Below are 115,343 nucleotides of genomic sequence, written 5' to 3' on the forward strand. Positions count from 1 at the left end.
GGTGTCGTCGCGGCCGTGCCCACCGCGTGGGTCGCGTCCCGCCTCGGGCGGGCGGCCCGCGACATGCCCACCGATCCCACCCCCACCCGCAACGACCTGGTCGGCGCACTCGGCCTGGTCGTCACCCCGGTGCCCGTCGACGGCTACGGCGAGGTCCGGGTACGCGTCGCCGGCGCGCCGGTGAAACTCAACGCCCGTGCCGACCGGCCGATCCCGGTGGGCACCCAGATCTTCGTGGTCGAGGCCCTCAGCGAGACCAGCGTGCACGTCGAGACCTACTGAAAGAAGGACCCTCTCCATGCTCCTTGTCATCGCCATCGGTGGTGCGGTACTCCTCTTCGTCGTCCTCGTCTTCTTCGTCCTGTCCCGGATCAAGGTCGCCGGCCCGAACGAGGCCTTCATCGTGACCGGCCGCAAGGGGCGCACCACCCAGACCGCCGACGGCGGCCGGTCCACCGACACGTCCGGGCAGAAGGTCGTGCTGGGCGCGTCGGTGTTCGTGCTGCCGGTGGTGCAGAAGCTCCAGTCGCTCGACCTGTCCAGCCGGCGGATCGACGTGGGCATCCGGGGCGCGGTGAGCAAGCAGGGCATCCGCGCCGACCTGCACGGGGTGGCGATCGTCAAGGTGGGTGGCACCGAGGACTCCATCCGCGCCGCCGCGCAGCGGTTCCTGCACCAGCAGGACGAGATCGACAACTTCACCCGGGAGGTGCTGGCCGGCGCGCTGCGCTCGATCGTCGGCCGGCTCACCGTGGAGGAGGTCATCCGGGACCGGGCGGCGTTCGCCAACGCGGTCGCCGAGGAGGCCGAGCACTCGATGACCAACCAGGGTCTGGTGCTGGACACCTTCCAGCTCCAGGACATCCTGGCCGAGGGGTCGTACCTGGCCGACCTGGGCCGGCCGGAGGCGGCCCGGGTGCTCAAAGACGCGGCCATCGCCGAGGCCCGCGCCCGGCAGCAGGCCGAGCAGGAGCGGCTGCTCGCCGAGGAGGCCATCGCCGAGGCCAACCGGAACCTCTCGCTCAAGCAGGCCGCGATCCAGGCCGAGATCGACGCGGCCAAGGCGAAGTCCGCCGCCGCCGGCCCGCTCGCCCAGGCCGAGCGGGATCAGGCGATCCTCACCGAGCAGCAGAAGGTGGCCGAGCGCAACGCCGAGCTGAAGCAGCGCCAGCTCGACACCGAGGTACGCAAGCCGGCCGACGCCGCCCGCTACAAGGTGGAGCAGGAGGCGGAGGCGTCCCGCAACGCGGCGGTGTTCAACGCCGACGCGCAGCGCCAGGCCGTCATCGCCGCCGCGCAGGCCTCCGCCGAGCAGGCCCGGCTCACCGGTGAGGGCGAGCGGGCCCGCCGGGCCGCGCTCGCCGAGGCGAACGCCATCGAGGGCGCCAAGGAGGGCGAGGCCGAGCAGCGCCGCCGGTCCGCGATCGCCGAGGCCGTCGAGCGGGAGGGCCAGGCCGAGGCCGCGGCCATCCTGGCCAAGGGGGAGGCGGAGGCCGACGCGATGGCGCGCAAGGCCGAGGCCTTCGCGGCGTACGGCGAGGCGGCGGTGCTGGACCTGCTGGTACGGGTGCTGCCGCAGGTGGTCGAGGCGGCCAGCGCCCCGATCGGCGCGATCGACAAGATGACCGTCATCTCCACCGACGGCGCGTCGTCGTTGACGAAGTCGGTGGCCGGCAACGTGGCCCAGGGACTCCAGTTGGGCTCGGACCTGACCGGGATCGACCTGCCGGGGCTGCTGAGCCGGCTCGCGGCGACCCGCGACGGTGACCGCCCGGCGGCGGGTACGGCGGTCGAGTCCACCCGCTGAGGGCTCCCGCACACAGCGAAGCGCCCGCCGGACCGTTGACCGGTCCGGCGGGCGCCGCCGCAGTTCGTCTCTGCGAGACAGCCGATCCTCAGATGGCGCTGATGGTGAAGCTCTCCCACTGGCCGAGGCCGAGGGTTTTGTCGTTACTCCAGTCGACCCAGCGATTGGCGATCAGCGGACGGGTGCCGCCACCTTCCGCCTTCACCGCCTCCCCGTCGATCCAGGCCACCAGCTTGACGGAACCGTCGGGCAGGTTGTCGTGGACATAGAACGACTCCCATTCGCCGAGCGCGGCACCGTTGGCGATGAGCGGCTTCGCACCAGCACTGTCGGCCTTGACGAACTTGCCGTTGATCAGCGCCCGGAAACCGGTGACGTAGTACCGGAAGCCGGATTCGTTGATTTCCCTACGGACGAGCTCGAACTGCTCCCATGCGCGGACGGTGGCGCTCCGGGCGATCAGCGGCTTGGCACCGGCGCTCTCCGCGACCACGAACTTGTTGTTCGCGTGGGCCTTGATGGAGACGATCGGGTTGGGCGCCTCGAAGTCGAACTTCTCGGCCGTCGAGACGCTGGTCTTGCTGGCGATCAGCGGTGAGGTGGCGTTCGCCGCGGTCACGAACTTGCCGTTGATCACGGCCTTGAGGCTGACACTGCCGTCGCTGTTGTGCAGGAGCTGGAACTTCTCCCACGGTCCGACGGCGGCACTGCGGGCGATGAGTGGCTTGGCACCCGCGCTCTCCGCGGCCACGAACTTGCCGTTGACCCGGGCCTTCAGCGCGACGTAACCACTGCCGGCGTCGACCACGTCGAGCTTCTCCCACGGACCGAGCGCGCTGGACCGGGCGACCAGCGGCTTGGTGCCGCCGCTCTCCGCGGCTACGACCTTTCCGTTGGACCGGGCCCGGAGGCCGAAGGAACTGCGGGCCACCGGAGCGTCGCCCACGTGGAGCAGTCGGTCCAGAGCACCCCTCGGGTCGTGCACCGCGCCGGAGACGGCCCGGGTGACGAGCCGGTCGCGCACCTGCTGGGGCGTCCAGGTCGGGTTCTGCGCCAGCAGTAGGGCCGCGGCGCCGGCCACGTGTGGCGACGCCATCGAGGTGCCGCTGTAGATCGCCGACTCGTAGGCGTTGGGCCCGATCATCGAGGAGTGGATGGCCACGCCGGGCGCGAAGACGTCGACGCAACGACCGAAGTTGGAGAAGTCGGCGCGGAAGTCGAACCGGTCGGTGGCACCCACCGTGATCGCCCCTGGAACGGCGGCCGGGGTGTACCGGCAGGCGTCGTCGTCCTCGTTGCCGGCGGCGACCACGTAGTGGATGCCCTTGGCGATCGACGCGCTGATGGCGTCCTCGACGCTGGTGACGCGGCCACCGAAGCCGAGGCTCATGTTGACCACGGAGGGACCGTCGGCGTTGGTGGCGATCCAGTCGATGGCGGCAAGCAGTTCGACGGTCGTACCCGAACCCGGCGATCCGTCCGGCATCGGGCAGCCGATGACCCGTAGCGCGACCAGCTTCACGTTCTTGGCCACGCCGTACTTGGTGCCGCCCACGGTGCCCGCGACGTGGGTGCCGTGGCCGTCGCACGGGTCGTCCGCGACCGCGTCGTTGTCGATGAAGTCGTAGCCGTGGCTCGCCCGGCCGCCGAAGTCCCGGTGGGCGATGTCCATGCCGGTGTCCACGATGTAGGCCGTGACGTCACTCGCGTCGGTGGCGTACGTGTAGGAGCGGTCGAACACGGGGCGGACCTGGTCGATCCGGTCCAGACCCCAGGAGGGCGGGTTGCTCTGCGTGTCGCTGGCGAAGACACGCTGGACCTGCTCGACGTAGGCGACGTCAGGGTCGGCGGCCAGCCGGGCGGCCTGGAGCTTGGTCATCTTGGCGGAGTAGCCGTTGAGGGCCTTGCTGAAGACCTTACGGACGGTGCCGCCGTTCTTCTCGGCCAGCGCCGAGGCGGCCGACTTCACCTCGACGGCCTTGGCCTTCTTGTCCTTGAGGACGACGATGTACTGGTCCGGCACAGCCGCGGCCTCCGGGACACCGCGCACCTTCGCCGGGTCGGGACGGGTGGGCTCGGCCATCGCCGGGCTGGCCGCCAGTGTGGTGGTCACTGTGGTCAGGGTGGCGAGGGCGAGCCCCGCCACAGCCGTACGGCGCAGGACGCCGCGGCGAATCTTCACATGGTCTCCCCGCGAGAACGAGATCCACATCCGTCCACGTCGGACGGGGGAGCAGCGGCCGTGGCGATCGCCGACCGGCCGGTGCCGACCCATCATCCAGCAAGGTCCATCCGTACCGCGTCAACCGTTCGGTCGATACGGTGGTGTTTCGGCGTACCGACGGGTCAGATGCCCTCTTCGCGGGCCCAGCGCAGCAGCTCCGCCTCGGCCTCGTCCCGGTCCAGCGGACCCCGCTCCAGGCGGAGTTCCTTCAGGTGCTTCCACGCCCGGCCGACCACCGGTCCCGGCGGCACGCCGAGCAGTTCCATGATGGCGTTGCCGTCCAGGTCGGGGCGGACCCGGGCGAGGTCCTCCTCGGCGGCGAGCCGGGCGATCCGCTCCTCCAGCGCGTCGTAGTCGGCGGCGAGCTGGGCCGCCTTGCGGCGGTTACGGGTGGTGCAGTCGGAGCGGGTCAGCTTGTGCAGCCGGGGCAGCAGCTCGCCGGCGTCGGCCACGTAACGGCGGACCGCCGAGTCGGTCCACTCGCCCCGGCCGTACCCGTAGAAGCGCAGGTGCAGCGCCACCAGGCCGACGACCTGCGCGGTGATCTCCTTGGAGTAGCGCAGCGCCTTCATCCGGACCTTGGTCATCCGCGCGCCGACCACCTCGTGGTGGTGGAAGCTGACCCGGCCGTCCGGGCCGGCCGCCTTGGTGGCCGGCTTGCCGACGTCGTGCATCAGCGCGGCCATCCGCAGCACGAAGTCCGGGCCGTCCTGCTCGTACGAGATGGCGTTGCTCACCACGGTCAGCGTGTGCTCGTAGACGTCCTTGTGCTGGGCGTGCTCGTCGATCTCCAGCTTCAGCCCGGTCAGCTCGGGCAGGAACCGCTCGGCCAGCCCGGTGTCGACGAGCAGTCGCAGCCCGGTGATCGGGTCGGCACCGCAGAGCAGCTTGGTGAACTCGTCGCGGATCCGCTCGGCGGTGATCCGGTCCAGGTCGGCGGCCATCCGGCTCATCGCCGCGTGCACGTCGGGATGCACCGCGAAGCGCAGCTGGGCGGCGAAGCGCGCCGCGCGCAGCATCCGCAGCGGATCGTCGCCGAACGACTGCCCGGGCGTGCCCGGGGTGCGGATCACCTTGGCCGCCAGGTCGGCGAGGCCGCCGTGCGGGTCGGTGAACCGGTGGTCGGGCAGGCTCACCGCCATCGCGTTGATGGTGAAGTCGCGTCGCCTCAGGTCCTCGGTAAGGTCGGTCCCGTACTCGACCACCGGGTTGCGGGTGACCTGGTCGTAGGACTCGGCGCGGAAGGTGGTGACCTCCAGCCGCAGCCCGTCGCGCTGGAGGCCGATGGTGCCGAACTCGCGGCCGGTCTCCCAGATCGACTCGGCCCAGCCACGCACGATGCGCAGCGTCTCGTCCGGGTGGGCGTCGGTGCAGAAGTCCAGGTCGTCGCCGAGCCGACCGAGCAGCGCGTCGCGCACCGAACCGCCCACCAGGTGCAGCTCGTGGCCGGCCTGCGCGAACCGGCGGCCCAGCTCGTCGGCGACCGGGGACACCCGGAGGAGTTCGGCGACGGCGTTGCGCTGCGCGGTGGTGAGGTCGCGGCGGTCGGCGTGCGGTGCGAAGGCTTCGGACATGGGATCGCCAGCCTATCGGGCGGGGCGGGCATCACGTCCGCCGGGCGCGGGTAACCGCGGAGGGGTTGACTAAGGTCTGTCACGTACGGACCGGTGCCGGCTCCGACAGACCCTCCGGGAGGCGACACGATGAGCGGCGGGCTCTACCGCAGCGCGAACGCCGCCCAGGGGGGCGGCACGCCCGGCGACCAGCGGCCGTCGGACGGCGCCACCTTCATCTCCGCCGAACCGCTCAACCAGCCGGCGCTGGAATCGACCGCGCCGCCGCAGGAGCAGGTGGCCGAGGCCAGCGCCGCGACCAACAGCGCGATGATGGCGGTCCTCAGCCTGGTCAGCCGGGGTACGGGCTTCCTGCGGAACCTGGTCATCGGTGCCGCCCTGGGCGGCGCGCTGGTCGGTGACGCCTACACCACGGCGCAGATCCTGCCCGGCATGGTGTACGAGTTCCTGCTCGGCGGAATCCTCACCAGCGTGCTGATCCCGGTGCTGGTGCGCCGCCGCAAGACCGACGCCGACGGCGGTCAGGCGTACGCTCAGCGGCTGCTCACCCTGGCGGTGCTGGCGCTGGGCGTGGCGGCGCTGCTCGCGGTGGCCCTCGCCTCGCCGCTGACCTGGCTGTACGGCGGGGACGAGTCGGCACCCGGCTACTCGGGCCTGGTGACCGCGCTGGCCCGGCTCATGCTGCCGATGATCTTCTTCTCCGGTCTGAGTGCGCTGATCAGCGCGGTGCTCAACACCCGCGGCCACTTCGCCGCGCCGATGTGGGCACCCATCCTCAACAATCTGGTGGTGATCGGCACCGCCGGCCTCTACATCGCGATCTTCGGCGCGGAGATCGTGAGGCCGGAGGACATGACCACCGGCCGGGTCCTGCTGATCGGCGGTGGCACCCTGCTCGGCGTGTCCATCCAGGCCGCGGGTCTGCTGCCGGCGCTGCGCAAGGTGGGGTTCCGGTGGAAGCTCCGGTTCGACTTCCGCAAGCTCGGCCTGGCCGAGCTGGGTCGGCTCGGCGCTTGGATGATCTGCTACGTCGCGGTCAGCCAGGTCGGTCTGATCGTGCTGATCAACCTGCTCAACCGGGCCGGCAACGAGAACGCCGCCGGTCCACTGATCTACAACAACGTCTTCCTGCTGCTGATGACCGCGCACGGCATCATCGCGGTATCGATCATCACGGCGCTGATGCCCCGGATGAGCGCCGCCGCCGCGGACGGCCGGTTCGCCGACCTCACCGCGGATCTGTCCCGCGGCACCCGGACCGTGTCGGCGGTGCTGGCGCCCATCGCGGTCTGCTACGCGGTGCTGGCCACCCCGATCGCGTTCACGCTGTTCCGCATCGGTGCCTTCACCGAGGAGAACGCGACCGCGACCTCGCTGGTCCTGCTCGCCGCCGCGGTGGCGCTGGTGCCGTTCGCGATCAGCCAGCTCTTCACCTTCGCCTTCTACGCGTTGCCCGACACACGTACCCCGGCGCTGATCAACATCCCGGTGGTCGCCCTTCGGATCGGGGTGCAGATCGTCCTGTACGTCGCCTTGTCGGCGACCTTCGTCGGTGCCGGCATGATGATCGGCAACGCGGTGTCGTACCTGGCCGCGGCCATCGCCTCGGCCTGGCTGCTGCGCCCCCGGGTGGGCCGGATCGGGCTCGGCGACATCCTGCGCACCCTCGGCCGGGTGGCGCTCGCCGCGCTGGGCGCGGCCCTGGCCGGTCTGCTGGTGGTGAAGCTGCTGCCCGGCGACGACACGCCGACCCGGCTGGAGGCGATCGTCCAGTTGGTGGTCGGCGGTGCGGTCATCGGCGGGACGTACCTCGGCCTGGCCATGGTGCTGCGGATCCGGGAGATCACCGACGTCATCGGCATGGTCCGCGGTCGCCTCGGCCGTTGAGGTGTCCCGGAAGGCTGCCGGGATGGACCACACGCTGAGTGAACGAGGATCACCAGGCTGGGGATGCGGCTGTGGATAACTTCGCGATCGACCGCTCAGCGACCCTGTCGGCCTGTGGATAACCAACCGGACGGCTGAGTATGGGGGGCCATCCGGTGGGAATCCCGGTGCAGCGTCGGGGTCGGCCACGTACCCGGTCCGGCCCCTCCGGCGACCCGGCGACGCCGACCTCTAGATTGGACGGGGCATGTGCCGGCAACATGGCCGACAACGGTCGTAACGGGACCAGACCGCCGACAACCCGGCAGCTCGGCCGGTGACGGCGGGAAGATGACATGTCGGGGAGGCGGCCGGCACGGGTAAGGTCGCTGTCAACGGGTACGGCAGGCGCCGGCGCTCGCGCCGACACCGGTCGACCGGTCCCGGGAAGCAGAGCGGAAGCCACATGCCCAGCAGTGCGGGTCCATCGATCGACACGATCACCGAGGGAGGACGGGTGACCCAGGTCGGCGAGGGTCAGGAGGCGGAGGAGAGCGCGCCGCCGGTCATGACCTTCGGTGCTCCCACGGCCGGTGAGATCCTCGCCGAGCGTTACGAGCTGGTCGAGCACATCAACAACGACAGCGCGGGCCGGCTGGTCTGGCGCGGCGTCGACGTCGTGCTGCGCCGTCCCGTCGCCGTCGTGCTGCGCTACCCGGGCGGCGACTCCGCCACCGAGATGCTCCAGGCCGCCGTCGCGGCGAGCCGGGTCATCCACCCCAACCTGGTCGGCGTCTACGACGCGATCGACGAGGACGACCGGGCCTACGTGGTGCGCGAGTGGGTCGACGGGCACTCGCTGCGCGAACTGGTCGCCGGCGGTCCCCTGGACCCGGCCCGGGCCACCGCTGTCGGCAACGCCGTGGCCAGCGCCCTCGCCGCCGTCCACGCCACCGGAATGGTGCACGGCAACGTCCACCCCGGCACCGTCATGATCAGTGACGACGGCCGCGTGGTGCTGGCCGACGCGCGCACCGACGGCGCGGACAGCCAGGACAGCGACGTCCGCGCGGTCGGCGGCGTCCTCTACTTCGCGCTCACCGGTCACTGGCCGCACGCCGAGGTGCCGCTGCACGGGGCCACCGCCGGCCACGGCCGTGCCTCGATCCCGGACGCGGTCCGGGACGCCGCCGGGCTGCTGGCCGCTCCCCGGCAGGTCCGGGCCGGTGTGCCGGCATACCTCGACGACCTGACCATGGACCTGCTCGACCCGGCGGTCGCGCCGCCGCCGTCGGACGTGCTCGCCGCCGAGCTGGCCCGGCTGGACGTCCCCGCCGACGACCACTACCTGGACAGCCCCGGGCCACTGCGGTTCGCCGCGGACACCGACGAGGAACCGTCGCCACTCGCCGCGGCCGGCGGCCGGAAGGTCGCCATCGGCATCGCGGGCCTGCTCGCGGTCGCCCTGGTGGGTCTGCTCATCGGCATCAGCGCGCTGGGTGACGACAAGTCGCCCGACACGAACCCGGTCGCCGCGCCCAGTTCGAACGCTCCGGCCGACGGCGGGGAGGCCACCCCGGCGGCCGCCGCCGTCCGCAAGCTGGCCGTGCAGGACGTCCGGATCGTCGATCCGGACAGCAAGGTGCGCGACGAGCTGGGCGGCGCCGACAAGGTCGTCGACGGCGACCCGGACAAGTCCTGGGGCACCCACACCTACACCACGGCCGACTTCGGCAAGCGCAAGAAGGGCATGGGGGTCTGGCTGGACCTCGGGGCGCCGCACAACATCAAGACCGTGCAGGTCAACCTCTCCGCCCGGGGCACGTCCGCCGTCCTCTACGCCGGTTCCACGACACACCCGGCCACCTCCAACGGTGACAAGCAGCTCCTGGCGGACTACCAGCGCACCCAGATCGGGCAACCGTTCGAGGGATCGCAGACCGGCACCACGATGAACTTCGACGGTTTCCAGCCGGACCAGAAATACCAGTACCTCCTGGTCTGGATCACCCAGCTGCCTTCGAACGACCGGGGCTACCAGATCGACGTCGAGGAAATCACGGTCCAGGGGTCGTGATCCGCCCGGCCCGTTCTGGTCACCGCCCCCGCCGGACGCGGTGGTGACCGTGGGCGGTGAGCAGCGGACCGGACCGGTGGGCGGCAGGAGCGGCACACCGGTCCCGGCGGGCGGCGACCCGGTCGGACCGACCGACCTCGACCTGCTGCACGCCCACGTCGCCGGCGACCGGGACGCGTTCGCCGAGCTGTTCCACCGGCACCGGGACCGGCTGTGGGCGGTCGCCCTGCGCACCATCGGCGACCGCGAGGAGGCCGCCGACGCGCTTCAGGACGCGTTGCTGTCGGCCCACCGGGCCGCCGGCCGGTTCCGGGGTGACTCGGCGGTGACCACCTGGTTGCACCGGATCGTGGTGAACGCCTGCCTGGACCGGATCCGCCGCCGGCAGTCGCACCGGACCGTCCCGCTCCCGGACGGGATGCACGGTGCCGGGTCGGCTACCGGCGGCGTGGAACCGGCCGCCCCGGCCACGGACCACGACACCGCGCTGGTCGTCCGGGACGCCCTCGCCGCACTGCCCGTCGAGCAGCGGGCCGCGCTCGTCCTGGTCGACGTGCAGGGCTACCCGGTCGCCGAGGCGGCGCTGATCCTGGGCGTGGCGGAGGGGACGGTCAAGAGCCGGTGCGCGCGGGGCCGGGCCCGGCTCGCCCGGTCGCTGGGGCACCTGCGGCCCCGATCGGCGGAGCGCGGCCAGGTCAGCGGCGCGGTGCCGGGCGAGGAGGCCGTGCCGGCCGTCACGCCGGGGAACCCCGGGGCCCCCGGCGGCGTCGGATCGGGGTCGGGGCGGGCCCGGCGGGACGCCAGTCAGGAGGACGCGTGACCCGGGAGTTCCACGAGGTCGATCACGACCTGCTCGCCGACTACGTCGGCGGGGCGCTGGACGGCACCCCCGAGGAGGCCACCGTCGCCCGACTGGTCGACGAGGAACCGGCCTGGGCCGACGCGTACGCCCTGCTCGCCCCGGCTGTCGCGGACGTCCGCGCCGACCTGTCGGCGTGGGGGGCCACGGCGTTGGCCATGCCCCCGGAGGTGACCGACCGGTTGACCGCCGCCCTGGCGAGGGCCGAGGACCGGGACGGCGCCGCCGGTGCCGGAGCGACCCCGGATCGGCACACCGGCAGCCCGGTGCCGGCGCAGCCGCTCGGTGGGCGCCGTCCGGAGGGCGTACCCCGACCGGCTCCCGACCAGGGCACGGCGGCCGGCCCGGGCCGGCGGCGCCGGCGCTGGACGCGGCTCGCCGGACCGGTCGCGCTGGCGACGGTGTCGATAGCGGTGGCCGGCCTCGGTCTGCAGCAGCTCGCCCAGCGCGGCGACGACGCGACGACGACGAGCGACGCGGCCCGCCCCGAGGTGGCGGCTCCGGCGGCCGGTACGCCGTTCCGGACCACCGGGCCCTTGCTGAGCACCGGAACCGACTACTCGGCCGAGGCACTGAGCGAGCCGCCCGCCGCGCAGACCCGGCAGTTCGCCAGCAAGGCCCCGGCCGGCCAGCCGGGGGTGACGAGCGAGGATGGCCGCGTCGCGGGCCCGATCGGGCTCGACCGGCTGCACGACCCGGCGGCGATCGACGCCTGCCTGACCGCCGTCACCGCCGAGCACGGCGACGCCCCGATCGTGGTCGACACGGTGGACTTCGCCCGGTTCCGGGGTGAGCCGGCGCTGGTCGTGTGGTTCACCGACGCGGCGGGTGCCCGCTGGTCCTGGGCGAGCGGCCCGGAGTGCGGCATCCCGGGGTCCGGCTCCGACGTACGCTTCCGTACCCGGGTAGGGTGAAAACGCGGTCACCGGCCGTCTGGTCGTCCACGTGACGTGACCCACCGGATGCCCGGCTCGGGAATCCCCGGTTCGTACGATGACGTTCTGCACATCAGGCTGCCGGCATCCGCGCGAGGCGTCGGCATCGGATCGGCACCGGTGCGCGCGCCGGGGCCGAACACACACCATCGGGAGACGGCAGTGGACGAGGTCCGCAACCTGATCATCATCGGCTCCGGGCCGGCCGGTTACACGGCGGCGGTCTATGCCGCGCGCGCCAACCTCCGCCCGCTCGTGATCGAGGGCGTACAGTCCGGCGGCGCGCTGATGACCACCACCGAGGTGGAGAACTTCCCCGGCTTCGCCGACGGCATCCTCGGCCCCGAGCTGATGGACAACATGCGCAAGCAGGCCGAGCGGTTCGGCGCGGAGTTCCTCACCGACGACGTGACCCGCGTCGAGTTGAAGGACACCGGCGAGACCGGATCGGACGCGGTGAGCACCGTCTGGGTCGGCGAGACCGCCTACCGGGCGAAGGCCGTCATCCTCTCCACCGGCTCGGCCTGGCGGCCGCTCGGCGTCCCCGGCGAGCAGGAATACCTGGGCCACGGTGTCTCGTCCTGCGCCACCTGTGACGGCTTCTTCTTCCGCAACCAGCAGATCGTGGTCGTCGGCGGTGGCGACTCGGCGATGGAGGAGGCCAGCTTCCTCACCCGCTTCGCCGAGTCGGTGACCATCATCCACCGCCGCGACTCGTTCCGGGCCAGCAAGATCATGGCCGACCGGGCGCTGGGCAACGAGAAGATCAAGGTGGAGTGGAACTCGGTGGTCGAGGAGATCCTCGGCGACGACGGCAAGGTCTCCGGCGTACGGATCCGCAACGTGCACACCGGCGAGAGCACGGTGCTCGACGTGACCGGCGTCTTCGTGGCCATCGGTCACGACCCGCGCAGCGAGCTGTTCCGCGGTCAGGTGGAGCTCGACGACGAGGGTTACGTCAAGGTCGAGGCGCCCGGCACCCGCACCAACATCCCCGGCGTGTTCGCCGCCGGTGACGTCGTCGACCACACCTACCGGCAGGCGATCACCGCAGCCGGCACCGGCTGCGCCGCCGCGCTGGACGCCGAGCGCTTCATCGCCACGCTTCAGGGCTGACCAGACAGTTACCCAACCCCGAGGAGGGTCGTAGTGGGAGCAACCAAGGCGGTCACCGACGCCAGCTTCGCCAGTGAGGTTCTCAAGTCCGACAAGCCGGTTCTGGTGGACTTCTGGGCTGAATGGTGCGGCCCGTGCCGGAAGGTCTCTCCGCTGCTGGAGGAGATCGCCGGCGAGATGGGCGACCAGGTCACCATCGTCAAGCTCAACATCGACGAGAACCCGGAGACGGCACGCGCCTACCGGGTGATGTCGGTGCCGACCCTCACCGTCTTCAAGGACGGCGAGCCGGTGCAGTCGATCGCCGGCGCCAAGCCGAAGGGCGAGCTGGTCAAGCTCATCCAGTCGGCCCTCTGAGCGACGTACGACCCCACGCCGACCCCGTACCCGGACCCACCGGGTGCGGGGTCGGCGTCATTTTGCCAGCGTGGCCACCTCGCGGCCGGTGAGCGCCTAACGTCAACCCCGAGGCCGCCGCCCGGCCACCAGTCTCGTCAGAGGGGGTCGTGCGTGCGTCCGATCCGACCCGGCGACCGTGGACCCGCGGTCACCGAGATCCGTACCGTCCTCTCCGCCCTCGACCTGCTGGGACCGGCCACCACCCCGGGCGCCGACGAGTTCGACGCGCACACCGAACGCGCCGTCCGCGCCTTCCAGCAGTCCCGGGGACTCAGCGTCGACGGGCGGGTGGGCGCGGAGACCTGGCGTGCGCTCGACGCCGCCCGCTGGCGGCTCGGTGCCCGCACCCTCTACCACGCGGTGCCCGAACCCCTCACCGGCGAGGACGTCCGGGCGTTGCAGGAGCGGCTGCTGGAGATGGGGTACGACGTGGGTCGCGCCGATGCCATCTACGGCGTCCGGACCTCGCGGGCGGTCGCCCAGTTCCAGCGGGAGGTCGGGCTCACCCCGGACGGCTCCTGCGGACCGCACACGATGAACGCGCTGCGCCGCCTCGGCCGCAAGGTCGTCGGTGGCCGGCCGCAGTGGCTGCGCGAGTCCGACGCCATCCGGCAGTCCGGGCCGACCCTGGTCGGCCGAACCGTGGTCGTCGACCCCGGTCACGGCGGCACCGATCCGGGGGTGGTGGTACCCGACGGGCCGCTGCGCTGGACCGAGGCGGAGCTGGTGCACGACCTGGCCAGCCGGTTGGAGGGGCGGCTCGCCGCCGCCGGGGTGCGGGTGCAGCTCACCCGGGGACCGGCGCCGCGCGCCTGCCTGCCGGACGAGGACCGCGCCCAGCTCGCCAACTCGCTCGGCGCCGACGTCTTCATCTCACTGCACTGCGACGGGCACGCCAATCCGGCGGCGGAGGGCGTCGCCACCTACCACTACGGCACCGACAACGGCGTCACGTCGGCCACCGGGGAGCGACTGGCCGGGCTGGTGCAGCGGGAGATCGTCGCGCGTACCGGGCTGCGGGACTGCCGTACCCACGCCAAGGCGTGGGACCTGCTCCGGCTGACCCGCATGCCGGCCGTACGCGTCGAGATCGGCTATCTCACCTCGGCCGCCGACCGGGCCCGCCTGGTCGACCCGAGGTTCCGGGACACCGTGGTCGAGGCCCTCGTCGCCGCCGTGCAGCGGATGTACTACCCGATCGAGCGGGACGTGCCGACCGGCTCGATCGACGTCAGCGAACTGCGGGCGGTGGTGGCCGCCGGCACGGTGGTCGACTGAGCGACCTCAGCGCGCCGTGGATCTCGTCGCCGGGGCCGGCCGGACCGGGCGCAGCAGCGTCTCCGGACTCATCGAGCCGAGCAGCTTCTCCAGCGCGTACTCGACGTCGGACTTCCAGCTCAGCGCCGTCCGCAGCTCCAGCCGCAGCCGGGGGTAGCGGGGATGCGGCCGGACCGTCTTGAAGCCGACCGAGAGGAAGAAGTCGGCGGGCGCGACACAGGTGCCGGTGGGGTCCGCCGCGTCACCGAACTTGGCGTCGCCGAACGCCTCGATCGCCTTGATCCCCCGCTTGGTGAGGTCCCGCGCGACCCCCTGCACGAGCATCCGGCCCAGTCCGCCCCCGGCGAACGCGGGAACCACGTTCGCGGTCATCAGCAGCGCCGCGTCGGCGGAGACCGGGGAGGTGGGGAAGGCCATCGAACGCGGCACGTACGCCGGTGGCGCGTACAGCACGAAACCGGCCGGCATGCCGTCGACGTAGACGAGCTTGCCGCAGGAGCCCCACTCCAGCAGGGTCTGCGAGACCCAGGCCTCCTTCTCCAGCCCCGGGTCGCCGGCCGCGCAGGCCCGGTCCGCGGAGACCGGGTCCAGCTCCCAGTAGACGCACTGCCGGCACGGGCGGGGCAGATCCTCCAGGGTGTCGAGGGTCAAGCTGACCACACGTCGCGACATCGGCGCATCCCCACATTAGGCTCAGGGTGAACCGGCACGGACCGCCACCGTCCCTGCCCCCGACGAGCGATCGTACGCCGCGAACGGACCCGGCGGGAGGGGACGCGCGAAACCCCACCCGGACGCGGTGCCGGTCCGGGATGTGGACGATCAGTGCCGCTCCGGCGACCGACCGCCCGTCGGCGACTAGTATCGGCACTCGGCGTCCCGAGCCGCCCATGGTCGCCGGAGTCCCGGGTACCACCGGGACTCGGAACCACCCGAGCTGCCATCGAGGTGATGTCATGACCGGCACGACGCTCGACGACTACACCGACCGCTACGCCCGCCGGGTACGGGGCATGACCGCCTCCGAGATCCGCGCTCTCTTCGCCGTGGCCAGCCGTCCCGAGGTGGTCTCCCTGGCCGGTGGAGCCCCCTACATCGCGGCGCTGCCGCTGGACGCGGTCGGTGAGATGCTCGGCCGGCTCGGCTCCGAACACGGCGCGACCACCCTTCAGTACGGCATCGGCCAGGGCACGCTGGAGCTGCGCGAGCGGATCTGCGAGGTGATGGCGCTCTCCGGCATCGACGCGGCGTGCGGCGCCTCCCCCGAGGACGTGGTGGTGACCGTCGGCGGTCAGCAGGCGCTCGACCTGGTGGCCCGTCTCTTCCTCGACCCGGGTGACGTGGTGCTCGCCGAGGGGCCGACGTACGTCGGCGCACTCGGGGTGTTCCAGGCCGCCCAGGCCCAGGTGGTGCACGTGCCGATGGACGAGGACGGGCTGATCCCGGAGGCGCTGGAGACGGCGATCGCCGAGCAGGCGCGCTCCGGTCGTCGGGTGAAGTTCCTCTACACCATCCCGACCTACCAGAACCCGACCGGCGTGACGCTGACCGAGGAACGGCGGGAGCGGGTGCTCGACATCTGCGAGCGCGCCGGCCTGCTCGTGGTCGAGGACGACCCGTACGGTCAGCTCGGTTTCTCCGGCGACGCGCCGGCGCCGCTGCGCGCACGCCGCCGGGACGGGGTCTTCTACCTCAGCACGTTCTCCAAGACGTTCGCGCCGGGCCTGCGGGTCGGGTGGATCCTCGCCCCGCACGCGGTCCGCGACAAGCTGGTGATCGCCAGCGAGGCGCAGATCCTCTGCCCGAGCGGCTACGCGCAGGCCGCCGTCTCCACCTACCTCGCCACCATGCCCTGGCGGCAGCAGCTCAAGGTCTACCGCGAGGTCTACCGCGAGCGGCGCGACGCGATGCTCGACGCGCTGGCCGACCTGATGCCGGAGGGCACCACCTGGACCGTCCCCGCCGGTGGCCTCTTCGTCTGGGCCACCCTGCCCGACGGGCTGGACTCGAAGGCGATGATGCCGCGGGCGATAGCCGCCCGGGTCGCGTACGTGCCGGGCACCGGCTTCTACGCCGACGGCACCGGCAACGACTACATGCGGCTCAACTTCTCCTTCCCGCCGCCGGAGCGGATCCGGGAGGGCGTCCGGCGGCTGGCCGGCGTCATGGAGCAGGACATCGCGATGCGGCGGGTGTTCGGGGCGGTGGGCCGTCCCGGTGGGCGACGCGGCCGGGCCGGTTCGGACACCCCGGGTCCCGACTTGGCATGATGCCGGCATGGGTCCCACCGCTGCCGAGCGTTCCGTCGTGACCGATCCCGCCGCCACCGCCGACCTGCGCGTGCTCGTACTCGCCGGTGGCCTCTCCTACGAGCGGGACGTCTCGCTGCGGTCGGGGCGACGTGTCCTGGACGCGCTGCGTGCGGTCGGCGTCGAGGCCGAGCTGCGGGACGCCGACGTCGCCCTGCTGCCCGCGCTGACCGCCGACCCACCGGACGCCGTGGTGATCGCCCTGCACGGCGCCACCGGCGAAGACGGCTCGCTGCGGGGCGTACTCGACCTCTGCGACATCCCGTACGTCGGCTGCGACGCCCGCGCGTCCCGCCTGGCGTGGGACAAACCCTCGGCCAAGGCGGTGCTGCGGGAGGCCGGCATCCCCACCCCGGACTGGGTGGCCCTGCCGCACGACCGCTTCTCCGAACTGGGCGCTGTCGCGGTACTCGACCGGATCGCCGACCGACTGGGCCTGCCGCTGATGGTGAAGCCGGCGCAGGGCGGTTCGGGCCTGGGCGCCGCCGTGGTCCGGGAGGCCGCGGCGCTGCCGGCCGCGATGGTGGGTTGTTTCGCGTACGACCCGACGGCGCTGGTGGAGAAGTACGTAGCCGGCATGGACGTCGCGGTCTCGGTGATCGACCTCGGCGACGGGCCGCGTGCCCTGCCGGCGGTGGAGATCGTGCCGCGCAACGGGGTGTACGACTACGCCGCCCGCTACACCGCCGGTCGTACCACCTGGCACACCCCGGCCCGGCTCGACCCGGCGGTGGCCGACGCGGTCGCCGAGGTCGCCCTCGCGGCGCACGGCGCCCTGGGTCTGCGCGACCTCAGCCGGGTCGACCTCATCGTCGACCCGGCCGGCCAGCCGCACGTGCTGGAGGTCAACGTGTCGCCGGGCATGACCGAGACCTCGCTGCTGCCGCTCGCCGTCCAGGCGGCGGGCCTCGACTTCGGCCGGGTCATCGGTTCGTTGGTGGCCCGCGCCGCCGCCCGCCGCCGCTGATCTTCCGGTCGGGTCCTCCGGGGTCGGCCTGGTCCTTCCGGTCGGGCCTGGTACTTCCCGGTCGGGCTCAGTCTGCCGGGCGGGCCTGGACGGTGGTGGCATCCCGGCCGCCGTCGACGCCGTCACCACCGCTTCCATCGGGGGGCTCCTCAGCGCCGGCCCCGCGGTCGGTGCCGCCGTCGCCGGACTGGTCGCCGGTGGCTTCGCTCTCCGTGCGGTTCTGGTCCGCACCGTCCCCGTAGTCGTCGCCATCTCCGCGGTCCACCCCGTCGGCCCGGTTGTCGCGGTCGACGTCGACGCTCCGGCCGGTCCGGCCCACCGGGTCACCGCCGGTGTCACGGCTGGTGTCCGTGGCGGTGTCGGCCGGCGGCAGGGGAATCTCCTCGGAAGCCTCGATGACCGAGACGGGCTCCTCCTCGACGTCCGGGCCGGGGGCGGCAGCCGCGGCGGCGAGGCTCGACGGCGCCTGCCACTGGATCCGGGGCGGCTCGGCGAGCGGGCGACCACCGAACTCGGCCAGCCAGGCGGCCACCATCGCCAGGTTCTCCCGCCACTGGTGCTCGGGAATCGGCGGCAGGATCGAGTCCCACAGCGACAGGAACGTGCCCCGCAGTTGAAGCTGGCCGTAGGGCCGGGCCAGGAACCACATGTGCAGGTGCGCCGAGCCGTCGCCCCACCGGTTCACGTGTACCCGGGCGACGCCGTCGAGGGAGCGGATGGCCTTCTCGAGCCGGACCGTCATCACGCCGAGTTCGGCGGCCAGCAGGTTCGGCAGGTCACCCAGATCGAGATGTGAGCGGGATTCGAGGATCAGGACCATCGGCAGGCCGGTCGGCCGGTCCATCGCGCGGACCCGCCACCGTTCACCCACCCAGATGTACGCGTCGTCGGGCGCGTTGCAGGCGGTGCATTCCCGGAGGCCCTCGCCCTTGCGGGGCGGCTCGACCGGGACCGGATCGTCGAGATGCTTGACCCGAAGGTCACCTTCGAAGGGAAAGGACGGCCACTGGGTGAAGTCCGGGACTGAGGGAGGGGTGTCGTGCACGACGCTGACCCTAGTCGCTCGCGCCACCGCTGTCCCTACCCGATCCATCGGTCCCTGCCGCTCCTCGCGGGACGCGGCCAGGCTCCTCAACAGCGATATCCACAGGCTGCTGAGAGCCCGGCCACACCGCGTCATCCACAGGCCAGCACCCCGTTTCACGCGCTGTTTCACGTGAAACAGGGGCGACCTGTGGACAACGGGTGTGGATAACTTTTCCCGGCTGGCGATATCCCGGCTGCGCCGTTTCACGTGAAACGGCGCGTGAGCCACCGGAGCCAGAACGGGGCCTCCCGCCGTCCGGCCGATAGAGGCCGAGCGGCGCCCTTTCGAGCTGATGTCGTGGTTGCATCGCCAGCGCCCCGAGGAGCCGCAGCGCCCCGGTCTTGCCCGGCCTCGGTCCTTGCCCGGCCTCGGTCTTGCCCGCTCTCAGTCTTGCCCGTTCCGGGGAGTGCGGGCCCGGGCCGATCCGTCCACGACATCAGCTCGAAAGGGGCCGGCATCGCCCGTGCGAGCGCTGCGGGGACTCGCCCCAGCCGCCCGAGCGCGTCGCCCCGAGCGCCTCGCGCCCGTGCCCACACGCGGTAAAGCCGGCCCTCATGGCGCGCGGGGGCCGCGCCTCTTGCCCGGCAGGAGGCGCGGCCCCTGGCCCGCGCGCGGGGGGTCGCCTCGTGCCCACGGCAGACCGCACTCCGTGCCCGCGCGCGAGAGGCCGCCTCGTGCCCATGGGAGACCGCACTCCGTGCCCGCACGCGAGAGGCTCCGCCCGGGTCCGCACGCGGAAGGCCCCCACCCCGGGCTCGGTCGCACGAGCGGTGATCCGGACGCGACATCAGCTCGAAAGGGGCTGGAGCCCTCGCCAGCGGAACGGCGGGCGAGGCGGATCAGGGCGTCGGTGGCCGCCGTTACCGCCGTGGTCGTCCCGTGAGGTGGGGTGGCGCCGGAAGATCCCTCCTGACGCAACTGGGCCGCCTCCATCGCCCCGGGACGGACGGAACCGGCCGCGTGCCCCGGCGAAGGGGCCACGCGGCCGGTCGAGGCTCAGGATGGTCACGCCTCCGGGGTCTGCTCCTGGCCGACTCCGATGAGTCCGACGATCCGCTCCAGGTCGTCCACGGTGGCGAACTCGATGGTGATCTTGCCCTTGCTCCGGCCGATGTCGACCTTGACCCTGGTGTCGAAGCGGTCGGAGAGGCGGTCGGCCAGATCGGTGAGCGCGGGGGCGTGCGGCTTGGTCCGCCGCCGTGTCGCCTCCTTCTTCGCCGATCCGTCGCTGAGCGACAGGGCCACGATCTCCTCGGTCGCCCGTACCGACAGTCCCTCGGCGACGATCCGGAGAGCGAGCTGTTCCTGCGCCTCCGACTCGTCCAGACTGAGCAACGCGCGCGCGTGGCCGGCGGACAGGATGCCGGCGGCGACCCGTCGCTGCACCTGCGCCGGCAGGTTCAGCAGGCGGATGGTGTTGGAGATCTGCGGCCGGCTCCGCCCGATCCGCCGGGCCAGTTCCTCGTGGGTGGCACCGAACTCGTCCAGCAACTGCTGGTAGGCGGCGGCTTCTTCCAGCGGGTTGAGGTTCGCCCGGTGGATGTTCTCCAGGAGGGCGTCCCGCAGCATGGCGTCGTCGCGGGTGTCCCGGACGATCGCCGGGATGCTCTCCCGGCCGACCGCCTGCGCGGCCCGCCAGCGCCGCTCGCCCATCACGAGTTCGAACTTCTCGTCGTCGAGCTGCCGGACGACGATCGGCTGGAGGAAGCCGACCTCCTGGATGGAGGTCTTCAGCTCCTCCAGGGCCTCCTCGTCGAAGACCTGCCGGGGCTGCTTCGGGTTCGGCACGATCGCGTCGACCGGGATCTCGGCGAAGCGGGCTCCGGGCACCGGGCTCAGACCGCCGTTGTCGGTCGCACCCGTCGCCGGCGTCCCCGTCATCGACGCCGGCTGGTCGAGGGGGGCACCGTCGGCGGGCTCGGCCACGTCGGTCTCGACGGTCGGTGCCGGGCCGGTCGGGATGAGCGCCCCGAGACCCCGCCCCAGACCGCCCCGTGGACGGTTCTTCATGCCACGCCTCCCCGCGCCTCGTCCCGATCACGCATTCCGGCCCACCGGCTCCTTGACGCCCCGCTCGGCGATCTCCTGGGCGGCCTCGAAGTAGCTCGTGGCACCCCGCGAACCGGGATCGTAGGTCATCACCGACTGGCCGTAGCTCGGTGCCTCGGACACGCGGACGTTGCGCGGGATGACCGCCTGGAGGACCTTGTCACCGAAGTGGTTACGGACGTCCTGCTCGACCGCGTCCGCGAGTCGGGTACGCCGGTCGTACATGGTGAGCAGGATCGTGGAGACCTCGAGCTTCGGGTTGAGGTGCTGCCGGACCAGGTTGATGTTGTTGATCAGCTGGTTCAGGCCCTCCAGCGCGTAGTACTCGCACTGGATCGGGATCAGGACCTCCTGCGCCGCCACGAGCGCGTTGACCGTGAGCAGGCCGAGCGACGGCGGGCAGTCGATGAAGACGTAGTCGAAGTGGCCCGGGTAGCCGGCGATGGCCCGGGTGAGCCGGGACTCGCGTGCCACCACGGAGACCAGCTCGATCTCCGCGCCGGCGAGGTCGATCGTGGCCGGTACGCACCAGAGGTTCGGGATGCCCTCGACCGCCTGGGCCACCTCCTCCAGCGGCATGCTGTTGATGAGGCAGTCGTAGACGTCCGGCACCCCGGTGTGGTGCGGCACGTTCAGACCGGTCGAGGCGTTGCCCTGCGGGTCCAGGTCGACCACGAGTACGCGGTTGCCGTGCAGGGCCAGGGCCACCGCCAGGTTCACCGTCGTCGTGGTCTTGCCCACGCCGCCCTTCTGGTTCGCGACGCACATGACCCGGGTCCGCTCCGGCCGAGGCATGGTCACCTCGCCACTCGGATTCAGGATCTGCACGGCGCGCATCGCCTCCATAGCCAACGGTGGGTCATCCTCTTCGCGCGTCGGGGTTTCACGTGAAACGTACGCGTCGTCGGTCGCGACGCGCCCGTAGGAAGCGGGGGGACTCGCGGTCGTGTCGTCCACTGTCACCGGAGGGGCGACGGCGTCGGGTACGACCGCGGGAGCCGGCTGCTGTGGTACCGCCGCCTCGAAGCGGACCGGCACCGCGGCGTTGCCGCGCGCGGCGGCGACGCGTTCGGCGGCCGACCGGCCACCCGGTGCCTCGTGCGGCCATCTCGGGTGTTCGGTTTCACGTGAAACAGGATCGCTCGCGGATCCGTTCACGCGTGGATCGTCGTACCTGCCGTCGTCATGCACCTGTCATCCCTGCCCGCTTCGGATGGTCGGTCCGCACCCCGTCAACCGGCCGCACGTGCGCTCGCGCCTGAAGAGCGTACGGCCCGGCGGGAGCGGCCGGGACCCGGTGATGTCGGTCGCCGCCCGCCCCACACTATCGACGCGCGGCCAGCCTACGGCGCACGGGCGCAGCCGGTCCACGTCGGGTTCTCATCCGGCCTCCACCCGTACCGGGTTCAACGACCCAACCGGCCCAGCGGACAGGGGAAACGTCAACGGCGCCGGGAACGCCCACCCCGGGATCGTTTGGGCGCCTTGGGTCGCGCCGGTCGGACGACCCGCTCCCGCACGATCTCGACCACCGTCGTGGGAGGGTCGAGCACGCCCTCGCCGCAGCGGTGGATCTCCGGCGTGCCGCCGCCGAGACTCGTCACGGTGTCGGCGTGCTCGGCGATCTCCTCGGCCACCGACGCGCCCTTCAGGGCGATCAGCCGTCCGCCGGGCACGACCAGCGGCAGGCACCAGGTGGAGAGGCGGTCCAGCGGTGCGACGGCCCGCGCGGTGACCACGTCGCCGGTCACCGGGGCCTGCCCGTTGGCACCGGTGACCGCCTCCTCGGCGCGACCCCGGAACACCCGCACCGTCCGGGCCAGCCCGAGGCGCTCCACCGTCTCGATGAGGAACGAGGTACGCCGGGACAGCGGCTCGATCAGTGTCACGGTCAGGTCCGGCCGGGCGATGGCGAGCACCAGCCCGGGCAGGCCGGCTCCGGACCCGACGTCCAGCACGGTCGCGCCCTGCGGGATGCGCTCCGCCACGGCGGCGCAGTTGAGCAGGTGCCGGTCCCAGACGCGGGGTGCCTCCCGGGGGCCGATCAGGCCGCGGACCACGCCGTCGGTGGCGAGCAGTTCGGCGTACGCGGCGGCCACGTCGAGCCGGTCGCCGAAGAGGGTCCGCGCGGCGTCCGCCAGCTCCGGCGGGAGGACGGCGTCCTCCGGCGAGGGCGTACGGACGGACGCTTCGGCAGTGGTCGGGTCCGGTCGGACAGGCGACGGCCCGGACGGCGTGCCGCCCGGGCCGTCCACGGCACCGGCCGTGGAGTCGTCGTGGGTCACCCGGTCAGTCCGCCGGCCGGACGATGATGCGCCGAGCCGGCTCGACGCCCTCGGACTCGCTCTCCACGCCGCTCATCGCGTTCACCACGTCGTGCACACACTTGCGCTCGAACGCGGACATCGGCTCCAGCCGCACGGGCTCGCCGTACTCCTTGACCTTCTCGACGGCGTTGCGCGCGACGGCGGCCAACTCCTTGCGCCGGTTGGCCCGGTAGCCACCGACGTCCAGCAGCAGCCGGCTCGGGGAGCCGGTCTGCCGGAAGACCGCCAGCCGGGCCAGCTCCTGGAGGGCCTCCAGGGTGGCGCCCCGCTGGCCGACCAGGTTCTGCAGGCGTCCACCGACCACCTCAACCACCGGACGGCCGCCGGAGACCAGCTCGTCGATGTCACCGTCGTAGTCGAGGATGTCGAGCAGTCCCTCGACGTAGTCCGCCGCGATCTCACTCTGCCGGAACAGCTCGCCCTCGCCGGCGGCCTTCTTCTCGGTGCCCGCCGGGGCGGTCTCCTCGGCGTCGTCGGCGTCGTCGGCGTCGGTCGTCTCGATCGCCTCGGTGTCCTCCGCGTCCAGTGAGTCGTCGGCGCGGGGGGTGCTGGTGTCGGTCACGGTGTCATCTCCGTACTCGCTCGGCCGGACCCTCGGTCCGCTGGTCTCCCGGGGGCCGGCGGGACGTCGCCGGTGCCCACGGGCACGTCTGTGCGGGCGGTGTCGCCCGTGTCCGCGCCGCGCGCGGCGGTTCCGCCCGGCGTCGGCCGTACGACGGCGGCAGCTCGTGCGGAACGGGCCGCCGCCGGTCTCCCGGCGGCGGCCCGGTGGTTCAGCCCTGGCGCTTGGCCGGACGACCCTTCTTCGGGTTGACCGGCTTCGCACCCGGCTTCGGACCGGCGACCTTCGGCGCGACCGGCTTGGCCGGCACCTGGGCCGCCGGCTTGTTGCGGCCGAGCAGGCCACCGGTCTTGGCCGGCTGCACCGGGTTACGGGGCGCCGAGCCGGACTTGGCGTTCATGGTCGGCGGCGGCGGGAACTTCCGCAGCACCCACTGCTGCTGGCCAAGGGTGAAGAGGTTGTTGGTGACCCAGTAGATGATCACACCGATCGGGAAGATCGCGCCGGAGATCAGCAGCGACAGGGGGATGCCGTAGAGCATCAGGCGCTGGATCATCCGCTGCTGCGGGTCCTCGGCCCAGCCGGTCTTGAGGATCATCTGGCGGCTGGTCAGGTAGGTGGTGCCCATCATGATCAGCACCAGGACGCCGGCCATGACCTTCACCGTGGTGGCGTTGGCGCCGAGGCGGGCAAGCTCCTCGGCGGTGGAGCCGAACTTGCCGGCGATCGGCGCGGTGAAGAGCGTCGCGCTCGATGCGCTGTCGAACTGGTCGACCGCCCACCCGTAGAGGGTCTTGTTCTCCTTGGCCGGGTCGAGGCGGCGCAGGACATGGAAGAGGCCGAGGAAGACCGGAATCTGGAGGAACATCGGAAGGCAACCCATCAGCGGGTTGGCCTTCTCCTTCCGGTACAGCTCCATCATTTCTTTCTGGAGCGTCTCCCGGTCACCCTTGTGCTTCTCCTGGAGCGCCTTGACCTGGGGCTGGAGCGCCTGCATCGCGCGCTGGGACTTGATCTGCTTGACGAAGACCGGGAAGAGGATCACCCGGACGGTGACCACCAGGAAGACGATGGCGAGGATCCACGCCCAGTTCGTGCCGAGCACCGCGCCGTCCGCCACCCCGATCGCGTCCCACGCCGAGTGCCAGGCCAGCAGGATCCACGAGATCGCGTAGTAGATCCAGTCGAGACTAAACAAGTCCAACTCAGGCTCCAGTCACATCGGCACGGCGGCGACCGCCCGGCTCCGGCACCGGGTCGAATCCACCTGGGTGGAAGGGGTGGCAGCGCAACAACCGCCGGACCGTCAGGCCGGTTCCCCGGAGGGCGCCGTGACCGGACACCGCCTCCAGGGCGTACGCACTGCACGACGGGTAGAACCGACAGCGGGCCGGCAGAGCCGGACTTATCCACCGACGGTACGCGATGATGGGCCCGGTCAGCACCCGGGCACCGGTTGTCACCGGGCGTGGAACCCGTGGGGCGTCGCTCACCGCGACCGCCGTCCTCGGGAGGTCCGCGCGGCGGTGAGGGCCGCGTCGAGATCACCGGCGAGTCGGGCGTACGGGGCCTCGGCCGCGGCGGGCAGGGCCCGGACGACGAGGGTGCTGCCCGGGGGAAGCGCGGCGAGCCGCTCCCGCACCAGGTGCCGAAGTCGACGGCGGACCCGGTTGCGGACAACGGCGTTGCCGACGGCCTTGGACACGACGAAGCCGGCGCGGCTCGACCCGGAGGATTCCTCCGCGCCGTCCCACGCCGGCTCCGACAAGGTCGCTTGCGGGTCGGGGGCCGCCGGCAGCGTCAGGTGTACGACCAGCGCGCCGCGACCGACGCGTCGGCCACCACGAACCGCTGCGGCGAAGTCAGCGCTGCGCCGCAGTCGTTGCGCGGCGGCCAGCACGACTGCCCACGTCCCCGGATCTACCCGGTCGGCCTCAGGCCGCCAGGCGCGTGCGCCCCTTGGCGCGACGGGTCGAGAGGATGGCGCGGCCGGCACGGGTGCGCATGCGCAGCCGGAAGCCGTGGGTCTTCGCGCGCCGGCGGTTGTTCGGCTGGTAGGTGCGCTTGCTCACGTCAGGCTCTCCGTTTTCGTACGCCCCGGGCGAGGGGCTCGCCGGGGTCGTGTGGTGGTCCAGGCCACCTCGGCGGTGGCCCCCGATCGATGCTGCCCGGCGGTGCGGGACCGCGGCGAGGCGGGAATGCGACCGTGGGCAGCAGGCATCAATCACCCTAGCAGAGGGCGAGAGAGCAGCCGCTCCAGCCTACGCAGGGGTGCAACGACCGTCAAACACTCCCAGCAGGGCGGAGAGTGGGCCGGGCGTACCGCCGAAGCGACGGTTTTCGCTGATGCCGACAAGGGTGCCCGCGCGTCGGCGGTTGATGGTGCGGCGACAACGCTGTTACCGTGCCCGATTGCGGTCGGCGTCGACAGGTGCGGTTGTCGCCGGCGAGCAAGACCCGACAGGGCAGTGGATCGTTCGGCACGGTGAACCCCGTTTCAGCGGCCCGTTCAGGCAGGGGGCAGGTCCGACCCGCGTCCGGCGGGCGGCCACAATCGGTACGTACACAGGCTGTGGATAACTTGTGGACGAGCACCGGTCAGCCGTCCGGACGGGGTGGTGTTCCATCCGCTCGAACATGGCGGGCCCGAGACGGCCGACGGGAAGACGGCGGCGTCGGCGGAGCAGAGGCGAGGGGGTGGCACGACGGTGGCCGGTACGACCGACCTTGCCGCGGTGTGGACGGCTACGACCGACGAGCTCGCCGACGAGATCATCTCCGCCCAGCAGCGGGCGTATCTCCGGCTGACCCGCCTGCGTGCCATCGTCGAGGACACCGCGCTGCTCTCCGTGCCGGACGCGTTCACCCGGGACGTGATCGAGTCGCGGCTGCGCCCGGCGATCACCGAGGCGCTGACCCGCCGGCTCGGCCGGCCGATCCAGGTGGCGGTCACGGTCCGGGTGGCCGAGGACCCCTCCGGCCGGCCCACCGGCACCGTCTACCGCAGCGCACCGGAGAGTGAGCCCGCCGGGGCCCCGGTCGACTTCGGCGGTGGCCCGGTCGACCACGACGCCGGCGGCGAGCCCGGGGGCGGCGCCTTCGACCACCGGCGGGACGGCGACGCCGGCCGGCAGCAGCTGCCCCTGATCCCCGAGCAGGCCCAGCCCGACCGGCGCGCGGACCGTCCGGTGGATCCGGCAGGTGAGGCGGATCACCATCCGGACCCGGGTGGACGGGGTGGCCAGGAGGCGTTGTTCAGCACCGCCTTCGCCGAGCCGCCGCGCCCCGACCGGACCGGTGACCGGCGCGGTCCGGACCGGCGTGGCTTCGACGAGCCACCCGACCAGTTGGATCCCCCGGTCGGGGAGAGCCGGGGCTACGACGCGCGTTACCGCGACGACACCCCGTCCCCCCGGGACCAGCACGTGATCCGGGCGCTGCCCCGCGACGGCGCGACCGACAGCGGTCCGGGCCGGGGTGGCATGGACCACCGGGCGGGTGGTCGGGACGACCGCCGGGCGGGTGCCGACGGCGGTGGCAACCGGCTCAACCCCAAGTACATGTTCGAGACGTTCGTCATCGGCTCGTCCAACCGGTTCGCGCACGCGGCGAGCGTGGCGGTGGCCGAGTCACCGGCGAAGGCGTACAACCCGCTGTTCATCTACGGCCACTCCGGGCTGGGCAAGACCCACCTGCTGCACGCGATCGGGCACTACGCCACCACGCTGGGCAACGCCCGCTCGGTGCGGTACGTCTCGACCGAGGAATTCACCAACGACTTCATCAACTCGCTGCGCGACGACAAGACCAGCGCGTTCCAGCGCCGCTACCGCGACGTGGACATCCTCCTGATCGACGACATCCAGTTCCTGGAGAACCGGGAGCGGACCCAGGAGGAGTTCTTCCACACCTTCAACACGCTGCACAACGCCAACAAGCAGATCGTGATCACCTCGGACCGGTCACCGCGCCAGCTCGCCACGCTCGAGGACCGGATGCGGACCCGGTTCGAGTGGGGTCTGCTCGCCGACATCCAGCCGCCGGACCTGGAGACCCGGATCGCGATCCTGCAGAAGAAGGCGGCACAGGAGCGGATGTACGCCCCGCCGGACGTGCTGGAGTTCATCGCGTCCCGGGTGTCGAACTCGATCCGGGAACTGGAGGGCGCCCTGATCCGGGTGACCGCGTTCGCCAGCCTCACCCGGTCCACGGTCGAGCTGTCGCTGGCCGAGGAGGTGCTGCGGGATTTCATGCCGGACGGCGCCGGCCCGGAAATCAACGCCGACCAGATCATGGCGTCCACCTCCGAGTACTTCGGGGTGAGCCTGGAGGACCTGCGCGGCCACTCGCGGTCCCGGGTGCTGGTGAACGCCCGGCAGGTGGCCATGTACCTGTGCCGTGAGCTGACCGACCTGTCGCTGCCCCGGATCGGCCAGGCGTTCGGCGGCCGGGACCACACCACGGTGATGCACGCCGACCGGAAGATCCGCCAGCAGATGGCCGAGCGCCGGTCGCTCTACAACCAGATCGCGGAACTCACCAACCGGATCAAGCAGACGACCTGAGGCGTACGCCGCCACCGGGTGACGGACCCTCCCCGACGATCGACGCCCGGCCGGGCCGACCGGCCGGGCGTTCGACGTATCCGGGTCGGGTGCCGGGGCCCTCCCGATCCGCCACGCCGGGCCCGCCGCGCCGGGGGCGGCAAAGTTTTTTCGCTCTCCGCTGGACCCTCGACATGGTGCAGACCACAGGATCGGGGCCGTGTCCGTCCACCGTCCCGCTCGTTGTCCACAGCTCGTTGTCCACCGCCTGTGGACAACTACCGTCCGTCGGTCACGCAGTTACCCACAGGTTGTGGAGAAACCCTGGGGACAACGCTGTGGATGCCTGTGGACGCCTGTGGATCACGGAGGCCGTTGTCCACCGACGACGGTGCCCCTGTGGGGAAGCTGTTGAAGGTTCTGGGGACAACGGTGGTCGAGTCGCTTTCCGTCGTCCACAGGTCTGGGGAGAAAGTCGGTGGATTACCGGTGGACAACCGGTGGATAACCCCGCGCCACCTGGGGACAACTGCGGCCTGTGGATCGCGGGCCGAGTTGTACCCCCGGTTGTCCACAGCGAAACCACCGGTGGATAACGTGTCTGACCTGCCCGAACGCGGGTTCTCCACAGTTTGCACAGGTGCGATGAAGACGATGAGTTATCTCTTCTAGAAGAATCAAAAACCAATCATCACCGTTGGACTTCCTGTGGATCGGGCCGAGCACCGCCGTCGGCGGTCGCCCCGGCACCTGGATCCACGGGGTCGGGCGCACAGCCGATGCCCACGCGCCCTAAGGTGCGATGGGTACCCGCACGGTCAGGCGGGACGGCAGGCAGCGGTCGGCATGAGAGAGTTGTCGCTGACGTCGACGCGGAGGCATTGATGAAGTTCCGAGTGGAGCGCGACGCGCTCGCCGAGGCCGTGGCCTGGACCGCGAAGAGCCTGCCCAACCGACCATCCGTTCCGGTGCTGGCCGGTGTGATGCTCCGGGTCACCGACGGCAACCTCCAGGTCTCCGGCTTCGACTACGAGGTCTCCAGCCAGGTGACCGTCGAGGTGCAGGGCGACGCCGACGGCGCCGCGCTCGTCTCCGGCCGGCTGCTCGCCGAGATCACCAAGGCGCTGCCGGCCAAGCCGGTCGACATCGCCGCGGTCGGCGCCCACCTGGAGCTCGTCTGCGGCAGCGCCCGCTTCACGCTGCCGACCATGCCGGTGGAGGACTACCCCGCGCTGCCCGACATGCCGGAGAGCGCCGGCACCGTCGACGCCGCCGCGTTCGCCGCCGCCGTCGCCCAGGTGGCGATCGCCGCCGGCCGCGACGAGACGCTGCCGATGATGACCGGCGTACGCCTCGAACTCTCCGGCAGCACCCTGGCCATGCTCGCCACCGACCGCTACCGGCTCGCCCTGCGCGAGATGCAGTGGAACCCGGACGACCCGGAGATCAGCCTCAACGCCCTGGTGCCGGCCCGGACCCTGAACGACACCGCCAAGGCGCTCGGCCCGCTCGGCGGCCACGTCACCATGGCGCTGTCCCAGGGCGGCGCCGGCGAGGGCATGATCGGTTTCGCCGGCGGCACCCGCCGGACCACCAGCCGGCTGCTCGACGGCGCCAACTACCCGCCGGTGCGCTCGCTCTTCCCGGCCAGCCACAACGCCGAGGCCCGGGTGCCGGTCAGTGCCCTGATCGAGGTCGTGAAGCGGGTCGCCCTGGTCGCCGAGCGGACCACCCCGGTGCTGCTCAGCTTCAGCGCCGACGGGCTGGTGGTCGAAGCCGGCGGCACCGAGGAGGCGCGCGCCAGCGAGGCGATGGAGGCCACCTTCACCGGCGACCCGCTCACCATCGGCTTCAACCCGCAGTACCTGATCGACGGCCTCACGAACCTGGGGGCCCAGTTCGCCGTGCTCCAGTTCGTCGACGCCTTCAAGCCGGCCGTGATTTCCCCGTCCGGCGAGGATGGCGAGGTCATCTCCGGGTACCGGTACCTCATCATGCCGATCCGCGTGTCCCGCTGATCGCACCCGAGAAGACCCAGAACGCACGGAGGTACGGACAGATGCAGCTCGGCCTGGTGGGGCTCGGCCGGATGGGCGGCAACATGCGCGAGCGGTTGCGCGCCGCCGGCCACGAAGTCGTCGGATTCGACCACAACCCGCAGATCAGCGACGTGGCCAGCCTGGCCGAGCTGGCCGAGAAGCTGGAGTCGCCGCGCGCCGTCTGGGTCATGGTCCCGGCCGGGGTCACCGACGCCACCATCGACGAGCTGGCCGGCGTGCTCGGCACCGGCGACATCATCATCGACGGCGGCAACTCCCGCTTCAGCGACGACGCCCCCCGCGCGGAGCGCCTCAACGAGCAGGGCATCGGCTACGTCGACGTCGGCGTATCGGGCGGCGTCTGGGGCCGGCAGAACGGCTACGGGCTGATGGTCGGCGGGGCGCAGGAGCACGTCGCGCGGCTGATGCCGGTCTTCGACGCGCTCAAGCCGGCCGGCGAGTTCGGCTTCGTGCACGCCGGGCCGGTGGGCGCGGGGCACTACGCGAAGATGGTGCACAACGGCATCGAGTACGGCCTGATGCACGCCTACGCCGAGGGCTACGAGCTGATGACCGCCTCGGAGCTGGTCACCAACGTGCCGGGCGTCTTCAAGTCCTGGCGCGAGGGCACCGTCGTCCGCTCCTGGCTGCTCGACCTGCTCGACCGGGCACTGGACGAGGACCCGGAACTGGCCGAGCTGAGCGGCTACACCGAGGACACCGGCGAGGGCCGGTGGACCGTCGACGAGGCGGTCCGGCTCGCCGTGCCGCTGAACGTGATCACCGCCTCCCTGTTCGCCCGGTTCGCCTCCCGCCAGGACGACTCACCCGCGATGAAGGCGGTGTCCGCGCTGCGCCAGCAGTTCGGCGGGCACGCCGTCCACAAGCGCTGAGCGGCGTCCACCACCTGTGTACGTCCGCCGGCTCGAACTCGTCGACTTCCGCTCGTACGAGCGGGTCGCCGTGGACCTCGAACCGGGGGCGAACGTTCTGACCGGCGCCAACGGCGTCGGCAAGACCAACCTCGTCGAGGCGTTGGGCTACGTGGCGACCCTGGACTCGCACCGGGTCGCCACCGACGCCCCACTGGTCCGGATGGGTGCCACCTCGGCGGTGATCCGCTGCGCGGTGGTGCACGACGGCCGGGAACTCCTGGTGGAGTTGGAGATCGTCCCCGGCAAGGCCAACCGGGCCCGGTTGGGGCGGTCACCCGCCCGCCGGGCCCGGGACGTGCTCGGCGCGCTGCGGCTGGTGCTGTTCGCCCCGGAGGACCTGGAACTCGTCCGCGGCGACCCCGCCGAGCGCCGCCGCTACCTCGACGACCTGCTGGTCAACCGCCAGCCCCGGTACGCCGGCGTGCGCGCCGACTACGACCGGGTGGTCAAGCAGCGCAACGCCCTGCTGCGCACCGCGTACCTGGCCCGCAAGACCGGAGGGACCCGCGGCGGCGACCTGTCCACCCTGGCGGTCTGGGACACCCACCTCGCCCGGCACGGCGCCGAACTGCTCGCCGGCCGGCTGGAACTGGTCGCCGCGCTCGCCCCGCACGTGACCAAGGCGTACGACGCGGTCGCCGCGGGCGAGGGCGCGGCCGCCATCGCCTACCGGCCGTCGGTGGAGCTGGCCGAGCCGACCACCGACCGGGCGGTGCTCGCCGAGGCGCTCACCGCCGCCCTGGTCGAGGCCCGCTCCGCCGAGGTCGAGCGCGGCACCACCCTGGTCGGTCCGCACCGCGACGACCTCACCCTCACCCTCGGCCCGCTGCCCGCCAAGGGGTACGCCAGCCACGGCGAGTCCTGGTCGTACGCGCTGGCGCTGCGGCTGGCCGGGTACGACCTGCTCCGCGCCGACGGCATCGAACCGGTGCTGGTACTCGACGACGTGTTCGCCGAACTGGACGCCGGCCGCCGGGAACGCCTCGCCGACCTGGTCGGGGGCGCCAGCCAACTGCTGGTCACCTGCGCGGTGGACGAGGACGTGCCGGCGCGCCTGCGGGGCACCCGCTACACGGTCGGCGCGGGGACGGTGCGCCGTGCCGGATGAGCCACGGCGCACCGACGGCACCGGCGACCCGGACCGGACGCCCGCCCCCGGCCGCGTGACCGGGGGTGCGGCGCGCGGTGCGCGTACCTCCTCGGGGGCCGGCGGCGCGGGCCGGGCCGGTCGGGCGGCCGGGACCGGCGCGGACGCCGCCGGAAGCCGACGCGCGAAGGGTGACCCGGATGCGGGAGCGCGCGGCGGCAGGGACGGCGTGGGTACGCCCGGCGCGGTGGGTCCGGCCGCACGCGGCGCCAAGGGCGGGACGGAGGCCGACCGCGCGAAGGCCGACCCGGGTGGGAAGGGCGACCCGGGCGCGGCGGAGAGCGGCTCCGGGCCGCAACTGGCGCGGGCGGTGCTGGACGCCGCGAGGTCCCGCCGGGAGGCGGCGGCGAAGACCCGGCGGCGCACCGGTGCCGGCGGGGACGGTGCCGGCGGGGAGCGGCGGTTACGCGGCTACTCCGGGCCCGGGCCGGACCCGCGCGACCCGCAGCCGCTGGGTGCGGTGCTGGACCGGCTGATGAAGGCGCGCGGCTGGCAGCAGCCGGCCGCCGAGGCGACCGTGTTCGGCGCGTGGGAGAAGGTCGTCGGCGCGGAGGTGGCCCAGCACAGCCGCCCGGTCAAGCTGGAGGACGGCGAGCTGACCGTGGAGGCCCGCTCCACCGCCTGGGCCACCCAGCTGCGACTGCTCGCCGGGTCGCTGCTCCAGCAGATCGGCCGCGAGGTGGGCCACAACGTGGTGCGCCGGTTGCACATCCACGGCCCGGCGGCGCCGTCGTGGTCGCGGGGGCCGAGACGGGTACGCGGGCGCGGCCCCCGGGACACCTACGGCTGACCGGCCCGCCGGGGTGCCTCCGACTCGGCGTACACCGCGAAGCCCCGGTCCGCGCAACGCCGGTAGAACGCGGCCAGCACGCTCAGCTCCGGGCAGGTGTAGTTCCACTGCGGTGGCGCGCCGGTGTCGTCGCGCAGCGCGTCCAGCCGGGTGTCCAGCCAGCGCAGTTGCTGCTCGGCGAGGCGACCGTCGGCGAGCAGGCCGCGCAGCACCTCGCTCACCGACTCGAAGGTGACCGTCTCGCCGTGCGGGCGGTGCCCGGCCACGAACCGCTCGATCCCACCGGCGATCCACGCGCACCCGTCCGGGTCGATCACCGGGTCCTCGTCCTCCGCCGCGGCGTCGGTGGCGTAGAGCACACCCGCCAGGCCGAGCAGCAGGTCGACCAGCTCGGTGTACGCGGTCGCCCGCACCGTGCCGGTCTTCGCGATCAGCTCGGCGAGCGCCGCGGTCGGCGCCGAGATGCGTGGCATGTCGACGATCTCGCCGAAGTCGACGAACTCGGCCGGTGCGACCGGGTCGTAGAAGCGGCCGGTCCGCGGCCAGTGCACCGCGACGTTGTCCAGCCCCATCTGGCGTCACCTCTCAAGCCGTGTCGGGTAGATCGGGTCGATCGTCCGGTTCCGGGCGGGAAAGATCAAGGCCGGTTCCGTCAACGCCCGTGACCGTACCCCGGACGTGGTGCGGAGCAACGTCCGGTCTTCGGCCGGTCGCGCCGCCCGTCCCCCCATCGCGTGTAGGGGGAGTAGCGGACGGCGAAGTTCGGGCGGCTACGGAGGTCTCAGACCGGCTTTCAGGGGTGCCGAGTGGTGGTTCTGTCGTCCGCGCACAGTAAGATTGACGCAGAGACGAAGACCCGGTGCGGAGCGGCGAGACCCGGGCCCGAAGGCGGGCCCGTGATCATCGTCCACGTCGGGTCGAGCCGATCGCGATCCGCGGGCAACCGCGGCGACCGGCGCGTTCGACCCGCACCCGGCCCGCCCGGTGCCGGTCCGCGCGCCGACGTCGCGTCCTGTCCGCCGAACCCGCGCCCGACCGCGCCGCCAGGTGCCCACGGCGCGAGAAAGTGGCCGAGCGTGGCAGCGCAGGACAAGCAGGAGTACGGCGCCGAGTCGATCACCGTCCTCGAAGGGCTCGAGGCGGTCCGCAAGCGGCCCGGCATGTACATCGGTTCGACCGGCGAGCGCGGTCTGCACCACCTGGTGTGGGAGGTCGTCGACAACGCGGTAGACGAGGCGATGGCCGGCCACTGCGACACCATCGACGTGGTGCTGCTCGCCGACGGCGGCGTCCAGGTCACCGACAACGGCCGTGGCTTCCCCGTCGACCTGCACCCCAAGCTGAAGAAGCCCGGTGTCGAGGTCGCGCTCACCGTGCTGCACGCGGGCGGCAAGTTCGACGGCAAGGCGTACGCGGTCTCCGGCGGCCTGCACGGCGTGGGCGTCTCCGTGGTCAACGCCCTCTCCACCCGGATGGCCGTGGAGATCCAGAAGTCCGGCTTCTTCTGGCGCCAGCAGTACCACCACTCCAAGCCGACCCCGCTGGAGAAGGGCGAACCGACCGACCGGACCGGCTCCGCGGTCTCCTTCTGGCCCGACCCGGACGTCTTCGAGACCGTCGAGTTCGACTTCCAGACCATCTACCGCCGCCTCCAGGAGATGGCCTTCCTGACCCGCGGCCTCACCATCCACCTGCTCGACGAGCGGGTCCCGGAGGGTGAGGAGGGCAAGATCCGCGAGGTCACCTTCCACTACGAGGGCGGCATCGCCGACTTCGTCCGGCACCTGAACGCCTCGAAGACCCCGATGCACAAGACGGTGGTCGAGTTCGGTGCCGAGGAGGAGGGCATGTCCCTCGAGATCGCGATGCAGTGGAACGAGTCGTACGGCGAGTCGGTCTACACCTTCGCCAACAACATCAACACCCACGAGGGCGGCACCCACGAGGAGGGCTTCCGCGCCGCGCTGACCAGCGTGGTCAACCGCTACGGCGCGGAGAAGAAGCTGCTCAAGGGCGACGAGAAGCTCTCCGGCGAGGACATCCGCGAGGGCCTGGCCGCGATCATCTCGGTGAAGCTGACCAACCCCCAGTTCGAGGGCCAGACGAAGACCAAGCTGGGCAACACCCCGGTCAAGAGCTTCGTCCAGCGGGTCTGCAACGACCGGCTGGTCGACTGGCTGGACCGCAACCCGGCCGAAGCGAAGATCATCATTACCAAGGCCTCCCAGGCCGCCCGCGCCCGGATCGCCGCCCAGCAGGCGCGCAAGCTGGCCCGGCGCAAGTCGCTGCTGGAGTCCGGCTCGATGCCGGGCAAGCTGGCCGACTGCCAGTCCACCGACCCGCGCGAGTCCGAGGTGTTCATCGTCGAGGGCGACTCGGCCGGTGGCTCGGCCAAGCAGGGGCGCGACCCGCGTACCCAGGCGATCCTGCCGATCCGCGGCAAGATCCTCAACGTGGAGAAGGCCCGGATCGACCGGGTGCTGAAGAACAACGAGGTCCAGGCGCTGATCACCGCGCTGGGCACCGGCATCCACGACGACTTCGACATGGAGAAGCTGCGCTACCACAAGGTGGTGCTGATGGCCGACGCCGACGTCGACGGCCAGCACATCCAGACGCTGCTGCTCACCCTGCTGTTCCGCTTCATGCGCCCGCTGGTCGAGCTGGGCCACGTCTACCTGGCCGCCCCTCCGCTCTACAAGATCAAGTGGAACAAGAAGGGCGACGACGCCCAGTACGCGTACTCCGACCGGGAGCGCGACGGGCTGATCGCGCTGCGCCAGCAGAAGAAGCCCAACGCCCGGCCGGACGACATCCAGCGGTTCAAGGGCCTCGGCGAGATGAACTACCCGGAGCTGTGGGAGACCACGATGAACCCGGCCACGCGTACGCTGCGTCAGGTCACCCTCGACGACGCGGCGACCGCTGACGAGCTTTTCAGCGTGCTGATGGGCGAGGACGTCGAGGCGCGCCGGTCGTTCATCCAGCGCAACGCCAAGGACGTCCGGTTCCTGGACATCTGACGGAGCACGGCGGGCCGCCCGGTCATCCACCGGGCGGGCCCGCCGATCCACAGAGTTATCCACAGCGCAGCGGTTATCCACAGCGGTTATCCACAGCACAAAACCGACTCTGAGTCTGATAAGGGTTAACAGTGACCGATACCCCCGAGTCCACACCGAACGAGCCCGAGGTCCCCGAGGCCATCGCCGCCGTCGTCGCGCACGACCGGATCGAGCCGGTCGGGCTCGAGGTGGAGATGCAGCGCTCGTACCTCGACTACGCGATGAGCGTCATCGTCGGTCGGGCGCTCCCGGACGTGCGGGACGGGCTCAAGCCGGTGCACCGCAAGATCCTCTACGCGATGTTCGACTCCGGCTACCGGCCGGACCGCGGCTACGTGAAGTGCTCCCGCGTCGTCGGCGACGTGATGGGCCAGTTCCACCCGCACGGCGACTCGGCGATCTACGACGCGCTGGTCCGGATGGCGCAGCCCTGGTCACTGCGCTACCCGCTGGTCGACGGCAACGGCAACTTCGGTTCGCCCGGTAATGATCCGGCTGCGGCGATGCGCTACACCGAGTGCAAGCTCGACCCGCTGGCGATGGAGATGCTGCGGGACATCGACGAGGACACCGTCGACCTCCAGGACAACTACGACGGCCGGGCCAAGGAGCCCACCATCCTGCCGTCGCGGATCCCGAACCTGCTGATCAACGGCTCCGAGGGCATCGCGGTCGGCATGGCCACCAAGATCCCGCCGCACAACCTGCGGGAGATCGGCGCGGCGGTCCAGTGGTGCCTGGAGAACCCGGACGTCGACGAGGCCACCACCCTCGAAGCGCTGTTGGAGATCGTCAAGGGTCCGGACTTCCCGACCCACGGCCTGATCGTCGGGCAGCAGGCCATCCAGGACGCGTACCGCACCGGTCGTGGCTCGATCCGGATGCGCGCCGTGGTGGAGGTCGAGGAGGACAAGCGGGGCCGGCCGGCGCTGGTGGTCAGCGAGCTGCCGTACCAGGTGAACCCGGACAACCTGGCCGAGCGGATCGCCGAGCTGATCAAGGAGGGCAAGCTCGCCGGCATCGCCGACATCCGCGACGAGTCCTCCGGCCGTACCGGCATGCGGATCGTGCTGGTGCTCAAGCGCGACGCGGTCGCCAAGGTCGTGCTGAACAACCTCTACAAGCACACCCAGCTCCAGGAGACGTTCGGCGCCAACATGCTGGCGCTGGTCGACGGGGTGCCGCGCACGCTGAACCTGGCCCAGTTCATCCGCTACTACGTCGAGCACCAGATCGAGGTGATCCGCCGGCGGACCGCGTTCCGGCTGCGCAAGGCGGAGGAGCGGGCGCACATCCTGCGCGGTCTGTCCAAGGCGTTGGACGCCCTGGACGAGGTGATCGCCCTGATCCGGCGCTCGCCCACGGTGGAGGACGCGCGACAGGGCCTGATCCGGCTGCTGGAGATCGACGAGATCCAGGCGACCGCGATCCTGGACATGCAGCTGCGCCGGCTGGCCGCGTTGGAGCGGCAGCGGATCCTGGACGACCTGGCCAAGCTGGAGATCGAGATCGCCGATCTGAAGGACATCCTCGCGAAGCCCGAGCGGCAGCGGCGGATCGTCTCCGACGAGCTGGGCGAGATCGTCACCAAGTGGGGTGACGAACGGCGTACGAAGATCATCCCGTTCGACGGCGAGGTCTCCATGGAGGACCTCATCGCGCGGGAGGACGTGGTGGTCACCATCACCCGCACCGGGTACGCCAAGCGCACCAAGGTCGACCTCTACCGCTCGCAGCGGCGTGGCGGCAAGGGCGTCAGTGGCGCGACGCTGCGGCAGGACGACATCGTCAGCAACTTCTTCGTATGCTCCACCCACGACTGGATCCTGTTCTTCACCAACAAGGGCCGGGTGTACCGGGCCAAGGCGTACGAGCTTCCGGAAGCCAGTAGGGTGGCGAAGGGCCAGCACGTGGCCAACCTGCTCGCGTTCCAGCCCGACGAGCAGATCGCACAGATCATCGAGATTCCGAACTACCAGGTGGCCCCCTACCTGGTACTGGCCACGAAGAACGGCCTGGTGAAGAAGACGCGGCTCGAGGAGTTCGACTCCAACCGTTCCGGCGGCATCATCGCGATCAACCTGCGTGATGAGGACGAGCTGGTCGGTGCTGCCCTGGTCGGGCCGGAGGACGATCTGCTGCTGGTCTCGAAGAACGCGCAGGCGATCCGCTTCAACGCCTCGGACGAGGCGCTGCGGCCGATGGGCCGGGCGACGTCCGGGGTGATCGGCATGCGGTTCAGCGAGGAGGACGTGCTGCTCGCCATGGAGGTCGTCCGGGAGGGTCTGGACGTCCTGGTGGCCACGAACGGGGGATACGCGAAACGCACCCCGATCGAGGAATACCCGGTGCAGGGCCGGGGAGGTAAGGGCGTGTTGACTGCGAAGATCACCGAGCGGCGCGGTGGTCTGGTCGGCGCGGTGGTGATCGACCCGGACGACGAGCTGTTCGCGATCACCAGCAACGGTGGTGTCATCCGGACTCCGGTGAAGCCTGTACGGCGTACGCGTGACCGGAACACAATGGGTGTCAAGCTGATGGACCTTCCGGACGGCGTGACTATCGTGGCGATTGCTCGCAATGCCGACGAGCCTGACGAACAGGACTAGTTGAATGACGGAGACACAGGCGAAGTCGGGGAACACGGGGACCCCGGCCAACCCGGTCGACGAGGAGGCCGCGAAGAGCGGCCCACCAGCGACCGGCCGCGCGGCCGTGGGCCGGGCCACCGTCCCCGCCGACGCGCCTGCCCCGAAGTTCACCCGCGCCCCCGGGATGACACCGCCGCCGGACAAGCCGGCCGAGGGTAAGGACACCGCGGACGACGCCGAGCCGACGAAGGTCGAGGCGCCGAGCGCGGTGGGCACCGCCGCGCCGGCGCCCGCCCGTCCGTCGACCACCCAGCCGATCCCCGCTCGCACCGGCCAGGGTGCCCTGACCGGAAACACCGGCACCCAGCCGCGGGTGACCGGAAACACCGGCACCCAGCCGCGGGTGACCGGAAACACCGGCACCCAGCCGCGGGTCACCGGGAGCACCGGCACCCAGCCGCGGGTGACCGGCACGGCGAGGCCGCAGCAGGACGGCGACCGTCCCGGCGCGCCGGGCCGCCCCAACCAGGGCGGTGGCCTGCCGCCGGGGGTCGGTGGCGCGGCCGCCGTCGGGGCCGCCCGGGTGGGTGAGGCGGTACGCGCGGCGCGTACCTCGGTCAGCTCGGCCGCCTCGCGCGGACCGCGCCGGGCCCGGCTGAACCTCAAGCGCATCGACCCCTGGTCGGTGATGAAGTTCGCCTTCGCGGTGTCGGTGGTCCTCTTCATCGTGGTGGTCGTCGCCACGTCGGTGCTATACCTGGCGCTCGACGCGATGGGTGTGTTCACCAGCGTGAACGACAGCCTGACCGACCTGGTCAGCGCCGGTGGCGGGCAGAGCGCCAGCGGCTTCCAGATCACCGCCCGCGGCGTGATCCTCAGTTCGGCGTTGATCGGCCTGGTCAACGTCGTGCTGTTCACCGCGTTGGCCACGCTGGGGGCGTTCGTCTACAACGTCTGCGCGGACCTGGTGGGCGGCATCGAGCTGACCCTCGCCGAGCGAGACTGAACCATCCGGCCGCCGGGCCGACCTCCCTCTGCGGGTGGGTCTACCCGGCGGTCGTCCGTCCGGGCCGCGTACAGGCCGCGTACGGGCCGCGTACGGGCCGCGTACGGGCGTTGATCCACTCGCCTTCCCTGAACTCGGGCTGTCCCGCCCGCGCGGACGCCCGTCTTCAATGATGTCGAGTGGATCTTGCCGTCCGGGGCGGAAAGTCGGTGGGTCGGAAGGCCGGCGATCGGGTAGGTTCGGGGCGACGGCGGGCCCGGATCACCGGCCGGACCCCGATTTGGGGGCCGACGGACGGATGGGTTAACCTTGCTCGTCGCTACGCGGGGCTATAGCTCAGTCGGTTAGAGCGCAGAGCTGATAACTCTGAGGTCGCTGGTTCGATTCCAGCTAGCCCCACCGCACATCGTCCGACAGCACGTCGAGCGTGAGGGGTAGCCCCAATGTTCAAGAAGCTGCTGATTCTTGTCGGCGTCGTCGGTGTGGCCGCCGTCCTGGCCCGCAAGGTGAAGGCGTCGAACGACGAGCGGGCGCTCTGGCACGAGGCCACCACCGCGCCCGATCTGCGCTGACCCGCTTCTCTCACGGCCAGCACCAGGCGGCGTCGCCGTCCCGGGGCCCTAGCTCAACTGGCAGAGCACTGCCTTTGCAAGGCAGGGGTTAGGGGTTCGAGTCCCCTGGGCTCCACCAGCACGAACACCGGTTGATCTCGGGTCCGAGTACAGCCATTCGTACAGCCAAGCGGTCACGCCGTCCCCCTCCTCACTGAGCACCCGGTCGATGGCCACCAGGTAGAGGCCGGCGCGGACCTAGCCGACCTGTTCCGGATCGAGCCGACAGACCTGCTGCTGCGGCGACGCTACGACTCGACCGACAGGGCGACCGGCTTGCTTCTCTCGTCAGCGTCTCCTACGTGCCGGTTGCGCTCATCAGCTCAAACCCCGCGCTGCTTAACGAGGCCAACGAGCCGTGGCCGGGAGGAACCCAACATCAGCTCTCGACGGTCGGCGTCGAAATCATGACATTGTCAACGCCGGCTGAACTTTGGCTCTGGCACACATTTTGTGATTGATCACGGTGGCAGCTCATGGCGTGCATGTCGAGCAGCACGGTGGCGTATCGGTGCCCACGGTGTCGGGCGAAGTCGTCCACGCTCAACCCTGTCGGCGTGACCGGTGGCGGTTCGGGCATCCGCCGGACCATTCGGATCAACGTCATCCGCGACACCGACACCGCCAACCGATACGCCAGCCGACTTCCAGGTCGACCGCCCAACGCCACCGCGACCGCCTCCAGATCACCCGCCGCCAAGACTGTGTGACGGGCATACCGACGGGTCAACCCCGGTACCTGCTCAACGAAGGTCCGCCGCCGGCACCCGCTGTTGGCGCAGGTGAACCGTCGGACCGTCAACGCGACCAGCACTTCGTGGCCGCCCAATCTGACATCGGCCAACCGGCGCACATAGGAACCATGCAGGGTCGTCGACCAGGTGCCGCAGGCTCCGCACGCGGCCCGTACCGTCTTCGTCGACGCATCGATCCTGACCCCGACGCCACGGACCACCACCGCTTCCAGCCGCAGGCCCACCAGATGCGGAAGCAACGCCACGATGATCTCCACCCGGCACCCAACCCGAACCCTCAGCGAGCACGACTCACAAAATGTGCGCCAGAGCCAGTTTTCAGGCGGAGCCGAAAACCATGATTGACGAAGTAAAAGGTCGGATGCCGACCATCGCCGAGGCGCAGCTACGGGGCCTGCCCGACGGCGTTCCCTTCATCCTCTGCCGACGCATCTCCCTGGACGCCAACGAGAGAGTCGTCGAAGTCTCCGACGCCGAGTACCTAGCGGACCGGACCGAACTCCGATTCGTCACCCCACTCAAGCCGTGGCCCAAACGCAGATCCGGCGGCAAGCCGTCAGGGCGGCAAGGAGGAAGACCATGAGCGCAGACCTGGACGCCTAAGACGAGCGGTTCCTGGCAAGCGCCATCGAGATTTCGCGGCGCGCGTTGGAGGACGAGGGCAAGACCCCGTTCGGTGCCATCGTCGTCATATCCGGAGAGATCGCTGGCGAGGGCACCAGCAGCGTTGTCGAGCTGCGGGACCCGACCGCACACGCCGAAGTCATGGCCCTGCGTCACGCAGGCAGCAACCTCGGGCGCCACCTCTTCGAAGACGGCATCATGTACGCCAGCAGCGAGCCCTGCCCATGTGCCTCATGGCCTGCTACTGGGCACGCATCCCCGCCTGATTTTCGGAGCCACCAGCCACGACGTAGCGACCTACGGCTTCGAAAACCTACAGTTCTACCGAGAAGTTGCCCAGCCAATCGAACGCCGGTCGCTTCGCGAGGAAGTCGCCGAGGGTCCGCTACGTGCCGACGCCGTTGAGGTCCTCCAAGCATGGGCCGACAAGCTGCCCGCGCCGGTGCAGCCCAAGTTCTGACCTACAAGACGTTGGGGCGGCCTTCAGGGCCGCCCCAACGCTCATCTCACGAGCTACTACTAGTCGGTCGGCTCGCTCACCTCGCGCGTTTCCTCGAACAGCCAGCCGTATCGATGCAGCGTGCGAGCTGCCTCCTCCAGGCGACCGGCGAGCGATTCGGCCTCCTCGGTCCGCCACCCGACCTCATCGATTAGCCGTGGTCGGGCGTAGCCTTCGATGAAGGTCACGGCCCGAAGCGCGTCCTCGAGCCGGCTGACGACCAGCCCGACCGCGCCCTTGGCGCCCTCGAGCTGTGTCTCCGGCGGAACCGTCTGCTCCTCGTCGAGGGGTTTCTCCGGCTCTGGCCGCGGCTCAACCATGAACGTGCGCCGGAGCCAGTCGTCCTCACCATGATTGGCGAAGTACGGCCGCTGCGGATCGAGTCCCACGCTCTCGGCGTAGTGGTGGAGGTCTACCGGCACCCCATCCTCGTTGATCGCGCGAGGCCGCTCGCCACGGCGCCCGCGCGCCAGCGCATCTGCCAGTAGGCGGAGGCCGTGCTCCGATCGGATGAGCGTGTCGAAGACCTTGTTGAGCGCGGTCTTCGACGGGCTGTCCCGGAGCTCGCGCTGCATGAAGCCGCTCACCACCAGGTACCACCCGCCCAGCATCCCGAGCTCGACGGCGGCCGGACCGCCGGTCTCCTGAGCATTGATCTCACCTAATGCCGCAGCGAGCAGCACATCTGGTGTCCGACCCGTTGGGCTCCAGTCGCAACGAGCGATGTCGGACGACAGCAGCATTCTCTGCAGCGCCGACCGCACGCCGTCGACGCGTGTTGCCGATGGGTCAGCCCGACCCGGCCAGCCGCGGAGGGCCAACTCAGCCGCCACCGGAACTATGTCCCGCACGTGGATACGCGCCCGAGCGGTGACCCGCCGGATAGCAGCCGAGCACACCCGTCGGTTCTTCGGTGCCAGCAGGGTAGACACGATTGCAGCCGCACGGGCGTCGGCGTACCGCGAGTAGAGCCGCTGCTCCGCTTCACTTGGCGACATCAGGCCGGCAAAGTAGCCAGCGGCTTCCTCGCTGATCCGGCCACGGTGGAAGAGATCCTCGAGCACGGCCTCGGCCTGGGCGTCAAGCTTAGACGCTGTATCCCACTGGGTTGGCGGCTCGACGTGCGTGATCCCGACGATGAAACGGACCGCTTCGGCGAGAGTCTTGGTGCTGCCAGGGTCGGGTCGGAATCCCACGATGATCTTGGCTGGCATCACCAGCGATCGAAGCTGCTGCCGCTGCTGCTCGGACAGCTCCTCAAGCGGCAGCGCAGCGGCGCCCGCGACGCGGCCGAGCAGCGTCCGGAACGCATGGTCGTCGTCGTTGTATCCGTAGACGACGTCGGAGGGGGTGATGTTCAGGACGCGGTGGGTCGTCGCCGTGCGCGAGCTCCCGTCGGCGGCCGCGAGGATCCACTGCGGCCGGCTGCCGTCCTTGTGCTCGAACCGTACCGGCACGACGAGCACCTCACGCAGCACCCCGTGGGTTCTGACACTGTCGTCGTAGTTGTTGTGGTTCTTCAGGAACGTGGCGCTGTTGTTCAGGCTGGCAACCACCGCCTCGCGACGGGCTGCCGCCAGCGTCAGCTCGGTCGTTGCGCCAGTGTCGCTGTGGACGGGCGGCAACGGAGTGTGGTCGCCACTCCCCTCATCGACGAGGGCAAACGGGTACTTTCGCCGGACCGCCTCGCGCATGTTGTCAGGGAACGTGCTGACAGCCGGTGACCAGACCCACGACGAAATGGTGAGCACGGTACCGCCGGGCACGCGCTCCTCGACGGGAAGTTGCACACGCTTGCGCGCGTCCTCGGGCCGGGTCACAGCACGGGCGATTGCGCGTGCAGCACCCTCTGGGTGGCCGAACTGCACCATGAGGGCGTCCGCGAGCCGCTTCGTTGCGGCCGCCTTTGGCACCTTCGGCAGCTCGCCCGTACTTACGGGGCCATCTTCATAGTCGTCAACATCGATCTCATCATCGCCGATCTCGGCGGCCGGTGAAGTGGCGTCAGACGGCGTCCTCACCGTTGCGGTGACCGTCTCTTGGACGGTAACGGTGGTGGGGCTTTCAGACGACGTCTCTACGCCGTCCATCGCGATATTTATCGCGTCCTGCATGGTGGGCCTCCACAGGTCCATCAGGTTGGCCGACACGGACGATTCGTCCTTGCGGGTTGGCGCGACGGGGAGGCCCGAAAACAGAAAGCCCTCGCACCCCGCGCCGATGGCGCTGTGGGGTGGAGAGCTGGAGAGTTCTCTTCACCCCGACCCGTCGATCCGGATTCGGGACCCGGCGTGGACGAGGCGGACGCGGTGTCAGCGGTTCCCGGCTTCGGACGTCGAAGGCCCTTGGGCCGTCGGTTGTCCTACGCAGCCTGTCCGATGAGGGAGGGCTACGCGTCGGTCGAGCTTTCATCGCTTCCAACATGGAGGGTACAGCACGGACACCATACGGCCGCACTGCCGAATTGCCCTCTTATAGGATCAAGGCGGCCCGCAAGCGGGCCGCGCCGGCCCGGCCCCGGCCTGCTGGCGACCTTCGGCCGGCATCGGCCGGGCCGGCCGGCGGCTCTCAGACGACAAAACTTTGAAGGCCTCAGGGCTCCGCCCCGAACCCCGGCCCTCCTCAGAGATCGGCCGGGGCGGATCACCTCGCCGGGCACCACAAGGGCGTCCAGCCTCCCCGGACGGGCCAAGGTCGTTCGGCTGGTGAGGCGCTCCACCTTGTACCCGCCCGGGGAGGCTGGACGGTCTACAACTGCGCGACGAGGAGATCCGATCACACCGCTAGGAGCTACCGACGAAGCGGCCGTCCGGTTTCAGGCGAGGTCACGGCTGCGGCGCTGCGATCTATGCAGGAAGATCATGGGGCGCTAACCTCGCCTCCATGTGGGAGCGAGTGCAGCCATACAACCCTCTCGACCGTGTCGAGTTGGGTAAGAGCGTGGAGCGTGCGCTGCTTGCGAGGCCGCTGAGTCCGCTTCCGCCGGAGACACCCTTCGCCGGTGCCGGTCTTTACGCGATCTACTACGTGGGCTCGCTCGAACTGTACCGGCTGATCGCGCCGCCAGCCTGCGAGGCTGGGGAGATTCCGATCTACGTTGGTCGTGCCAGCGCCCCCGGCGCCAGGCAGGGAGCACTGGGCCTGCATAGCACAACGAGTGAGCCCGCTCTATTCACTCGGCTGAAGCAGCACGCCAGGTCGGTGCAATTGGCCGAGGAGCACAGCATCAAGCAGGGCGAGCCGGGGCTGCGCTTGGCGGACTTCCGATGCCGCTACCTCGTCGCAGACGACATCTGGGTGCCGCTTGCAGAGGCGCTCCTGATTGGCCACTACCGACCAGTCTGGAACGTGCTCATTGACGGTTTTGGCAACCATGACCCCGGCAAAGGCCGAACGGCGCAGGCCCGATCGCTGTGGGACATGCTGCATCCAGGCCGGGCATGGGCGGCGAAGCGTCCCGAGGCGAAAAAGAGTGTTCACCAGCTTCAATACGATGTCCGTGCTCATCTCTCAGAGTCCGGGGTCCCTGACCTGGATGTGGTGCCGGTCGTTGGTGTCGAGGTTGAGGTGGCCATGGTCCAGGAGGCACTCATCGATGACGAGGAGTTGTCTCGGGATCGGTAGTCGCAGTGTCGGGGGAGCGTATGGCGAGTACAGCCTGAGCCACTCGCTCCGCGGCCAGCTGGGTGTCCTCGTGTTCCCAGATGCGAATCACCCGCCAGCCTGCGGTGGTTAGCCGGTGGTCTGTCTCAGCGTCGCGCTGTCGGTTTCCCTCCACCTTGCTTGACCAAAACTCGCTGTTGCGGGTCGACGGCCGGTAGTGCTCGGGGCAGCCGTGCCAAAAACATCCGTCTACGAATACGGCCACTCGCGGACCGGCGAAGACGAGGTCCGCCTTGCGCCGCAAGCCTGCCAGCGGTTGCCGGTCCACCCGGTATCGCAGCCCCAGAGCGTGGACAGCCGAACGAAGGGCCAGTTCCGGACGAGTGTCGCGGGACCGGTTGGCTCGCATCACGCTACGCACGGCAGGGGACGAAGCCCACGACTGCGCGACCTTCTTCGGTTGCCGCGGCGAATCGAGCCCCGTGCTCAAGGCCCGCCGCCAGGCCTCCGCGAGGTTCTCCTCCCTGGATTCGTGGCTGACCTGACAGACATACCGCTCCCGCGTCTTCCGTCCCTCCGGCCAGCGAAGGTAGGCGTACACACGCCGTGACTTCGGCGGCAGACGCAGGTAAATCGACGCCAGCACAGACCTGCCAGAGGCGGCGAGCAAGAGTCTCTTCTCCCGACCACCAGCAGCGACGTCCTGCTCCTCAGCTCGTTCGCTGGCCGTGATGCCCTTCAACGGCCGCCATGCGGACTCGATCGGCGGCGCATCCCGCCACTGTGTGGCCATGAAGTGATTATCGCCTATGCCTTCTCGCCTGTGGCCTGCTTGAGTGCCTTAGCGACGGAATCTGCCATCACGCGTCCGAGTTGCACGGGGACCGCGTTGCCGAGCTGACGCATCTGCTCACCGCGAGGCCCGTCGAGCCGCCAGCTATCCGGGAAGGTCATCACCCGGGCCGTCTCTCGAACCGTCATGTAGCGGATCGATCCGTCATCGAGTCGCACGACACTTTCACCACCGGGCACACCGTGGACTCCCGCTTTGACGGTCTTCGCCGGACGATCCAGGTCATTAGGAGTGTGTCCCGGGTACTGGCGCGCGCCGGGCCAACCAACATGGTGCAGCCAATCAGGGTGCTCAACGTAGTCACCGACTGGTTCCGGAAGATCCCGTGTCGCGTCCCGCAGCGTCCGCCAACGAGGCTTGCTGTCGTGCACAGGCAGCACCTCGGGCAGCAATTCATCGCGCATGGAGATGCCGTGCTCCTCGAAGTACTCGCCGCTGTCCTGAGCATGCTGTAGAGCGAGCTCTGAGTGAGTCGCCTCCGGGAACTGCCAGTCAGCCAGCCCGAGATCTTTACGGAAGGCGACGACGAACACCCGCCAGCGCATCTGCGGCACGCCGTAGTTGGCGGCGTTGACCAGCTTGTACTTGACGTCGTACCGCTCCGTTAGGTGAGCGTCGTTGGCGCGAAGCGCTTTGACCAGGCGCTTGTCGTGATCGTGCCAGTCCTCGCCATCCACCCGCTGTTCGAACGGCGCCGACAGTTCCCGAAGGATGTACTCGTAGTACGGCTTGAAGGATGGCCGCAGCAGACCCTTGACGTTTTCCGCCACGATCGCTCGCGGCCGGGTTTCTCGCACGCACCGGAACAACTCGGGCCAAAGGTTGCGCGGATCATCGAAGCCCTTGTGCGCTCCACCGAGGCTCCACGGCTGACAAGGCACCCCGCCGGCTACCACGTCGACCTCGTCCGACCAACGGTCGAAGCTAACCTCCCGCACGTCGCCCTGTCGAAGGGGCCATCGGTCGGCCAGCGATTTGGGTAGAGGGGAACCGTCTTCGTAATCTACGGCGCCGTTCGCCCGCAGAGTCCCGCACGCACGCCGTTCCAGCTCGACCGCCAGCAGGTGGCGGAAACCCGCCTCGTGCATGGCCAGGGCCAGCCCGCCACCGCCCGTGAAAAGTTCGATGCTGGTGCCGACGCCTGGCCCACGCTTGGCAGTCGACTTCGTGCGGCTAGTCATTGGGAAACAATACCGCGGATCTTGATCGAGGTCTCGATCGTATGTGCGTGTTATGCGTGACACTCCAAGATCTTCGCTGAGCAGAGCGGAGCAGCGGAGTGATGATCTGCAAGCGCGAGCGAGCGGGGACGCCACCAACGCTACGGATGGCTGTACAGCCATCCGTACAGCCAAGTCAGCAGACCAAGCCGGTCATACGCCGGCGCGAGCCGACAACCGCAGTAGCCGACGCCGGCCGACAAGCGGCTTGATCTTCGCAAGGCAGGGGGTTAGGGGTTCGAGTCCCCTGGGCTCCACTCATCCGCAGGTCAGCGGCCATGATCAGGGTCTCTGATGGCGCAATCGGGGCCGGTACGGCAGCGAGGTACCTCGCCGACGCCCTCGCCGAGCTGATCCCCGGTCACCCTGTCGATGTCAACCGCGAGGCGCTCTGGTCGTCCCAGCCGCTTGAGTGCGTCGCGGGTGGCCGTCGAGGCCAGGTGACCCCACCGCTCGTCGTTACGGGAGCGGGCCGCTCTGCATGGTCATGGAGACCGTGCTGTCCGCGATCACTTTCGTCCCGCCCGCTGGGGACTGGCTCGCCACCCACGCGCTCGAACTGCTCGACCCGGTGAAGACGGGCACCAGACCGGCGCTCCGTACGGCCTGGTCGGCCTGCGGGCGCAGCATCTCGCGGACGTGCGGGACGGTCTTGTCCAACGGCAGCTCCACCGAGAGGGAGACACTGCACGAGGAGGTGGCGTTGAAGGTGGTCAGGCCGTTGAGGTGACCGCCGGCGAAAAAGGCCTGCTCGGGAGTGAGGTTCAGCGGCGGCGGGACGAGGTTGTTGGGAATGCGGCCGGGCAGGTCGGGCCACAGCTCCGGCGGCAGGTAGTTGCCGAAGAACATCATGAGCAGGTCGTCGGTGGCGATGCCGACGTGGGGACATGGCCCACTGCTCGTGCGGCAAGGCAGGTTCTGGTTGTACGGGAAGTAGTCGTAGTGGTCGGCTCCGCCGTAGACGGCGCGGTGTCTGGGTTTGGCGATGGCGTTCCAGGTCGGGGCGTCGAGGGTGGCGTCGAAGTCGTCGACACCCCAGGTCAGCAGGCGAGGCACGGCGCCCTGGTGGATGGGCTTGGTGCCGTAGCTGGACTGCCAGTCGTTCCACACCCCGCTGAGCGAGGCGACGGCGGCGACCTGGATGCGGGTGGCGAGGATGCCGGCGTGCAGCGCCCCGTACGAGTGGCCGGCCAGGCCGGTCTTCCCGGCGGGAAGCAGCACCGCCTTCCCGGGCCAGCCCTGCCGCATCCAGGTGACGGTGTTGGCGAGTACCTGTTGGGTGCCGGGGCTCCGGGCGGGGTGCACGTGGATGTCCGGCAGCTCGGGCACGGCGACGATGTACCCGCAGCGGGCCAGCGCCGCCGGGGTGCGGAACCAGCGCTGGTAGTGGTTGGTGTCCTGGTCACAGTTGCCGTGGGCGAACACGATCAACGGATATTTTCCGCAGCCGCTGAGCAGCTGCGCCGTGTTCGGGGTGGGGTCGATACTCGGGTGGAACACCCGTACCCGGGTGGGCGCGGCGTCGGCCGGCCCGTATTCGCGCCAGCCCCAGAAGACGGGGGCCAGGGCGCTGGGCTGCCAGCCGAGGGCGCAGGTGGACGGTGGGGTGAGGGCGGCGGGTCGGATCTCGTCGGACGTCGCGTCGGTCACGGGGGGCTCCTCGCCGTGCGGCCGTTCTGGCAGCGGCGTCTCCCGCGCCGCCAACCAGCGTATGCTCGCGGGCCACGCCGTTGTGCCGCTGATCCGACAGCCCGCTGCCCTACGCCGGTGCGCGTGCCCCGCTCAGACCAGACCGTCGTGGCCCTCGCCGAGGAGTGGGCCGCGGCCACCGGGCGCCGGTCGCCAAGGCCGGCAGGCTAGCGTCGCAGGGGTGAGCACCGAAACCCCGCGCGTACTCCCGGCCGGCAGCGGCATCGCCGATGCCGCCTCCGTCCTGCGTACCGGCGGGTTGGTGGCCTTTCCCACCGAGACCGTCTACGGCCTGGGCGCGAACGCGCTGGACGCGCGGGCGGTGGCCCGGATCTTCGAGGCGAAGGCGCGGCCCAGTTTCGACCCGCTGATCAGCCATCTCGCCGACGCGGCGGACCTGGAGAAGCTGGTCGGCGCGGTGCCGCCGGCGGTGGCCGCGTTGGCGGACCGGTTCTGGCCCGGCCCGCTGACGTTGATCGTGGACCGGCCGGCGGTGGTACCACCGATCGTGACGTCCGGCCTGGCGACGATGGCGGTGCGGGTGCCGGACGACGCGCACGCGCGGGCGCTGATCGCGGCGGCCGGAGTGCCGGTGGCGGCGCCGAGCGCCAACCGGTTCGGGCAGCTCAGCCCCACTCGGGCGGAACACGTCGTACGGGGGTTGGGCGGTGCCGTGGATGTGGTGCTCGACGGTGGGCCGACCCGCTGCGGGATCGAGTCGACCATCGTGGACGCCCGGGGCGACCGGCCGGTGGTGCTGCGCCTCGGTGCGCTGCCGGTGGAGGCGTTGGAGGAGGTCACCGGCCCGGTGACCGTACGCCTGGGCAGCTCCGGGCAGCCGGTCGCGCCGGGAGCGTTGGCGGCGCACTACGCGCCGCGTACGCCGCTGCGGTTGGTGTCCGGGCCGGAGCCGGCGGCGGCGCGCGGAGGCCGGCGTGGCTTCCTGGCCTTCCGGGACCGCCCGGCGGGTGACTGGACGGCGGTGGAGGTGCTCTCCCCGACCGGCGACCTGACCGAGGCGGCGGCGCGGCTGTTCGACGCGCTGCACGAGCTGGACCGCACCGGGGTCGACGAGATCGTCGTCGAGCCGGTGCCGGAGATCGGTGTCGGTCGGGCGGTCAACGACCGGCTGCGCCGCGCCGCCGCCACGTGGGATTGAGGTTCACCGGTGCATGACGGCGAGTCGCCGGGGTAGGAGAACCGGTAGCAACCCACCCCCGGAAGTGAGGTGTCACCCCATGCCGACCGCACGCGAGATCATGACGACCGACGTGACCTGTGTCCGTGAGCAGGACGACCTCCGCACGGCCGCGAAGCAGATGGCCCAACTGGGTGTCGGCTCATTGCCGATCTGCGGGGACGACAGCCGGCTCAAGGGCATGCTGACCGACCGCGACATCGTGGTGAAGGTGCTCGCCGAGGGCCGCGACCCGGGCATCGTCACCGCCGGCGAACTGGCCCAGGGCAAGGCGGTGACCATCGGCGCGGACGACGACGCCGCGGCGATCCTGCGCACGATGAGCCAGCACAAGGTACGCCGGCTGCCGGTGATCGACGGCCACGACCTCGTCGGCATCGTCGCGGTCGCCGACGTGGCCCGCTCGCTGCCGGAGCGCCCGGTCGGTGACCTCATCGAGGCCATCTCCGAGCACGGCTGACCGGTTCGATCGTTGTTAAGAGGGGCCCCCGGTACAACGCCAGGCGTTAACCGGGGGCGAGCCGCAGCACCGTGGTGGCGGTGCCGATGAATGTCACGTCCGCGTGCTCGGTCACGCCACTCACCTCCGAAGTCGACCGGTACCCGTGACCGACCGGCCCGTGCGCGGGGGTGCCCCGATCGAGCGCGAGAAGGGCGGGCCCTCAGGCCGAGCGATCCGTGTCGCCCGCCGGCTGGGACCGGTCGGCGTGGTGGTGACCGTCCGGTGTCGGTCCGATGTCGCCGTCGCCCCGGTGACCGTCGCCGTCGCCGTCGCCGGAGCGCGCGGGGCCGGTGGGCCACAGGTGCAGGCGGCCGAGCAGGTCCGGGTGGCCGAGCAGGTCCGGCCGGAGAAGCTTCACCCGGTCGAGCAGCTCGGTGCCGGTCCCCGCCGGTGGCTGCGGCAGCCGTTCCACGAGCCGGGCGATGCCGCTGTTGGCCAGGGTGGCGCCGAGTGCGGAGCCGGTGGCGATGGACCACCCGACCGGGCCGAGCGGGGTGCAGCCGAAGAAGTGGCTGAGTCCCGGGGTCTGCACGACGGCCACCAGGACGCCCACCGAGCCGGCGGTGGAGAGCAGGACGGCGGGGGTGGCGCCACCGGCGAGCACGGTCTGGCCGAGCTGCGTACCGACCAGGGACACCAGCGCCACCGTGGAGGCCCGCCGCTGCCGGCCGGTCCAGCGGGCCAGCATCCAGCCGGCGGTCGCGCCGAGGGTCGTCGATGTGGCCCGCAGCGCGATCTCCCGGTCCAGGGTGGTGCCGAGCGACGTGTCCGGACCCTCCCGCAGCAGGGCTTCGTTGTTCTCCGGGCGGGGTGGCCGGACCGCGATGGCCAGCGCCGGCGCCAGGTCGGTGAGCAGGTTGACCAGCAGCAGCTGTCGCCCGTTGAGCGCGGAACGGCCGGTGGCGGCGGCGGTGACGATGCTGAAGGCGATCTCACCGAGGTTGCCGCCGACGAGGATGCTCAGCGCGTGCCGGACCGACGACCACATGGCCCGGCCCTCGACCAGGGTCGCGATGATCGTCTCCAGCCGGTCGTCCATCACCACCAGGTCGGCGGCGGCCCGCGCGGCCGGGGTGCCCCGTTGACCGAGGGCGATACCGACGTCGGCGAGCCGGATGGCCGGGGCGTCGTTGGCACCGTCACCGGTCATCGCCACGGTTCGGCCGCACGCCTGCAACGCCTGGATGATCCGCACCTTGTGGGCGGGCGTGCACCGGGCCACCACGTCGGTGTCGACCAGCCGTTCCCCCAGCGCCTCGTCGTCCAGGTCGTCGAGGTCGGCGGCGTTGACCACCCGCTGCCCGTCCCCGTCGCTGATCACCGAGGCGATGGCCTCGGCGGTGGCGGGATGGTCGCCGGTGATCATGATGGTGTGCACGCCGGCCCGCCGGATCGCCGCCACGGCCGGTGCGGCACTGGCCCGGATCCCGTCGCCGAGGGCGAGGATCCCCACGAACGTCAGGCCGCGTACGGCGTCGTCGGTGATCGACTGGTCATCGACCGAGCGTTCGGCGATGGCCAGGACCCGCTGCCCGGCACCGGCGTGCCGGTCCAGGTCCCGGTGCAGCGCCTGCCGACCGGTCTCGTCCAGCGGCTGCACCCCCCGGTCGGTACGCCGGCTCACGCACCGGGGCAGCACCGTCTCCGGTGCGCCCTTCACGCTGAGCAGCAGTCCACCGTCGGAGGTGCCGACGGCGGCGTGATAACCGCGGGACGGCTCGAACGGCATCACCCCGACCTGCTGCCACGCCGCCGCCCCGGTCTCCTCGACCGCGCCGACGTCCCGTGCGGCCCGGCGTACCGCCCGGTCGGTCTGCTCCGGCAACTGCTCCGGGTCGTCGGCGGCGGGGGTGGCCCGCAGTGCCACCGCCAGGACCGTACGCAGGTGCTCGTCGAGCCGGTCGACGGGGGCGTACCGGTCGCCGTCGCCAACCCCGGAGAGCACCAGCCGGCCCTCGGTCAGCGTGCCGGTCTTGTCGAAGCAGAGCACGTCCACCCGACCGAGGGCCTCGATGGTGCGCGGGTTGCGGACCAGCGCCCCGTGCTCGGCCAGCCGCCGGGCGGCGGCCAACTGGGCGGCACTGACCAGGAACGGCAGTCCTTCCGGCACCGAGGCGACCGCCAGGTTCGCGGCGGTCGCGGCGGTCTGCGCCAGGGGTACGCCCCGAGCCAGTCCGGCACCGGCGACCGCCACCGCGGCACCCAGCGCCAGCGGCACGGACTTGCTGGTCAGCCCGCCCAACCGGGCCTCCACACCCCCGCTGGGGATGGCTGACTGCCGGGCCAGGGCCATGCTCCGGCCCGCCTCGGTGTCGGCGCCGGTGGCGACCACCACGGCCGTGCCGTGCCCGGCGGCCACCGTGGTGCCCTCGTACAGCATCGAGGTTCGCTCGGCCAGGTCGGACGCGGCGACCGGGTCGGGTGCCTTACCCACCGGCAGCGACTCGCCGGTGAGGGAGGACTCGTCCGCCTCCAGACCGGCGGCCTCCAGCACCCGGCAGTCGGCCGGTACGGCGTCACCGGGCTCCAGCAGGACGACGTCGCCGGGCACCAGGTCCTCGGCGGACACCACCCGCTCGATGCCGTCCCGCCGGACCCGGGCGGTGACCGCCGAGCGGGACAGCAGCTCCGCCAGCGACCGTTCGGTGTTGCGCTGATGGATCGCGCCGACCAGCGCCGACCCGCCGACGACGCCGCCGACCAGGGCCGCGTCTACGGGCGAGCCGAACGACGCGGACAACACCGCGCCGGCGGCCAGGACCGGGGTCAGCGGGTTGGCCAGCTCGTCGAGGAACACCCGGAGCAGGTTGGACGAGCCGGGTCCGGTGCCGCCGGTGGCACCCCGACGGCGGGCCGCCTCGGCGCTGTCCAGTCCGTGCGGCCCGCTGGCCAGGTGGTCGAGCACCGTCGCGGACGGCATCAGGTGCCACGGTACGGCGGCCCGCGGGATCGGCGTGGCGGTCGGGTCGGGCAGGTGGTGGGCACGCCACACACCGTGCGCGAACGCCAGCGCGGCGGCCCCGTTCACCGCGGCCAGGGACCGGTTGGGCAGCAGGCGCGGGTCGGCGGTGAACGCGGAGAGCGCGCCGAGACCGGCGCCGGCGAGGGCGAGCCGGATGTTCTGGGCGGTCATCCGCCGGGCCACCCCGGCGGCCTCCACGACCAGTGCCGCCACCCGGGGATCGTCGCCGACCAGCAGGTGTGCGCCCCACGGCGGTGGGTCGTCCGGCCCGGCCATCCCCAGCCCGCAGTCGGACGCCGCGAGCGCGGCCCGGTCGGCGCTGGCGAGCATCACGACCGCGCCGCCCCGCTGCAGGTCCCGGACGGTGCCGGCGAGATCCGGACCACCGGGCAGCACGGCGTCGGCGAAGCCGTACCGGTCGGGGTCGGCACCGGCCACCACCAGGCGCAGGCCGGCCCGCCGGGCGGCGGCGGGCAGGACGTCCGCGCCCGGTGCGGCCTCGCTGCCCACCCGCAGCAGCGCCGCCAGCCGGCCGGCGTGGGCGAGGCCGAGCAGCCGTCCGCCCGCCGTACGCAGCCGGGTGCTCTCCGGCGTGTCCCCCGGGTCGGCGGCGTGCAGCTCGTCCAGCGGGGCGAGCCGCCAACCGTCGGCCTCCCGGGGCCGGTCCGGGGACTCCGCGTCGAACAGGGCGAAGGCGTGGGCGGCCACCGTACCGGCGTCGGCACCGTCGAGCGGGGCGAGGTCGGCGAGCACCCCGCGGTCGGAGCCGAGGACGGCGGCGTCCAACACCAGCGTGTCGATCCGGTCCAGCCCCCGCAGTGCCGCCCGGTCCATGGCGATCACACCGCGCCGGGCCAGCAGGTTGCCGAGCTGCGCCGCGTACCCCTCCCGCCCGGAGCCGGGCGCCTTGGGCAGCGCGGAGAGCCCGACGGCGGCGGCCCGCTTCCCACCCACCAGCGGCGCCGCGGCCGCCGCGGCCAGCGCACCGGCGGCCAGGACCCGCTGGGCGTACGTCTCGATCGGCCCGTCGGGCTTCGGCCGGGGGCGCTGGCCGTCGGGGTTGCGGGCGACGGCGCGGTCCGGTTCACCGGTCAGCCGGGGTTCCGCCTTCGACCACGCGCGCAGGTGCGCCCGCGCCTCGCCCCACAGCACGACGCGTTGCGCGCCGTCCAGCACGATGCCGGCCCACCCCCCGGTCAGGCCCTGCACGACCGCCTCGGCGAGCGGAAAGATCAGGTCGGCGCGCGGGTCGGCGCGAAGTCCCCGGTCGGCCAGCGCGTGCAGCCGTGGATGCAGGTCGACGGCGCCCAACAGGCCGGCGACCTCCCCGGGCACCGGGGTGAACGGCAGGATCCGGGTGGCGGCCGAGATACTCAGGCCGAGCGCGTCGGACGCGAGCGCGCCGAGGGTGCGGGGCGTCCGGGGGCCGTCCTCCGGCGGGTGCGGCGGCGGGACGTCCGGGTCTGGTTCGTGTGGGCAGGTCCGCTCGGTACGGGCGACGGTGGCGATCAGGTCGCGCAGTCGCGGCTCCGGTTGCCGTACCGCGACGACAACCCGACCGGAGGGCGCGTTCACCCGGGCCCAGGCCACCCCCGGCAGCCGCTCCAGCGCCGCCTCGACCTGCCGGGCGAGGGTGTCACCGCCGTCCTGGCAGACGCCGTGCACCTCGATGTGGTGCCGGCCGGGCCGGGACCACACCCGCCGCTTGGTCAGGCCGGCGACGCGGGCCAGCCGGACCGCCGCGGTGCCCGCGTTCCGGGCCGCCTCCCCCACCAGGTGCGGCACGGCGACCGGCGGGAGCAGGTGGCCGGCGACGCGGCCCAGCGAGGTCATCGAGGCGTACGACCGGACAGGTGCCGGCCAGGCCCTCCGACGCTGCTGTTCCTGCCGTCCGACATCTCGCCTCCCGCGCCTCGGCTCCGGCGGCCTGGCTTCCCGGCGCGCCGTCCGTTATGCCCCGGGGGCGGCGGAAAGTTCGACCGGCTCCGGCAGGCATGGACGGCTTTGCCGGTGGAACCCGGTGGCCGTAGCGGCACGCGTCGACGGGGAGGTTGGGATGAGCACGGTGACCCGGCAGTTGAGTGGCACGCACGAGACGATCCGGATGTTCAGCCGGCGGATGGACATCCCGGTGCTGGGCGAGGTGGCGATCCCGCCACCGGACAAGCTCGCCTACTACGCGGGCATCGGGGTGCTCGCCGCGCTCCAGGTCATCGAGTGGCCGCTGGCGCTGGTTATCACGGCCGGTCACGTCCTCGCCGACCAGCACCTCTCCGGACTGGCCAAGGGTGTGGGCGAGGCGCTGGAGGCGGCCTGACCGGTACGCCGTCCGACGTGAACCGACCCGGCCCCGACGACCGGGCGGCGAGGATGGTGGGCGATGAACTTCCTGACCATCCTTCCGATGGCCGTGGTGATGGTCGCCGGTACGCAGCTCGTCGCGGCGGTGTTCCTCGCCTCGGCGGACCGGCCGCGCGCCGCCTCGCTGGGCTTCCTGGCCGGCGCCGGCCTGGTGGTCACCGGTGGGGTGACGGCGAGTTGGCTGGTCACCCGGGCCGTGAAGGTCGGAGCCGGTGGTGGCGGGGGCCACGGTGGGCGGAGCGCCGTGGAGACCCGCATCGACCAGGTCGTGCTGGTGCTGCTGGTGGTCCTGGCGGTGCTGGTGTTCCTACGCCGGCACACCGCCGGTACCCCGAAGTGGATGGGGCGGCTCCAGGAGGCCGGCCCGGGGTACGCACTGAAGCTGGGCGTGCTGCTTTTCCTCGCGATGCCCTCGGACGACCTGACCATGATCACCGTCGGGGCGACCGCCGCCCGCCACGACCTGCCCTGGTGGCACCTGCTGCCGTTCATCGTGTTGACGCTGGCGTTCCTTGCCCTGCCGCTGCTGGCGCTGGTGCTGCTCGGCCACCGGGCCGAGACGGTGCTGCCGCGCATCCGGGACCAGGCCCAGCGGCACGCCTGGGTGGTCAGCGAGGCGGTCATCGTGTTCTTCCTGGCGCTCACCCTGGTCGACCTGGCGAGGTGATCGCCCGCACAGCCGGTCACGCCGGTCGGCTTCCCCTCGTCAGGTCGGCGGCGACACCGTTGGGCGACGGAGGTGGGGACGATGCGGGTCCTGGTGACCGGTGCGGGCGGGCGGCTGGGTCGGGTGGTGCTGCCCCGGCTGCTGACGGAGGGCTGGGCGGTACGGGCGACGAGCCGCCGGCCGCGAACCGACCCGGACGTGGAGTGGGTGGTGACGGACCTGTCCACGGGTGCCGGCCTGCCCGCCGCGGTGACCGGGATGGACGCCGTGCTGCACCTCGCCTCCGCACCCAGCCCGGGGCGGCGTACCCACGAGGTCGACGTGCTCGGCACCCGCCGGCTGGTGATGGCGGCCGGTCAGGCGGACGTACGTCATCTGGTCTTCGTCTCGATCGTCGGCGTAGATCGGGTGCCGATCCCGTACTACCGGCACAAGCTCGCCGCCGAGCGGGTGGTGGCCGCCGGGACGGTGCCGTGGACGGTGCTGCGGGCCACCCAGTTCCCCGGGTTCCTCGACGAGATGCTGCGCGGCGCGAGCAGGCTCGGCCCGGTCATCGGGGACCGGGCGGTGCTCGCCCAGCCGGTCGACCCCCGCGACGTCGCGGACCGGCTGGTCGCCCGGCTCACCGCCGGCCCCCTGCGCGACGTCGAGGAGTACGGCGGGCCGGAGGTGATCCGCTACGACGAGGCCGTACGCACCTGGAACGCGGCCCGCCGGTCCCGCCGGCCGCTGCTGCCGATCCGGATCCCCGGCCGGCTCGGGCGTTCCCTGCGCGACCGTGGACTGGTCACCGACGCGACGCCCCGGGGCACCCGGACCTGGGCGGAACACCTGGCCGACACGTACGGGGGAACGGCGCAAGATGAGTCGCGTACGGATTCACGTCCTGCCTAACCTGGCCCCATGCTGGCCCTGGTCACCACCGTGATCCTGTACGTCTTCGGGTTCGTCTTCCTCTACGGCGTGATCCGCCTGGCGATCCGGCACGCCTTCGACGAGATGGAGATCCGCCGGGTCCAGGCGGAGCGGGCGGAGGAACTGGCCGCCGCCCGCGACCGTGCCCTGCTCCGCGACAACAGCTTCCTCACCGACAGCTGAGGTGTAAGGAAGGGCCCCTTCTTAACGCCTGCGGTAGAGGAAGGGCCCCTTCTTAACGCCCCGACGGCGCCAGCACGGCACCAGGGCGGCGCGGGCGCGGCGCCAGCACGGCACGGGCGCGGGGCCAGCACGGCACGGGCGCGGGGCCAGCACGGCACCGGCGCGGGGCCAGTACGGCACGGGCGCGGCGCCACCCGACGGGCGCAGCGCGGCGGCGGGTGCGAGGATCGCAGCTGTGATGGGGACGCTGAAGACCGAACCCGCCCGCGCCCGGCTCGACCTGCTGGCCCCGCCGGTCGCCGCCGCGCTCGCGCAGTGGCCCGCTGACGCCCCGGTCGACGTGGACGACGTGCTGGTCGCGCCGATCGACGCCGACCTGGCCGACACGGCCGCCTTCTGTGCCGCGTACGACGTGGGGTTGGACGTTTCGGCCAACTGCGTGGTGGTGGCCGGCAAGCGGGAGGGCGCCGTGCGGTACGCCGCCTGCATCGTCCTCGCGACCACCCGCGCCGACGTGAACGGCGTGGTCCGTCGGGAGCTGGACGTACGCAAGGCGAGCTTCGCGCCGATGGCGGAGGCGGTCGAGCTGACCGGCATGGAGTACGGCGGCATCACCCCGATCGGACTGCCGGAGCAGTGGCCGATCCTGGTGGACTCGCGGGTGATCGCCGCCCCGCACGTGATCATCGGTTCCGGCGTACGGCACAGCAAGATCGCGATTCCGGGTCCGGCGCTCGGCGCGCTGCCCGGCGCGCGGGTCCTGGAGGGCCTGGCCCGGCCGGCCTAGGTCGTCATCGATGTCGATGTCGTTGCACGTGAAACATCACCCGCGTCGATGTCAGTGCGTCTCGGACTCGCGGCGGTGCACTTCGGTGAGTGCCGCGAGCAGGGTCTCCGGCTCCTGGGCGCCGGTGACCGCGTACTTGCCGGCGAGCACGAAGGTCGGCACGCTCGTCACGCCGAGCTGCCGGGCGGCGGCCAGCTCCGCGCGGACCTCGGCCACCCGCTCGTCGGAGTCGAGAAATCGGCGGGCCGACGCCGCGTCCAGGCCGACCTCGCCGGCGAGTCCGGCGAGCGCGTCCCGGGAGCCGACGTCGACCCCGTCGGTGAAGTAGGCCCGGTAGAGGACGTCCACCAGGTCGGCGGCCCGGCCCTGGTCGGTCGCCCAGGAGACGAGTCGGTGCGCGTCGAAGGTGTTGGCCGCGACGGCCCGGTCGAAGTCGAGCTTCAGACCGACTCCGGCAGCCACGTCGCTGACCTGCCCGAACATCTGCCGGGCCCGGTCCCGACCGCCGAACTTGTCGGCCATCGCCTCGATCAGTGGGCGGGGCTCGGACACCGGCGACGGGTCGAGCTGGAAGGGACGGTAACGGATGGTGACATCACCGTCGTACGACTCCAGCGCCTGCTCCAGCCGACGCTTGCCGATGTAGCACCAGGGGCAGACCACGTCGGCGTAGATCTCGATCTCCATGACCGGTGACAACCCCCTGGTCAGCTGATCTGTTCCCGGACCTGCCGCTTCAGCCGGCCCAGGATCGCGGTGCCGCCGCGCACCCGGAGCGGGGAGATCGCCTGGGCCAGCCCCATCCGCTGGTAGAGGTCGTCCGGGACGGCGAGCACCTGCTCCGGTGACGCACCGTCCAGCCCTTCGGCGAGGATGCCCGCGAACGCGCGGGTGGTCGGCGCCTCGGGCGGGCAGTCGAACAGCGTCTCCACCGTCTTCTCCGGGGTCACCCGGGCGCGCAGGAAGAACGACGTCTGGCACTCGGGCACCTGTTCCATGCCCTCCCGGCCGGCGTGCTCGGCCGGGAGGGGCGGGATGACGTCCGCGTACTCCAGCAGCATCTCCAGCACCACGTCGCGGGGCGCGGCGGCGAACTCGTCGACGATCTCGGCCAGGCGGGTCGGCATCTCGGGCATCACGCCAGGCTACCGCCGGCCGGTCCGACCCGGCTCGGGGTGTTAAGAAGGGGCCCTTCCTCTACCGTAGGCGTTAAGAAGGGGCCCTTCCTTACACCTCACACGGTGGGGGCCTGCTCGCTGATCTCGCTCAGGGCCGACTGGGGGTCCAGCTGCATGGCGAGGTCGCCGAGGGAGACGATGCCGACCAGCTTCCGGTCGCTGTCGCAGACCAGCACCCGGCGTACGCCCCGCTCGCGCATCAGCGACGCCGCCTCCTGCGCGGTGCAGTGCTGCTCGATCATGACCACCTCACGGGTGACGATCGAACCGATCGTGGTGGTGCCCGGGTCGCTGCGTTCGGCCACCGCGCGGACCACGATGTCCCGGTCGGTGAGCATGCCGGCGAGGGTGGCGCCCTCGGTGACGACCACGTCGCCGATGTCCGCCTCTTTCATCACCCGCGCCGCCTCGTCCAGCGGCGTCTCCGCCGACAGATAGATGACCTGCTTGGTCATCACGTCACTGACCCGGTAACCGGTCATGAGAGTCCTCCGTGTCGCATTGCACCCGATCGGGATGCGTTACCCCGTCACGTAGTCACTACACCACGTCGGGCGTTCGTCACATCGACCAGATGTTCCACCAGACCGTCGACCGGCACCTCCAGCCGTTCGTCGGTGGCCCGGTCACGCAGTTCCGCGTACCCCTCGGCGAGACGGCGGCCGACCACGACGGCGCGCGGGATGCCGATCAGCTCGGCGTCGGTGAACTTCACCCCGGCCGAGACTCCGGTGCGGTCGTCGACCAGCACGCGCAGCCCGGCGGCGGCGAGGCGTCCGCCGAGCTCCAGCGCCGCGTCGAGCTGCGGGCCCTTCCCGGCGGCGATCAGGTGTACGTCGCAGGGGGCGACCGCCGCCGGCCACACCAGTCCCCGCTGGTCGTGGTGCTGTTCGGCGATGGCCGCGACCGCCCGGGACACGCCGATGCCGTAGCAGCCCATGGTGGGCCGGACCGGTTTGCCCCGCGGGCCGAGCACGTCGACGGTGAACGCGTCGGTGTAGCGGCGGCCGAGCTGGAAGATGTGCCCGATCTCGATGCCCCGCCGCGTGGTCAGCTCGCCGGCGTGGCAGGCCGGGCAGGGGTCGCCGGGGCGGACCTCGGCCGCCTCGATGGTGCCGTCGGGGGTGAAGTCCCGCCCGCACACCACGTCGGTCGCGTGTCGGCCCGGTTCGTTGGCGCCGGTCAGCCACGCGGTGCCGGGCGCCACCCGGGGATCGACCAGGTAGCGCACGCCGAGCTTGGCCAGGATCTGCGGACCGAGGTAGCCGCGGACCAGTTCCGGGTGGGCGTCCCAGGCGTCGAAGACCGCCACGCTCGACGGGGCGAGTGCCGCCGCCACCCGCTTCAGGTCCACCTCCCGGTCCCCCGGCAACCCGACCACCAGTAGTTCCGGCTGCTCCGCGCCGGGCCGGCGGACGGCCAGCACCACGTTCTTCAGGGTGTCGGCGGCGGTCCAGTCGGCCCGACCGGCGAGGCGGCGGGCGTTGGCCAGGTCGACCAGGGACGCGATGGTCGGCGTCTCCGGGGTGTCGTGCACCTCGGCGGCCGGCGGCGCGTCGGGATCGGAGGCCGCCGGGGCGGGGGTGGTCACCGCCTCGGTGTTCGCCGCGTAGTCGCAGGCGGTGCAGCCGACGTAGGTGTCCTCGCCGACCTCGGCGGCGGCCAGGAACTCCTCCGACGCCGAGCCGCCCATCGCACCGGACACGGCGTGCACGACGGTGTGCTCCAGGCCGAGCCGCGTGAAGATCCGTTGGTACGCCGCGCGGTGTCGGTCGTACGCCGCCGCCAGACCCGACTCGTCCAGGTCGAACGAGTAGGCGTCCTTCATCAGGAACTCACGTCCGCGTAGCAGGCCGGCGCGGGGGCGGGCCTCGTCGCGGAACTTGGTCTGAATCTGGAAGAGGGTCACCGGGAAGTCCCGGTAGGACGTGACGAGGTCCTTGACCAGAAGCGCCGCCAACTCCTCGTGGGTGGGGGCGAGCAGGTGCTCCGCGCCGCGCCGGTCGGCGAGGGTGAAGATGTCGTCGCCGTACTCCGTCCACCGCCCGCTGGTCCGGTAGGGCTCCGCCGGCAGCAGCGCCGGGAAGTGCACCTCCTGGTCGCCGATCGCGGTCATCTCCTGCCGGATCACCTCGGTGACCCGGTCCAGCACCAGTTTGCCCAGCGGCAGCCAGGTGTAGCCGCCCGGTGCGGCCCGCCGGACGTAGCCGGCGCGGAGCAGCAGCCGGTGGCTCGGCACCTCCGCGTCGGCCGGGTCCTCGCGCAGGGTGCGGAGCAGCAGGGTCGACATGCGCAACAGCATTGCCGCAGCGTACGGCGATGGCCTGACCCCGGCGATCCGTTTAGCGTGCGGGCCGTCCGGCCCTGCCCGCGCGGTCGCCGGGTGCCAGGGACCGCGACCCCGGCGGCCGTCACCGGCCGCCGGGGTCCCTCCGATCAGGACTACGAGGTCCGGCGCCGGTAGAGCAGGAGCAGGGCCGCGCCGACGGTGACCGCGACGGTGCCGAGACCCGTCAGTACGGCACCAGCGTCCCACCACCGCTCTCACCGGTGACCGGCAGCGCGGTACGGGTCGGCTTACCGGTGGGGGTGCCGGTGGGCTGACCGGTCGGCGTGCCGGTGGGCTGACCGGTGGGGGTGCCGGTGGGCTGACCGGTCGGCGTGCCGGTCGGCGTGCCGGTGGGTGTGCCGGTCGGCGTTCCCGTCGGCGTTCCCGTCGGCGTGACGGTGGGTTGCCCGGTCGGCGTTCCGGTCGGGGTCGTGGTGGGGGTGCCGGTCGGTTGCAGGCAGACCGGGGCGTTGATGGTGTTGTTGTCGAGGGTGACCGCACCGGTACGGGCCAGCGCCCGGCCCTGGAGGGTCGCGCCGGTGTTCATGGTGATCGAGGCCAGGGCCAGGATGTTGCCCACGAACCGGGTGCCCGTGCCGATGGTGGCCGAGCTGCCCACCTGCCAGTAGACGTTGCACGGCGAGGCGCCGTTGATGAACACGACGCTGCTGTTCGAGGCGGTGACCAGGGTGGAGTCGATCTGGAAGATGAACACCGCCGCCGGGTTGTTCTGCGAGTTCAGCGTCAGCGTGCCGGTCAGCTGGGCGGCGCCGATCCGGTAGACGCCCGGGACTAGCGTGGTGCCGCCGAGTTCCGCCGGGAGGACGGTGAACGGGGTCCGCCCGGCGGCGTCGTTGTAGGCGGTGGTCAGGTCGTTCTTCGCCTGGAGCGCGACCGCGTCGGCCAGGTGGATCTCGCCGGCGACGGTGCCCGGCGGGAAGCCCGTGGCGGTGTTGCCGGGGCTGACGCCGAGACTCTGCGCCAGGAAGCTCGGACCGGTGTTGGTCACGGTGGAGCCGGCCAGCACGGAGAAGTTCGCGGCCGTGCCCAGGCCGACCGGGGCCGGTTGCGCGCTGGCGCCGGTACCACTGACGATCAGCACGGCGGCGGCCGTACCGGCGGCGAAGATGGCCGCGAGCGCCGGTGTGACCAGCCGCCGGCGGCCACGACGATGACGAACGGGAATGACAGTCACGATGTGCCCTCTCATGGCGTGCCTGGGCGGCGCCGCGACGACAGCGGCCCCGTCCAGGTCACACATGTCCAGATATAGGTAATCGGACTTTTGCACATATACCAACATCAAATGGTGTGAAAGAAATTTCGCACCTACGCCGAGGACCCCGAGCGACCGAGGTGCGCCCCGCGTGTCACCGGTCGGGCGACGGGGTATCGGGCCGGCATGTCCATCGCAGACGGTTCCGACCGGCAGGCGCCGGCCGGGGTACGCAAGGAGCCGGCGCGGTCGTGGGGTGCCGGGCGGCCGGCACTGGCCATCGCCCTCGGCCTACTGGTGGGCGCGTTGTTCGGCGCCTTCGTCTACTCTTCCGGCCTGGGCCGGTCCAGTTCCTTCGGCGCGGGATCCGTTCCGCTCGCGGTCCTGGCCGGGCTGGCGGTGACGGCCGGAACGGCCTGGACGATGTTCCGCAAGGGCTGGTAGTGCCGCCCGTGGCGAGGGAGAGTGCCGTGATCCTGCGCGATGTCGAACCCGGTGACGTCGGCGCGTACGTCCGGATGCGCTGTGACCCGGTGATGATGGCCGAGCTGGGCGGACCGCTGCCCGAGGAGGGCATGGCAGCGAAGGTGCGGCGGGACGTCGACAGCGCGGCGGCGGGCGACGAATGGATCAAGATGATCGTGCCCGACGCCGCCGATCCCGCCGTCGTGGCGGGCACCGTGACGATCTGGGCGTACGAGCACGACGGCGAGCCGGTCTCCGAGATCGGCTGGATGGTGCTGCCGGAGTTCCAGGGGCGCGGACTGGGCAAGCGAGCCGTCCGGGCGCTGCTCGAACAGGCACGTGACGAGAACCGCTGGGGGCGGGTGCACGCCTACCCCGGCGTGACGAACGCCGCCTCCAACGGGATCTGCCGCACGCTGGGCTTCACGCTCGTCGGCGAACAGGATTTTCCCTTCGCCGGCCACGTCCTCCGGGTGAACCACTGGGCGATCGACCCGCGACGCGACCTGCGCTGAACCGCGGCGCGAGATCCACTCGGCTTCCCTGATATCGGGGTGTCCGGCCGGCTTGGTCACCCCGATATCAGGGAAGCCGAGTCGATCAAGGGCGAAGTCCGGTCAGGACCGCTTGGCGTGGTCGACGAACGCGCGCCAGGCGCGCGGATCGAACGTGAGGGCCGGACCGGCCGGGTCCTTGCTGTCCCGGACGCCGACGACCCCGGCCAGATCGTCCGCCACCTCGACGCACTCACCATTGCCGCTGCGCCGGGACTTGCGCCAGGTTGCGCCGCTCAGCTCCATGACGACACCACTTCCTTCATCAGCCGCGCCGACTGCCCCTGAGGCAGGGCCTCGCTGCGGACGCTCTCCCACCTCGCCAGCAGGATAGCGACCTCCTCATCCCGGTCGATGGTCGTGCCGCTCAACTGGCTCTCCAGATGGCCGACCCAGCCACCGTCGCCGCCCCGGGCCAGCGTGAACGGGCCGGCCAGCCCGACATGCCCACTGCTGTCCACCGGAATGACGTGCACGCTGACGTGCGGTCGCTCGCTCCACTCGATCAGGTGGGCGATCTGCTGCGTCAGGATGCCCCGGAATCCCTCGTCCGCCCGGCGGAGGACCGCCTCCTCGACCACCGCCACGAACTTCGGTGGGTCGGGCCGAGCCAGGACCGACTGCCGGTCCATCCGGACGGCGAGCCGCTTCTCCACCTCGTCGTCACCGAGCATGTCGTCGGCCCGGATGACCGCCCGCGCGTAGTGCTCCGTCTGGAGCAGGCCGGGAATGAGCGTGGGGTGGTAGCAACGGAGCTGCCGGGCGTCCCGCTCCGCGTCGAGCCAGGGACGCAGCCAGCTCGGCTGGCCGTCGCGCTCGGCGAGTTTGAGTAGCGACATCAGCAGGCCGCCGGTGCCCAGCACCTCGTCGGCGCGGGCGAGGAAGAGCCGGTCGAGCGGCCGTTGGCCCAGTTCCACAGCCGACACCTGGGAACCCGAGTAGTGGACCAGCTTCCCGAACTCCTCCTGACTCAGCTCGGCGTTGAGTCGCAGCCGGCGTAGTTGGGCCCGGATCAGCGCCGAGGTCGGCTCACCTTCCACAGTTCCTCCACGATCGTCCCGGCTTCGGCGGGAGCGGCCCCCGCCGCCGTCGACGCCTCCCCACCGGCTCCCGCGCCGGCGTCGATGCCTTCCGACAGTAGTGGCGTCCTCAGCAGACTGTCACCTGGCGGCGCCGTCCCCCTCGGTGCCGCCGCGGGGCCGCCCGTGAATCCCCCCGGTGCAGGGGCGGCCCCGACCGACCGCGAAGGACCAGGACCGACACCAGGACCGGCGTCCTGGCAACCCGACCGGAGGTCGACGTGCGCGAGGAGATCCGCTGGTTCCCCGTACCGCGGCTCGGGCCGTACCCCGATCGACCCCGCGCCGGCCCCGCGGACCGCGCGCCGCACCTGCCGTTGCGGCCGCTGTGGCTGTGTCGGGCCTGCGGGCGGCCCTGGCCGTGCGGGACGGCCCGGCTGCTGCTCAAGGTCGAGTACGCCGAGCAGCGGGTCGAGCTGGCGATCTACCTGTCCGGGCTCTACCACGAGGCGAGCCACGACCTGTTCCGGTTGAACCCGGACGACGGCCCGACACCGCGTGAGCTGTTCGAGCGGTTCGTGGCCTGGGGTCCGTACCGCCGCCCGGCCGTCGACCCGCCCCCGGATCGCCGGGCCGAGGACCCGCCGCCGGAGCGCCGATGACCTCCGCCACGTTCCCCTACGCGCGGGCACACTCCCCGACGCCGCCGGTGCCAGACTGTTCCGGGTGTTAAGAAGGGGCCCTTCCTCTACCGCAGGCGTTAAAAGGGTGCCCTTCCTTAGGAGGGTTTGATGCGTTGGCGTAGTTACGTGGCGGTGGGGGACAGCTTCACCGAGGGCATGGACGACGCGTACCCGGACGGCTCCTACCGGGGCTGGGCCGACCTGGTGGCGACCCGGCTCGCGGCCGGGGTGGGCCCGGACTTCCGGTACGCCAACCTCGCCATCCGGGGTCGACTCTTCCCGGGTGTGGTGGCCGAGCAGGTGCCGGCGGCGGTGGCGATGAAGCCGGACCTGATCAGCTTCGCGGCCGGCGGCAACGACGTGCTGCGCCGCTCGTTCGACCCGGACGCCCTGGTCACCCGCTTCGACGACGTGGTGAAGCGGCTGCGCTCCGGCGGCGCGGACGTGGTCCTGTTCCGGTTCGCCGACGTGATGGCCCGGCTGCCCGGTCAACGCCTCGTCGCGCCCCGCATCGAGCTGCTCAACCAGGCGGTCGGCGAGACCGCCCAGCGGCACGGCGCGATCCTGGTGGACCTCTACGCCGACGACACCTTCCTGAACCCGATGCTGTGGAGCACCGACCGGCTGCACCTGTCCGCCGCCGGGCACCGGCGGGTCGCCGGGCAGGTGCTGACCGCGCTCGGGGTGGGCTGCGAGGACGACTGGCTGATGGTCCCGGAACGGCCGTTGCCGAAGCCGTGGCTGGCCGCCCGCACGGACGACCTGCGCTGGGCCGGCCGGCACCTCGCCCCTTGGATCAAGCGACGGCTCACCGGCCGCTCCTCCGGCGACACGCTCACCGCGAAACGCCCCACCCTCACCCCGGTCTCCGACTGACCGTGCTGACCCTGCACACCGCGCCCCTGCTGCGTACCGCCCCCGGCGGCCCACCGTCGGAGGCCGCCGCCGTCGCGGTCCGGGCCGACCGCGTCATCGCGGTCGGTCCGCTGGTCCAGCTCTCGGAGGAGTACGCGGACGCGCGTGTCCGCCGCTGGCCGGGCACTCTCGGCCCGGGGCGGGTGCACGACGCGCCGCTGCCACCCGCGCCCACGCCGCGTGAACGGATCCACGCCCTGCTGCGGCTGGGCGTGACGGCGGTGCTCGCCGAGCACGTCGCCGACCCGGTCCTGCGGGCCGCCGTGGACCGCAGCGACCTGCTGGTGCTGGACACGTCGGTGCCGCCGACGCTGGCCCCCGGCGGCCGGGCCGACCTGGCCGTGTTCGCCGACGACGGCACCTGCCTGGTGACCGTGTTGGCCGGCCGGCTGGTGCACCGTCGCGCCTGACGGCGGCGGCCCGCCCCCGTGGCGGGCCGACACCGGCGGTTCAGGAGAGCCGGGTCCACGCCCGTTCGACACCAGTGCCGACACCGACGGTCCAGGATCGCTGGTTCTCCAGGACGATCGTGCCGTCGCGGAGCACCTCGATGCCGGTCTCCTGCGAAACGGCCCACGACGGCACCCGGACCTCGGGACGGTCCTGGTAACCGGCGGGCGTCCAGAAGCCCACCGTGCCGTACGCGCCGGTCACCACGAGACGTCCACCGTCGACCGCCGCCACGTGGAGGGTGTTGTCGGGAAGTCCGACGTGGGTGCGCCAGCCATCCCCCTCCAGTGACCACACCCGCTCGGTGGCGGACGCCTGGAAGTCGACCGCGTCGACGCTGACCAGCCACGCGTCCGCGCCGTTCGGGGAGACCAGGAGACGGCGAGCGCCCGGCACCGGCGGCAGCTTCCGCCAGCTCAAGCCCTGGTCGTCGCTCACCACGACCGTCATCCGGTCGCCCTCGACGACGGACAGCCAGAGCCGCCCGCCACGTCCCTCGACCAGTTGCCGGTCCGCCGTCGGCCCGAGGTCGACCGGCGGCTGGGCCGGAAGCCGCCCCCGCTTGGCATGGATCAACTCCTGCCGGTCGCAGGCGCGGCCGGTGAAGCGGTTCGGGGCGGGGCAGGTCAGCAGGAAGCCGCTCCGGGTGCCGAGAGCCCGCTGGGTCACCGGGGGCGGGTCGGTCATCGGGTGTTCGGTGAAGGAGGTGCCCCCGTCGGGGGTGACCAGGAATCGGCCGGCGACGGCGAGGGTCACCTGCTGGTCGTCCGTGACCAGCAGGTACGGCCGGCTGCCCGGGGTGGGGTCGTTCGCCGTGCCGGGCAACGGAATCCTCCGCCAGCTCGCGCCGCCGTCCTCGGTGCGCGCCAGGTCACGCCGGCAGTCGGTGGACGCCAGGTCGTCGTCCGGGTCGCAGGTGTCGAAGAGCGCCCAGGCGTGCCGGGCGTCGACGAAGCGCAGCTCCCGCAGCTCGCCGGCCACCCCCGGGACCACGATCCGCCGTGACACGGGCGGCCCGCCCGGCGACGGTGACGGCGACGCGGGCGCCGGTGTGGGCGGCACGTCGTCGCCGTCCCGCCCGGCCAGCGCGTACGCCCCACCGGGGCCGGCCAGCAGCAGCGCCGCCAGTCCGGCGAGCAGGCCACGTCGACGGCGACGCCGGTCCCGGACCCGGCGTCCCGTGGCGGCCAGGCCGGGCGGGCGGAAGGTCGGCGCGGTCCGCGCTTCGAAGTCGGCGAAGACGCCGTCCAGGTGGGTCTCACGCATGGTGGGCCTCCTGCCGGTCGGTGAGGTGGCTGGCCAGCGCCGCCCGGCCCCGGGTCAGCCAGGACCGCACGGTGCCCTCGGGCGCGCCCAGCTGGTCGGCGATCTCCGCGACACTGAGCTGGGCCAGGTGGTGCAGGACGACCGCCCGCCGCTGGTTGGCGGGCAGGGTGGCCAGCGCGGCGGTCAACGCCACCCGGTCCGGTTCCGGGCCGGGCACGTGCTCCTCGCGCTGCCGGGCGAGATGGCGGACGGCGGTACGCACCCGGCGCAGCCGGCTGGTGGCCAGGTTCCAGGCCACCCGGCGCACCCAGGCGGACGGGTCGTCGTACGCGCCGATCCGGTCCCACCGCTCCAGCACCCGGCAGAACGCCTCCTGGGTGAGGTCCTGCGCCTCGGCGTGGTCCCCCAGGTACGCGTACAGCTGCACCGCCAGGCGGTGGAAGTGCGCCTCGTAGAAGCCGGTGAAGTCCAGCGGCGGCGCACCAGGCGCACCGGGGCGTTGCCGTACGGTCATGTCGGTCCTCGGGTCGGGTGGGTCTCGTCACTGTCACGTGCGAGGGGTCGCATCCGCTGCACCCGATGTCGGTGCCCTTTCCGGCGTACCTTGGGGATCATGTCTGTGCCGAACGATCCCGATCCCCGACTCCAGTCGTACGCGGACCCGCAGCGCCTGGTCACCACCGAGTGGCTGGCCGCGCACCTGGGCGACGAGGGCCTCGTCGTCGTCGAGTCCGACGAGGACGTGCTGCTCTACGACACCGGCCACATCCCGGGTGCCGTCAAGGTCGACTGGCACACCGAGCTGAACGACCAGGTCACCCGGGACTACCTGGACGCGGAGAGCTTCGCCGAGCTGTGCGCGGCCAAGGGCATCGGCCGTGGCGACACGGTCGTCTTCTACGGCGACAACTTCAACTGGTGGGCCGCGTACGCCCTCTGGGTCTTCTCGCTCTTCGGCCACGCCGACGTGCGGTTGCTCGACGGCGGCCGGCAGAAGTGGATCGCCGAGGGGCGCGAGCTGACCCGGGACAAGCCGGCCCGGCCGCGCGCCGACTATCCGGTGCCGGAGCGCAACGACGCGCCGATCCGGGCCTACCGCGAGCAGGTGATGGCGCACGTCGCCGCCGGCCGGCCGCTGGTCGACGTGCGGTCGCCGGGTGAGTACACCGGCGAGATGCTGCACATGCCGGACTACCCGCAGGAGGGCGCGCTGCGCGGCGGGCACATCCCGGGTGCGGTCAGCAAGCCGTGGAAGTCCGCCGCCAACGACGACGGCACCTTCAGGTCCGCCGACGAGCTGCGCGCCATCTACGCCGACCAGTTGGGGTTGAGCCCGGCCGACGACGTGGTGGCGTACTGCCGGATCGGCGAGCGGTCCAGCCACACCTGGTTCGTGCTGCGGCACCTGCTGGGCTATCCGCAGGTGCGCAACTACGACGGCTCGTGGACCGAGTGGGGCAACCTGGTCCGGGCACCCGTGGTCAAGGGTGACCAGCCGGGCGGCCTGAGCGCCTGAGCGCACCGCCGGTCCCCGCGCGCGGTGCGTGGGGACCGGACGGTGCTCAGCCGGCCAGCGCGACGTTCCCGACCACCTCCGGCAGCACCCCGGACACCTCGCCGGTCGCCGGCCGCCACCGGGCCACCCCGGCCCCGAGGCGCAGCACCACGTCCTCGCCGTCGAAGCCCAGCACCTCGCAGCAGTTCTTGCTCAGGCCGTCACGCCCGAGGTCGAGCAGGTACCGCACTTCCCCGGTGCGGGCGTCCAGTACGACCACCCCCTCCGCGCCGTCGATCTCCGGGTTGGTGGTCCAGGCGGCCCGCGCGATGCGGTCGCCGCGCTGCCACCCCCGGCCGTAGAACTCGTTGACCCGGTAGGGGCGGGGCAGCACGGTGGTGCCGATCAGCTGATCCGCTTGCGGTGACCCGTCGGCGAGGGCGCGGGTGCGGACGGTCAGCGCCTCCCGCAGGCCGACCGTCTCGGTGTACGTGGTGCCGGGGCGGGTCGGGTCCGGCACCACCGCGTCCCAGAGCGAGCCGACCGTACGCGTGGCGCGCCCGGAGACCGGGTCGACCGACCACGTCCGGTCGTCACCGCCGACCAGCACCCGGTCACCGGCCCAGACCGCCAGCTCCAGGTAGCCGTCGAGCGGGAAGCGCCGGACCGCCGGCCGGGTCAGGTCGACCACGATCAGTTCGCCGGTCTGCGGAAACACCGCCGTCCGTCCGTCCGGGGAGAGCTGGCCGGGCTTCAGCGCGGGGGCCTGGTTGCCGTACCGGTCCCGGGTCGGCGCGGGCGTTACCACGTCCAGGGTGCGGACCGCACCGTCGTCGCCGAGCACCCGGATGTCGAGGCCGCTGTAGGTCTCGGAGTCGATCGGCTGGTAGAGGCTGAGCGCCCGGCGGACCGGCGACTTCGACAGGGTCGTCGTGGCCGGGGCGGCGAGCCGGGCCAGCGGGTCGCCGCCGTAGGGCAGGTCGACCGGTGGTTCCTGCACCGGGGCCCCGGGTGTGTTGACGACACCCGGGGTGGTGGCCGGTGGGGGTGGCGCGGGTACCGGTCCGTCCGGTCGCAGGGCTGTCGCGATGCCGCCGGTGAGCAGCACGACGGCGAGGGCGGCGGCACCGGCGGCGCGGCGGTTCCGGCGTACCCGGCGGGCCCGGTCCCAGGCGGTGGCCGCCGGATGGGACGGCCGGACGTCCTCGGCGGCGAGGGCCAGCAACCGGCGTACCTCCACGTCCCTCACGGGGTCACCTCCATTCCGGTCGTCCGGTCGCCGTCGAAGCGGTCGTGGTCGCGGCTCAGCTCCGGCGCGGTCTCGCGGAGCCGGCGCAGGGCCGCGTGGCTCTGGCTCTTCACCGTGCCCACGGTCACCCCGAGTGCCTCCGCGGTGGCCGTCTCGGTGAGGTCCTCGAAGTACCGCAGCACCAGCACCGCCCGCTGCCGCGGCGGCAGGCCGGCCAGCGCCCGGTGCAGCGCCAGTCGCAGGGTGCCGTCCGCCTCCTGGCCCGCCCGCTCCGGCGGGGACGCGCTCAGCCACTCGCGCCGCCGCCGTCGCCACCAGGAGATCGCGTCGCGGTAGAGGATCGACCGCACGTACGCGGCCGGGTCGCCGTCGCGTACGGTCGGCCACCGCAACGCCAGCTTGAGCAGGGCGTCCTGGAGCAGGTCCTCGGCCTGGTGCCGGTTGCCGCAGATCAGGTACGCGGCCCGCAGCAACCGGTGCTGGTGGCTCTCGACGAACGCCACATAGCCGTCGCGCCCGTCGTCGGCCCCACGCACCGGTGTCATCCACCCTCCTCCGGCGATCCCCGTCACCGGTGAGACGCACCGGAGGCGGTGAAAGGTTGGGCGGCGGACGAGGTCAGTCGGGGCTGCCGGTCAGGTATCGCTGGATCGTCGGCCCGACCCAGCCGACCACCTCGGCCGGGGGCATCGCCACGATCGGCGGCAGCCGGACGATGTAGCGGGTCAGGGCGAGGCCGAGGATCTGGGCGGCGACCAGGCCGGCCCGCCGGGCGGTGGTCTCCGGGTCGGTGCCGAAGGTGGCCACCGCCGCGCCGAGCTGGTCGGCGAAGATGCCGCGCATCCGGTCCGCCGCGCCCGGGTTGGTGCTGGCCGCGCGCAGCAGGGCGGCGAGCGTCTCGTCGCCCTCCCAGCGGTCCAGGAAGTGCCGGACCAGCGTCTCGCCGAGCTGCCCGGACGGCACCCGGGTCAGGTCGGGCAGGCGCAGGTCGAACTCGGCCGCCGCGGCGAACAGGCCCTCCTTGCTGCCGTAGTAGCGCATCACCATCGACGGGTCGATCCGGGCGTCCGCCGCGATGGCGCGGATGGTCGCCCGTTCGTAGCCGTCGGCGGCGAAGCGTTCCCGGGCGGCCCGGAGGATCGCCGCGCGGGTGGCGTCGGAGCGGCGGGGGCGGGCCGGGGCGGTGTCGGTCACGCCGCCGACCGTATGCCAACACCTGTTGACACGCCAGCACCGGGCAACCTAGCGTTGCCAACAACTGTTGGCCAACGATTGTTGGCATGTGTTGCCACGGAGGTGCCCATGCTGCCCACGGAGACCGACGTCCTGGTGGTCGGGGCCGGACCGACCGGGTTGACCGCCGCGCTCACGCTGGCCCGACGCGGTGTCCGGGCGACCGTCGTCGACCAGCTGGAACGACCGCCGGTGACCTCCCGGGCCGCGGTCGTGCACGCGTACACCCTGGAGGAGCTGGACCGGATCGGCGCCGGCGCCCCACTGGTGGCGCGCGGGCTGCGGTCGCCGGGATTCACCGTCCGCGACCGCGACCGGGTGCTGCTCACCGTGCCGTTCGGCGGCCTGCCGTCCCGGCACCGCTACGCGCTGCTGGTCTCCCAGTCGGTCACCGAGGAGGTGCTCACCGGGCTGCTCGCCGAGGCGGGTGTGCCGGTGCTGCGGGCGTACCGGCTGACCGGCCTGGACCTCGACGCGGCCGGCGCGGTCGCCACCTTTGCCGGCGGGGCCACGGTCCGGGCGCGCTACGTGGTCGGCGCCGACGGGATGCGCAGCACCGTGCGGGAGCGGGCCGGGATCCGCTTCGACGGGCCGGAGGGCGGCGCGGAGTCGTTCGTCCTCGCCGACGTCCGGGTCTCCGGCGCGTTGCCGCGCGACCAGGTGACCCTCTTCCTCGCCCGGTCCGGTCCGCTGGTTCACGCGCCGCTGCCCGGCGACGTGGTCCGGCTGGTCGCCGCCGTGCCCGAGGCGCCGGCCGAGCCGGACGCGGCCCACCTCCAGGCGCTGCTCGACGAGCGCGGGTCGGCGCGGACGCCGCAGCGGGTCCAGGAGGTGCTCTGGGGGTCCCGGTTCCGGCTGCACCACCGCGTCGCCGCCACGTTCCGGGCCGGTCCGGTGCTGCTGGCCGGCGACGCCGGACACGTGCACAGCCCGGTCGGCGGCCAGGGCATGAACCTCGGCATCTGCGACGCCGTCGACCTCGGCACCACCCTCGCCGACGTGCTCGCCGGCGGGCCCGGGTCGCTGCTCGACGGGTACGCCGCCCGTCGCCGCCCGATGGCCCGGGACGTGGTCTCCTTCGCCGACCGGCTGACCCGGATCGCCACCCTGCCACCGGCCGCCCGACCGGCCCGGAACCTGCTGCTGCGCGTGGTCTCCACCGTCCCGGCGGTCCGGGACCGGCTCGCCCTGCGCCTCTCCGGCCTGACCCACCGACCCCTCACCCCGACCGGGGCCGCAGCGCCCACCAGCCCGCCACGCTGACCAGGGCGAACACCACCGCCGCCGCCCCGGCCACCGGCGCCACCCCGTACGCGGCACCGGCGAACCCGGCCAGCGCCGCGCCCACCGGAGCGGTGACCATCCCGACCAGCCGTTGCGCGGCACCCACCCGACCGAGCAGTTCGGGCGGCACGTGCCGCTGCCCGTACGCCACCGCGAGGCTGTTCCACACCGCACCGCCGGCGGCGAACCCGGCCAGCGCCAGCCCGCCCGGCACCGGATGCCGGGCCAGCGCCAGCCCGGTCAGCGCCACGGTCTGCCCGACCAGCACCACCCGCAGGGTGGCCACCGTGCCGAGGCGCGCGGCGAGCCGCCCCGCACCCAGCGCCCCGGCCACCCCGCCGACGATCGCCGTCGCCGCGAACAGCCCGTACCCGACCGGCGGCACCCGCAGCACCTCCAGCGCGTACAGCACCAGCACCGCGATCAGCCCGCTGATCGCGAGGTTGCTCCCCGCCGTGACAAGAGCGACGCCCCGCAGGGTCCGCTCCCCCCACAAGAACCGCACCCCCGCCCCCGCCCCCTTTCCCGCGATCTTGCAGTTGTGGTCGCCTTTGTGTCGCTTGTGGCCCGTTCTGTGACGACCGAAAGTGCAAGATCGCCGGAGGTCGGGAGGTGGGACGGGGGTGGGGGTGAGGGTCAGGGTGAGGAGGGCGGCGGCGGTGAAGGTCAGGGCGTCCACGGCGAAGGGGAGCGGGGCGGACAGGGCGAAGAGGACACCGGCGGCGGGCGCGCCGACCAGGCCGCCCGCCACCGCCGTACCGGCCTGGAGGCGACCGTTCGCGCGCGGCAACTCCTCCGGCGGCACCACCGAGGGCAGCAGCGCGAAGGCGGCGGCGTCGAAGAAGGTGCCCAGCGCGGCGAGCAGGAACGCGGCCACCACCAGCACCGCCACGCCCGCCCGGTCCAGCGCGACCGCGACCGCCAGGGCGGCCACCACCACCGCGCGTACCCCGTCGACCAGCGCCATCGTGCGCCGCCGGTCCCCTCGGTCGGCGTACACCCCGCCGAGCAGGCCGAGCAGCAGCGGCGGCACCTGACCGGCCACGGTGACCGCCGCGATCACCCGGGGATCGCGGGTCACCGTCGCCGCCAGCAGGGCCAGTGCGGGCGTACGCAGTGAGTCGCCGAACCGGGACGTCACGGTGGCGGACCAGAGCAGCCGGAAGTCCCGGCCCGGCCTGGATGCGGTCATGCCGGCGACCCTGCGACCTCGACCGGGTCGAGGGTCAAGCGTGCGCCGGAAAGGGGGACGCGCCGGTCGGTGATCGTCGGTACGGTGAGCGCCGGCATCGGACCGGGGAGCACACTGCGTGGACCACACCTTCCAGGTCGACCTCCGTGGCGTGGTCGACCTGCTCAGTCATCACCTCTACGGCAGCCCGCGGGTCTACGTCCGCGAGCTGCTCCAGAACGCCGTGGACGCGATCACCGCACGCCGGGCGACCGAGCCCGGCGCTCCCGCGTCGGTCCACATCGAACCGCCCGAGCGCACCGGCGACGGCACCCTGCGGGTGCACGACAGCGGCATCGGCCTGACCGAGGCCCAGGTGCACGAGCTGCTGGCCACCATCGGCCGCAGCTCCAAGCGGGACGAGCTGGGCTTCTCCCGGCACGAGTTCCTCGGCCAGTTCGGCATCGGCCTGCTCTCCTGCTTCCTGGTCGCCGACGAGATCCGGGTGGTCACCCGGCACGGCGACCACCCGACGGTGCACTGGACGGGCCACTCCGACGGCCGCTACGCGGTGGCCGTGGCGGCCGAGGGCGAGGGCCGCGCCGAGCCGGGCACCACGGTGACCCTGGTGCCCCGGCCGGACGCCGACCAGTGGTTCGCCACCCCCACCGTGGTCGACCTGGCCCGGCTCTTCGGCGCGCTGCTGCCGGTCGACGTCCGGGTCGGCGACGTGCCCACCACCACCGGTCCGCCACCGTGGCCGACCACCCCGGGCACGCCGGTCGACCGGCCCGCCCTGATCCGGTACGCCCGCGAGCACCTCGGCTACGACCCGTTCGACGTGCTGCCGCTGTCGGTGCCGGAGGCCGGGCTGACCGGGGTCGCCTTCATCCTGCCCACCCCGGTGAACCCGGCCGCGCGGGCCGGACACCGGGTCTACCTGAAGCGGATGCTGCTCACCGAGAACGCCGACGGTCTGCTGCCCGACTGGGCGTTCTTCGCGCACTGCGTGGTCGACGCCACCGAGCTGCGCCCGACCGCCAGCCGCGAGGCGCTCTACGAGGACACCCTGCTCACCGCCACCCGGGAGGCGCTGGGCGACCAGATCCGGGGCTGGCTCGTCCGGCTGGCCCGGCACGACCCGCGCCGGCTCGCCGAGTTCCTCCAGATCCACCACCTCGGCGTCAAGGCGCTGGCGCTGCACGACGACGAGATGCTGCGCCTGGTCGACCAGTGGTGGCCGATGGACACCAACGTCGGCACCCTCACCCTGGCCGAGTTCCGGCAACGGCACGGCCTGATCCGCTACGCGGCCAGCCTCGACGAGTTCCGCCAGCTCGCCGCCGTGGCCGCCGCGCAGGACCTGGCGGTCGTCAACGCCGGCTTCACCTACGACACCGAACTGATCGAGCGCCTGCCGGTGCTGGACCGGTCGGTGCTCATCGAACGGCTGGAGCCGAGCGACCTCACCACCCGCTTCGAGGGCCTCGATCCGCAGGTCGAACTGGGACTGCGGCCGTTCCTCGCCGCCGCCCAGCGGGCCCTGGAGCGGTCCGGTTGCGAGGTGGTCATCCGGGCGTACGACCCGGTGTCGCTGCCCGCCCTCTACCTGGTCAGCCGGTCGGCGGCCTTCCACGACCAGCTCGCCGCGAGCCGGGACAAGGCCGACGAGCTGTGGGGCGGCGTGCTCGACGCGCTGGCCTCCTCGGCGCCGCCGGACCGGCCGCAACTGGTGCTCAACCACCGCAACCCGCTGGTCCGTCGGGTCACCACCCTGACCGACCCGGACCTGGTCGGGCTCGCCGTCGAGGCGCTGTACGGCCAGGCGCTCCTACTCGGCCACCATCCGATCCGCGCGGCCGACGCCGCACTGCTGAACAGTTCCTTCCTCGGCCTGCTCGGCCGGGCCGTACCAGGACGGGAGTGACGACGGTGAGCGACGAGGACCTGTGGCGGGTGCTCCGCCAGGCTGCCGACATGCCGTACGGGGCGGGGCAGATCGCCGCCCTGGAGCAACTGCTGCGCCGGGTGGACGCGTCCGACGACCGGCACCTGGCGTTCCTCAGCCGGATGCAGGGCACCACCACCTACATCTACGGCGGTGAGCCGGCCAAGTCGTTCGTCACCTTCGCCTGGTGCCTGGCCGAGTTCGACCGGGATCCGCAGCCCTACCACCAGCGCTACACCCATCAGCTCCTGTGGCACTTCAAATACATGGTCAACGGCATGCTGAAGTTCCCCGAGCTGCCGCTGGACCGCACGTACGCGGTGCTGGACGACATGGAACGGCGCTACCGCACGGCGGGGCACAGCCTCCAGGCGGTGCACAAGCACCGCTACCGGGTGGCCGAGCACGTCGGCGACGCCGACGCGGCCGAACACTGGTACCGGCTGTGGCAGAGCACCCCCCGCGACGACCTGTCCGACTGCGCCGGCTGCGACCCCACCTCCGTCGTCAACCACCTCACCGGCACCGGCCGGTACTCCGAGGCGGTGACCCTCGCCGAGCCGGTGCTGACCGGCCGGCTGTCCTGCACCGAACAACCCCAGTCCATCCTCACCGCGCTGCTCGTGCCCTACCTGCGTACCGGCCGCCACGACGCGGCGCGGGACGCCCACCGGGAGGCGTACCGGCGACAGCGGACCAACCTCTCCGACCTGTGGGACATCGGGGACCACGTCGAGTTCTGCACCCTGACCGGCAACGAGGCGCGGGCCGTGGAGATCGTCGAGCGGCACCTGGACTGGCTGGACCGGGCCCCGTCACCGGCAGCCGAGATGCACTTCGCGGCCACCGCCGCCGCCGCGTTGCGCCGCGTCGGCGACGCGACCCTGCACCGTCGCGCGGCCGGCGACCGGCCCGCCGGTGAGGTGCCGGCCGCCGAGCTGGTGACGGAGCTGACCGAACGGGCCACCGCGCTCGCCGCCCGCTTCGACGAGCGCAACGGCACCACCCACCAGTCGGAGATCATCGCCCGGCGGCTGGCCACCGAACCGGCCGGGGAGCACGTGCCGCTCTCCGCCAGCGTGCGCCGTCGACCCCGCCGCCGCGTCGCCGGCCCGGCCGCCGAGGAGCAGCCGGCGGCGCGGCCGGTATCGCGGCCCGCCCGGGTCGCCGACCCCGCGCCCGCGGTCCCGGTGCCGACCGACGCGACCGCCGACGAGCTGCTCGACTTCGCCACCGAGCGCTGGCGGTCCCACGACCGGGCGGGCTTCACCGCCGCGCTGGCCGCCTGGGACCAGCGGTTCGCCGGGACCGACCTGCCCGCGTCCACCGCGGCGCACCGCACCGAGCTGCGGGCCGCCGAGCGGGGCGACGCCGACGACGTGACGGGGGCGATCGACCTCAACCGGGCCGCCCTGGCCGCCTGGCGGGAGGTCGGCGACGAGGTCCGCGCGCAGGTCGTCGCCGGCCGGCTCGGCGTGCAGCTCGCGTCCGCCGACGAGACCGCCGAGGAAGGGCTGGAGCTGGTACGCGCCGCCGCCGAAACGCTCGACGCACACGGTGACGACGCCCAGCGGGCCGGCGCCCGACACCGGATCGCGCTGGCGCTGATGCAGCGGGAACGCTGGTCCGAGGCGCTGGACGCGCTCGACCGGGTACCCGCCGACGTCGCGGACCGTTACCTCGCCACCCGGGTGGCGGTGCACCGCGCGCACGTCCTGGAACAGCTCGACCGGCTGCCCGAGGCCGGCACCGAGGCCGACCGCGCCCGCCGGCTGAGCCGCGAGCTGGGCGCCGACGACCTGCTCACCGGCGCGTGCCTGGCGTACGCCCGGTGCGCCGAGGACCCGGCCGAGGCGGTCACCGCGTGCGACGAGGCACTGGCCGTGGCACCGGACGACGCGCTGCTGCCCACCCGGGTCACCCGGGCCCGCGCGCTGATGGCCGCCGACCGGGCGCCCGAGGCGGTCGACGACTTCGTCGAGGCGGTCACGCTCTGCGTCGAGCGGGGCGCGCCCGGGGACGCGCTGCTGCGCTGGGAACTGGCCAACGCGTACCGGGCCGTCGGCCGACTGGGCGAGGCCGCCGAGGTCGCCGAGGAGGCCGTCCTCGGTCTCGACCGGCTGGGCGCCCAGGCCGAGGCGGACCGGTGCCGGCACCTGCTGGCCGGCATCTACGAGGGGCTCGGCGAGATCGATCCCGCGCTCGCCCTGCTGGAACAGCTCGCCGACAACCTGGACTCGCCGGACAACCTGCCGCACCGGGCGCAGGTGCTGGAGGAGGCCGGTGGCATCCTCTACGACGCCGACCGGGACGCGGTCGCCGCGCAGCGGTTCGCGGCGGCGGCGAACGCGTACCGCCAGGCCGGGTTGCCGGTCGACGAGTTGCGCGCGCGGCGCCGGGAGGCGTCCGCCCGGTACTGGGCCGGCGAACCGGAGGCAGCCACCGACACCCTGGACACGGCGGACCGGCTCGCGGTGCCGCTCGCCGCACAGTCCGACCCGGTACCGGTCGTCACGTACGAGCTGGCGATGCTCGCCGAGGGCGGCGCGCGGATCCTGACCGGCGTCGGCCGGGTGGTCGAGGCGTTGGACCGGCTGGACGGGGTGGCCGGTCGGCTACGCGGCATCGAGGCGTTCGGCGAGGCCGCGCAGGTGGAGATCTTCACCGGGGAGGTCCTGCTCCGGCTGGACCGGCCGGCCGAGGCCGAGCGGATCCTGCGCGAGGTGCTCGGTGGACTGCCCGACGGCTCCCGGCCGGCGCAGCAGACCGCCTGGCTGCTGGCCCGGGCCCTGGACGGCCTGGACCGCGCGGAGGAGGCCACCAAACTGCGCGACGAGTACGGCCTGCACGAGGACGACTGATCCCACCGGTCTTCCCGGGTCCTGGTCCGCCTGGGTCCTGGTCCGCCCGGGTCCTGGTCCGCCCGGGCCCGGTCCGGCGGGGCCCTGGTCGGTCGGCTTCTGGTTGGTCGGGTTCTGGTCCGCCGCGTCCGCCGCGTCCGCCCCGGCCGGCGGGTCGGGTCGGGGCGGGCGCAACCGACCGGTAACCCATGGCCTGTCGGGTGCGGTCTACGCTTGCCCGGTGACGGTGGAGCAGCAGGCGCGGGGCGCGACGGGGCCGGGTCGGCGACGTACCCGCAAGGACGAGATCCTGGAGATCGCGGTCGGTCTCTTCGCCTCGCGGGGCTACCACGGTGTCTCGATGGACGACATCGGCGCGGCCGCCGGGGTCACCGGCCCGGCGCTCTACCACCACTTCGCCGGCAAGGAGGCGATGCTGGTCGCCGCGCTGATCCCGGTCAGCGAGGGACTGCTCGCCGGTGGCCGGGAGCGGTCCGCCGGTCACCCGGACGACCCGCGCGGCGCGCTGGAGTCACTGATCGACTTCCACGTGGAGTTCGCGCTGGCCAATCCGGCCGTGATCGCCCTGCACCTGCACGAGTTGGACCGGCTGCCGGACGAGCCGCGCCGCCGGATCCGCCGGCTCCAGCGGCTCTACGTCGAGGAGTGGGTCAGCACCCTGACCACGCTGCACCCCGGTCTGCCCGCCGGCGAGGCGCGGGTGGTGGCCCACGCCGCGTTCGGCTTGATGAACTCGACGCCGTTCCTCGGCGGAGAAGTGGACCGGCGGCGCCGCGCCGAACTGCTCCGCGGCGCCACCCTGGCCGCCCTGCTCGCCCCCACCGCCTGATTCGGTGTTAACAAGGGGCCCTTCCTCTACCGCAGGCGTTAATAGGGGGCCCTTCCTTACACCGACTCGTGAGTAACGTGCGGGGCGTGGTTCCCTTGCTTCCGTCCCGACCCCCGGACGCTGGGAGGAAACATGATCGAGTCACTGCTGGTCGCCAACCGGGGCGAGATCGCCCGCCGGATCATCCGTACCGCCAAGCGGCTCGGTATCCGCGTGATCGCGGTGTACTCGGAGGCCGACTCCGACCTGCCGTTCGTGGCCGAGGCCGATGAGGCGGTCTGCGTGGGCCCGGCCAACCCGGCGCAGAGCTACCGCAACACCGAGGCGATCCTGGCTGCCGCCAAGTCGACCGGAGCGCAGGCCATCCACCCCGGCTACGGCTTCCTGTCGGAGAACGCCGACTTCGCCCGTACGGTCACCAGCAGTGGGCTGATCTGGGTCGGACCCGGCGCGGACGCGATCACCGCCATGGGCGACAAGATCAACGCCCGGAACCTGATGGCGGCGGCCGGTGTGCCGGTCGCGCCGGGCACCACCGACCCGGCTGCCGACCTCGCGGCGGCCACCGCAGCCGCGGCCGAGATCGGCTACCCGGTGATGGTCAAGGCCGCGGCCGGTGGCGGCGGTATGGGCATGGCCGTCGCCAACGACGAGGGCCAGCTCGCCACGGAGTACGACAAGGTCCGCGCGTTCGCCGAGCGGATGTTCGGCGACGGTTCGGTGCTCATCGAGCGGTACTTCCCCCGCGTCCGGCACGTCGAGGTGCAGATCCTCGGCCTGGCCGACGGCCGGGTGGTGGCCCTCGGCGAGCGGGAGTGCTCGGTGCAGCGGCGCAACCAGAAGCTGGTCGAGGAGTCCCCGTCCCCGGCGGTGTCGCCGGAGTTGCGGGAGCGGTTCCTGGCCGCGGCGGTACGCGCCGGAGAGGCGGTCGGCTACCGCAACGCGGGCACGGTGGAGTGCCTGCTCGATCCCGCCACGAACGAGTTCTTCTTCCTGGAGATGAACACCCGGCTCCAGGTGGAGCACCCGGTGACCGAGCTGGTGTACGGCGTCGACCTGGTCGAGGAGCAGCTGCGCGTCGCCGCCGGTCTGCCGCCGACCTTCGACCCGGACGCGCTCGCCCCGCGCGGGCACGCCATCGAGCTGCGGATCAACGCCGAGGACCCGAAGCGTTTCCTGCCCGGCCCGGGTGTCGTCAGGACGTGGGTCGAGCCCACCGGCGAGGGCGTCCGGGTCGACTCCGGCTACGTCGAGGGGAACACCGTCACCCCGTTCTACGACAGCCTGATGGCGAAGCTCATCGTCAGCGGCAAGGACCGCGCCGAGGCGATCGAGCGCGCGAAGGCGGCGGTGGCGCAGTTCCAGCTGGCCGGCCCGAAGAACAACCTCCCCTTCTTCGCCGAGTTGCTGGAGAACGAGGAGTTCCTCTCCGGCAACTACGACACCGGCATCGTCCCCCGCATGCGCTGACCCCCCTCTGCGACGCGGTTGATCATGGGGTTAGCGGGTTTCTCGTCCCTTTTGTGTCCGCTAACCCCATGATCGACGCCGCCCGGAGGTGGGGTGGCATGCTGGGGGGAATCCCTGGATCAGTGAGGTGACCCCTTATGGCGGAACTGCCGGAGTCCGTGTCGATCCGTGAGGTCGGGCCGCGGGACGGGTTGCAGAACGAGGAGCCGATCCCGACCGACGCGAAGGTGCGGCTGCTCGACGCGCTGTCGCGCACCGGCGTGCGGCGGATCGAGGCCGTGTCGTTCGTGCACCCGAAGGCGATCCCGCAGATGGCCGACGCCGACGAGGTGTGGCAGCGGGCCACCAAGGCCGACGGTGTGCGCTACTCCGCGCTGGTCCCCAACACCCGTGGCGCCCAGCGGGCCCTCGCCGCCGGGTTCACCGAGATCGAGGTGGTGGTGTCGGCAAGCGACACGCACAACCGGCGCAACGTCAACCGCTCCACGGACGAGTCGCTGGACGACATCGCCGAGCTGATCGACCTGCTGCATGGCGCGGGCGCGCAGGCCGAGGTGATCGTGGCGACCAGCTTCGGCTGCCCGTACGAGGGGGACACCGACCCGGCCCGGGTGGCCGCCATCGTGGACCGGGTGGTCCGCGACGGCGCGGACCGGGTGGCCTTCGGCGACACCACCGGCATGGGTACGCCCCGCCGGGTCCGGGAGCTGCTCACCGCGGTACGCGACCGCAACGCCCACGTGCCGGTGCTGCTGCACTTCCACAACACCCGGGGCACCGCGCTGGCGAACATGCTGACCGCGCTGGAGTTGGGGGTGACCGAGTTCGACGCGAGCGTCGGCGGCCTCGGCGGCTGCCCGTACGCCCCGGGAGCCAGCGGAAACCTGGCCACCGAGGAGGCGGTGCACATGTTGCACGACATGGGCATCGACACCGGCATCGACCTGGACGCCCTGATCGAGGTCGCCGAGCTGGCCGAGGAGCTGGTCGGCAAGAAGCTCCCCTCCGGGGTACTGCGCGCTGGTCCCCGCACCCGCCTCACTCCGCTGCCGGCCTGACCTACGAACGTGCGGCGGGGCCGGAGCGGGGACCCGTGGGTCGCCGACCGGCGCGCGGATGCGATAGCCTAACGATCGTTCAGGTGAGAACGGTGAGGGAGTCCGCGTGACGCTCGACGGTGAGGCACTGGAGCAGCTGCGCAAGCGCGTCCGGGCCGGTGGTGCGGACAAGTACCACGCGGCGAACGCCGCCAAGGGCAAGCTCTTCGCCCGGGAGCGGGTCGCGCTCCTGGTGGACGAGGGTTCCTTCGTCGAGGACGGCCTCTACGCCAACGCCTCGGCCGAGGGTCTGCCCGCCGACGGCGTGGTCACCGGCACCGCCACCATCGACGGCCGGCAGGTCTGCCTGATGGCCAACGACTCCACGGTGAAGGCCGGCAGCTGGGGCGCCCGCACGGTCGAGAAGATCATCCGGATCATCGAGCGGGCGTACGCGGCCGGGGTGCCGATGGTCTACCTGGTCGACTCGGCCGGCGCCCGGATCACCGACCAGGTCGACCTCTTCCCCGGTCGGCGCGGCGCCGGGAAGATCTTCTGGAACCAGGTCCGCGCCTCGGGTTCGATCCCGCAGGTCTGCGCGCTGTTCGGGCCGAGCGCGGCGGGCGGGGCCTACATCCCGGCGTTCTGCGACGTGGTGGCGATGGTGGACGGCAACGCCAGCATGTACCTCGGCTCGGACCGGATGGTCGAGATGGTGACCGGGGAGAAGACCACGCTGGAGGCGATGGGCGGTGCCCGGGTGCACTGCGCCGAGTCCGGCGTCGGGCACTTCCTCTGCAAGACCGAGGCCGAGGCGCTGGACGTGGTGAAGCGCTACCTGTCCTACCTGCCGGCGAACTGGACCCAGGCGCCGCCGGCCGCGCCGGCGGTCCCGGCGTCCGCGAAGGTCGACCTCGCCGCGCTGGTGCCGGCGAGCGAGCGGCAGGCGTTCGACATGCGCCGGTACGTCAAGGGCCTGCTCGACGAGGATTCGTTCTTCGAGATCCAGGCGCTCTGGGCCAAGGAGCTGACCATCGGCTTCGGCCGGCTGGACGGCGAGGTCGTCGGCGTGGTCGGCAACAACTCCATGTTCAAGGGCGGGGTGCTCTTCGTCGACTCGGCCGACAAGGCCACCCGGTTCGTGCAGCTCTGCGACGCGTTCAACGTGCCGCTGCTGTTCCTCAGTGACGTGCCGGGGTTCATGGTCGGCAGCGCGGTGGAGAAGCAGGGCATCATCCGGCACGGCGCCAAGATGATCACCGCGATCTCCGAGGCGACCGTACCCAAGATCTGCGTGGTGGTGCGCAAGGCGTACGGCGCGGGTCTCTACGCGATGGCCGGGCCCGGCTTCGAGCCGGACGCGACGATCGCCCTGCCCACCGCGAAGATCGCGGTGATGGGCGCGGAGGCCGCGGTCAACGCCGTCTACGCCAACAAGATCGCCGCCATCGCCGACGAGACCGAGCGGGCCGCGTTCGTCGCCGCGAAGCGCGCCGAGTACGAGCGGGACATCGACATCGTCCGGCTGGCCAGTGAGCTGGTGATCGACACCATCGTCGAGCCGCACGACCTGCGCGCCGAACTGGTCCGTCGGTACGCCGCCGCGCGCGGCAAGGAACGGCACTTCTCCCGACGCCGACACGGCGTCACCCCCGTCTGAGCGGTAAGGAGGGGCCCCCGCTTAACGCCTGGTGTATAGGAAGGGGCCCTTCCTAACTCATCAGCCGTCCCGGCGTCACGAGCGCCCGGCGGCCCGTCCACCACAGGAGGAACGATGGACTTCCGGCTCGGCGAGGAGCAGCAGGCGCTGCGGGAGAGCGTCCGGGACTTCGCCCGTGAGGTGATCGCCCCGGTCATCGGCGAGCACTACGAGAAGCACACCTTCCCGTACGAGGTCGTCCGGCAGATGGGCAAGATGGGCCTGTTCGGGCTGCCGTTCGCCGAGGAGCACGGCGGCATGGGCGGCGACTACTTCGCGCTCTGCCTGGTCCTGGAGGAGTTGGCCCGGGTCGATTCCAGCGTGGCGATCACCCTGGAGGCGGCTGTCTCACTGGGCGCGATGCCGATCTACCGGTTCGGCACGGAGGAGCAGAAGGCGCGGTGGCTGCCCCGGCTGCTCAGCGGGGAGGCGCTGGCGGCGTTCGGGTTGACCGAGCCGGGCACCGGTTCGGACGCCGCCGGCACCCAGACCCGGGCGGTCCTGGACGAGGCGACGAACGAGTGGGTGATCAACGGGTCGAAGGCGTTCATCACCAACTCGGGCACCGACATCACCGCGCTGGTCACGGTTACCGCGGTCACCGGTACGCGGCCGGACGGCAGCAAGGAGCTGTCCACCATCATCGTGCCGTCCGGTACGCCGGGCTTCACCGTCGCGCCGGGTTACTCCAAGGTCGGCTGGACCGCCTCGGACACCCACGAGCTGACGTTCGACGACTGCCGGGTGCCGGCGGAGAACCTGCTCGGCGAGCGGGGCCGGGGCTTCGCGCAGTTCCTGCGGATCCTCGACGAGGGTCGGATCGCCATCGCCGCCCTGGCGGTCGGTCTCGCCCAGGGCTGCGTCGACGAGTCGATCAAATACGCCAAGGAGCGTCAGGCGTTCGGTCAGCCGATCGGCAACTACCAGGCGATCCAGTTCAAGATCGCCGACATGGAGATGAAGGCGCACACCGCCCGGCTGGCGTACTACGACGCCGCCGCGCGGATGCTGGCCGGGGAGCCGTTCAAGCGGCAGGCCGCCATCGCCAAGCTGCACGCCAGCACGGTGGCGGTGGACAATGCCCGCGAGGCCACCCAGATCCACGGCGGGTACGGCTTCATGAACGAGTATCCGGTGGCCCGCTTCTGGCGGGACTCCAAGATCCTGGAGATCGGCGAGGGCACCAGCGAGGTGCAGCGGATGATCATTGCCCGCGACCTGGGCATGTGACGCTCGCGGGAAACCCGGTGCGGTGCGGGGTGCGGCCGGGTCCGCCGTCGGGCACCTGTCGGATATCCGCAGCCGGGCGTCGGCAGGACGACGATCGACTGCCGCCGGTCGGAGGTGATCCGTACTCTTCGTGCCCATGACTCCCGATCTTGATCGTTCGCGGAGCCCGGGTACGCGTACCGGATTGTCGGAGCTGTTGCGCGGGCACCGGCTGGCCGCCGGCCTGACCCAGGCCGAGCTGGCGACGCGGGCCGGCGTGGGCGTACGCACGGTCCGCGACCTGGAACGGGGCCGTTCGGCCCGGCCGCAGCGCACCACCGTCGAGCTGCTCGCCGGCGCGCTCGACCTGGCCGGTGAGGACCGGTCGGCCTTCCTCGCCGCGGCCCGCGGCCCGGTCCCGGCGCCCCGGGACGGGTCCGGCCCGGCGGCGGCCGTCGACACCGACCCGGCCGCCGGTGCCACGTCGGCGCTCCCGCCCCCGGTGACGTTGATCGGCCGGGAGCGGGACGTGGCGGAGCTGGTCGGCACGCTGCTCACCGATCCGGTACCCCGGCTGATGAGCCTGGTCGGGTTGACCGGGGTCGGCAAGACGGCGCTGGCCCTGACGGTCGCGCACGAGGTCGCCGGCGGGTATCCCGGCGGCGTGGCCGGTGTCCTCATCGGTGAGGGCTCGGACGCCGCCGACGTGCTCACCGCCGCGTTGACGGTCTTCGGCGTCGCCCGGCTGCCGGAACTGGCGACCCGGCTGGCCGGCCGGCCGGCACTGCTGATGATGGACGCGGTGGAGCGGGCGCCGAACGCCGCCGCCGACGCGGTACGCGGGCTCACCGCCGCGGCACCGTCGCTGCGCGTGCTGGTCACCGGTCGGCACCCGGTCGGCCTGCCCGGCGAGCGGGTCCGTCCGGTGGCGCCGCTGGACGTACCGCCGCCGGGCGGCGAGGGCGGGGCGCCCTCCCTGGCCGACTACCCGGCGGTGGCGCTGTTCACCGCCCGGCTGGCCCAGGTGCGCCCGGAGCCGCCCACCCCGGACGAGCTGCCGGCGCTGGCCGCCCTGGTCCGGCGCCTCGGCGGGCTGCCGCTGGCCATCGAGCTGATGGCGGCGCGGGCCCGGATCCTCGACCTCAACGAACTCCTGGACCGTTACGGCGACCGGGTTCTCGACCTGGCCACGTCCTCGGGAGCGGCGGGCCGGCCGGGCTGGGACCCGGCGGACCCGGCCGGTACGCGGGACGGGCGCGTGGCGGCGGCGGAGACGCTGCGGGACGCGGTGGCGACCAGCTACCGCCTCCTGGCGCCGGACGAGCGGGCGGCGCTGCGGCGGCTCGCCGCGTTCGGCAACCGGTGGTCGGTGGAGATGACCGAGGAGATGCTCGCTGACGGCGGTGACTCCGACGGCACGGTGGTGGTCGACCCGGTGCCGCTGTTGGACCGCTTCCTGGAGCTGGGCCTGCTGAGCGTCCGGGGTGTCGGGCCGTTCCGCTTCCGGCTGCTGGACGCGGTCCGGGACTTCGCCGCCGAGCAGGCGGCCGGGGCCGGCGAGTGGACCGCGATCCGTCGGCGGCACGCCGAGGTGCTGGCCCGGTTGGTGGCCCGGACCGCGCCGGACCTGGTCGGCGTGCACCTGCCGGCGGCGGTGTACCGGCTCGACCAGGTGAGCGGCGACATCAGCTGGGCACTGGCGCACGCCGCCGTGGACGACCCCGGCACCGCGCTGCGCCTGGCGGCGGGGCTGGTCCGCTGGTGGCGGTTCCGGGGGCGTGACGTCGCCGGCCGGCAGTGGCTCTGCCGGTTGCTGGCCGACCCGCGGACGGCGGACGCCGACCCGGTGCTGCGGGCATGGGCGTCGCTCGGGGTGGCCCGGTTGGCGGCCGAGCACGGCGCGGGCCCCGAGGAGGTGCCGACGGTCCGGATGGCGCTCGCCGCGTTCCGCACGGCGGGCGACGTGGCCGGAGAGCTGGCGGCGCGCACCGTGCTGGGTGAGTTGCTGGTCGGCGCCGGGGGCCACGACGAGGCGCGCGAGCACGCCGAGGCGGTGCTGGCCCTGGCCGCCCGGCACGGCCGCACCCGGGACATGGCGGTCGCGCAGGGCAACCTGTCGTGGCACGAGATCCGGGCCGGTGACGTGCCCGCGGCGCGGCGTCGACTGGCGGCGGTGGACCGGCTCGCCACGCAGTGCGCGGACCGGCGGCTGCGGCTGCTGGCCCAGGCCGACCTGGTCGAGCTGTCCCGCCTGGAGGGGCGGTACGCCGACGCGGCCGACCAGGGCCGCCGGGTACTGCGTGCCCTGGACGGGTTGGGTGACCCGGGACACCGGCGTCGGGTGCTCGGCGCGGTGGGCCTGGCCCTGGCCCAGGCAGGACGGGCGGCGGAGGCGGCTGAGGTGCTGGCCGAGTTGCGCCCGCCGATCGCCTCGGTGCCGCTGGCCCCGGCCGTCGTCGTCGCGCCCCGGGTGCGGTTCGACGATCTGGACGCGGTGTCCGGGGCCTTCCCGGACGCCCGCCCGGAGGATGCGGTCTGCGCGTTGATCGAGGGGTATCTCGCCCTGCACCGGGGTGACCGGGACCTGGCGGCGGAGTGGTTCACCGCGGTGGCGGAACTCGGCAGCGGCGGGCCGGACCGGCGCGAAGTGGTCGAGGCGTTGGTGGGACTCGCCGCCAGCACGGGTGACCCGGAGGTGTTGGACCGGCTCGACGCGGCGAGCCGGGACGGTGGGGTGCGCCTGCTGCCGCGCGAGGAGGAACTGCTCTACGCGCTGGACGCGGCCCGGCGGAGCGGCCGGCGCGGAGGGCCGGGGGCGGCGCGAGCGAAGTAGCCCCCTCTTGCAACCCCTTAGCTCATCGCCCGCGCCGTGTCCCCCCGGTGCGTCCCCGCCCGACGAAGACTAGCGATCACCTTCAGCGAGGCCGTCCGCTTTGCTGCGTTACCTCCCGCACCCGCGGTGATTCTGCCGGTCTTTCTGCCGGTGTCGAGCGGTCCGGCCGCACTGCGGCCGGCAGCTCCCGGCGGTGCCCGTAACGCTGCCGAGCGTGACCGCCGGGCATCGGGACTGTCGGGCCGCCACGGTCAGGGCTGGACCGCCGGCTCGCCGTCGGGGGCCGGGTCGGTGCTGCCGGCGGTCGCGCCCGGGTGCACCGCGTCCCGGACCCGACGCAGCCCGTCGAGCAGGGCGCGCAGCGCGTCCTGGTCGAGCTGCCCGGTGAACCACTGCTCGATGATCCGCAGGTGGCCGGGGAGCACCTCGTCGAGCCGTTGCAGGCCGCTGGCGGTGACCACCGCGTACGAACTGCGCCGGTCGGACGGGCAGGCGCGCCGGGTGAGCAGCCCGTCGCGCTCCATCCGGTCGACCACCCGGGTGACGCCGCTGGTGGACAGGGTCGTCTGGGCGGCCAGGTCGGTCATCCGCAGTTGGTTGCCGGGGGAGCGGGCGAGCCGGGTGAGCACCTCGAACTCCACCGGCGAGAGGCTGTGCTCCTCGAACTGGGCGGCGAACCGGGCCGACAGCCCGGCGTGCGTCTCGACGAGCAGGCCGACGGCGGTGATCCGGGGGTCGTCGAACACGTTTTGGTTCACCCTCTGATCCTAACAGTCCTTGACACGCGGAATATTGTTGCGGCTATAGTTGCTCAGGCAGACGTTGGGCTACTAAACAAATCTTCTCCGGAGGGCAGTTTCCATGACCAGCAGCATCGCACCGGTTACCCGCGACTGGGACGGCCTTACCATCCCGACCGCCGGCACCTATTTGCTGGACGCGGCGCACAAGCGCGTCGGCTTCGTCGCGCGGCACATGATGGTGAGCAAGGTACGCGGTGAGTTCGCCGAGGCCACCGCGACGATCACCGTCGCCGAGGACCCGCTGCAGTCCACCGTCACCGCCACCATCCAGGCGGCGAGCATCGACACCAAGCAGGCCGACCGGGACACGCACCTGCGCAGCGCCGAGTTCCTCGACGCCGAGCAGTTCCCGACGCTGGAGTTCCGCAGCACCGGCGTGAAGTCCCACGACGGCAACGAGTTCGTCCTCACCGGCGAGCTGACCGTCAAGGGCGTCACCCGCCCGGTCGACCTGGAGGTCGAGTTCGAGGGCGTCGGCCGCAGCCCCTTCGGCCAGGACATCTTCGGCTTCTCGGCGACCACCGAGATCGACCGGGAGGACTTCGGTCTGACCTGGAACGTGGCCCTGGAGACCGGCGGCGTGCTGGTCGGCAAGAAGATCAAGATCGAGATCGAGGGCGAGGCCGTCCGCCAGGCCTGATCCTCCCACCCGTCGGGCCCGCGCCGCACCAGGCGCGGGCCCGACGTCGTACGCGGGCCGGACCCTTCACACCACGGTGCGAATTGTCACGACCTGTTCGCTGCTTCGGCCGATGCCGGACTGGCCCGAGTGGGTAGTAATCCCGGCGCGCGCACATCCTCCCGCCCGGCCGGGCCTCTGGCCCGGCGAGGGGCGCGCTCATACCGTTGGATGGTTCACAATGCGCTGCGGAGCGGGACCGCTCCGCAGCGCCACGCGCCGGGAGGACACATGGGCAGGGACGTCGAGCAGGGCGCCTTCTCCCGCGAGGATCGGGCCCGATACCGACAGAAGGTCCGACGGTGCCTGGACGTCTTCGCGCTGATGCTGGACGACTTCGGGTTCGACGCGGACCGGCCGATGACCGGCCTGGAGATCGAACTGAACCTGGTCGACTCCGCCGCCGAACCGGCGATGCGCAACGAGCAGATCCTCGCCGACATCGCCGATCCGCTCTTCCAGACCGAACTGGGGCAGTTCAACCTCGAACTCAACGCGCTGCCCCGGCTGATCGAGGGCGCCGGCTTCGCCGACTACGAGCAGGACCTGCGCGGCAGCCTCTCCCGCGCGGACGAACGCGCCGCCGCCTCCGACGCCCGGATCGTGCTGGTCGGCATCCTGCCCACCCTCACCGAGCGACACCTGGTGGCCGACAACCTCTCCACGAACGAGCGCTACCGGGTGCTCAACGACCAGATCGTCGGTGCCCGGGGGGAGGACATCGAACTCGACATCCGCGGCGTCGAGCGCCTGCGGACCCACACCGACTCGATCGCGCCCGAGGCCGCCTGCACCAGCCTCCAGTTCCACCTGCAGGTCGCGCCGGACAGCTTCGCCGACTACTGGAACGCCTCCCAGGCCATCGCCGGCGTGCAGGTGGCCGTCGGTGCCAACTCTCCGTTCCTGTACGGGCGGCAGCTGTGGGCGGAGACCCGGATCGCGCTGTTCCAGCAGGCCACCGACACGCGGCCGGACGAACTCAAGGCCCAGGGCGTACGCCCTCGGGTGTGGTTCGGTGAACGGTGGATCACCTCGATCTTCGACCTGTTCGAGGAGAACGTCCGCTACTTCCCGCCGCTGCTGCCGATCTGCGAGGACGAGGACCCGGTTGAGGTGCTGCACTCCGGTGGTGTGCCGGAGTTGAGCGAGCTGCGCCTGCACAACGGCACCGTCTACCGCTGGAACCGCCCGGTCTACGACATCATGGACGGCCGTCCGCACCTGCGGGTGGAGAACCGGGTGCTGCCGGCCGGTCCGACCGTGGTCGACATGCTGGCCAACGCCGCCTTCTACTTCGGCCTGGCCCGGGGGCTCGCGGAGGCCGACCGGCCCATCTGGAGCCAGCTTCCGTTCAGCTCCGCCGAGGAGAACTTCCACGCCGCCGCGCGGCGCGGGATGGACGCCGTCCTGCGTTGGCCCCGCCTGGGTGAGGTGCCGGTGACCAAGCTGGTCCTCGACGTCCTGCTGCCCACGGCCGCCACCGGGCTGGACCGGTTCGGGGTGTCGCCGGCCGAGCGGGACCGGCTGCTGGGCATCATCGAGCAGCGCTGTCGTACCGGCCGCAACGGCGCGGTGTGGCAGACCGAGACGGTGTGGGCGGCCGAACGGCATCGCGGCATGGACCGGGACAGTGCCCTGCACCACATGGTGCAGCGCTACGCCGAACTGCAACGCGGCAACGAGCCGGTGCACACCTGGCCGGTCGACTGACTGACCACCCGGGGGATGCCGCGGCCGGAGAGGGTCAGCGGGCGCGGCGCGGTGCCCGGGGCCGCTTCGCCGGGGGCGCGGTCTCCGCTGCGGGGTCCGACCCGTCGTCGCCGGCCGGCTCCACTCCGCCCGGCTCCGTCCTGACCGGCTCCTGGCCGGCCGGTCGGGAGCCGGTGCGCTGCGTCGGGATGGCCGGCGCGGGCCCGGTGGGAGCCGGAGCCGGCGGGTCGGTGAGGATCGGTGTCACCTCGACCGTGTCGTCCCGCGCGGAGGCACCCGATCCGCCCCGACCGGCCGGCGTGGGCCGGACCGCGCCGGCCCGGCCCACGGCGACGGGGCCGGTCGGCTTCGGCTCCGTCGGGGGAACGTCCTCCGGCGTGCCGTCGTCGGTCGTCTCCCCGGCGACCACCGGTGCGCTGGCGGCACGCGCCGCTGCGGAGTCGCGCGCGGCGGTGCGGCGGGCGGCTCGCTGCGCGAGCGCGGACACCAGGACCGAACCACCGATGCCGACGATCACCGCGTACGGCGCGATCAGGTGCGCGGACACCTGCTGCGGATCGATGGTGGTGAGCCCCGGTACGGCCAGCAGGTACGCGACGGCCACCAGCAGCGGCCCGGCCGCGCCGGAGGCGGTGGCACCGACCCGGTGATCGGTCCGGCGCGCCGCCGATCGTGCCGCCAGCGCGCCGATCAGCAGGGCGGACCCGAGTGACAGCAGCGCGCCCGGCCAGTAGAACCAGTCCCGGATCCAGAACCGCGCGTCGTCCGCGCTGAGCTGCCAGATGCCGAGTTGCGCGCTGGTCAGGCCACGTCCGGCGAGGACACCGTCCAGTACGGCGACCACCGCGAGTGCCCAGAGCCAGCCCACCGTGGCCAGCACGTTGGTGGCGGCGGCCCGGGAGCGCAGGGCCCAGACCGCCGTCAGCACGCCGAGCAGCAGCCCGACGGCCGCGTACGTCGCGGCGACGTTCCGGGGCGAGGTGGTGTCCGGCACCACCGCCATCCGGGCCGGTACGGCCACCAGCAGGACGGCGATCGACGCGCCCACCGCGGCGGCCACCGCCAGGAGGACGGACCCGAGCCGGCCCACCGGACGGTCCCCGGTCGCCGGACTGGCGGGGGCCGGGCTCTCCGGGGCTGCCGGACTCTCCGGGGTCGCCGGCGCGGCCGGGGCGGTGGCGGCCGTCGGGGAGCCGGCGGCGGGAGGAGCAGCGGCCGGGGCGGCGGCGGAGGCACGGTCCCGTAGCCGCTGGGCGCAGACCGCGCCGAAAACGGTGGAGGTGGCGGCGATCCAGGTCGCCCAGATGAGACCGGCCACCCAGGTGGCCGGGTCGGTCCCGCCCTCGGGTGGCGCCCAGTCGATGATGCCCAGGCCGTAGCCGAAGCCCAGTTGGGCCGCACCCGCGCCCGCAGCGACACCGACCGCGGTCGCGGCCGACCCTCCCCAGCCCTGTCTGGCCATGCGGGGGAGCGTAGCGTTCCCGCATCGACGCGGCGAGTCCTGCGCGGGCACCGTGACGCAGCGCGGTTGGTCGGGCCCGGTACGGTCGCCGGTGGAGCGAGGCGGTGGCGGAATGACGGACGGGCACACGGGGCACGGGTCGCGCGGCGACGGCGGGCCGAACCGGTTGACCCTGGTGCTGGGCGGTGGGTTGGCGTTCGTGTTGCTCGCCGCCATCGGTGCGACCGGTGGTTGGATGCTGGCCGGCGCGGACGACTCTCCGGTCACGCCGGTCGCCGAAGCCACGGCGACGGGGTCCCCCACGACACGTGAGCGGAGTACCCGCCCGGCCGTGCCCCGACCGCAGCCGACGACGCCGCGCACCACCGCCGCACCGGCTCCGTCCGGTGGACTGACCGTGCCGCCGGTGGTCGGCATGGACTTCGAGAAGGCCCGCGAGGAACTGCGCGAGGAGCGGCTGGGTTGGCGGTTGGTCTTCGGCTCGGGCACCGGCCGCGCGGTGGAGCGGGCGACCCCGGCGGTGGGTGAGCGGATCTCCCGGGGCCGGACGGTCACCCTGTACGTCGGCGGCCCGGCCCCCACCGTCGAGGTGCCCGACGTGGTCGGCGAGCCCTGCTCGGAGGCGGCGGACGAGTTGGTCGACGACGGCTTCTACCCCGCCTACCCGGTGAGCCGCGCCGGGGTGGTCAGCCGCCAGGAACCGGCTGCCGACAGCACGGCCCGTTGGAACGACCGGGTGTCGATCTGGTGTGGTTCGTCGCCGTCCGGCACCCCGACGGCGGTACCGACACCCTGATCCGACCGGCCCGGTCCGCGAGCACGCCCGGCGGCACGCCGTTCCCGGCGGGCAGCGACCCGGACCGTTAGGTTGGCCGGGAGGGGCCACCGCCCGCGCCGGGCCGGAAAGGGACTGCCATGGGTGAGCGCAGCGAGCGAGTCGTCGGGTTCGGCGTGTCGGTGCCCCGTGGCGCCCGGGAGCGAAGCGCGGTGGTGTCGTGAACGACGGGCGACCGGAGCCGACCCCCGGAGATCACGACGACAGCACCCGTCCCCTCCCACCGACCGGCGGCCCGTCGGAGCCGGCCGACCGTACGCAACGGTTGCCCGGACCCGCCGAACGCATGACGCCGGGCCCGGAGGACGAGACCCGGGCGTTGCCCCCGGACCGGGCGGCCCCGGCGGACCGCACCGCGCCGCTGCCCCCGGGGCTGTCCGCCCCGCCGGCGTGGTCCGGCCGGGCCGAGGTCCCGTCGCCGCGCCCGGAGGACTACCGCGAGCCGGCCGACTGGTACGCCGAGGAGGCCGCCGGTCGACCGTGGTGGCTGCCCATCCTGTGGGGCGTGCTCGCGCTGCTGCTGCTCGCGCTGCTCGGGGGCGGGCTGTGGCTGGCGCTGCGCTCCGCCGACGACGAGCCGGCGCCGCCGGTCACCCCTTCGGTGTCCCCGACCCGCGCGTCACCCCGCACGGAGGCGCCCACCACCTCGGCCGCCCCGACGACCGGATCACCCTCGGCGGCGCCGACCACCGCGGCGGCCGAGGTGCCGATGCCGCCGGTGGTGAACCTGCCGCTGGCCACGGCGCAGGCGATCCTGGACCGGACCGGCCTCGCGTACGAGGTGGAGTACCGCATCTCGGACCGTCCCGCCGGCACCGTGCTGGAGACCGATCCGGAGGCGGGCGAACCGGTTTCCGAGGACGAGGAGGTCACGTTGGTGGTCTCCCGGGGAGAGCCGACGCCGGAGAGCCCGACCGGCACCGCGAGCGCCGAGCCGACGCCCACCGGCTGACCGGTGCCGGCCCTGGTGCGGCGTGCCGCCCCTCGGGGTCCGGCTCACCACATCCGGCGTCTGGTGCCCACCAGGCCGAGCCCGGCGAGGGAGATCGCCAGGCCGAACACGCCCGACCAGAACAGGGATCGGCGAACATTCTCCGGCGAGTGCCGGCCGCCGTGTGCGACGTCGTCCGGTCCGGAGGACGGTTCGGTCGCCGGACCGGACGACGGACCGGGGCCGGTGCCGGGGGCACCGAACCCGTCCGACTCGTCGAGGGCATCGGGCTCGCCGAAGGCGAACGGCTCGGCGAACGGGTCCCCGAAGGCGTCCTCGTCGACCTCCGATGGATCCTCGTCCACCACGGTGATCTCCGGTGCGGGCACCGGCGCGGTCAGGTGGGCGGACGAGCGGGCAGGTTCCCGGGCCACGACCACGAGTGTGGCCGCGCCGCAGAGGAGCGTCAGGAGTCCGAAGGCGTAGACGATGTGCCAGCGGTGGGTCCGCGGCACGGCAGGGTGATTGACCATGGCCGTCCCAGGTTCAGGGTCCGGGACGCGCGGGGTGGAACGTGCCGGGGTGGCGTACCGAATTCTATGGTCTCGGTCCGCCACCCGGCGGCCGTTCGCGGAGGTCAGCCCACCCGGATCGGGGTGCGGGCAACTGGTCGGCGCGGCGCACGCACGGCGTGCGGTCGCGGTTGCGGGGCGGCCTGGAGCTGCTCCAGACCCAGTCGCTGTACGAAGATCGACCGACGGTTGACCGCGTCCCCCGAAGCGTTCAACTCGTAACCTTCGATCCAGAGCCAACCGTCGTAGGTCGGCCAGTCGAGGACCCGGATCACCCGGAAGGTGATGGGCCGGAGGAACTGGACACTCGCCGCGCGAGTCACGTGCAGTACGTCACCGGAGCGGGGAAGCACATGGGCTCCTGGAAAGGATGGGCCGACGGTCGGTGCCGGCGGGGCTGGCTGGGGGACGTCTCTCCTGGCCCGGCAACGGGATCGTGCCTCGTCGGACCGGTGTGCGGGTGGTGGTGGTCGGGCTACGTCCCGCTGGTGGCGGACCGCCACCCGACCATCACCCGGTTGCTCCGGGTACCGCACCCGCCGCCGCAGCCGTCCGGCTTGCAGCGGCGGGGTCATCACCCCGGGGCAGGTCGTGTTGTCGTTGGCCACGAGCCCTTTCCGTCCCGTGTCCGGTGCGCCGTGGGATCACCACAGCGGGGAAGCGGACGGAGACGGTGAGTTACCCGGGCCATACCGACAGAGTGCATCAGCGTCGTGCGGGATGCAAGTTGCACGTCGACTTTTGCCGATACGTGAGCGGCGCGCACGAAGCGAAGCTTGAAGACGCTCGCATTTGGACGGCACACTGAGATCCGGTTTCGCCCGTCGCGGCCGGTCGATGACCGGCACCACTGCCCGCCGCGAACACCCGCACCGCCCCGCGCCCGGGCCGGCGGGTGGACGAAGCGGCGCATCCAGGCGGAGGTGGCGGGTGGGAGCCAGCAGCCGGTGGTCCCGAGTGGGGCACGGGGACCACAGTGAGTGAGCGGCGCAGCCCGACCATCCGGCGGCGCCGGCTCGGCGCCGAGTTGCGCCGTCAGCGGGAGGCCGCCGGGATCACCATCGAGGCCGTCGCCGAGCAGTTGGAGTGCTCCGCCTCCAAGATCTCGCGCATCGAGACCGGGCACACCTCGGCCACCCCGCGCGACGTCCGGGACATGCTCCGGATCTACGGCGTGGTCGGCGTGGAGAGCGACGAGCTGGTGCAGATCGCCCGCGAGGCCCGGCAGAAGGGCTGGTGGCATCCGTACAGCACGGTGCTGGTCGGCGCGTACGTCGGCCTGGAGGCGGCGGCGGGTTCGATCCGGGCGTACGAGCAGCAGGTGGTTCCCGGCCTGCTGGAGACCGAGGACTACGCGAGCGCGATGATCCGCGCCGCGCGCCCGGACTTCACCCCGGAACAGGTGCGCCAACGGGTGCGTGTCCGTCTGGGCCGTCAGTCGTTGTTGACCCAGGATGATCCGGTCGATCTGTGGGTGGTGCTCGATGAGGCGGTGGTGAGCCGGCCGGTGGGCGGGGATGCGGTCATGCGTGACCAGCTCCGACGGTTGGTGGAGGTGGCCGAGCTGCCGAACGTGACGCTCCAGATCCTGCCCTTCGAGGTCGGAGCGCACGCCGGCATGGACGGGACGTTCACCATCCTCAGCTTCCCTGAGCCCGGTGATCCGGATGTGGTGTACGCGGAGAACGCTACGGGTGGGCTCTTCCTGGAGAAGAGCGACGAACTTCAGAAATACAGCTTCATCTTCGATCACATCCGCGCTGCGGCCATTCGTCCGGAGGAGTCCGTCGCACACATCGCAAAACTGGTAGAGGAGCCGCTGTGGAAATGGCGACCAAGGGGTTCGGAGTGGCCCTGACGCAGGCAGCGTGGTTCAAGAGCTCGAAGAGCGGGCCGAACTGCGACAACTGCGTGGAAGTGGCGTACGTGACCGGGGCCGTCGGGGTCCGGGACTCGAAGGACAAGACGGGTCCCGCCCTGGTGTTCGGCCCGGGTGACTGGCGTGCCTTCGTCGCCGGCGCCAGGGACGGCGGGTTCGACCGGGCCTGACGCCCGGTACGTGGGTCGGGTGTCCCCGGACGGCTCTGCCGTCCGGGGACACCCGCGTGATCCGGGTCGGGTGGATCGGCCGGCATCCGCCGGGCCTTCCCGTCGCCACGGCGGCTCCGGGTCGTTGTACTCCTCGACACGGCGCTGGTCGACAACCCGCGACAACCCGCCGCGCGGATCGGCAACCGAACGAGGCAGGCGAGACGATGACGACGATCGGGTCAGAGAACCTCACCAACGGGCCGGGCAAGCCGGAACGCTTCGGCGGCAAGTACCGCGGCGCACGCCGGGACACCGTGTTGACCGAGGTGGTGTCGACCGACACCGAGGTCGGCGGCCGGGAGGACGTCGCCGGCGCACCGGAGCAGGCCACGCCGCCACTGACGTTGCCCTCGCTGGACCCGAATCCGCTGACCGAGCCGTCGTTCCCGACCGGCGGGTGGGCGGTGGAGCCGAGCGGCTCGTTGGCCGACCACCCGCTGTTGCGCGGTCTGCTGCTGGAACTCCCGCCGAGGGGCAGCGTGCCGCCGCCCGGCTGGCTGGACCGCTGGTTCGAGGCGACCCGGGCGATCCTGGAACTGCTATACGTGCAGGGGGCCGGCGGCCGGTCGCGGTGAGGTCGGTGCCGGCATCGCCCGCTCCGCGAGCCGGTTGTGTCGCAGCGCGTGCCGGACGCCGATGGCGACGAGGCCCACGATGCCCAGGGTGACCGCCGGCCCGCTCGCGCCGGCACCGCTGGCCAGCGGGGGCACCGCCGCGGTGAGCGTCGCCGGCAGCAGCGCCAAGCCCGTCACCTGCACCGGCAGCCCGATCAGCGGGTGCGCCGCGGCGGCCCGCAAGCCGTGCGGCGCGGGCGTGCGGGGTGCGGTGGCGAAGGCCCCCGCGCCGGTCCACAGCCGCTTCATCCGACGGACGGCGCAGACCGCCACCGCACCCGCCGGGACCACGGCGAGGACGAGCCCGGTGGCGGCCCGGTCCACCGCCGTACCGCCGCCGCTGGAGAGTCCGGCGGCCAGCACCACGGCCGTGAGGCCGAGCGCGGTCAGGGTCAGAGCGAAGACCCATCCGGTACGCCGCCGCAGGGCGCGTGCCCGGTCGAGCCGAGGCAGCCCGTCGGCCAGAACGCCGGCGGCGAGCCAGACGACGGTGAGAGTGAGCAGGACCCCGAGATGACTCTCCATGCCGGACAGCCTTTCCCGATTCGCGCCCGCGCGAATCGGGGACGGCCCCCCGTTGGTCCCGTAACCGCTCCCCGTAGGGGTCATCCCACCGGTGTTATGGGCAACTCGGCATGTATATCTCCCGCTCCGTTGCGCTCTACCCTCAGCTCGATCGGCACTCATCGATTCGCTCGCCATGAACGAGCGGACGGTCGACGTCCGGTCGGAGGGAGGTAGGGAGATGGGTCTTTCACACAGGTCCGTGTTCGTCGGGGTGGCCGCGTTGGCCATGGTCGTCACGGCCACCCCGGCGATGGCCGCCGAGCAGGTCGGCACGGTCCGCGCCGCCGGTGGCGCCACCGCCATCGCGGACAGCTACATCGTCGTCTTCAAGGACAGCGCGGTCAGCCGGACCGCGGTCGGCGCGTCGCTCACCCGGCTGAAGAACCGCCATGGCGGCACGACGGTCCGGACGTACAGCGCCGCCGTGCGTGGCGCCGAGATGCGGATGACCGCCAAGGCGGCGGCCCGGATGGCCGCCGACTCGGCGGTGGCGTACGTCGAGCAGAACCACACCGTGTCGATCGCCGGCACCCAGGCGAACCCCCCGTCCTGGGGCCTGGACCGGATCGACCAGCGGGCACTGCCGCTGAACAACTCGTACACGTACCCGAACACGGCGAGCAACGTCACGTCGTACATCCTGGACACCGGCATCCGGACCACGCACTCGGACTTCGGCGGTCGCGCCACCTGGGGCACCAACACCGTCGACAGCAACAACACCGACTGCAACGGTCACGGCACGCACGTCGCCGGCACCGTCGGCGGCACCGCGTACGGCGTCGCCAAGGGCACCCGCCTGGTGGCGGTGAAGGTGCTCAACTGCGCGGGCAGCGGCTCCAACGCCGGGGTGATCGCCGGCGTCGACTGGGTGACCGCCAACGCGGTCAAGCCGGCGGTGGCCAACATGAGCCTCGGCGGCGGGGCCAGCAGCGCCCTCGACAACGCGGTGGCCAACTCGATCAGCTCGGGCGTGACGTACGCCCTGGCGGCCGGCAACAGCAACGCCAACGCCTGCAACTCGTCGCCGGCGCGTACCGCCTCGGCGATCACCGTCGGCGCGACGACCAGCACCGACGCGCGGGCGTCCTACTCGAACTACGGCACCTGCCTGGACATCTTCGCGCCGGGCTCGTCGATCACGTCGGCCTGGTACAACAGCGACACCGCGACGAACACCATCAGCGGCACGTCGATGGCCTCGCCGCACGTCGCCGGTGCCGCCGCGCTGGTGCTCTCGGCCAACCCCTCCCTCACCCCGCAGCAGGTGCGTGACTCGCTGGTCAACAACGCCACCAGCAACGTGGTGACCAGCCCGGGCACCGGCTCGCCGAACAAGCTGCTCTACGTCGGTGACGGCGGCACCACCCCGCCGCCCCCGCCGCCGCCCCCGGGCTGCAGCGGCACCAACGGCACCGACGTCGCCATCCCGGACGCCGGCTCCGCGATCAGCAGCTCGATCACCATCTCCGGCTGCGACCGGGCCGCCTCGGCGACCTCGACGGTGGCGGTGAACATCGTGCACACCTGGCGCGGTGACCTGGTCGTCGACCTGGTCGCGCCGGACGGGTCGGCGTACCGGCTGAAGAACAGCAGCAGCTCGGACAGCGCCGACAACGTCGTCGCCACCTACACGGCCAACCTGTCCAGCGAGGCCGCGAACGGCACCTGGCGGCTCCAGGTCCGGGACGTGTACCGGTACGACACCGGATACATCAACACCTGGACGCTGACCGTCTGAGCCCGCTCCGACGGTGAGGCCCCTTCCGGATCCGTCCGGAGGGGGCCTCCTGCGGGTCGGGTCAGACCGCGAAGTCGCCCGGGTGCGCGGTGGCCGGGGCCGGCGGGCGGGCCTTCCACACGCCGGTCTTCTGGGCGGCGAGCCGGGCCAGGTAGGCCGGGTTGAGGACCACGTAACGCTTCCACAGCCGCTTCGGCTCCAGGCCGAGCCGCCAGAACCACTCCAGGCCCGCGCGCTGCATCCACGCCGGGGGCCGGCGGAGCAGGCCGGCGTGGTAGTCGAACGCCGCCCCGACGGCCATCAGCGGCATGTCCAGCAGGGGTCGCATGGCGTACGCGAAGACCTCCTGGCGGGGGCAGCCGAGCCCGACCAGGACGAGCCGGGCCCCGCTGGACCGGATCCGGTCGGCGATCTCGCGGTCCTCGCCCGGCTGCACCGCGCGGAACTTGGACGCCTCCACGCCGGCGATCTTGAGCGCCGGGAACATCCGCTCCAGCTGGGGGATCAGCCGCCCGAGGGTCTCCTCGGTCGAGCCGTACAGGTAGACCGGCAGCCCCGCGTCGGCGAACCGGGCCAGCACCCGCAGGGTGAGTTCCGGGCCGTACACCCGGTCGGTCAGGCCGGCGCCGTGCAGCAGGTTGAGCGCCCAGCGCACCGGCTGCCCGTCGGGGGTGACCACGTCGAAGGAGTTCAGCCGGGCGTTGTGCGCCGGGTCCAGCACGCCGGTCATCACGCCGTGCACGGCGAGCGCGGTCAGGGCCAGCGGGCGACGCTCGTGGGCCGCCGACACCACCTGCTCGGTGGCGTCGGCGTAGTCGGTGGCGTCGACCAGGACGCCCAGAACGTTGCGCTTGGTGACCCGGTTCACGGCTTCGGTACCCACTTGTCGACGTTGGCCTCGTGGATCTCACGCATGATCATTGGTACGTCGTACACCTGCTTCCAGTCCGGATAGTCGGCCTGGAACGCCTCGTTGGAACCGATCCACCACTTGTGGTCGCCGATCCGGTTGGCCTCGACGTACTCGGTGATCATCTCCTGGCCGGTGATCTGCTCGGCCAGGGCGAACGCCTCCCGGTTGGAGGTGTTGGAGTGCCGGCCGCCGCCCAGGTTGTAGACCGCCGCGGAGCGCGGCTGGCGGAAGAACGCCTCGAACGCGGACACCACGTCCGAGCTGTGGATCGCGTCCCGCACCTGCTTGCCCTGGTAGCCGAAGATCTTGTAGGTCCGGCGTTCCATGTTGGCCCGCATCACGTAGCCGAGGAAGCCGTGCAACTCGGTGGCGGAGTGGGCCGGGCCGGTGAGCGTGCCGCCCCGGAAGCAGGCGGTCCGGATGCCGAAGTAGCGGCCGTACTCCTGCACCATCACGTCGGCGGCCACCTTCGAGGCCCCGAACACCGAGTGCAGGCACGCGTCGATCGACATGTCCTCCCGGATGCCCTGCTCGTACGGGTGGCCGGGCTCGATCTCCCACCGGGTGTCCAGCTCCCGCAGCGGCAGGCTGTTCGGCCGGTCGCCGTAGACCTTGTTGGTCGAACAGTGGATGACCGGCGCCTCGGGACAGTGTTGCCGCACGTTCTGGAGCACGTTGAGGGTGCCGCCGGCGTTCACGTCGAAGTCGGTGAACGGGTCCCGCACGGCCCAGTCGTGGGACGGCTGCGCGGCAGTGTGGATCACCACGGCGATGTCCGAGCCGTATCGCCCGAAGAGCTTCGCCAGCGCGTCCCGGTCCCGGATGTCGATGCTGTGGTGCGCGTACGCGGCGCCCAGCTCGTCGCTCAACCTCCGGACGTTCCAGGCGGTGGACGCCTCCGGGCCGAAGAACTCCTGCCGCATGTCGTTGTCGATGCCGACGACGTCGAGACCGAGGCCGGCGAAGTGCCGGACCGCCTCGGAGCCGATCAGACCGCCCGACCCGGTCACGAATGCGACACTCACACGCCACTCCTGGTCCGTCGGAGGCAGAAACCATCGGAGCATAGCGTGACGAACGGCACGGCCCCGATACGGAGCGAGGGCCCCGCTGATGCGGAGCCCTCGTCAACTGGTGGGGATGGGGGGAGTTGAACCCCCACGTCCTTTCGGACACACGGACCTGAACCGTGCGCGTCTGCCATTCCGCCACATCCCCGTGGCTCGACCTCGAACACTGTAGTCCGGGTCGGTCCCGCCGTCTCCAGCAGGCCCGGCCATTCTACGCGGCTTCGGGTCGTTGCCGCGAACGGTTACCGTTCGTGGCGGACGAAAGATTAGCACGGGTTTTCCCGGCCGCTGCGGAGGGCTGTCAGCCCCGGAGCCGAGCGGCGTGTGAGCTGCGCGCGCGCCGGCCGGATACCATCATGTCCTCGGGACCCGAGGAGGAGCCGGTGAGCGTGCTGCAACGCTTCGAGAAGCGTCTGGAAGGCCTGGTCGAGGGGGCCTTTGCCAAGGTCTTCAAAGGGGTGGTCCACCCCGTGGAGATCCTCAACGCCATGCAGCGGGAGGCCGAGGCGCACAAGGCGATCCTGGCCGGTGGGCGCACGTTGGTGCCCAACCGCTACGTGATCGATCTCTCGCCGTACGACCACAGTCGGCTGGCGCCGTACGCCGCCGCGCTGGCCCAGGAACTGGCCCAGTCGCAGGCGGAGTTCATCGGCGAGCAGGCGTGGACGGTCTACGGCGACGTGATCGTGGAGATCGAACGCGGCGAGGGACTGGACACGGGCATGTTCCGGGTCACCGCCGAGGTCTACACCGGCGGCGAGGTGGCCCCGGCGCCCGGCTACGACGCCGGCCCGCCCGCCTACCCGGCATACGACCAGGGTGGTGGCTACGGCCCGCCGCCGGGGCACGGTGGCGGTCGCAACGTCCGGCTGGTGTCCGGGGACGGGCGCACCTACCCGCTCCAGATGGGCTCGACCGTCATCGGCCGTGGTGACCAGGCCAACCTGCGCCTGCCCGACGTCGGCATCTCCCGCCGGCACGCCCGGCTGGACTTCGACGGCGGCCAGGTCGTGCTGACCGACCTCGGCTCCACCAACGGCACGATGGTCAACGGCCAGCGGGTGTCGGCTGTCGCTCTCAACCCGGGTGACATGGTGCAGCTCGGCACCACCACGTTGACCTTCCGCGTGGACGGCTGATCCGCCTTGCCGGAACTCGTCGTCACCGTTGCCCGTTTCGGGTTTCTCATCCTGCTGTGGATCTTCGTGTTCACGGTGGTCGGCGTGATCCGGCGGGATCTCTTCGCGGGCGCCCGGTCGGGCCGGCTGGTGGCCGCCCCCCGGGCGGTGGGAGCCTCGCTCGGGCAACCGGCGAAGCAGGCCAGGGTGAAACGGGGCAGGGCGGCGCACCAACTGGTGGTCACCGCCGGTCAACTGGCCGGCACCCGGATCACCCTCGGTGAAGCGCAGATCACCATCGGTCGGGCCGAGGACTCCACGCTCGTCATCACCGACGACTACGCCTCGGCGCGACACGCCCGGCTCGTGCCGCGCGAAGGGCAGTGGTTCGTCGAGGACCTCGGTTCGACTAACGGCACGTACCTCGATCGCGCTAAGGTCACCGGACCAACCCCCGTCCCCCTCGGCGTGCCGATCCGGATCGGCCGCACTTCTCTCGAATTACGGCCATGACTCTGACCCTGCGCTACGCGGCCCACAGCGACCGCGGTCTGATCCGAGACGGCAATCAGGATTCCGTCTACGCCGGACCGCGGCTACTCGCCGTTGCCGACGGCATGGGCGGCATGGCCGCCGGTGACGTCGCCAGCAACATCGTCATCGGTGCCATGGCGCCGCTCGACGAGGACGTCCCGGGGGACGCCCTCGTCGATGCGCTGCGTTCGGCCGTGAGCGCCGCCACCCAGCAGCTCCGCGAGACGGTGGACGCCAACCCGCAGCTGGAGGGGATGGGCACCACGCTGACCGCGATCCTCTTCTCCGGCAGCAAGGTCGGCATGGTCCACATCGGTGACTCGCGGGCCTACCTCCTGCGCAACGGAGAGTTCGCGCAGATCACCAAGGACGACACGTACGTCCAGATGCTCGTCGACGAGGGCCGGATCAGCGCCGAGGAGGCGAGCAGCCATCCGCAGCGGTCGCTGCTCACCCGCGCCCTCGACGGCCGGGACATCGACGCCGAGTACTCCGTACGCCAGGTGCTCCGTGGCGACCGCTACCTGATCTGCAGCGACGGTCTCTCCGGGGTGGTCAGCGCGGAGACCATCGGCGAGACGATGCGGGAGTACGCCGACCCGCAGCAGTGCGTCGAGCGGCTGGTGCAGCTCGCCCTGCGAGGCGGTGGCCCGGACAACATCACGGTGATCATCGCGGACGCCACCGACCACGACATCGTCGAGGCGACCCCGATCGTCGGCGGCGCCGCCGCCCGGGACCGCGGAAACGCGACCTCCGCCGACGTCTCCACGCCGGCGGCCCGCGCGTCCGCGCTCTCCGCGCCGCGCCCGGCCGCCCCCGAGGAGCCCACCGCCAACGCCGACGACGAGCCCGATACGCGCCGGCACCGCCCGGTGCGGGCCGCCGCGATGACGTTGGCGGTCCTGGTCCTCCTCGGCGGCGCGGTCTTCGGCGGCTGGACCTACACCCAGCGCCAGTACTACGTCGGCGCGACCGAGGACGGTCACGTCGCCGTGTTCAAGGGCATCCAGGGCCAGATCGCCGGAGTGGACCTCTCCACCCCCCACTCGGAGAGCCCGGCGGAACTGGAGGACCTGACCCTGGCCGCCCAGGAGCAGGTCAAGCAGGGCATCCCGGCGAAGAACGAGCCGGACGCCGCGCGTCGACTGGCCGAGCTGATCAGCGAGGACCCGACCAACCCGAACCTCAAGCCGTTCTGCCCGCCGAGCCCGACGCCGAGCGCGGTCGCGGTGACCACGCCGGCGCCGCCCACCCCGGTGGCACCGTCCGGCCGACCGGTCTCCCCGTCTCCGGGTGCCCGGGCCACCGGCGCACCCACCGGCACGCCGGCCGCACCGGCGACCAGCCCCGACGCCCTGCCCACCGACACCGTCGCCCCGTCGTTCGACCCGGCGGCCTGCCGGTCGCCCGAGTGAGCGCCGGCTCGAATCCTCAGGACGATCCGTGACCGCAGCGGCAACCCCGGCATCCTCGCCCGCCAACGCGGGGGAGCGACCCGGCGTACGCCTGGCCCGGTCCCGGCGCAACGCCGAGCTGTCGCTGCTGCTGCTGGCGATGGTGCTGGTGGCCGCGTACGGGGCGATGGTCGAGGCGAACGTCCTCGAGACGGTGACCCCGGACTTCTGGATCCCGGCCGCCACGCTCACCGCGGTCTTCCTCGGCCTGCACGTGGTGATCCGGTTCCTGGCCCCGTTCGCCGACCCGGCGCTGCTGCCGGCGGTCGCCCTGCTCAACGGTCTGGGCGTCGGCTTCCTGCGCCGGTTCGACCTGGCCCGGGCCACCCCGGCCGAGCGCGCCGAACTGGCCACCTTCGCCGGCACCGGCGGCCGGCAGCTGGCCTGGACGCTGATCTCGGTGCTCCTCGCCGCCGCGCTGCTCGTCGTGGTCCGGGACCACCGTTCGATCTCCCGGTACGCCTACACCCTCGGGCTGGGCGGCATCGTGCTGGTCATGCTCCCGGCGGTGCTGCCGGCGAGCATGTCGGAGGTCAACGGCGCGAAGATCTGGGTCCGGGTCGGCAACTTCGGCATCCAGCCGGGTGAGTTCGCCAAGCTGGCCCTGCTCGCCTTCTTCGCCTACTACCTGGTCCGCAAGCGCGAGGTGCTCTCGCTGGCCAGCCGGCGGTTCCTCGGCATCGACTTCCCGCGCGGCCGGGACCTCGGCCCGGTCCTGGTGGTCTGGCTGATCAGCCTCCTGGTCCTCGTCTTCGAGAAGGACCTGGGCACCTCGCTGCTCTACTTCGGCATGTTCGTGGTGACGCTCTACATCGCCACCGAGCGGGTCAGCTGGCTGCTCATCGGTCTGGTGCTGTTCTTCGGCGGCGTCTACGTGGCGTACGTCCTGGGTGAGGCCGTGGGCGGGCCGTTCGCCAACTTCTACCTGAGGGCGCAGATCTGGATGGATCCGTTCGCGGATCCTTACAACGACGGTTACCAACTGGTGCAGGGGCTGCTGGCGCTCGGCACCGGCGGCCTGTTCGGGGCCGGGCCCGGCGGCGGGCAGCCGGGCAAGCTGCCGCTGGTGGAGAACGACTTCATCTTCGCCGGTCTCGGTGAGGAACTCGGCCTGTTCGGCCTCTCCGCCCTGCTGGTGATCTACCTGCTCATCGTGGAGCGCGGGTTGCGCGCCGCGCTGGCGGTGCGGGACTCGTTCGGCAAGCTCCTCGCCGGTGGCCTGGCGTTCACCCTCGGCCTCCAGGTCTTCGTGATCGTCGGCGGGATCAGCAAGCTGATCCCGCTCACCGGCCAGACCACCCCGTTCCTCTCCGCCGGTGGCTCCTCGCTGATGGCGAACTGGCTGCTCATCGCGATCCTCCTGCGGGTCTCCGACGGGGCGCGCCGACCGGTGGTCGGCGGCGGCACGGCGGCCCGCCCCTCCGGCGGCCCGCCGGAACAGCTGCACGGTGCCCCCACGGAGGTGATCAAGCCGTGAACGCACCGCTGCGCCGGGTCGGCGTCGTCGTGATGGTCCTCTTCGGGTTGCTCTTCGCGAACCTGAACTTCATCCAGGCTTACAAGGCCGACGAGTACCGCACCAGCGACTACAACGGCCGTGTCCAGGTCGCCAAGTACGACCGCCCCCGGGGCAACATCGAGGCCGGCGGCACGGTCCTGGCCGGTTCGAAGGAAACCAGCGGCGAGCTGAAGTACCAGCGGACCTATCCGGGCGGCGCCAAGTACGCCCACGTGCTCGGCTACGAGGCGGTCAACCTCGCCGACACCGGCATCGAGAAGGCCGAGGACGAGTTCCTCGCCGGCACCAGCGACGAACTCATCGCCAGCCGGGTGAAGGACATGTTCACCGGCGACCGGACCGCCGGCGGCAACGTCCTGCTCACCATCTCCAAGCAGGCGCAGGACGTCGCTTACGACCAGTTGCGCAACAACCGCAACGACGTGGCGAAGGGCGCGGCGATCGCCATCGACCCGCGTACCGGCGCGGTGCAGGCGCTGGTCTCCATACCCAGCTTCGACCCGAACCCGCTGGCCAGCCACGACAGCGACGAGGCCACCGCCGCGTTCAACGCGCTGGAGCAGAACCCCGCCGGCCCGCTGAAGAACCGGGCGCTCGGCGAGGTGCTGCCCCCCGGTTCCACTTTCAAGATCGTGACGGCCGCCGCCGCCCTGGAGAACGGCGTCGGCCAGGACACCCAGATCCCGGCCGGCCGGGAGTGGACGCCGCCGACGTCGGGGCAGCCGATCCGCAACGCCGCCGATTCGATCTGCCCGGAGCGGCAGGTGACCCTGATGAACGCGGTCACCGAGTCGTGCAACACCGGCTTCGCGCAGCTCGGCGTCCGGCTCGGCGCCGACAAGGTCAAGGAGAAGGCCCGTCAGTTCGGCTTTGAGGACTCCGACCTCACCGTCGGCCAGCTCAACGAGGGCGGGCACCCGGTGGCGGCCAGCCGGACCGGCGACATGCAGAACCCGGACGGCAGCACCGACCCGGCGGCGCTGGCGCAGTCCTCGATCGGCCAGAACAACGTGCGGATGACGCCGTTGCAGGGCGCGCTGATCGCCGCCTCGGTCGCCAACGGCGGCAGCCAGATGCGTCCGTACCTGGTCCGCCAGCTTCTCGGCCCGGACCGCACCACCGACTACTACACCGCCCGGCCGCGCGAACTGCGCCGCCCGGTCAGCGGCCAGGTCGCCGGCGACCTGCGCGAGATGATGGTCAGCGTGGTCGAGAACGGCACCGGCCGGAACGCCCGGATCAGCGGCTACACCGTCGGCGGCAAGACCGGCACCGCCCAGTCCGCGCCGACCCGGCCCGACCACGGCTGGTTCATCGGCTTCGCACTGGACAAGGACGGCAACGCGGTCTCCGCGGTCTGCGTGGTGCTGGAGGAGGCCGGCAGCGGCGGCAGCGCCGAGGCGGCCCGGATCGGCGGCCAGATCATGCGGGCCGCCATCAACTCACCCGGGGGCCGCTGACATGCTCAGCCCGGGGGTGCAGCTCGGCAACCGCTACCGTCTGGACGAGCGGATCGCCAGCGGTGGCATGGGCGACGTCTGGCGCGGCACCGACCAGGTGCTGGGCCGTACGGTCGCGGTGAAGAGCCTGCTCCCCGCGCTGCTCGACGATCCCGACTTCGCCGAGCGGTTCCGCGGTGAGGCCCGGACGATGGCGACCATCAACCATCCCGGCGTGGTCGACATCTACGACTTCGGCAGCGACCAGCAGATCGCCTTCCTGGTCATGGAGTACGTCGAGGGCGACGCCCTGTCGGCCACCCTCGGCCGGGTCGGCCGGCTCACCCCGGCCCGCACGATGGCGCTGGTCGCGCAGGCCGCCGACGCCCTGCACGCCGCACACGTGAAGGGCATCGTGCACCGGGACGTGAAGCCGGGCAACCTGCTCGTCCGGCCGAACGGCACCCTGGTGCTCACCGACTTCGGCATCGCCCGGTCCGACCTGGTGGCACAGCTGACCGCCGCCGGCTCGGTGCTCGGTACCGCCTCCTACATCTCCCCGGAGCAGGCCACCGGCCAGGTCGCCACCGCCGCCTCGGACGTCTACGCGCTCGGCGTGGTCGCCTACCAGTGCCTCGCCGGCCGGCGCCCCTTCGAGGGCGACAACGCGTTGGAGATCGCGATGCGGCACGTCCGGGAGACTCCCCGGCCGCTGCCCCAGGACATCCCGCCGCAGGTCCGCGCGGTGGTCGAACGCGCCCTGGCCAAGGACCCGGCGGCCCGGTGGCCGAGCGCCGCCGCGCTGGCCGGGGTGGCCCGGCAGCTCAAGGCGCAGCTCTCGCAGCAGGCCCGCTCCGCCGGCAACGCCGGTCCGGTCTCGCCGGCACCGGCCTCCCCGGCCGCGCCGCCCGGGCGCGCCCAGGTCCCGCCTCCGTCGGCACCGCGATCGCCGGTGGCGCACCGACCGCAGGGGATGGCCCCGCAGCCGCCCCGTCCGCCGGTCGCGGCCCCCCGTCCCACCACGGTGGCACCGGCCGCGCAGCGCCCGCCGGTCGGCCAGCCGGCCTGGCCGCGTGGCGCCGCCCCGGTGCCCCCGGCCCCCGTCCGTCAGGACCGGCAGGCCGGGTACGCCCGCCCGCCGGTCAGTCCCTCCCCACCGCCGCAGCCCTCCCGGTCCCGTCCCGGAATGGTGTTCCTCGCCCTCATCCTGGCCGTACTGGTACTCGTCTGCTCCGGCGTGATTTCCTACAAACTGCGGGAGAACGCGGCGTCCGGTGAACCCGGTGCGTTCGGCCCGCGCACGGTGCAGTCCGGCACGCTGCGGCCCGCCGGGCACGACGATCCGGCCGGAACGTCGTACCGTCGACAGGAACGCCCCCGGCCCGGAAGCGACGAGACGACGAGCGAAGGACGAGAGACGCGATGACAGCGCAGGCCCGCCTGCTCGGTGGCAGGTACCAGGTCGGCGAGCTCCTCGGCTACGGCGGCATGGCCGAGGTGCACCGCGGTCGCGATCTCCGGCTCGGTCGGGATGTCGCGATCAAGATGCTCCGGACGGACCTCGCCCGGGACGCCACCTTCCAGATGCGGTTCCGCCGTGAGGCACAGAACGCCGCCTCGCTGAACCACCCGGCGATCGTCGCCGTCTACGACACCGGTGAGGAGACCGCGCCCACCGGCGAGACGCTGCCCTTCATCGTCATGGAGTTCGTGAACGGCCGCACCCTCAAGGAGGTGCTCGGCGCCGAGGGGCGGCTCCAGCCGCGCCGGGCCCTGGAGATCTGCGCCGACATGTGCGCGGCTCTGGAGTTCAGCCACCGGCACGGCATCATCCACCGGGACATCAAGCCCGGAAACGTGATGCTCACCCAGACCGGCCAGGTCAAGGTGATGGACTTCGGCATCGCGCGGGCCCTGGCCAGCGGTGCCACCACGATGACGCAGACCAGCGCGGTGATCGGCACGGCACAGTACCTGTCGCCCGAGCAGGCGCGCGGCGAGGCCGTGGACGCCCGCTCCGACGTGTACGCCGCCGGCTGCGTGCTGTTCGAGCTGATCTGCGGGCACCCGCCCTTCGTCGGCGACAGCCCGGTCAGCGTCGCCTACCAGCACGTGCGGGAGGCCCCGCCGACCCCGAGCGACATCAACCCGGACGTCAACCCGGCGGTCGACGCGATCGTGCTCAAGGCGCTGTCGAAGAACCCGCTCAACCGCTACCAGAGCGCCGGCGAGATGCGGGCCGACCTGCTCCGCGCGGCCGCCGGCCGGCCGGTGCTGGCCACTCCGGTCATGCGGGAGGACGAGGCGACCCAGCTGACCCCGGGCGGCGCGGCGGTGGGCTATCCGGCCGCTGCCGGAGGGCCGCAGACCCGCCAGATCCCGGCTCGGGTCGGTGACCCGCGCCGCCGCAAGGCGTCCTCGTGGCTGATCGCCACCTTCGCCGCGGTCGGCGTACTGGCGGTGATCGCCCTGGTCGGCGCCCTCCTCTACGGCAACCGCGACCAGGAGATCGTGGTACCCAACCTGGTCGGGGCCACTCAGCAACAGGCGCTGGAGCGGCTCGCCACGGCGGGTCTGACCGGCCAGCCGGTGTCGGTCACCGAGAGCGGCTGCGAGCAGGGCACCGTGCTGCGCCAGGAGCCCGGGGCCAACGCTCGGATCGAGTCCACCCAGCAGGTGACTCTCGAGATCTGCGGCGGTGTGCCGACGGCCACGGTGCCGACCGGCCTCAAAGGGGGCACGGTCGAAAGTGCCCAGGCTCGGCTCAAGGAAGCGAAGCTCGTGCCGGTGATCAAGGAGGTCGACAACGAGGCCCAGGCCGGCATCGTCGTCGGCGTCGACCCCGCCGAGGGCAAGGAACTACCCGAGGGCGGGAAGGTGACGCTCTCGGTCTCCAAGGGCACCGTCATCGAGGTACCGAACGTCGAGGGTTTCAGCCAGGCCGAGGCCACCCGGACGCTGGAACGTGCCGGTTTCAAGGTCGACGTCGACAAGGGACAAGAGGTGGCGCCGGAGGACGCGGGCAAGGTCGAGGACCAGAGTCCCAACGGAGGCGAGAAGAAGGTCAAGAACAGCACGGTGAAGATCGTCGTGACGCAGCCCGAGGAGGTCGAACCGACCCCGCCCACGCCGAGCGTCACCCCGAGCGTCACCCCGACGGCCACTCCCACCCCCGGCGACGACGACGGTGGCGGCGGTGGCGGCAGCCTCCCACCGTTGCCCACCCAGCCCACCCCACCGGTCCGACTCCCCAGCGAGTAGCGCCCCCACCCCGGCTCCGGTAAGGGTCGGGGCGGGGGTGGTCAGGTGGTGGCGAAGGCGGCGCGGCGGCGGGCGTCCACCTCGGCGGCCAGTTCCGGGGCGCGCTCCAGGGCCTCCCGGTAGCCGCACACCGCCAGCCAGTTGGCCAGCATCAGGTGACCGCCCTCGGTGAGCACGGACTCCGGGTGGAACTGGACGCCCTCGATCGGCAGCGTCCGGTGGCGCATCGCCATCACGATCCCGGAGCCGGTCCAGCCGGTCACCTCCAGCTCGTCCGGCAGCGTCTCCGGCAGCACGGCGAGCGAGTGGTAGCGGGTCGCGGTGAACGGGTCGGGCAGCCCGGCGAGCACCCCGGTGTGCTGGTGCCGTACCTCGGAGGTCTTGCCGTGCAGCAGCTCGGGGGCCCGGGTGACGGTCGCGCCGTACGCCTCACCGATCGCCTGGTGGCCGAGGCAGACGCCGAAGATGGGCACCTCCCCGGCGTACCGCCGGATGACGTCGAGGCAGATGCCGGCCCGGTCGGGGCTGCCCGGCCCGGGCGAGAGCAGGATGCCGGCCGCGCCGGCCCGGCCCACGTCCGCGACGTCGATCTCGTCGTTGCGGCGGACCTCGCAGTCCACACCGAGCTGCCCCAGGTACTGCACGAGGTTGAACACGAACGAGTCGTAGTTGTCGATCACCAGGACGCGCACGGTGTCACCTGTCCGAGGGGGGCGGGGAATTGTTCTGGTCGGTGTCGTACGGCAGGTCGTGCTCGTCGCCGGCCGGCGCGTCGCCGCCGCCGGGGACGGTGTCCCCTCCCGGGTCCCCGGGGACGCCGGACTCCTGGGTGACCTGCACGTCGTCGAAGGGCAGCAGGGGTTCCGCCCACGGAAAGACCACATACCAGAGCAGGGCCACCGTCGCGGTGGTCAACAGCAGACTGCCGATCAGCTTGCCGGGCAGCCCGAACGGAAGTTTGCGCCAGATCCAGGAGTACATGTCCTCAGCCCCCCAGTTCCGTCGGCCGGCCCGCGGACTTCGGCTGGGTACGGGTCAGCTCGGCGTGGACGATGAGGCGCTCGTAGTTGTCGAACTTGGGGTTGCAGGTGGTCAGGGTGAGCATCCGCTTGGTCGGCTTCGCTCCCGGCTCACCCGGGACCGGTGCCACCACCTCGACCTGGGTCGGCTTGACGATGTGGTTGCGCGTCACCTGGTAGACGTACCAGTCGTTCCGGCCCTCGACCACGATCGCGTCGCCGTCGTCCAACTCGTCCAGCCGCCAGAAGGTGGCCCGGTTGCGGTGTCCGGCCACGGAGAAGTTGCCGACGGCGCCCGGCATGGCGCTGGTCGGGTAGTGCCCCGGCGCGTACCGGATGTCCTTCTGGGTGACGCCCTCGACGACCACCCAGTTCTTGTCGAGCTTGGGGATGTAGAGGCCGGCGATCGGCTTGCCCTGGACCGGTGCCACCGGCTTGGCGGACGCCGACGCGCTCGGCGCGACGGTCGGGTCGCCGGACGGCCCCCAGGCCTGCGCGAGCTGCTGGCTCAGGTCCTTCTGGTTGGCGTCGACGATCGCCGACTTGCCCCACACCTCGTAGCCGGCGAAGAGGAGCACCACCAGGCCGAAGGTGATCAGCACCTCGCCGCTGACCCGGATGCCGGTGCGCAGCCGGGAGGCCAGCGACGGTCGGGTCAGCTCGGAGTAGACGCTCTTGTAACCCTCGCCCGTCTGGTGCGGCCGCAGGCGTACCACCTTCTCGCCCCGGCGGGGACGCGGCGGCTCGGCGGGCTGGTCCGCCCCGTCGCCGTCCGGCTCCTCCGTCCTCGGCGGCCTTGGCACGGCCCCCATCAGGGCGGTGGAGTCGGCGGCCGGTGGGGTCGCCGGCCGGGGGGAGTTGTCCGTCGTACGCCCGGCCACCGCCGGGATCACGGCGGTGGCCGCCGGGTCGGCCGGGCGGTCCGGGCCACCGTGCGGGGCCGGGGCCGCCGGACGGGCGCCGGCGCTTGCCGACCCGCCCACCTTCGGGAGGTACGCGGTCGGCGCGTCGCCGGAGGAGGATCCGCTCGCGGCCCGCCCGGCGGACGGGCGGGCGGGGTCCTCCCCGGCGGACCGACCGTCCGGCGTCGTTCGGACCGGCCCGGTCGGTGGGCCGGCCTGGGCCGGTCGGGCGGGCTGGGCCGGCGCGTTGGCCTGGGCCGGAGTGCCCGGCCGGGGGGCCTCCGTCGGCCGGGCAGCCGGTGTGGCCTGTGGCGGCGTGGCCGGCCGCACCGGGCCGGCGCCCGGCCACGGCGGCGGGTTGGCCGGGTACGCGTCGGGCGCCCGGCCCGGCTCGGCACCGCCGGGACGACCGGTGACGGGTCCGTGCGGTGCGTTACGGCCCGGCTCGCCGCCGTTGGGGCGGTCGTGCGGTGCGCTCCGGGGTGACTCGCCGGCCGGCCGGGCGGCGGCCGGAGGCCCGTGCGGCGCGGCGCGGTGCGGCTCGTTGCCGGCGGACCGGCCGGTGGCTGGTCCGCGCGGTGTGGCGCGGCCCGGCTCACCGCCCGGGCGGCCGGTGGCAGCGCGTCCGCTTGGCGTGGCGCGGCCCGACTCGGTGCCGGCCGGCTGGCCGGTGGCGGATCCGCGCGGCGTGGCCCGGCCCGGCTCGGTGCCGGCCGGCCGGCCGGTGGCTG

At 72.2% G+C, this 115,343-nt stretch carries 100 protein-coding genes, 4 tRNA genes and 3 pseudogenes (2 of these 107 running past the window's edge); 64 read left to right on the top strand and 43 right to left on the bottom strand.

Features of this window, described 5'->3' with window-relative positions:
* Positions 1–282, top strand: partial view of a hypothetical protein gene (locus tag D7223_RS15505; protein ID WP_120729102.1) — the 3' portion only. The gene continues 261 nt to the left of window position 1, outside the view; the window shows 282 of its 543 coding nt (coding positions 262–543); its start codon lies beyond the left edge, outside the window; the stop codon is at positions 280–282.
* A gap of 16 nt (positions 283–298) precedes the next feature.
* A complete protein-coding gene (locus tag D7223_RS15510; protein ID WP_120729103.1) occupies positions 299–1,807 on the top strand; it encodes a flotillin family protein in 1,509 nt (502 codons plus the stop codon).
* Between the two features lie 88 nt (positions 1,808–1,895).
* On the opposite strand, the gene D7223_RS15515 is transcribed toward D7223_RS15510, so the two are convergent.
* Positions 1,896–3,989, bottom strand: coding sequence for a S8 family serine peptidase (locus tag D7223_RS15515; protein ID WP_238162013.1), 2,094 nt, complete (start codon positions 3,987–3,989; stop codon positions 1,896–1,898).
* 164 nt (positions 3,990–4,153) lie between these two features.
* The gene (locus D7223_RS15520) at positions 4,154–5,605 is read right to left on the bottom strand and encodes a CCA tRNA nucleotidyltransferase (protein WP_120729105.1); all 1,452 of its coding nucleotides are present in this window, start codon (positions 5,603–5,605) and stop codon (positions 4,154–4,156) included.
* A gap of 129 nt (positions 5,606–5,734) precedes the next feature.
* On the opposite strand from D7223_RS15520, the gene murJ reads away from it, so the two are divergent.
* The 7 genes from murJ (at position 5,735) to D7223_RS15555 (ending at position 14,135) form a co-directional block, all read left to right on the top strand.
* Positions 5,735–7,492 carry a murein biosynthesis integral membrane protein MurJ gene (gene murJ, locus D7223_RS15525; protein WP_120729106.1) on the top strand — a complete coding sequence of 586 codons (1,758 nt, stop codon included), beginning with the start codon at positions 5,735–5,737 and terminating at the stop codon, positions 7,490–7,492.
* 445 nt (positions 7,493–7,937) lie between these two features.
* Complete coding sequence (locus tag D7223_RS15530) at positions 7,938–9,548, top strand: protein kinase family protein (protein ID WP_120729107.1); 1,611 nt, start codon at positions 7,938–7,940, stop codon at positions 9,546–9,548.
* Between the two features lie 76 nt (positions 9,549–9,624).
* Complete coding sequence (sigM, locus tag D7223_RS15535) at positions 9,625–10,368, top strand: RNA polymerase sigma factor SigM (protein WP_120729276.1); 744 nt, start codon at positions 9,625–9,627, stop codon at positions 10,366–10,368.
* Entirely contained in the window at positions 10,365–11,321 is a 957-nt protein-coding gene (locus tag D7223_RS15540) for a serine/threonine-protein kinase (RefSeq protein WP_120729108.1), read from the top strand. Before sigM ends, D7223_RS15540 begins: the two co-directional genes overlap by 4 nt.
* A gap of 183 nt (positions 11,322–11,504) precedes the next feature.
* Positions 11,505–12,458 (top strand): thioredoxin-disulfide reductase, encoded by a 954-nt coding sequence (trxB, locus tag D7223_RS15545; RefSeq protein WP_120729109.1) that lies wholly within the window; start codon positions 11,505–11,507, stop codon positions 12,456–12,458.
* Positions 12,459–12,491: 33 nt separating this feature from the next.
* Positions 12,492–12,815, top strand: a complete 324-nt coding sequence (gene trxA, locus D7223_RS15550) for a thioredoxin (protein WP_120729110.1) — start codon at positions 12,492–12,494, stop codon at positions 12,813–12,815.
* Positions 12,816–12,968: 153 nt separating this feature from the next.
* Positions 12,969–14,135, top strand: a complete 1,167-nt coding sequence (locus tag D7223_RS15555) for an N-acetylmuramoyl-L-alanine amidase (RefSeq protein ID WP_120729111.1) — start codon at positions 12,969–12,971, stop codon at positions 14,133–14,135.
* Positions 14,136–14,141: 6 nt separating this feature from the next.
* On the opposite strand, the gene D7223_RS15560 is transcribed toward D7223_RS15555, so the two are convergent.
* Positions 14,142–14,807, bottom strand: coding sequence for a GNAT family N-acetyltransferase (locus D7223_RS15560; protein WP_120729112.1), 666 nt, complete (start codon positions 14,805–14,807; stop codon positions 14,142–14,144).
* A 284-nt stretch (positions 14,808–15,091) separates the two neighbouring features.
* Between D7223_RS15560 and D7223_RS15565 the strand changes: the two genes are divergently transcribed.
* Together D7223_RS15565 and D7223_RS15570 are read left to right on the top strand one after the other, a co-directional pair.
* Positions 15,092–16,405, top strand: coding sequence for an aminotransferase-like domain-containing protein (locus D7223_RS15565; RefSeq protein WP_120729113.1), 1,314 nt, complete (start codon positions 15,092–15,094; stop codon positions 16,403–16,405).
* A gap of 7 nt (positions 16,406–16,412) precedes the next feature.
* Entirely contained in the window at positions 16,413–17,411 is a 999-nt protein-coding gene (locus D7223_RS15570; protein WP_120729114.1) for a D-alanine--D-alanine ligase family protein, read from the top strand.
* Between the two features lie 67 nt (positions 17,412–17,478).
* Here the strand turns inward: D7223_RS15570 and D7223_RS33580 are convergent, their stop codons facing one another.
* The 9 genes from D7223_RS33580 to rpmH form a co-directional block, all read right to left on the bottom strand.
* Positions 17,479–18,504 carry a hypothetical protein gene (locus tag D7223_RS33580; protein ID WP_475038390.1) on the bottom strand — a complete coding sequence of 342 codons (1,026 nt, stop codon included), beginning with the start codon at positions 18,502–18,504 and terminating at the stop codon, positions 17,479–17,481.
* Positions 18,505–19,503: 999 nt separating this feature from the next.
* Positions 19,504–20,508, bottom strand: a complete 1,005-nt coding sequence (locus tag D7223_RS15580) for a ParB/RepB/Spo0J family partition protein (protein WP_120729115.1) — start codon at positions 20,506–20,508, stop codon at positions 19,504–19,506.
* Positions 20,509–20,535: 27 nt separating this feature from the next.
* The gene (locus D7223_RS15585) at positions 20,536–21,705 is read right to left on the bottom strand and encodes a ParA family protein (protein ID WP_420330315.1); all 1,170 of its coding nucleotides are present in this window, start codon (positions 21,703–21,705) and stop codon (positions 20,536–20,538) included.
* A gap of 284 nt (positions 21,706–21,989) precedes the next feature.
* On the bottom strand, positions 21,990–22,832 hold the full coding sequence (gene rsmG / locus D7223_RS15590; RefSeq protein ID WP_120729117.1) for a 16S rRNA (guanine(527)-N(7))-methyltransferase RsmG: 843 nt from the start codon (positions 22,830–22,832) through the stop codon (positions 21,990–21,992).
* Positions 22,833–22,836: 4 nt separating this feature from the next.
* Entirely contained in the window at positions 22,837–23,436 is a 600-nt protein-coding gene (locus D7223_RS15595) for a Jag family protein (RefSeq protein WP_120729118.1), read from the bottom strand.
* A gap of 211 nt (positions 23,437–23,647) precedes the next feature.
* Positions 23,648–24,634, bottom strand: coding sequence for a membrane protein insertase YidC (gene yidC / locus D7223_RS15600; RefSeq protein ID WP_120729277.1), 987 nt, complete (start codon positions 24,632–24,634; stop codon positions 23,648–23,650).
* A gap of 7 nt (positions 24,635–24,641) precedes the next feature.
* Positions 24,642–24,929: a membrane protein insertion efficiency factor YidD gene (yidD, locus tag D7223_RS15605; RefSeq protein ID WP_120729119.1), complete on the bottom strand. Its 288-nt coding sequence runs from the start codon at positions 24,927–24,929 to the stop codon at positions 24,642–24,644.
* The gene (gene rnpA, locus D7223_RS15610; RefSeq protein ID WP_120729120.1) at positions 24,926–25,336 is read right to left on the bottom strand and encodes a ribonuclease P protein component; all 411 of its coding nucleotides are present in this window, start codon (positions 25,334–25,336) and stop codon (positions 24,926–24,928) included. The genes yidD and rnpA overlap by 4 nt, the downstream gene beginning before the upstream one ends.
* Positions 25,337–25,370: 34 nt before the next feature.
* On the bottom strand, positions 25,371–25,508 hold the full coding sequence (gene rpmH / locus D7223_RS15615; protein WP_091061882.1) for a 50S ribosomal protein L34: 138 nt from the start codon (positions 25,506–25,508) through the stop codon (positions 25,371–25,373).
* Positions 25,509–26,144: 636 nt separating this feature from the next.
* On the opposite strand from rpmH, the gene dnaA reads away from it, so the two are divergent.
* From dnaA to D7223_RS15640, 5 genes are all read left to right on the top strand, one after another.
* The gene (gene dnaA / locus D7223_RS15620; protein WP_120729121.1) at positions 26,145–28,001 is read left to right on the top strand and encodes a chromosomal replication initiator protein DnaA; all 1,857 of its coding nucleotides are present in this window, start codon (positions 26,145–26,147) and stop codon (positions 27,999–28,001) included.
* Between the two features lie 863 nt (positions 28,002–28,864).
* On the top strand, positions 28,865–29,998 hold the full coding sequence (dnaN, locus tag D7223_RS15625; protein ID WP_120729122.1) for a DNA polymerase III subunit beta: 1,134 nt from the start codon (positions 28,865–28,867) through the stop codon (positions 29,996–29,998).
* Between the two features lie 41 nt (positions 29,999–30,039).
* Positions 30,040–30,912, top strand: a complete 873-nt coding sequence (gene gnd / locus D7223_RS15630) for a phosphogluconate dehydrogenase (NAD(+)-dependent, decarboxylating) (protein WP_120729123.1) — start codon at positions 30,040–30,042, stop codon at positions 30,910–30,912.
* 16 nt (positions 30,913–30,928) lie between these two features.
* The gene (recF, locus tag D7223_RS15635) at positions 30,929–32,062 is read left to right on the top strand and encodes a DNA replication/repair protein RecF (protein WP_120729124.1); all 1,134 of its coding nucleotides are present in this window, start codon (positions 30,929–30,931) and stop codon (positions 32,060–32,062) included.
* Positions 32,063–32,270: 208 nt separating this feature from the next.
* Positions 32,271–32,891, top strand: a complete 621-nt coding sequence (locus tag D7223_RS15640; RefSeq protein ID WP_120729278.1) for a DciA family protein — start codon at positions 32,271–32,273, stop codon at positions 32,889–32,891.
* Here the strand turns inward: D7223_RS15640 and D7223_RS15645 are convergent.
* Positions 32,882–33,463: a hypothetical protein gene (locus tag D7223_RS15645; RefSeq protein ID WP_120729125.1), complete on the bottom strand. Its 582-nt coding sequence runs from the start codon at positions 33,461–33,463 to the stop codon at positions 32,882–32,884. The two genes, D7223_RS15640 and D7223_RS15645, sit on opposite strands and share 10 nt — an antisense overlap.
* A 504-nt stretch (positions 33,464–33,967) precedes the next feature.
* On the opposite strand from D7223_RS15645, the gene gyrB reads away from it, so the two are divergent.
* The 7 genes and pseudogenes from gyrB to D7223_RS15670 all read left to right on the top strand — a co-directional run bounded on the left by gyrB (position 33,968) and on the right by D7223_RS15670 (position 40,243).
* The gene (gene gyrB, locus D7223_RS15650; protein WP_120729126.1) at positions 33,968–35,914 is read left to right on the top strand and encodes a DNA topoisomerase (ATP-hydrolyzing) subunit B; all 1,947 of its coding nucleotides are present in this window, start codon (positions 33,968–33,970) and stop codon (positions 35,912–35,914) included.
* 131 nt (positions 35,915–36,045) lie between these two features.
* A complete protein-coding gene (gene gyrA, locus D7223_RS15655; RefSeq protein WP_120729127.1) occupies positions 36,046–38,565 on the top strand; it encodes a DNA gyrase subunit A in 2,520 nt (839 codons plus the stop codon).
* A 4-nt stretch (positions 38,566–38,569) separates the two neighbouring features.
* Positions 38,570–38,884 (top strand): annotated as a pseudogene (locus tag D7223_RS34270) (DUF3566 domain-containing protein); the annotation flags it as partial.
* A 102-nt stretch (positions 38,885–38,986) separates the two neighbouring features.
* Positions 38,987–39,553, top strand: a pseudogene (locus D7223_RS34275) (DUF3566 domain-containing protein); the annotation flags it as partial.
* Between the two features lie 325 nt (positions 39,554–39,878).
* A tRNA-Ile gene (locus D7223_RS15665) sits at positions 39,879–39,952 on the top strand.
* 44 nt (positions 39,953–39,996) lie between these two features.
* Entirely contained in the window at positions 39,997–40,125 is a 129-nt protein-coding gene (locus tag D7223_RS33585; RefSeq protein ID WP_222622269.1) for a DLW-39 family protein, read from the top strand.
* A 42-nt stretch (positions 40,126–40,167) separates the two neighbouring features.
* Positions 40,168–40,243 (top strand) — tRNA-Ala (locus tag D7223_RS15670).
* A 300-nt stretch (positions 40,244–40,543) separates the two neighbouring features.
* Here D7223_RS15670 and D7223_RS15680 read toward each other — a convergent pair.
* Positions 40,544–41,176, bottom strand: coding sequence for a transposase family protein (locus D7223_RS15680; protein ID WP_238162017.1), 633 nt, complete (start codon positions 41,174–41,176; stop codon positions 40,544–40,546).
* A 41-nt stretch (positions 41,177–41,217) separates the two neighbouring features.
* Between D7223_RS15680 and D7223_RS34280 the strand changes: the two genes are divergently transcribed.
* Positions 41,218–41,502 carry a UTRA domain-containing protein gene (locus D7223_RS34280; RefSeq protein ID WP_120729129.1) on the top strand — a complete coding sequence of 95 codons (285 nt, stop codon included), beginning with the start codon at positions 41,218–41,220 and terminating at the stop codon, positions 41,500–41,502.
* Positions 41,503–41,534: 32 nt separating this feature from the next.
* Positions 41,535–41,948, top strand: a complete 414-nt coding sequence (locus tag D7223_RS34285; RefSeq protein ID WP_120729130.1) for a nucleoside deaminase — start codon at positions 41,535–41,537, stop codon at positions 41,946–41,948.
* 114 nt (positions 41,949–42,062) lie between these two features.
* On the opposite strand, the gene D7223_RS15695 is transcribed toward D7223_RS34285, so the two are convergent.
* Positions 42,063–44,192 carry a hypothetical protein gene (locus tag D7223_RS15695; protein WP_120729131.1) on the bottom strand — a complete coding sequence of 710 codons (2,130 nt, stop codon included), beginning with the start codon at positions 44,190–44,192 and terminating at the stop codon, positions 42,063–42,065.
* Between the two features lie 733 nt (positions 44,193–44,925).
* On the opposite strand from D7223_RS15695, the gene D7223_RS15700 reads away from it, so the two are divergent.
* Positions 44,926–45,666: an Eco29kI family restriction endonuclease gene (locus D7223_RS15700; RefSeq protein ID WP_120729132.1), complete on the top strand. Its 741-nt coding sequence runs from the start codon at positions 44,926–44,928 to the stop codon at positions 45,664–45,666.
* Here D7223_RS15700 and D7223_RS15705 read toward each other — a convergent pair.
* Together D7223_RS15705 and D7223_RS15710 are read right to left on the bottom strand one after the other, a co-directional pair.
* The gene (locus D7223_RS15705) at positions 45,632–46,438 is read right to left on the bottom strand and encodes a very short patch repair endonuclease (protein WP_120729133.1); all 807 of its coding nucleotides are present in this window, start codon (positions 46,436–46,438) and stop codon (positions 45,632–45,634) included. The genes D7223_RS15700 and D7223_RS15705 overlap by 35 nt on opposite strands.
* Before the next feature lie 14 nt (positions 46,439–46,452).
* Positions 46,453–47,679, bottom strand: a complete 1,227-nt coding sequence (locus tag D7223_RS15710) for a DNA cytosine methyltransferase (protein WP_120729134.1) — start codon at positions 47,677–47,679, stop codon at positions 46,453–46,455.
* 221 nt (positions 47,680–47,900) lie between these two features.
* Here D7223_RS15710 and D7223_RS32805 point away from each other — a divergent pair.
* Positions 47,901–47,975: transfer RNA gene (locus D7223_RS32805), tRNA-Ala, on the top strand.
* Between the two features lie 202 nt (positions 47,976–48,177).
* On the opposite strand, the gene D7223_RS15715 is transcribed toward D7223_RS32805, so the two are convergent.
* Entirely contained in the window at positions 48,178–49,368 is a 1,191-nt protein-coding gene (locus D7223_RS15715; RefSeq protein WP_120729135.1) for an alpha/beta hydrolase family protein, read from the bottom strand.
* A 220-nt stretch (positions 49,369–49,588) separates the two neighbouring features.
* On the opposite strand from D7223_RS15715, the gene D7223_RS15720 reads away from it, so the two are divergent.
* Together D7223_RS15720 and D7223_RS15725 are read left to right on the top strand one after the other, a co-directional pair.
* Complete coding sequence (locus tag D7223_RS15720; protein ID WP_120729136.1) at positions 49,589–50,566, top strand: L-threonylcarbamoyladenylate synthase; 978 nt, start codon at positions 49,589–49,591, stop codon at positions 50,564–50,566.
* A 79-nt stretch (positions 50,567–50,645) separates the two neighbouring features.
* Entirely contained in the window at positions 50,646–51,065 is a 420-nt protein-coding gene (locus D7223_RS15725; RefSeq protein WP_120729137.1) for a CBS domain-containing protein, read from the top strand.
* 385 nt (positions 51,066–51,450) lie between these two features.
* Here the strand turns inward: D7223_RS15725 and D7223_RS15730 are convergent.
* Positions 51,451–55,902, bottom strand: a pseudogene (locus D7223_RS15730) (cation-translocating P-type ATPase); the annotation flags it as partial.
* Positions 55,903–56,125: 223 nt separating this feature from the next.
* On the opposite strand from D7223_RS15730, the gene D7223_RS15735 reads away from it, so the two are divergent.
* From D7223_RS15735 to D7223_RS15755, 5 genes are all read left to right on the top strand, one after another.
* Positions 56,126–56,386, top strand: coding sequence for a hypothetical protein (locus D7223_RS15735; protein WP_120729139.1), 261 nt, complete (start codon positions 56,126–56,128; stop codon positions 56,384–56,386).
* A 63-nt stretch (positions 56,387–56,449) separates the two neighbouring features.
* Complete coding sequence (locus D7223_RS15740; protein ID WP_120729140.1) at positions 56,450–57,097, top strand: GAP family protein; 648 nt, start codon at positions 56,450–56,452, stop codon at positions 57,095–57,097.
* A gap of 81 nt (positions 57,098–57,178) precedes the next feature.
* On the top strand, positions 57,179–57,991 hold the full coding sequence (locus tag D7223_RS15745; protein ID WP_120729141.1) for an SDR family oxidoreductase: 813 nt from the start codon (positions 57,179–57,181) through the stop codon (positions 57,989–57,991).
* Between the two features lie 9 nt (positions 57,992–58,000).
* Complete coding sequence (locus tag D7223_RS15750; RefSeq protein ID WP_120729142.1) at positions 58,001–58,195, top strand: hypothetical protein; 195 nt, start codon at positions 58,001–58,003, stop codon at positions 58,193–58,195.
* Between the two features lie 238 nt (positions 58,196–58,433).
* Complete coding sequence (locus tag D7223_RS15755; RefSeq protein WP_120729143.1) at positions 58,434–58,982, top strand: YbaK/EbsC family protein; 549 nt, start codon at positions 58,434–58,436, stop codon at positions 58,980–58,982.
* Positions 58,983–59,033: 51 nt separating this feature from the next.
* Here D7223_RS15755 and D7223_RS15760 read toward each other — a convergent pair whose 3' ends face one another.
* The 5 genes from D7223_RS15760 to D7223_RS15780 form a co-directional block, all read right to left on the bottom strand.
* Positions 59,034–59,669 carry a DsbA family oxidoreductase gene (locus D7223_RS15760; RefSeq protein ID WP_120729144.1) on the bottom strand — a complete coding sequence of 212 codons (636 nt, stop codon included), beginning with the start codon at positions 59,667–59,669 and terminating at the stop codon, positions 59,034–59,036.
* A 20-nt stretch (positions 59,670–59,689) separates the two neighbouring features.
* Positions 59,690–60,118, bottom strand: a complete 429-nt coding sequence (locus tag D7223_RS15765) for a SufE family protein (RefSeq protein WP_120729145.1) — start codon at positions 60,116–60,118, stop codon at positions 59,690–59,692.
* A 98-nt stretch (positions 60,119–60,216) separates the two neighbouring features.
* Positions 60,217–60,642: a CBS domain-containing protein gene (locus D7223_RS15770; protein ID WP_120729146.1), complete on the bottom strand. Its 426-nt coding sequence runs from the start codon at positions 60,640–60,642 to the stop codon at positions 60,217–60,219.
* Between the two features lie 47 nt (positions 60,643–60,689).
* The gene (locus D7223_RS15775; RefSeq protein ID WP_120729147.1) at positions 60,690–62,462 is read right to left on the bottom strand and encodes a proline--tRNA ligase; all 1,773 of its coding nucleotides are present in this window, start codon (positions 62,460–62,462) and stop codon (positions 60,690–60,692) included.
* A 211-nt stretch (positions 62,463–62,673) separates the two neighbouring features.
* A complete protein-coding gene (locus tag D7223_RS15780; protein ID WP_238162019.1) occupies positions 62,674–63,684 on the bottom strand; it encodes an ice-binding family protein in 1,011 nt (336 codons plus the stop codon).
* A 207-nt stretch (positions 63,685–63,891) separates the two neighbouring features.
* Here D7223_RS15780 and D7223_RS15785 point away from each other — a divergent pair, with 207 nt between their 5' ends.
* Positions 63,892–64,149, top strand: coding sequence for a hypothetical protein (locus tag D7223_RS15785; protein ID WP_120729148.1), 258 nt, complete (start codon positions 63,892–63,894; stop codon positions 64,147–64,149).
* A 26-nt stretch (positions 64,150–64,175) separates the two neighbouring features.
* Positions 64,176–64,685, top strand: a complete 510-nt coding sequence (locus tag D7223_RS15790) for a GNAT family N-acetyltransferase (protein WP_120729149.1) — start codon at positions 64,176–64,178, stop codon at positions 64,683–64,685.
* A gap of 102 nt (positions 64,686–64,787) precedes the next feature.
* On the opposite strand, the gene D7223_RS15795 is transcribed toward D7223_RS15790, so the two are convergent.
* Both D7223_RS15795 and D7223_RS15800 read right to left on the bottom strand, forming a co-directional pair.
* Positions 64,788–64,970 (bottom strand): DUF397 domain-containing protein, encoded by a 183-nt coding sequence (locus tag D7223_RS15795; RefSeq protein ID WP_120729150.1) that lies wholly within the window; start codon positions 64,968–64,970, stop codon positions 64,788–64,790.
* Positions 64,961–65,764, bottom strand: a complete 804-nt coding sequence (locus D7223_RS15800; protein WP_120729151.1) for a helix-turn-helix domain-containing protein — start codon at positions 65,762–65,764, stop codon at positions 64,961–64,963. Before D7223_RS15800 ends, D7223_RS15795 begins: the two co-directional genes overlap by 10 nt.
* A 260-nt stretch (positions 65,765–66,024) precedes the next feature.
* Between D7223_RS15800 and D7223_RS15805 the strand changes: the two genes are divergently transcribed.
* The 3 genes from D7223_RS15805 (at position 66,025) to D7223_RS15815 (ending at position 67,751) form a co-directional block, all read left to right on the top strand.
* Positions 66,025–66,405 (top strand): hypothetical protein, encoded by a 381-nt coding sequence (locus D7223_RS15805; protein ID WP_238162020.1) that lies wholly within the window; start codon positions 66,025–66,027, stop codon positions 66,403–66,405.
* Positions 66,406–66,534: 129 nt separating this feature from the next.
* Complete coding sequence (locus D7223_RS15810; protein WP_120729152.1) at positions 66,535–67,302, top strand: SGNH/GDSL hydrolase family protein; 768 nt, start codon at positions 66,535–66,537, stop codon at positions 67,300–67,302.
* A 2-nt stretch (positions 67,303–67,304) separates the two neighbouring features.
* On the top strand, positions 67,305–67,751 hold the full coding sequence (locus tag D7223_RS15815) for a hypothetical protein (RefSeq protein WP_120729153.1): 447 nt from the start codon (positions 67,305–67,307) through the stop codon (positions 67,749–67,751).
* Between the two features lie 40 nt (positions 67,752–67,791).
* Here D7223_RS15815 and D7223_RS15820 read toward each other — a convergent pair whose 3' ends face one another.
* Together D7223_RS15820 and D7223_RS15825 are read right to left on the bottom strand one after the other, a co-directional pair.
* Entirely contained in the window at positions 67,792–69,057 is a 1,266-nt protein-coding gene (locus D7223_RS15820) for a beta propeller repeat protein (RefSeq protein ID WP_120729154.1), read from the bottom strand.
* Positions 69,050–69,571: an RNA polymerase sigma factor gene (locus D7223_RS15825; RefSeq protein ID WP_120729155.1), complete on the bottom strand. Its 522-nt coding sequence runs from the start codon at positions 69,569–69,571 to the stop codon at positions 69,050–69,052. Before D7223_RS15825 ends, D7223_RS15820 begins: the two co-directional genes overlap by 8 nt.
* A gap of 99 nt (positions 69,572–69,670) precedes the next feature.
* On the opposite strand from D7223_RS15825, the gene D7223_RS15830 reads away from it, so the two are divergent.
* Complete coding sequence (locus tag D7223_RS15830; RefSeq protein ID WP_120729156.1) at positions 69,671–70,573, top strand: sulfurtransferase; 903 nt, start codon at positions 69,671–69,673, stop codon at positions 70,571–70,573.
* A gap of 46 nt (positions 70,574–70,619) precedes the next feature.
* On the opposite strand, the gene D7223_RS15835 is transcribed toward D7223_RS15830, so the two are convergent.
* The 3 genes from D7223_RS15835 to D7223_RS15845 form a co-directional block, all read right to left on the bottom strand.
* Positions 70,620–71,801 (bottom strand): hypothetical protein, encoded by a 1,182-nt coding sequence (locus D7223_RS15835; protein WP_120729157.1) that lies wholly within the window; start codon positions 71,799–71,801, stop codon positions 70,620–70,622.
* Positions 71,798–72,346 (bottom strand): SigE family RNA polymerase sigma factor, encoded by a 549-nt coding sequence (locus tag D7223_RS15840; RefSeq protein ID WP_120729158.1) that lies wholly within the window; start codon positions 72,344–72,346, stop codon positions 71,798–71,800. The genes D7223_RS15835 and D7223_RS15840 overlap by 4 nt, the downstream gene beginning before the upstream one ends.
* A gap of 73 nt (positions 72,347–72,419) precedes the next feature.
* Positions 72,420–72,995 carry a TetR/AcrR family transcriptional regulator gene (locus D7223_RS15845; protein ID WP_120729159.1) on the bottom strand — a complete coding sequence of 192 codons (576 nt, stop codon included), beginning with the start codon at positions 72,993–72,995 and terminating at the stop codon, positions 72,420–72,422.
* 108 nt (positions 72,996–73,103) lie between these two features.
* Here D7223_RS15845 and D7223_RS15850 point away from each other — a divergent pair, with 108 nt between their 5' ends.
* Complete coding sequence (locus D7223_RS15850) at positions 73,104–74,297, top strand: FAD-dependent oxidoreductase (RefSeq protein WP_120729160.1); 1,194 nt, start codon at positions 73,104–73,106, stop codon at positions 74,295–74,297.
* Here the strand turns inward: D7223_RS15850 and D7223_RS15855 are convergent.
* Positions 74,254–75,510, bottom strand: coding sequence for an MFS transporter (locus D7223_RS15855; protein ID WP_120729161.1), 1,257 nt, complete (start codon positions 75,508–75,510; stop codon positions 74,254–74,256). The genes D7223_RS15850 and D7223_RS15855 overlap by 44 nt on opposite strands.
* Before the next feature lie 118 nt (positions 75,511–75,628).
* Between D7223_RS15855 and D7223_RS15860 the strand changes: the two genes are divergently transcribed.
* The 8 genes from D7223_RS15860 to D7223_RS15895 all read left to right on the top strand — a co-directional run bounded on the left by D7223_RS15860 (position 75,629) and on the right by D7223_RS15895 (position 89,375).
* The gene (locus D7223_RS15860) at positions 75,629–77,416 is read left to right on the top strand and encodes an HSP90 family protein (RefSeq protein ID WP_120729162.1); all 1,788 of its coding nucleotides are present in this window, start codon (positions 75,629–75,631) and stop codon (positions 77,414–77,416) included.
* 5 nt (positions 77,417–77,421) lie between these two features.
* Positions 77,422–80,298, top strand: a complete 2,877-nt coding sequence (locus tag D7223_RS15865) for a hypothetical protein (protein ID WP_120729280.1) — start codon at positions 77,422–77,424, stop codon at positions 80,296–80,298.
* Positions 80,299–80,518: 220 nt separating this feature from the next.
* Complete coding sequence (locus D7223_RS15870; protein ID WP_120729163.1) at positions 80,519–81,127, top strand: TetR/AcrR family transcriptional regulator; 609 nt, start codon at positions 80,519–80,521, stop codon at positions 81,125–81,127.
* A 132-nt stretch (positions 81,128–81,259) separates the two neighbouring features.
* Positions 81,260–82,597 carry an acetyl-CoA carboxylase biotin carboxylase subunit gene (locus tag D7223_RS15875; protein ID WP_120729164.1) on the top strand — a complete coding sequence of 446 codons (1,338 nt, stop codon included), beginning with the start codon at positions 81,260–81,262 and terminating at the stop codon, positions 82,595–82,597.
* 137 nt (positions 82,598–82,734) lie between these two features.
* Positions 82,735–83,655, top strand: coding sequence for a hydroxymethylglutaryl-CoA lyase (locus D7223_RS15880; protein ID WP_120729165.1), 921 nt, complete (start codon positions 82,735–82,737; stop codon positions 83,653–83,655).
* A gap of 106 nt (positions 83,656–83,761) precedes the next feature.
* Positions 83,762–85,294 (top strand): acyl-CoA carboxylase subunit beta, encoded by a 1,533-nt coding sequence (locus D7223_RS15885; RefSeq protein ID WP_120729166.1) that lies wholly within the window; start codon positions 83,762–83,764, stop codon positions 85,292–85,294.
* 114 nt (positions 85,295–85,408) lie between these two features.
* A complete protein-coding gene (locus D7223_RS15890) occupies positions 85,409–86,563 on the top strand; it encodes an acyl-CoA dehydrogenase family protein (RefSeq protein ID WP_120729167.1) in 1,155 nt (384 codons plus the stop codon).
* A gap of 136 nt (positions 86,564–86,699) precedes the next feature.
* Complete coding sequence (locus D7223_RS15895) at positions 86,700–89,375, top strand: ATP-binding protein (RefSeq protein WP_120729168.1); 2,676 nt, start codon at positions 86,700–86,702, stop codon at positions 89,373–89,375.
* Between the two features lie 251 nt (positions 89,376–89,626).
* Here the strand turns inward: D7223_RS15895 and D7223_RS15900 are convergent, their stop codons facing one another.
* Complete coding sequence (locus D7223_RS15900) at positions 89,627–90,133, bottom strand: MarR family winged helix-turn-helix transcriptional regulator (protein ID WP_120729169.1); 507 nt, start codon at positions 90,131–90,133, stop codon at positions 89,627–89,629.
* A 103-nt stretch (positions 90,134–90,236) separates the two neighbouring features.
* Here D7223_RS15900 and D7223_RS15905 point away from each other — a divergent pair, with 103 nt between their 5' ends.
* Together D7223_RS15905 and D7223_RS15910 are read left to right on the top strand one after the other, a co-directional pair.
* The gene (locus D7223_RS15905) at positions 90,237–90,818 is read left to right on the top strand and encodes a YceI family protein (protein WP_120729170.1); all 582 of its coding nucleotides are present in this window, start codon (positions 90,237–90,239) and stop codon (positions 90,816–90,818) included.
* Positions 90,819–91,088: 270 nt separating this feature from the next.
* Positions 91,089–92,567 carry a glutamate-cysteine ligase family protein gene (locus D7223_RS15910; protein ID WP_120729171.1) on the top strand — a complete coding sequence of 493 codons (1,479 nt, stop codon included), beginning with the start codon at positions 91,089–91,091 and terminating at the stop codon, positions 92,565–92,567.
* A gap of 34 nt (positions 92,568–92,601) precedes the next feature.
* On the opposite strand, the gene D7223_RS15915 is transcribed toward D7223_RS15910, so the two are convergent.
* Complete coding sequence (locus tag D7223_RS15915) at positions 92,602–94,029, bottom strand: hypothetical protein (protein ID WP_238162022.1); 1,428 nt, start codon at positions 94,027–94,029, stop codon at positions 92,602–92,604.
* 112 nt (positions 94,030–94,141) lie between these two features.
* On the opposite strand from D7223_RS15915, the gene D7223_RS15920 reads away from it, so the two are divergent.
* Positions 94,142–94,825, top strand: coding sequence for a PASTA domain-containing protein (locus D7223_RS15920; protein WP_120729172.1), 684 nt, complete (start codon positions 94,142–94,144; stop codon positions 94,823–94,825).
* A gap of 325 nt (positions 94,826–95,150) precedes the next feature.
* Positions 95,151–95,816: a PASTA domain-containing protein gene (locus tag D7223_RS15925; RefSeq protein ID WP_120729281.1), complete on the top strand. Its 666-nt coding sequence runs from the start codon at positions 95,151–95,153 to the stop codon at positions 95,814–95,816.
* Positions 95,817–95,860: 44 nt separating this feature from the next.
* On the opposite strand, the gene D7223_RS15930 is transcribed toward D7223_RS15925, so the two are convergent.
* Both D7223_RS15930 and D7223_RS15935 read right to left on the bottom strand, forming a co-directional pair.
* Positions 95,861–96,310 (bottom strand): hypothetical protein, encoded by a 450-nt coding sequence (locus D7223_RS15930; protein WP_238162024.1) that lies wholly within the window; start codon positions 96,308–96,310, stop codon positions 95,861–95,863.
* 122 nt (positions 96,311–96,432) lie between these two features.
* Positions 96,433–96,720: a hypothetical protein gene (locus D7223_RS15935; protein WP_120729174.1), complete on the bottom strand. Its 288-nt coding sequence runs from the start codon at positions 96,718–96,720 to the stop codon at positions 96,433–96,435.
* A gap of 623 nt (positions 96,721–97,343) precedes the next feature.
* Between D7223_RS15935 and D7223_RS15940 the strand changes: the two genes are divergently transcribed.
* From D7223_RS15940 to D7223_RS15950, 3 genes are all read left to right on the top strand, one after another.
* The gene (locus D7223_RS15940; protein WP_120729175.1) at positions 97,344–98,225 is read left to right on the top strand and encodes a helix-turn-helix domain-containing protein; all 882 of its coding nucleotides are present in this window, start codon (positions 97,344–97,346) and stop codon (positions 98,223–98,225) included.
* Complete coding sequence (locus D7223_RS15945; protein WP_120729176.1) at positions 98,195–98,416, top strand: DUF397 domain-containing protein; 222 nt, start codon at positions 98,195–98,197, stop codon at positions 98,414–98,416. The genes D7223_RS15940 and D7223_RS15945 overlap by 31 nt, the downstream gene beginning before the upstream one ends.
* Before the next feature lie 206 nt (positions 98,417–98,622).
* The gene (locus tag D7223_RS15950) at positions 98,623–99,033 is read left to right on the top strand and encodes a hypothetical protein (RefSeq protein WP_120729177.1); all 411 of its coding nucleotides are present in this window, start codon (positions 98,623–98,625) and stop codon (positions 99,031–99,033) included.
* Here the strand turns inward: D7223_RS15950 and D7223_RS15955 are convergent.
* Entirely contained in the window at positions 98,998–99,597 is a 600-nt protein-coding gene (locus tag D7223_RS15955) for a hypothetical protein (RefSeq protein ID WP_120729178.1), read from the bottom strand. The two genes, D7223_RS15950 and D7223_RS15955, sit on opposite strands and share 36 nt — an antisense overlap.
* Before the next feature lie 220 nt (positions 99,598–99,817).
* On the opposite strand from D7223_RS15955, the gene D7223_RS15960 reads away from it, so the two are divergent.
* Complete coding sequence (locus D7223_RS15960; RefSeq protein WP_120729179.1) at positions 99,818–101,380, top strand: S8 family peptidase; 1,563 nt, start codon at positions 99,818–99,820, stop codon at positions 101,378–101,380.
* A 61-nt stretch (positions 101,381–101,441) separates the two neighbouring features.
* Here the strand turns inward: D7223_RS15960 and D7223_RS15965 are convergent, their stop codons facing one another.
* From D7223_RS15965 to D7223_RS15975, 3 genes are all read right to left on the bottom strand, one after another.
* Positions 101,442–102,248: a WecB/TagA/CpsF family glycosyltransferase gene (locus D7223_RS15965; protein WP_120729282.1), complete on the bottom strand. Its 807-nt coding sequence runs from the start codon at positions 102,246–102,248 to the stop codon at positions 101,442–101,444.
* Positions 102,245–103,360 (bottom strand): NAD-dependent epimerase/dehydratase family protein, encoded by a 1,116-nt coding sequence (locus tag D7223_RS15970; RefSeq protein ID WP_186832302.1) that lies wholly within the window; start codon positions 103,358–103,360, stop codon positions 102,245–102,247. Before D7223_RS15970 ends, D7223_RS15965 begins: the two co-directional genes overlap by 4 nt.
* A 65-nt stretch (positions 103,361–103,425) precedes the next feature.
* Positions 103,426–103,511 (bottom strand) — tRNA-Leu (locus D7223_RS15975).
* A 208-nt stretch (positions 103,512–103,719) separates the two neighbouring features.
* Here D7223_RS15975 and D7223_RS15980 point away from each other — a divergent pair.
* From D7223_RS15980 to pknB, 7 genes are read left to right on the top strand one after another with little or no spacing between them, the layout of a single operon-like run.
* Positions 103,720–104,502: an FhaA domain-containing protein gene (locus tag D7223_RS15980; RefSeq protein WP_120729181.1), complete on the top strand. Its 783-nt coding sequence runs from the start codon at positions 103,720–103,722 to the stop codon at positions 104,500–104,502.
* Between the two features lie 6 nt (positions 104,503–104,508).
* Positions 104,509–104,994, top strand: coding sequence for an FHA domain-containing protein FhaB/FipA (locus D7223_RS15985; protein WP_120729182.1), 486 nt, complete (start codon positions 104,509–104,511; stop codon positions 104,992–104,994).
* Positions 104,991–106,433, top strand: coding sequence for a PP2C family protein-serine/threonine phosphatase (locus D7223_RS15990; protein ID WP_120729183.1), 1,443 nt, complete (start codon positions 104,991–104,993; stop codon positions 106,431–106,433). Before D7223_RS15985 ends, D7223_RS15990 begins: the two co-directional genes overlap by 4 nt.
* A gap of 28 nt (positions 106,434–106,461) precedes the next feature.
* A complete protein-coding gene (locus tag D7223_RS15995; RefSeq protein WP_120729184.1) occupies positions 106,462–107,949 on the top strand; it encodes an FtsW/RodA/SpoVE family cell cycle protein in 1,488 nt (495 codons plus the stop codon).
* Complete coding sequence (locus D7223_RS16000; protein WP_120729185.1) at positions 107,946–109,451, top strand: peptidoglycan D,D-transpeptidase FtsI family protein; 1,506 nt, start codon at positions 107,946–107,948, stop codon at positions 109,449–109,451. The genes D7223_RS15995 and D7223_RS16000 overlap by 4 nt, the downstream gene beginning before the upstream one ends.
* A 1-nt stretch (position 109,452) precedes the next feature.
* Positions 109,453–110,856: a serine/threonine-protein kinase gene (locus D7223_RS16005; RefSeq protein ID WP_120729186.1), complete on the top strand. Its 1,404-nt coding sequence runs from the start codon at positions 109,453–109,455 to the stop codon at positions 110,854–110,856.
* Positions 110,853–112,691: a Stk1 family PASTA domain-containing Ser/Thr kinase gene (gene pknB / locus D7223_RS16010; protein WP_120729187.1), complete on the top strand. Its 1,839-nt coding sequence runs from the start codon at positions 110,853–110,855 to the stop codon at positions 112,689–112,691. The genes D7223_RS16005 and pknB overlap by 4 nt, the downstream gene beginning before the upstream one ends.
* 41 nt (positions 112,692–112,732) lie before the next feature.
* On the opposite strand, the gene D7223_RS16015 is transcribed toward pknB, so the two are convergent.
* The 3 genes in view from D7223_RS16015 to D7223_RS34410 are tightly spaced (at most 4 nt apart) and all read right to left on the bottom strand, a layout consistent with a single transcriptional unit that may run on beyond the window.
* Positions 112,733–113,383, bottom strand: a complete 651-nt coding sequence (locus D7223_RS16015; protein ID WP_120729188.1) for an aminodeoxychorismate/anthranilate synthase component II — start codon at positions 113,381–113,383, stop codon at positions 112,733–112,735.
* A 4-nt stretch (positions 113,384–113,387) separates the two neighbouring features.
* Positions 113,388–113,672, bottom strand: a complete 285-nt coding sequence (locus D7223_RS16020) for a hypothetical protein (protein ID WP_120729189.1) — start codon at positions 113,670–113,672, stop codon at positions 113,388–113,390.
* Positions 113,673–113,676: 4 nt separating this feature from the next.
* Positions 113,677–115,343, bottom strand: the 3' portion of a protein-coding gene (locus tag D7223_RS34410; RefSeq protein WP_238162033.1) for a class E sortase. It continues 571 nt past the right edge of the window; the window shows 1,667 of its 2,238 coding nt (coding positions 572–2,238); its start codon lies off the right edge, out of view — the gene reads right to left on this strand; its stop codon occupies positions 113,677–113,679.

Source organism: Micromonospora endolithica, assembly GCF_003626595.1.
Lineage (GTDB): Bacteria > Actinomycetota > Actinomycetes > Mycobacteriales > Micromonosporaceae > Micromonospora > Micromonospora endolithica.

Coding starts and splice junctions, on each gene's coding strand:
- D7223_RS15510 (WP_120729103.1), top strand. CDS start 299: ATGCTCCTTGTCATCGCCATCGGTGGTGCGGTACTCCTCTTCGTCGTC.
- D7223_RS15520 (WP_120729105.1), bottom strand. CDS start 5,605: ATGTCCGAAGCCTTCGCACCGCACGCCGACCGCCGCGACCTCACCACC.
- murJ (WP_120729106.1), top strand. CDS start 5,735: ATGAGCGGCGGGCTCTACCGCAGCGCGAACGCCGCCCAGGGGGGCGGC.
- D7223_RS15530 (WP_120729107.1), top strand. CDS start 7,938: ATGCCCAGCAGTGCGGGTCCATCGATCGACACGATCACCGAGGGAGGA.
- D7223_RS15560 (WP_120729112.1), bottom strand. CDS start 14,807: ATGTCGCGACGTGTGGTCAGCTTGACCCTCGACACCCTGGAGGATCTG.
- D7223_RS15565 (WP_120729113.1), top strand. CDS start 15,092: ATGACCGGCACGACGCTCGACGACTACACCGACCGCTACGCCCGCCGG.
- D7223_RS15570 (WP_120729114.1), top strand. CDS start 16,413: ATGGGTCCCACCGCTGCCGAGCGTTCCGTCGTGACCGATCCCGCCGCC.
- D7223_RS33580 (WP_475038390.1), bottom strand. CDS start 18,504: ATGGATCGGGTAGGGACAGCGGTGGCGCGAGCGACTAGGGTCAGCGTC.
- D7223_RS15580 (WP_120729115.1), bottom strand. CDS start 20,508: ATGAAGAACCGTCCACGGGGCGGTCTGGGGCGGGGTCTCGGGGCGCTC.
- dnaN (WP_120729122.1), top strand. CDS start 28,865: ATGAAGTTCCGAGTGGAGCGCGACGCGCTCGCCGAGGCCGTGGCCTGG.
- gnd (WP_120729123.1), top strand. CDS start 30,040: ATGCAGCTCGGCCTGGTGGGGCTCGGCCGGATGGGCGGCAACATGCGC.
- D7223_RS15645 (WP_120729125.1), bottom strand. CDS start 33,463: ATGGGGCTGGACAACGTCGCGGTGCACTGGCCGCGGACCGGCCGCTTC.
- D7223_RS33585 (WP_222622269.1), top strand. CDS start 39,997: ATGTTCAAGAAGCTGCTGATTCTTGTCGGCGTCGTCGGTGTGGCCGCC.
- D7223_RS34280 (WP_120729129.1), top strand. CDS start 41,218: ATGTGCGCCAGAGCCAGTTTTCAGGCGGAGCCGAAAACCATGATTGAC.
- D7223_RS15700 (WP_120729132.1), top strand. CDS start 44,926: ATGTGGGAGCGAGTGCAGCCATACAACCCTCTCGACCGTGTCGAGTTG.
- D7223_RS15705 (WP_120729133.1), bottom strand. CDS start 46,438: ATGGCCACACAGTGGCGGGATGCGCCGCCGATCGAGTCCGCATGGCGG.
- D7223_RS15710 (WP_120729134.1), bottom strand. CDS start 47,679: ATGACTAGCCGCACGAAGTCGACTGCCAAGCGTGGGCCAGGCGTCGGC.
- D7223_RS15725 (WP_120729137.1), top strand. CDS start 50,646: ATGCCGACCGCACGCGAGATCATGACGACCGACGTGACCTGTGTCCGT.
- D7223_RS15735 (WP_120729139.1), top strand. CDS start 56,126: ATGAGCACGGTGACCCGGCAGTTGAGTGGCACGCACGAGACGATCCGG.
- D7223_RS15740 (WP_120729140.1), top strand. CDS start 56,450: ATGAACTTCCTGACCATCCTTCCGATGGCCGTGGTGATGGTCGCCGGT.
- D7223_RS15745 (WP_120729141.1), top strand. CDS start 57,179: ATGCGGGTCCTGGTGACCGGTGCGGGCGGGCGGCTGGGTCGGGTGGTG.
- D7223_RS15750 (WP_120729142.1), top strand. CDS start 58,001: ATGCTGGCCCTGGTCACCACCGTGATCCTGTACGTCTTCGGGTTCGTC.
- D7223_RS15755 (WP_120729143.1), top strand. CDS start 58,434: ATGGGGACGCTGAAGACCGAACCCGCCCGCGCCCGGCTCGACCTGCTG.
- D7223_RS15760 (WP_120729144.1), bottom strand. CDS start 59,669: ATGGAGATCGAGATCTACGCCGACGTGGTCTGCCCCTGGTGCTACATC.
- D7223_RS15765 (WP_120729145.1), bottom strand. CDS start 60,118: ATGCCCGAGATGCCGACCCGCCTGGCCGAGATCGTCGACGAGTTCGCC.
- D7223_RS15770 (WP_120729146.1), bottom strand. CDS start 60,642: ATGACCGGTTACCGGGTCAGTGACGTGATGACCAAGCAGGTCATCTAT.
- D7223_RS15775 (WP_120729147.1), bottom strand. CDS start 62,462: ATGCTGTTGCGCATGTCGACCCTGCTGCTCCGCACCCTGCGCGAGGAC.
- D7223_RS15785 (WP_120729148.1), top strand. CDS start 63,892: ATGTCCATCGCAGACGGTTCCGACCGGCAGGCGCCGGCCGGGGTACGC.
- D7223_RS15795 (WP_120729150.1), bottom strand. CDS start 64,970: ATGGAGCTGAGCGGCGCAACCTGGCGCAAGTCCCGGCGCAGCGGCAAT.
- D7223_RS15810 (WP_120729152.1), top strand. CDS start 66,535: ATGCGTTGGCGTAGTTACGTGGCGGTGGGGGACAGCTTCACCGAGGGC.
- D7223_RS15820 (WP_120729154.1), bottom strand. CDS start 69,057: ATGCGTGAGACCCACCTGGACGGCGTCTTCGCCGACTTCGAAGCGCGG.
- D7223_RS15825 (WP_120729155.1), bottom strand. CDS start 69,571: ATGACCGTACGGCAACGCCCCGGTGCGCCTGGTGCGCCGCCGCTGGAC.
- D7223_RS15830 (WP_120729156.1), top strand. CDS start 69,671: ATGTCTGTGCCGAACGATCCCGATCCCCGACTCCAGTCGTACGCGGAC.
- D7223_RS15840 (WP_120729158.1), bottom strand. CDS start 72,346: ATGACACCGGTGCGTGGGGCCGACGACGGGCGCGACGGCTATGTGGCG.
- D7223_RS15850 (WP_120729160.1), top strand. CDS start 73,104: ATGCTGCCCACGGAGACCGACGTCCTGGTGGTCGGGGCCGGACCGACC.
- D7223_RS15855 (WP_120729161.1), bottom strand. CDS start 75,510: ATGACCGCATCCAGGCCGGGCCGGGACTTCCGGCTGCTCTGGTCCGCC.
- D7223_RS15875 (WP_120729164.1), top strand. CDS start 81,260: ATGATCGAGTCACTGCTGGTCGCCAACCGGGGCGAGATCGCCCGCCGG.
- D7223_RS15880 (WP_120729165.1), top strand. CDS start 82,735: ATGGCGGAACTGCCGGAGTCCGTGTCGATCCGTGAGGTCGGGCCGCGG.
- D7223_RS15890 (WP_120729167.1), top strand. CDS start 85,409: ATGGACTTCCGGCTCGGCGAGGAGCAGCAGGCGCTGCGGGAGAGCGTC.
- D7223_RS15895 (WP_120729168.1), top strand. CDS start 86,700: ATGACTCCCGATCTTGATCGTTCGCGGAGCCCGGGTACGCGTACCGGA.
- D7223_RS15905 (WP_120729170.1), top strand. CDS start 90,237: ATGACCAGCAGCATCGCACCGGTTACCCGCGACTGGGACGGCCTTACC.
- D7223_RS15910 (WP_120729171.1), top strand. CDS start 91,089: ATGGGCAGGGACGTCGAGCAGGGCGCCTTCTCCCGCGAGGATCGGGCC.
- D7223_RS15915 (WP_238162022.1), bottom strand. CDS start 94,029: ATGGCCAGACAGGGCTGGGGAGGGTCGGCCGCGACCGCGGTCGGTGTC.
- D7223_RS15920 (WP_120729172.1), top strand. CDS start 94,142: ATGACGGACGGGCACACGGGGCACGGGTCGCGCGGCGACGGCGGGCCG.
- D7223_RS15925 (WP_120729281.1), top strand. CDS start 95,151: ATGACGCCGGGCCCGGAGGACGAGACCCGGGCGTTGCCCCCGGACCGG.
- D7223_RS15945 (WP_120729176.1), top strand. CDS start 98,195: ATGGCGACCAAGGGGTTCGGAGTGGCCCTGACGCAGGCAGCGTGGTTC.
- D7223_RS15950 (WP_120729177.1), top strand. CDS start 98,623: ATGACGACGATCGGGTCAGAGAACCTCACCAACGGGCCGGGCAAGCCG.
- D7223_RS15955 (WP_120729178.1), bottom strand. CDS start 99,597: ATGGAGAGTCATCTCGGGGTCCTGCTCACTCTCACCGTCGTCTGGCTC.
- D7223_RS15960 (WP_120729179.1), top strand. CDS start 99,818: ATGGGTCTTTCACACAGGTCCGTGTTCGTCGGGGTGGCCGCGTTGGCC.
- D7223_RS15970 (WP_186832302.1), bottom strand. CDS start 103,360: ATGCTCCGATGGTTTCTGCCTCCGACGGACCAGGAGTGGCGTGTGAGT.
- D7223_RS15980 (WP_120729181.1), top strand. CDS start 103,720: ATGTCCTCGGGACCCGAGGAGGAGCCGGTGAGCGTGCTGCAACGCTTC.
- D7223_RS15990 (WP_120729183.1), top strand. CDS start 104,991: ATGACTCTGACCCTGCGCTACGCGGCCCACAGCGACCGCGGTCTGATC.
- D7223_RS16005 (WP_120729186.1), top strand. CDS start 109,453: ATGCTCAGCCCGGGGGTGCAGCTCGGCAACCGCTACCGTCTGGACGAG.
- pknB (WP_120729187.1), top strand. CDS start 110,853: ATGACAGCGCAGGCCCGCCTGCTCGGTGGCAGGTACCAGGTCGGCGAG.
- D7223_RS16020 (WP_120729189.1), bottom strand. CDS start 113,672: ATGTACTCCTGGATCTGGCGCAAACTTCCGTTCGGGCTGCCCGGCAAG.